Source organism: Mesorhizobium sp. P2_B5 (assembly GCF_056404775.1).
The window spans coordinates 109601-222117 of the sequence record NZ_JBFUDJ010000006.1; the positions used below are offsets into that span (position 1 = coordinate 109601).

The following is a 112517-nucleotide window of genomic DNA, read 5'->3' on the forward strand; positions in this document are numbered from 1 at the left end:
CGCCTTCGGCATAGAGCGTGCGGCGCTGTTCGGCCTCGCTGGGCAGCAGCGGCGCGAAATCGGCGTCGCTGAACTTTTCGGTGTTGCGGGTGAGAAGGGCAAAGAACTGCATTTCTGTCTCCTGTGGTTGCGATGCCCAAACTATCGCCGCCGCTGGACAGACTGTCCAAGACTGATTAGGCTAAAGTTGAGACCCTATAGGACTACAAGAGGTGGAGGAAAAAATGTTCGACCTGCGCCAGCTCCGCTATTTCGTCACTGTCGCCGAAGCCGGCACTGTCGGCCGCGCCGCCGAACTGCTGCACATCTCGCAGTCGCCATTGAGCCGCCAGATCATGCAGCTCGAAGCGCAGCTAGGCGTCACCCTGTTCGAGCGGGCAAAGCAGCGCGTCCACCTCAATGCCGAAGGCAAGGCCTTCCTTGTCGAGGCGCAGGCGCTGCTTGCCAGTGCACGGCGCCTGGAGGAACTCGGACGCAACCTCGCCAGCGGTGCGGTCGGGCGGCTCGCCATCGGTTATGTCGAGGGCGCGGTGCATGCCGGCCTCGTCAGCCGGATGTTGCGGCAGTTTCGCCGCGACCGGCCGGATTTTCACCTGCAGCTGAAGAACCAGCGCTCCGCAGTGCAACTCGAGGGGTTGCGCCAGCGTTCGCTTGACCTCGGCTTCGTCTATGGCCCGCCGTCCGCCGACGATCCCGATCTTGCCGGCATGCTGGTTCGGCGCGAACCGCTAGTGCTGGCAATGCCGGAGAATGATCCGCTCACCGATGTCGCCGACATCCGGCCCGACCATCTCGACGGCCGCGTCTGGATCACCGTGGTGCGCCAGCCCGACGACACCAACCGCTCCCAGTTCCTGGCGGCCTGCGCCAAGGCCGGCTTCCTGCCCGACATTGCCTATGAGACGGCCGATCCGCTGACGTCGCTCGGCCTGGTCAGCGCCGGACTCGGCCTGGCGACGGTACAGGCAAGCCTCCGGAGTGCAGCACCGTCAGGGATCGCGTTTCGTGACCTGCCCTGGTTCGAGCGCACCGTCTCGATCCATCTCGCCTGGCGGCGCCAGGACAAGCGAGCGGTGATTGCGGAGTTGAGGGAGGCAGTAGGGCAGTAGGGCAGTAGGGCAGTAGGGCAGTAGGGCAGTAGGGCAGTAGGGCAGTAGGGCAGTAGGGCAGTAGGGAGAGGCTCGAGGCCTTCTAAAACATACTGCCTTGCTGCCGTACTCCCCTATTCCCTACATCTTATCAATCACCGATTGCACGCCCTCCGTCGGCGCATCGACCGACGAGCCCGCCACCATGATGGCGGCGACGATGGCTTCGGGGTCTTCGATCACCAACGGTTTGACCCGCTGCGCGGTGTGAATGAAGCCTTCGCTCGACATATGGTCGAGCAGCGCCAGCATCGGATTCCAGAATCCTTTGACGTTGGCGAAGACGATCGGCTTGCGGTGATGGCCGAGCTGGCCCCAGGTCATGACTTCGACGATCTCCTCGACCGTGCCGATGCCGCCCGGCAGCGCCACAAAGGCGTCGGATTTTTCGAACATCTTGTGCTTGCGCTCGTGCATGTTGTCGGTGATCAGCAACTCGTCGAGCCGGTCAAGCGCGGTTTCGGTCGCCTCCTTGTTGATGAGGAAGCGCGGAATGATGCCCGTTACCTTGCCGCCGGCCTTGAGCGCGCCTTCGGCAACGGCGCCCATAATGCCTTTGGTGCCGCCGCCGTAGACCAGTCGCAGGCCGGATTTGGCGAGCGAGCGGCCAAGCAGGTGTCCGGCCTTGGCGTAGATCTCATCGCGGCCCGGAGACGAGCCGCAGTAGACGCAGACGGATCGAATCGTGTTCATGCGTGATTGGTGATTGGGTCTGAATGCGGGGTCAAGCCCCAGAGGCTTCCAAGCCAGGGCTTTTTCTTGTCGGTTCCGGCAAAACACGCTAGACCGGCGTTAGGTGGCTAAGGGGCAGGGGAAATATGGCTGTTAATCCTTTGAAGGCGTTTCTGTTCGCGGCGGGTGGGACCGTCGCGGTCATCGGAACCGCCTATGTATCGGGCGCACTCGACCCGTATCTCAATCCCACGTCGCCGGCGGAGATTGCGTCGCTGACGCCGCCGGCCGACTCCGGGACCGAGGGAAGGCTGCCGCCGGCGCCTGCCGCCCCAACTGATGCCAAGGCTACGCCGGCACCGGCGCCTGCCGACGCAACAGCCCCAGCCACAGAAGGAGCCGCTCCGGGAGCACCTGCCGCGCCCGCTGCCGGCCCGGTTGTGCCGAGCTTCGATGTCGTACGCGTCGAAAGCAACGGCTCGATCGTCGTTGCCGGCAATGCCGCGCCCAATTCAAAGGTCGAAATCCTCAACGGCTCGACGGTGCTCGGGTCGACCGTCGCCGGTCCGGACGGCGCCTTCGTCATCGTCCTCGACGATCCGCTCAAGCCCGGCGACTATACGATCGCGCTGCGTTCGACGACTGGCGATGTTGTAACGCCTTCGATGCAGACTGCCGTCGTTTCGGTTCCCAAGGATGCCGCCGGCCAGGTGCTGGCGATGGTCGAGGAACCGGGCAAGCCGGCCGAACTGCTGACTGTTCCCGCGCCTGAGACCAAGCCTGCGGCACCGGCTGCCGGCGATCAGGCCGCTGCTCCTGCTGCTGAGGTACCTGCCGCCCCGGCCGGAACTGCGCCGGCCGCTCCGGCTCCGGCGACACCGCCGGCTGCGGCGGTGGCCGAACCCAAGATCGTCGTCGAGGCGATCGAGATCGACGGCAACAAGATCTTTGTTGCCGGTCTGGCTGACGCCGGCCGCAAGGTGCGCGCCTACGCCAACGACATCCTGCTCGGCGACGCGCTGACCTCGCCGGACGGCCATTTCCTGGTCGAAGCGACGCGCGACATCCCGGTTGGCAGCTACACCATCCATGTCGACGGTCTCGATGCTGACGGCGTGAAGGTGGTTGCCCGCGCCGCCGTGCCGTTCGAGCGCGAACCGGGCGAAGCGGTTGCCGCCGTGGCGCCTGCAGAGACCAAGCCGGCCGAGGCAAAGCCGGCTGAACCGAAGCCGGCCGCACCGGCTGCTGCCGAAGCGCCGGCCGAGCCCGCAGGGGCTCCTGCCGCTCCGGCGACCGAGGCGCCGGCACCGGCGGTGCCGGCAGCGCCCGCTACCGAGGCTCCGGCTGGCGTAGCGGCAGCAACGCCCGACGTGCCGGAGACGGTGGCGCCGAAACTCGAACATGCCGACGGCGCCGTCATCATCCGCCGCAACGACACGCTGTGGCGGATTTCGCGGCGGGTCTATGGTCATGGCGTGCGCTACTCGACCATCTATCTCGCCAACCAGGACCAGATCAGCGATCCCGACCGCATCTGGCCAGGGCAGGTGTTCAAGGTCCCGGAAAAGTCGAAGGAAGGCGAAGCCGCCGACCTCAAGGCGATGGGCGAGCAAGCGACGACGGCGCCGGTGAAGGCGAAGGCGCAGTAGGCGGAACCGCTAATCTCCCCCCTTGTGGGGGAGATGTCGCCGAAGGCGACAGAGGGGGTCGCGTCGCGTAGAGCGCCGACCTCCTGTGTGGGCCGCAAGGGGTCGAGTCCAGTCGAACCGACCCCCTCTGGCCGCTTCGCGGCCATCTTCCCCTCAAGGGGGAGATTAGGGCGCTCCACCCATCGGGTTAGCTTGCCCCGCGCCCGTTCATCGTCTATCGCCGATGAACGATGGCCGACTCTTTCACCGAACCAGACCACGCAAACCGCGCACCGCCCGAAAGCCGCGCGGTTGCCGCTCGCTTTGCAGCACTCTCACACCCGGCGCGCATCGAGATCCTGAAACATTTGTCGGCCAGCAATTCCTGCTGCTGCCGCGAGGTGGTCGATCATCTCGACCTCGCGCAGTCCACCGTTTCCCAGCATCTGAAGATACTGGTCGAGGCCGGGCTGGTCCGCTTCCAGCCCGACCGCCAGCGCTCGCGCTATGAGGTTGACCGCGCAGCGCTGGCAGACGTTTCCGCATCGCTGACCGCGCTCGTCAATTCCTGCTGCTCCGGCCGCTGAACTCCCACCCAAAAGGCAAGACAAGTGGCAGAAAAAACCGTTTCCGATAGCTCGACCTTCAGCACCTTGCACAATCTGTGGCCGTATATGTGGCCGGCCGACCGCGCCGATCTGAGGGCGCGGGTTACCTGGGCGACGCTGCTTCTGGTCGTGGCCAAGCTGACGCTGGTTGCGGGTCCGTACTTCTTCAAATGGGCGACCGATGCACTGGCCGGCGACGCCAAGTCGTCGCCGCCGCTACCGTCCTTCCTGCTGGCGCCGGTCATGCTGGTCGTCGCCTACAATGTCGTGCGGCTGGTGCAGCTCGGCTTCAACCAGCTGCGCGACGCGCTGTTTGCCCGCGTCGGCCAGTATGCGGTGCGCCAGCTCGCTTTCCGCACCTTCGTCCACATGCACCAGCTGTCGCTGCGCTTTCACCTTGAGCGCCGCACCGGCGGCCTGTCGCGCATCATCGAGCGCGGCACCAAAGGCATCGAGACGATCGTGCGCTTCATTATGCTCAACACGGCGCCGACCATTCTCGAATTCGCGCTGACCACCGGCATCTTCGCCTACACCTATGGCTGGAAATATGTGGTCGTGGTGGCGGCCACCGTCTGGCTCTATGTCTGGTTCACGGTTCGCGCCAGCGACTGGCGCATCTCGATCCGCCGCGACATGAACGACAGCGACACCGACGCCAACACCAAGGCGATCGACTCGCTGCTCAACTACGAGACCGTCAAATACTTCAACAATGAGGGTATGGAGGCCGAGCGCTTCGACCGTTCGATGGCGCGCTATGAGATGGCCGCGACCCGGATCTGGACCTCGCTCGGCTGGCTGAATTTCGGCCAGGGCATCATCTTCGGCCTCGGAACCGTGATCGTCATGTGCATGTCGGCGCTGGAGGTGCAGGCCGGCACGCAGAGCGTCGGCGATTTCGTCTTCATCAACGCCATGCTGGTGCAACTGTCGGTGCCGCTCAATTTCATTGGCTTCATCTATCGCGAAATCCGCCAGGGCCTGACCGACATCGAGCAAATGTTCGACCTGCTCGATGTGCCGCAGGAGATCACCGACAAGCCCGATGCCAAGCCGCTCGCCGTCTCTGCCGGCAAGGTCGAGTTTCGCGACGTGCATTTTGCCTATGATCCGAACCGCAAGATCCTGAAGGGCATCTCCTTCGAGGTTCCGGCCGGCAAGACAGTGGCCATTGTCGGCCCGTCGGGCGCCGGCAAGTCGACCATCTCGCGGCTGCTGTTCCGCTTCTATGACGTCCAGGGCGGCCAGGTGCTGATCGACGGCCAGGATGTCCGTGATGTGACGCAGCAGAGCCTGCGCGGCGCGATCGGCATGGTGCCGCAGGACACCGTGCTGTTCAACGACACAATCGCCTACAACATCCGCTACGGCCGCATCGGCGCCAGCGAGGAGGATATGCAGAAGGCCGCCGAGCTTGCTCAGATCGGCCCGTTCATCGAACGGCTGCCGGAAGGCTACCGCTCGATGGTCGGCGAGCGCGGGCTAAAACTGTCGGGCGGCGAAAAGCAGCGCGTGGCGATCGCCCGCACCATTTTGAAGGCGCCGCCGATCCTGATGCTCGACGAGGCGACCTCGGCGCTGGACAGCCACACCGAACAGGAGATCCAGGCGGCGCTCGACCTGGTCAGCAAGGGCCGCACCACCATCGTCATTGCGCATAGGCTGTCGACGGTGATCACCGCCGACGAGATCATCGTACTCAAGGACGGCCAGATCGCCGAACGCGGCACCCATGCCGAGCTGATGCGCCAACACGGCCTCTACGCCTCGATGTGGGACCGCCAGCGCGAAGCGACGGAAGCCGAAGAGAGGCTGCGGATTGCGCGCGAGAGCGACGAGTTGGGTGTGATCGTGCGCAGACGGACTTCGGAGGTGAGTTAGGGCGCGGCGCCTTCCCCTTCTCCCCTTGTGGGAAGGTGTCGCCGCAGGCGACGGATGAGGGGTGTTCCAGGGAATGCCAACGCCTCACTCCGCTGGAACACCCTCAACCGTCTCGGCGCTACGCGCCGATCCACCTTCTCCCACAAGGGGAGAAGGAAAGAACGCTCTCAACTTTCCCTCTTGACCTCAACCTAAGTTGAGATCGCAAACCCGTTCCTGAGCCACCGAACCCAAGTCGTTCAAGAACGGAGACAATTGAAATGGATCAACTCAATCAACAGCTTGGCAGTGAAGCCGTGTTCAGGGTCGACAAATTCGTCGTCCCTGTCGAGGCGCGCGAAGAAATCCTCACCAAGGTCAGGATGACACATGAATTGCTGCGCCAGCAGCAGGGCTTCGTGCAGGATTTCCTGCTTGAGCAGTTCTCCGGCCCGGGCGAATTCAACCTCGTCACCATCGTCGAATGGGAAAGCCAGGCGGCGGTCGACAAAGTGGTGCCGATCGTCAAGGCTGCGCATGAACGCGTCGCTTTCAACCCGCAGGAAACTATCGCCCGGCTGGGTGTGAAGGCCGATATCGCAAACTATCAGCGGATTCCGGGACTATAAGACGGCCAGCCGACGCCAGGTGCCGGCGCTTCGGCGCTCAGCACCTGGCCGGTGCGGGCGTCGCTGACCATGTGTTCGAAGCCGCGCCATTCGGCGGCGGCGATGAACAGCGTCTTGCCATCGGGTCCGCCAAGCATGCAGGCAAAGCAGCCGCGATCGACTGCAACGGTATGGAGGACCTCACCACCCTCGCGCACCCGCACGCAGCGCTTGTTGGGAACATCCGCATACCAGGCAGCACCTTCAGCATCGAGGCAGATGCCGTCGGGAAAGCCATCAAGATCGGCCCAGACGCGGCGATTGGAAAGGCTGCCATCCCCCACAATGTCGAAAGCGGTCAGCCGGTTGGCATGCGATTCCGCGATGATCAGTGTCTTGTTGTCGGGCGTCACGGCCATGCCGTTGGCGAAGGCGATGTTGTCCGCCACCTGGCGGATTGTGCCGTCGGGCGTGATCAGCACGATGGTGCCCGGCCCGAAATGCTCTCCCGATGCCGGCGCCGGCCCGCCGCCGTTGACATAGATGTTGCCGCGCCCGTCGACGACGATCTCGTTCCACGGGCTGTTCGACAGCGATCGAAGATCGGCATGGGTGGCAAGCGTTCCATCCGCCTCCTGCCGCAGCAGCAACCCTTCACGCCCCGAAATGACCAGCAACTGTCCATTCGCCAGCCAGTCGATGGAATAGGGCAGGATGGCCGGTACCGTGAGCACGACATCGCTCTTGCCGTCTGCATCGACGGCAATGATCTCGCCGGTGCCCCAATTGCAGAGCCACAGACGTCCGTCGTGCCAGCGTGGCGATTCGCCGAAAGCGAGGCCGGCGGTAACAAGACGCGTTTGGTTCTGCATTTGGGGAAACTCCTTGTTGGAGCGCCGTTATGGCAAAGGTCGGCGCCGTCTCACCAAGGACGGGCGAGGGGGTGATTCCCCGACAGCAGGTTACGGTTTTTCGCTCAGGAAGAACGTTCCGTCGGCATGACCGTTGGCGCCGCACGATGGTGGTTCGGATCTGTCATCCTTGCCGGTGCCGTCCTGATCGACGATCAGGGCATCGCCGTCGCGGCGAAAGGTGAAGACGAAGCCGGTCGGTTTGTCGTTGTCGTCGGTGTCGACCAGCCGCAGGGTCTTGCGCTTCTCGACGGTGCCACCGATGTCGCACGCGCCGCTTCCCGAGACGGGGTTGGTGACGATCTCTGCCGAAATCTCGAGCTTGCCCGCGTCCGCTGCCATGATCTCGACCGAGCCACGGACACTGCTCCATGTGCCGATCAAACCTGCATCCGCCGGTTTGCGGATGCCGGCCAGGAAGGTCGCACGGTCGCGCAGGAATTCGCCGAGATCGAAAGTCTGCTGGTCCTTTGGTGTGTTCTCGTTGAAGTCGGCGATCTGGTCGCGATACGCGATGAAATCGCTCTGGTCGGCCCGCAGCGCCTTGCCGGCATGAGCATCGAGCGTTTTCAGCAGCGCGGCATAATTCTTCGCCACCTCGGCATCGGCCTGCGCCAGTACCGGATCGGCGCAGATGGCCTTTTCCGCCACGCTCGCGGCCTTGGCGCAGTCGAAGGATGGCTTGCCTTGCGCCGCTGCGGGGTCGCTTGCTGCCAAAAGCGTGGTCAGAACAGCACCCATGGCTGCCGATCGCATGGCAGTAAGGTGGGGTTTCCCTGATTTCGGCATCATGGATGGTCGGCCTTTTCGCCGCGCACTGAGCCAGCGATGGCTGGAATTCTGGCGGCAAAGTCGTCGGCAGGCAAGCACGTCGCCGTTGCTGCCGGCCGCGCCCGATGCAGCCTTGCCCAATGTTGCGTTGCGACGACGGAGCCTTTCCGGTATTGAGGCCGGACCTGAAACAGGGACCGCCCCCATCCTATGAGCCCCATCCGATGAGCCTCGTCGACTCGGTCAAGAATGCCTTCGTTCCGATCCATCGCGAGGGCTATCCGTTCATCGCCGCCTTCGGCGCGGGCACGCTGTTCCTCGGCTATTTCTCCTCTGTGCTGTTCTGGATCGGCCTGATCCTGACCGCCTGGTGTGTGTATTTCTTCCGCGATCCCGAGCGCGTCACGCCGGTCGACGACCGGCTGGTGGTCAGCCCTGCCGACGGCATCATCTCGGCGGTCGGGCCGGCGGTGCCGCCGCGCGAGCTCGGCCTCGGCAACACCGAGATGACCCGCATCTCGGTGTTCATGAACGTCTTTTCCTGCCATGTGAACCGCGCCCCGGTGCGTGGTCGCATCACGAAAATCGAGCACCGGCCGGGCAAATTCCTCAACGCCGAACTCGACAAGGCAAGTTCGGAAAATGAGCGCAACGGCCTGGTCATCGACAGCCCCAATGGCACCGTCGCCGCCGTGCAGATTGCTGGCCTTGTGGCGCGGCGCATCGTCTGCTGGGCCGAGACCGGCGGCTCGATCGCCATTGGCGAACGTTTTGGCCTGATCCGCTTCGGCTCGCGCGTCGACGTCTTCCTGCCTTCCACCGCCGTGCCGCGTGTCGCCGTCGGTCAGACCGCGGTCGGCGGCGAAACGGTGCTTGCCGAATTCGGCGGCATCGCCGCAACCCCGCTCGTCAGGATCTCGTAAGCGTGGGCGCACCGTTCAAAAAGTTCGAGGCACATGGCAGCGGCGGCCCGCGCATCCGCGAAATCCCGATGCGCATGGTGCTGCCCAATCTGGTCACCGTGCTTGCCATCTGCGCCGGGCTGTCCGGGATCCGCTTCGGCTTCGAAGGCCGTTTCGAGCCGGCGGTGGTGATGGTGCTGCTCGCCGCCTTCCTCGACGGCATAGACGGGCGCTTGGCGCGCATGCTGAAGGCGACGTCCAAATTCGGCGCGCAAATGGATTCGCTCGCCGACATCGTCAATTTCGGCGTGGCGCCCGCTTTGGTGCTCTATGCCTTCCTGCTCGACCGCGCAGGATCGCCGGGCTGGATCGCGGTACTGCTGTTCGCCATCGCCTGCGGTTTGCGGCTCGCGCGCTTCAACGTGCTCGACGAGGACAATGATCGCCCGATCTGGCAGAGCGAATATTTCGTCGGCGTACCGGCGCCGGCGGGCGCCGTGCTGGTCATGCTGCCGCTCTATCTGTCGTTCCTGCGCGTTGGCATTGAGCCCAGCCGCCCGGCCGCCTTCGTCGCCACCGGCTTCACCATCCTGGTCGCCTTCCTGCTGGTCAGCCGGCTGCCGGTCTACTCCGGCAAAAGCCTGAAAGTGCCGGGTGACAAGGTGCTGCCGATCATCCTCGCGGTTGTGCTCTACGTGCTGCTTTTGATGACCTATCCCTGGTACACGCTGACCGCCTCGGTCGCGGGTTATCTCATCTTCCTGCCGTTCAGCGTGCGCGCCTATACGAAACGCGCCCTGCGCGAGGGCGAAAAGGTGCCGCCTTCGGATATTGGCTGACAGGCCCCTGTCGGAACCTGCCGGGCATCTTAACCGTTGTGTCTCAATGGACGACCGCTAAGAAGCCGTCGCGCTATATCGGTAGGCATGAGCGGCGAGGTGCGGCGTCGCCGAAACGCTAATCCCGCAAGCGGCTTGCGTCAGGCAGGCCCTGGAGAAGAGCGAGGAGAAATGGCTGTCATCCTCATCGGCGCGTTGCTCACTGTCGCTGGCGTTGTGTACATGGCGGGCGCGGTCATCGGGCGCGGGCGGCTCAGCGATCCGAAGTCCTCTCCCGCGACGCCGGATCGCCCAGCGCCAAATCTCGCAACGACAGGCCCGACACTTGAGCCGCGGCGGCGCGGGCTCGGTTTCTTCGGCCTGTCGCAGAACTGGCCGGGCCTGCTGATGATGGGGGTCGGTCTTATCATGCTGTTGTCGGCGGCGGTCTTTTAGACGAGGGCCTCTCAGGCCGCAGCACTCAGCCCCAGCCGATCGATCGCCAATTTGCGGGTCGAGACATAGTCGGTCTTGCCCGAGCCCAGCACCGGGATCTCCTCGACCTTGACGATATCGTTGGGCACCATCAGCTCGGCAGCACCGGCCTGCTTGCCGAACTTGCGCAATTCGTCAGGATTGGCGTCATCGGCGGTGGTGACCAGCACGATGCGCTCGCCGCGCCTCTTGTCGGGCACCGCCACCGCGGCGTGGCGCTCTTCCGGCCATAGCGACTGCACCAGCATCTCGACCGCGCCGAGCGATACCATCTCGCCGGCTATCTTGGCGAAGCGTTTGGCCCGGCCGCGAATGGTGATGAAGCCCTCGCGGTCGACCGAGACGATGTCGCCGGTGTCAAGCCAGCCGTCCAGCGGCTGCAATTCGCCGGGGCGGTCCGCCGTCATGTAGCCCATCATCAAATTCGGCCCGTCGAGCCACAGCCTGCCGGCGTCTTCGATGCCCTCGACCGGTTCCAGCTTCATGCGCATCGCCGGCAACGGCCGCCCGACTGTGCCGTCGCGGCCATGGATGGCGGTGTTGACGGCAACCACGGGAGCTGCCTCCGTCAGCCCGAACCCCTCGATGATCGAGGCATCGAACCGCTCGCGGTAGACGCGGCGCGTCTGCGGCTTTACGGCTTCGGCGCCGGCAACGACGAAGCGCAGGCTGGAGAAATCGCCATCCTTGGCGGTGCGGGCATAATTGGCGAGGAAGGTGTCGGTGCCGAACATGATAGTCGGCTTCACCTTGCGCGCGATCTCCGGGATGATCTTGTAGTGCAGCGGTGAGGGGTAGAGGAACAGTTTTACCCCGGTCACCAGCGGCAGGATGGTGCCGCCGGTCAGGCCGAAAGAGTGAAAAACCGGCAGCACGTTGAGCAGTATGTCGGACGGCGAGATGGTAATGCGCGCCTCAGCCTGCATGGCATTGGCGTGGAGATTGCGGTGCGACAGCACCACGGCCTTGGGCGTGCCTTCCGAGCCTGAGGTGAACAGGATCACCGCCGGCTTGGCGGCGTCCTGCCGTTGCAGCGGGAACCGCCACAGTACTGCGGCGGTGAGCTTTTCCAGCGCGGTGACGCTTGCGCGCACATCCTCCAGCCAAAGCATTTTGGCGCCGCCGGCCTCGACCGCGGCGATGATGTCGGCAAGCCCGGCCTTCTCGACGAACGCGCGCGATGAGATGACGGTGCGGATGACCGCCGTGCGCACCGCGGCGGTGACGCTCGCCGGCCCGGCGGTGTAGTTGATCAACGCCGCTACCCGGCCGGCCGAAAGCAGGCCGACAAAGGACAGCACCACGCCATTGGCGTTAGGCAGCAACACCCCGACCGCTTCGCCGGGTGCTGTCACCGCCTCGAAACGGCGGCCGAGCACGCGCGCGCCGATGAACATTTTTCGGTAGCTGAGCGAGCCGCTGATCACATCCTCGATGATCGGATGCGAGGCACCGGTGCGGTCCGCTGCATCGCGCATGGCCAGGAACAGGCCGCGATCGAGGTTGCTGCCGAAAAGCCTGGCCTCGGCGATGCGGTCGAACAGCGCATTGGTGTTGGAAGCCTGGTCGGGATTGCGCGCCACCAGTTCGGCAATCGTCATCGGCTCCAGCACGCTGATCGACAGTTGTGGGAACCAGTGGCGGGGCGCCCGGTCCTTTGGCGTCAAGGACACCGGCAGGTCGCGCGCGCCGGCGACGAAGATCGGCACGATAGTGGCGTCGGCCTGCATGGCTATGCGGGTAACGGCACGGAAGAGGCGAAATGACTTCACATCGGGCTCGACGTCGTCGGGCAGATAGACGGCAAGCCGGCCTTTGCCCTTCAGCACCCTGACCAGCCGGCGGCTGACGAACAGATGCTCGGCGTTGAAGGCAATGGTGCGGCCAAGCTCGCGCCATGGCTCGAGCCAGAGCGAGCGCGCCGAGGCCTCGTCCAAGATATGCAGCGTGTCGTCAGGCAGCAGCGACAGCATCAGTGCCGGCTCGAAGCGCGACTGGTGCGAGACCACATAGATCACCGGCGTCGGCGCGTTGCGGGCAATGCGGATGCGCCGGTCCTCGATCTGGTAGGCAAGCTTGAACGGCACGTAGAGCAGCGCCTGGGTGAAGCGCAGGTCGAGGCGAAAGGTCTCGATCGCGGCAATCAGCAGCCAGGCCAGCACGAGGCCTGCAAGCAGCGCCAGTGTCAGGATCATGCCGCGTCTCTCCCAACGTTCCGGTATCGCGGCTCTTCGTCCGCTTCGCAGCAGAGGGTAACGCAATGGGGGGCAAGGTCAATGTCGAGCCTTTTTCCTTCTCCCCGTTCACGGGGAGAAGGTGCCCGAAGGGCGGATGAGGGGCGGCGCTGCGCTCGTTGGCTTCCTCACGCCGCCTTCAGTCTTCCGCTAATGAACCGGAACTCCTGGCTCTTGCCGCCATAACCGTACGCAGCCGCTGGCACCTCGTTCACGAAGGCATAGCTCTCCTCATGCACGCCACCCAGCAACTGGCCAAAGGCAGCAAAGATCGCCTTCAGATAGGCCTCCAGCTCCAGCTTGGTGTTGGTGCCGTCAACCACCTTGATGTCGAGCCAGAAGGTGTTGGCGCCGTGCTGGGCCAGCGACTTGCCGCCGGCGAACCAGTGCTGCGGGTCGACATAGCTGACGGCGACGGCCGTGATCGTCGGATCCTTGCGCAGATGGGTTGCGGTCAGGCCGGTGATTTCCTTGGCAATAGCGGCGGACAGCTTGGCGTCGGGCTTGCCGGTGACGCTGATGTTGATGATCGGCATTTTTCTCTCCTTCGTTTGAGCGGCTTGTGTTTGCCGTTGGAGAGACCGTGCCATACAAATCAGATCAAAAAAATCGAATTGTTTTGAAGGAAAAGTTCTGTATTATCGAAGTATGCAAGCGCTCGACCCTGATCTGCTCAAAACCTTCCTTGCCTTTGTCGATGGGGGTTCGTTGGCACATGCGGCATCGAGCGTGGGCCGCTCGCCCTCGACGGTGACGGCCCAGATGCAGCGGCTGGAGGAGGTCATCGGCGAACCGTTGTTGGTGGCGCAGGGCCGCGGCCGCGGGCTGACGCCGGCCGGCGAGGATCTGGTCGGCCATGCCCGTCGCATCCTTGCCGTGCACAGCGAGGCCTGGCTGGCACTGAAAGGCGCGCGTGCCGCCGGCCGCGTCGCCATCGGCACCACGCAGGATTTCGCCGACAGCGGCCTTCCGCAGCTGCTCAGGGCCTTTGCGACCAGCCATCCGCGCGTCAGGATCGAACTGCGCGTCGGCCGCTCGGCCGAGCTTGGCGAGGCGCTGCGGGCCGGGCAGCTCGATCTGGCCATCATCATGCGCAAAGTCCCGGCCAATGACGAAGTCGGGCTGTTCAGTGAGCCGATGCTGTGGCTGTGTTCGCAAAAGGGGCTTGCCGTGCGGGAAGAGGAGTTGCCGCTGGCGCTGCTCGACCCCTATTGCGGCTTTCGCGAAGCGGCTCTCGCAGCCCTCGACGCAGCCGGCCGCCGCTACCGCCTTGCCGCCGGCAGCGCCAGCCTTGCCGGCCTGCGCACCGCGGTCAACGCCGGCATAGCGCTGACCTTGCGCACCGCCCGCTTTGCCCATTCCGGCATCGTCGAAGCACCGCGCGAGCTCGGCCTGCCGCCGGTGCCGATTGCGCAATTCGCCATAAGGCTCGGCCAGGGTGCCGAACGGCCGGCGCGCGACCTTGCCGCCTTGCTCAGCGACAATCTCGCTTTGCCCGGCCTTACCGGCTGATTTCCCCCTTGCCGGCTGATATTCAAAGAAAAAGCCGACCTTTATGGTCGGCTTTAAGGAAGACGGGTCGAGGGGTTTGGGGGGACTTGGGGGGTGACCCGTCGCACCAATAATGCCTGAGCCGAATGATGGTTCCATGACTCCGAAAATAATTATGGGGTTGCCGCCCTTTTTCTCGCCACCAGCCAATCACGCCCGACATGGGCAAAAACCGCGCACAGAACGATGGCGCCGCCGGCCAGGCTGGCGGTCGGCGCGATCTCGCCCAGGAACAGGAAGGCGAACAGGATCGCGAACGGCACTTCGGCCGCACCGAGCAGGCCGGATTCAGGCGCCGGGATCAGCCGCGAGCCTTCCGTCCACAGGATCGACGCTGCTGCAAACGATCCTCCGAAGGCGACGAGCAGCACAGCATCGCGGGCCGAAACCGCCAGCGGGTCGGTGACGAACCAGCCGAACACGAACAGCAGGAAGGCCGACACCGCGCCCGCCCACACCACAGGCGTGTCGCGAAAGGTGCGCACCATGATCATGTAGAGCGCGCTGCCGGCGGTCATCAGCAGTGCGAGCCCATCGCCGAACAGATGGCCGGTGCCGAAGCCGGAGCCGACCATGATTGTCACGCCGAACAGTGACACCGCTGATGCAACTAGCGTCTGCGCCAGGAACGGCTCGCGCACCAGCACGAAGGCCAGCAGCGCGGTGATGAAGGGCGCTGTGGCATAGATGACCGCCACATTGGCGACATAGGTGAACTTGAACGCCGAGATGAAGGCGATGCTGGCCGCCGCACCTTCAACCGCCAGCAACCAGCCGCGCCAACCGAGTCGCAAGCTTTCCCGCCCGCCGGAGCGGCGGCGACGCCACAGCACATAGACGGTGATCAGGATCGAGCCGACAAAGCCGCGCCAGCAAGTGATGGTCAGCGGGTCGGCATGGATGGATTTGGTCAAGACGCCGGTGAGCGCGAAGAAAGCCGCCGACGCCGACACCAGCGTGATGCCGAGCGTGCGCTCGGCAGCGATGCTGGCCGCGCTGTTCATGAGCGTGTCGGGCTTGTCGAGGGAATCCGTCATGTCACCAGACTACGCTTGCTGTCCTGGCACCTTGCTGTCAGCAGGGGCATCATCCCATGGCACAGCCGGCGCGCCTCTGCGCCAGCTTCGGGCTTACGTTGGGGCAGGGGCCGGCGGCATTCGCTGATGCTTACAAAGGGCTTTTACGCGGACAAAAGCCACTTAACAGTGGTCGCTGACGCTATTGCGCGCGGCGGTGGACGCGCATGTTCGGCGTCTTGCAATGCTGGACGGCCCCAGCTCAATCAGGTAATTTTGAGGCTCGCGGATTGATCGGCGCGGCTCACCCCGGCAGCGGACTACGGAGAGGGCGCGCCAATGCGTGCGAAGTCCGGGAGTTTCGATGACCGAAGTGATCGATCGACTGGTGACGGCGATGAACGCGCATCATCTCGACGCTGTCACCGCTCTCATCCACGAGAACTATCGGAGCGTACAGCCGGCGCACCCGGGCAGAGCCTTCGTTGGGCGTGACCAGATGCGCGCCAACTGGGAGGCCATGTTCACGGGAATACCTGACTTCCACGCGGCGGTCACGCGCTCGGTCCAAGACGGTGACACGACCTGGATCGAATGGCATTGGTCAGGGACTCGCAGCGACGGGCAACCCTTCGAGGTGTGCGGGGTCACGCTGTTCGAGATCATCGACGGTCAGATTGTGGCCGGGCGATTGTATCTGGAGGACGTCGAGCGCCAGGTTGTCGGCATCGAAGACGCGGTTGAAGCCCTCTCCGGGCGCCGTCCGCCAACGGCCAGCAGTGGAACCGGTTGTGACCTCGCCACCTCACTGCGTTACCTGGTAGAGCTCCGCAACGGCCTCCTTCAGCGCGCGCCTTCCGTCCGGCCTGAAATACATCATGTGGCCGCCCTCGATGACGTCGAGGCGGATAGGCTTGGCGTTGGCGAGCGTCGGGACCTGGTTGACCAGATAGCGCGAGGCGAGATAGGGCGTGACCAGGTCGGTTTCGCCATTGACGATCACCACGCCGAGCGCCGGGTTCAGCGAACGTGCGCGCTGCAGATCGTCCATCACCCCGGCATAGCCTTGCCGCGAGCTGCCGTAGTCCCAATTGTGAGTGACGTCGCCATTGAGCAACCGGTAGCTCACGTCGGTGCGAAAATTCAGCTCGTCGCGTGCATAGAAGACGAAGGCCGAGGTCAATGCCGGCACGCTGCGGTCGAGCACCGGATCCGGGCCGGCGATGCGCGCGCTCTCGGGGGCGATATCGCTGGTGGCGATCGTGCCGTCATAAGGACTGAGCACCTTGCCGCCGGCGCGTTGGAATTCGCGCGCGAAAAGGCCGGTCGGGATGCGAGCAAAATTGCGCTGCACGAGCTCGAGCGGCAGGCCGGTGATCTCGGCCACGCGCTGGCTGGCCAGCCGCCCGCCCTGTTCCAGCCCGCTGGTCAGAGCGGTGAGGTAGTCACCCAACGCATAGTGCTCGATCTCGGCCAGTTTCTCGCGCAGCGCCTCGCCGCTGACGCCTTCGCCGCGCAGCCGCACCGCCGCCAGCGAAGGCAGTTCCAGCGCCCAATGCAGCGGCTGAAACTCGTCCGGCAGCACCAGCGTGAATTCCAGCGCCGGCGAGATCAGCACGATGCCGTTCGGGCTCAGGCCGACATCTTCCTGCAGGGTTCTGGCCAGCAGTGCTGCTCGGAACCCGCCATAGCTTTCGCCGGCAAGGAAGAGTGGCGATCCGGTGCGGCCGTTCTGGGCGAGATAGAGCCGGATGAAGGCGCCGATCGAACTGGCGTCCTGGCTGACGCCCCAGAAATCTTTCGTGTCCTGGCCGGGCGCTTCGCGGCTGTAGCCGGTACCGACCGGATCGACAAAGACGAGATCGGTCATGTCGAGCCAGCTGTCGGGATTGTCGATCAGCTTTTGCGGCGGCGGCAGGAATTGCCCATCGGCCCCGGTTGCGATGATGCGCGGACCGAGCGCGCCGAGATGCAGATAGGCGGACGCCGCGCCCGGACCGCCATTGAAGACGAAGGTGATGGGACGAGCCTTCTCCGCGCCCGCCGCCGGCGGCAGCGTGTAGGCGACATAGAAGATTTCCGCCGTGACATCGCCCTTGCCGGAAAGCAGCGACAGCGTGCCGGCCTTTGCCTGGTAGTCGAGTTTGCGTCCGGCAATGGTGATCGAATGGCTGGTGATCTGCGGCGCCGGCAGCAGCGACAGCACACCGCCGGCAGGGGCAGGGCGCTCGGGCGTTTCGGAGAGGCCGGGCTGCGCGAAGGCGACAAGCATCAGGAGAATTGCGGGAATAAGCTTCAGCTTGGCACGCATGACACCTCCGGGAATGGCTCCCGCATAGGTATGGTCTAGGCGGTCGAAGTCAAAGTAACTATTCGCGACGTCGTGGCCCCTCTGTCCCGCCGGCATATCAGTGCTATCAAAGCGTGAAGGACTCGAAAGGACAGACCATGGACGCCACCGCACTCAAAGCCATGCAGGCGCCGCTCAAGGAGGCTTATCGCGGCGATGCCGCGCAGGCGCTGATCACGCTTCGCGCCAGGGGTTCGATCGACGACCAGTCGACGATCGCCTGCAAGGTCGAGACGGGCAGGGCGCTGGCGGTGGCCGGGCTGCATCCGGCAACCGGCGGCTCCGGGCTCGAACTGTGTTCGGGCGATATGCTGCTCGAAGCGCTGGTCGCCTGCGCCGGTGTGACGCTGAAGGCGGTGGCGACGGCGCTGGAGTTCAGGCTCGGCGCGGCGACCGTCGAGGCCGAGGGCGATCTCGACTTTCGCGGCACGCTGGGTGTGGCCAAGGATGCCCCGGTCGGCTTCCGCGCCATCCGGCTGAATTTCAACCTCGACACGGATGAGCCGCAGGAGCGCATCGATTCGCTCATCAAGCTCACCGAACGCTATTGCGTGGTCTTCCAGACCATCAACAGCAAGCCGGAGCTGACGGTGAGTGCCAGCTAATCTCCCCCCTTGAGGGGGAGATGTCGCCGAAGGCGACAGAGGGGGTCGCCACGCGTAGAGCGCCAACTTCTTCTGTCGGCGAAGGGGCGTCGCGTCAGGACGTACCGACCCCCTCTGGCCTGCCGGCCATCTCCCCCTCATCAAGGGGGGAGATTACGCTACTGCGCCGCGGGCTCTTCCGCATCACCTTCGTCCGTGAAGGGCGAGGCGCTTGGCACGCAGTTCACCGCCCAGCCGGCCGGGGTCGGCTGCTTCTGGTATTCGGTGATGGCGTTGGTGCATTGTTCGCGGGTGTCGAAGGTGCTGGGCAGCACCACCATGCCGCCTTGCGGGCCGGCGATCACCAGGTACCAGACCAATGCTACGCTGGGAGCAGCCATGGGAATTCCTCGCTTTGCTGGATGTCGGATTCGGATCGAACCCTAGCAACTCCCGGCTGATGGCGAAAGCAGGGCGAAGGGGGAGCGGCCCGCCGGACCATCACAGACCCGTGAGCGAACCACGCCCCTTAGCTTGCGCTCAGTTCGTGGCAAAGCAGTAGAACAGACCGTCGCCGCCGGTGCCCTTCAGCGCCTCCTGGCTACAGCCGCCGCGCGAGGCGTGCGAGGAGTTCCAGGATTTCGCCGCCGCCGACTCATCAAGGCCGGTGCGGTCGTGATGGCCCATCATCGCCGCGCCCTCCGCGCCACTTAGCGTCCAGTCGCCGCAAGTCTGGTCGGCGATCTTGGTGCCGTCGGGCTTCGAGCCGGTCAAAATGTCGTGCCGGTTCGGCTTGTCGCCACGGCCGTTGACCACTTCGCCCTTCTCGTTCAGTGCCGTCTGCTTGGTGATGGCGTTGGTGTCGCTGTGCAGCGAGGCGACGTCATCAGCGATCTTTTCGCCCTTGGCGTTGACCCACGGACCTTTGCCGATGCGGTCGCGCGCATCGACGTCGGCGGTCGAGAGATAGGCGTGCCATTCCTTGCCGGTAACCCCGGCCGCTTCCGCCAGCGACGCGCAGTGGGCGTCCGCACCCTTGAGACCGCCGAGATCGGCGCCCTTGCCGGAACCGACACTGGTGACGAAGAAGCTCATCTTGGCGTCTTGGGCGAGGGCTGCACCAGCTGTGGCTGCAAGCGCTGCGGCGGCAACGAGAAGAAGTCTACGCATGTCGGTCCTCCGGTTTCGAATGTCCTACATTCGAAGAAACGTAACGGGAGGCCTGTTTAATCCCGATTCAAGCCGGTTTATTCCGGCTGCCGGTAAGCGACGAAGCGCTGGTTCCTGGCTTGGAAGATCAGCCCTGTCTCTTTCAGCTCGGGGCTCGCCAGCGGCACGATGCGCTTCGCAATTTCTGAGGGATGCGGCAGCGTCTCCGGATCCTCGCCGGGTGCCGCCTGCGCACGCATGGCGGTGCGGGTGGCGCCGGGGTCGACGGCATTGACGCGCAGCGGCATGCTTTGCGTCTCATGCGCCCAGGAGCGCGCCATGGCTTCCACTGCCGCCTTGGATGCCGCGTAAGGCGCCCAGAAGGCGCGCGCCGAATGCGCGGCTCCCGAGGACATAAGAATGGCGCGGCCGGCGTCGGAGAGCCTGAGCAGCGGGTCGACCGAGCGGATCAGCCGCCAGGTCGATGTGACGTTGATGGTCATGACCTTCTCGAAGGTTTTCGCCTCGACATGGCCGATCGGCGAGATGACGCCGAGCACGCCGGCATTGGCCACCAAAATGTCGAGCTTGCCCCAGCGCTCATGAATGGCACCGCCCAGCCGGTCGATGCCGGCCATGTCGGCAAGATCGAGCGGCACCAGCGTCGCTTCGCCCTTGCCGGTTTTGGCGCGTTCAGCCTTGATCTGGTCGTCGAGCTCTTCCAGCCCGCCGACGGTGCGGGCAACCGCGATGACATGCGCGCCGGCGGCGGCAAGTTCTTTCGCGATGAAATAGCCGATGCCGCGCGAGGCGCCGGTAACGACCGCGACGCGGCCGGAGAGGTCGAGGGTCATGCGAGCGCTTTCAAGGATGGCAGTTGGGCTTTAGGCCCCGTTGTTCGCCAGCAGCGACAGCGTGCGCACATTGTCGTGGCCTTCGAAGTCGAGCAGGCGGGTCGGGTACTGGCCGGTGAAACAGGCGTCGCAGAATTGCGGCTGCTCATTGTCGCGGCCGGCTTCGCCAACGGCGCGGTAGAGCCCGTCAATGGTGAGGAAGCCGAGCGAATCGACGCGGATGAATTCGGCCATTTCCTCGATCGACATGCGAGATGCCAAAAGCTTCGACTTCTCCGGCGTGTCGACGCCGTAGAAGCACGACGCACTGGTCGGCGGCGAGGCGATGCGCATATGCACCTCCCGGGCGCCGGCATCGCGCACCATCTGCACGATCTTCTGGCTGGTGGTGCCGCGCACGATGGAATCGTCGACCAGCACCACGCGCTTGCCCTCGATCATGCGGCGGTTGGCATTGTGCTTGAGCTTGACGCCCATATGGCGGATCGAATCGCCGGGCTGGATGAAGGTGCGGCCGACATAGTGGTTGCGGATGATGCCGAGCTCGAAGGGAATGCCGGCAGCCTGGGAAAAGCCGATCGCCGCCGGCGTGCCGGAATCCGGCACCGGCACGACGATATCGGCCTCGACTGGGCTTTCCTGCGCCAGCTCGGCGCCGATGCGCTTGCGCACCTCATAGACGTTGCGGCCTTCCACCGAGGAATCCGGACGGGCGAAATAGACATATTCGAAGATGCAGAAGCGGGTCTTCTGCGGCTCGAACGGAAACAGGCTCTCAATGCCTTTCGAGGTCACGACGACCATCTCGCCAGGCTTCAGGTCGCGCACGAAGCGGGCGCCGATAATGTCGAGCGCGCAGGTTTCGGAGGCCAGGATCCAGGCGCCGTCGAGGTCGCCGAGCACCAGCGGCCGGATGCCGAGCGGATCGCGGCAGCCGATCATCTTCTTGGAGGTCATCGCCACCAGCGAGAAGGCGCCTTCGACCTGGCGCACGGCGTCGATGAAGCGCGAATTGAGATCGCGCTCCTTGCTGGTCGCAACCAGGTGCAGCAGCGTCTCGGTGTCGGAGGTCGACGAGAAGATCGCGCCCTGCTTCTGCAGCGCGCGCTGCACGGTCATGGCGTTGGTGAGGTTGCCGTTGTGAGCGACGGCAAAGCCGCCATCGGCGAGTTCGGCAAAGAAGGGCTGGATGTTGCGCATGCCGGCGCCGCCGGTGGTGGCGTAGCGCGTGTGGCCGATGGCGCGATTGCCTTGCAGGCTGTCGATGACGTGCTGCTTGGTGAAGGTGTCGCCGATCAGCCCGACGTGGCGTTCGACATGGAACTGGCTGCCGTCATAGGAGACGATGCCGGCCGCTTCCTGGCCGCGATGCTGCAGCGCATGCAGGCCAAGTGTGACGATGGCCGCGGCGTCCTGCCGGCCGAAAATGCCGAACACGCCGCATTCGTCGTGAAAATGATCGTCTGCTTCGGCGGAAAGCACGTCGTCTGCGTCTGCCTTCGAAACTGCCATGGGGCTCAAGCTCCGCTAAAATGGCCATATAAGGCGAGAGCGCCGCGAAAGCAACGCACTCCGTGCGCCGTTCACACCATAGTCAGGCCAGAACCGCCGGGATGGCGCCTGTCCGGCAGGCGCCCCCGATACAATATCAGTTTGCCGGCGCGGCCGGGGCCGGGGGGGCGGGCTGTGCCGGCGCATTGTCGGCCGGAGCGTCGGTCTCGTCGTCGGGTGCGGGCGCATCCTCGCCGGCTGCCGGCGCATCCGCAGCCGGTGCATCGGCTGCCGGGGGCGTCTCAGGTGCTGCCGGCTGATTCGGGTTGAGCTTCTTCAGGATGGCGTTTTCCGGATCCTCGGGCAGCAGGCTTTCCAGCTTGGCGCCGATGGTTTCGAGCAGCGGCCTCGACTTGGCGTTGGCGATCCAGGCCGGAGCCTTGGCGCCGGCCAGCCAGTTGAAGAACAAGAGGGCCACCGCGACGACGAGGATGCCGCGCGCCGCGCCGTAGAGGAAGCCGAGCGTACGGTCGAGCGCGCCGATCCTGGAATCGATGATCCAGTCGGCAAGCTTCATGGTGATGACGGAAACGACGATCAGCGCGATGACGAAGACGATGCCGGCGGACGCCGCCATGGCGATCTTGTCATTTTCGACATAGGGCTGAACATAAGGCAGCACCGGCTTGTAGAAGAAGAACGCCGCCGCGGCGGCAGCGGCCCAGGAGACGACGGACAGGATTTCGCGAGACAAGCCGCGAACCATGGCGAGCATCGCCGAGACCAGGGTGAAGCCGACGAGAATTCCGTCAAGCAGCGTAATCGGCATGTTGTTCGCCCCACTCCGATTGTCTTTTCACGGCTCGAGCGAGCCGCGTCATTCTTCCTCGTCGACACGGCTGCGCCGTGAGCCGGCTATGCGCGCCACGAGATCGGCAAGTTCGGTTGGCTGGAAAGCGCCGGCCCCGATCCCCCCGACAACCTCCTCGCTGCCCAAGGGCAGAACCGCACTTCCAAAACCCAGCTTTTCGGCCTCTTTAAGGCGCTGTTGCGCATGCGCAACCGGCCTCACTGCGCCCGACAGGCTGATTTCGCCGAAATAGACGCAATCGGCGGGAAGGGCAAGACCGGTGAGCGACGAAACCAGTGCAGCCGCCACCGCCAGATCGGCGGCCGGTTCGGAAATCCGGTAGCCGCCGGCGACGTTGAGATAGACATCGTGGGTGCCGAAGCGGACGCCGCAATGCGCTTCGAGCACGGCCAAAATCATCGACAGCCGCGCACCGTCCCAGCCGACGACGGCACGGCGCGGCGTGCCCAGCGAGGACGGCGCTACCAGCGCCTGGATCTCGACCAGCACCGGGCGCGTGCCCTCCATCCCGGCGAACACCGCGGCGCCCGGCGACTTCGCATGGCGTTCGCCGAGAAACAGCTCCGACGGGTTGGCGACTTCGCGCAGGCCCTTGTCCGACATTTCGAAGACGCCGATCTCGTCGGTCGGCCCGAAACGGTTCTTCACCGTTCGCAGGATGCGGTAGTGGTGGCCGCCTTCGCCTTCGAAGTAGAGCACGGCGTCGACCATGTGCTCGACGACGCGCGGGCCCGCGATCTGGCCTTCCTTGGTGACATGGCCGACCAGAACGATGGCGGCGCCCGTGGATTTGGCATAGCGGATCATCGCCTGGGCGGCGGCGCGCACCTGGGTGACGGTGCCGGGCGCCGAATCGGCCATGTCGGTCCACAGCGTCTGGATCGAATCGAGGATGACGAGGTCCGGCCTTCTGCCGTCGGCGATTGTTGCCAGGATGTCCTCGACATTGGTCTCGGCGGCAAGTTCGACGGGTGTGTCGGCGACGCCAAGCCGTTGCGCGCGCAGCCTGATCTGGGCGACGGCCTCTTCGCCCGAGACATAGACGATGCGGTGGCCTTTTGACGCCAGTGCTGCCGCGGCCTGGGTGAGCAGCGTCGACTTGCCAATGCCCGGATCGCCGCCGACCAGCAGCGCCGAGCCGCGCACGAAACCGCCGCCAGTGGCGCGGTCGAGTTCGCCAATGCCCGAGATGATGCGCGGCGCGTCCTCGATGTCGCCGGACAGGCTGGTCAGCACCACGGCGCGGCCCTTGCGGGCATTGCGCGTGTTGGCCGGGCCAGAGCCGATGCCGCCCGAAGTGCCTTCCTCGACGAGGGTATTCCACTCGCCGCAAGCATCGCATTTGCCGGCCCAGCGCTGATGCACCGATCCGCAATTCTGGCAGATGAACTGGACGCGGGATTTAGCCATGGAGTGATGCTGCTCGCAAATGATCGAAGGAGGGTGATCCTGCACACCCCCCTCTGTCCTGCCGGACATCTCCCCCGCAAGGGGGGAGATTGGCTGCCGTCGATGCTTTCGCCAATCGCCACCGTCGCAAGGCGAGCGCCACCCGCGAAGCTCCTGATCTCCCCCCTTGCGGGGGAGATGGCCGGCAGGCCAGAGGGGGGTGTGACGGAGCGCTGCGGTAGGCCAAAAAGCTACTCAAACCTCTCCGCGATATGATGCTCTTCGGCGAGGTCGGAAAACCGGGTGAATTCGCCCTGGAAAGCGAGGCTGACCGAACCCGTCGGGCCGTGGCGCTGCTTGGCGACGATGACTTCGGCCTTGCCGCGCATCTCGTTCATCTCGTGTTCCCACTTGATGTATTCGTCGGTGCCGGGCTTGGGTTCGCGGTTCTTCAGATAATATTCCTCGCGATAGACGAAGATCACCACGTCGGCGTCCTGCTCGATCGAGCCGGATTCACGCAGGTCGGAGAGCTGCGGGCGCTTGTCTTCGCGGCTTTCGACCTGACGCGACAGCTGCGACAGCGCGATGATCGGCACGGAGAGTTCCTTGGCCAGCGCCTTGAGGCCGGTGGTGATCTCGGTGATTTCCTGCACGCGGTTCTGCGAGGCCTTGGCGCTGGAACCCTGCATCAGCTGGATATAGTCGATGACGATGAGGTCGAGGCCGCGCTGGCGTTTTAGCCGGCGCGCCCGGGCGGAAAGCTGCGCGATCGAGATACCGCCGGTCTGGTCGATGAACAGCGGGATCTTCTGCATGGTCTGCGAGCAGGCGACCAGCTTTTCGAAGTCCATCTCGGAAATCTCGCCGCGGCGGATTTTTGACGACGGAATCTCGGTCTGCTCGGAAATGATACGGGTCGCCAGCTGTTCGGATGACATTTCGAGCGAGAAGAAGCCGACGACGCCGCCATTGGCGGCCTTGAACGACCCGTCGGCCTGCTGCGCCGGCACATAGGCCTCGGCGATGTTGAAGGCCATGTTGGTGGCGAGCGATGTCTTGCCCATGCCGGGGCGGCCGGCGATGATGATCAGATCGGAGGGCTGCAACCCGCCCATGCGGCGGTCGAGATCGCGCAGGCCGGTGGCGACGCCAGACAGATGGCCGTCGCGCATATAGGCGGCATTGGCCATGTCGACGGCAGTCTTGACGGCGTCGGTGAAGCTCTCGAAGCCGCCATCGTAGCGGCCGGTTTCGGCCAGTTCGAACAGCCGCCGCTCGGCATCCTCGATCTGCTCGGACGGCGCCATGTCGACCGGCGCGTCATAGGCGATGTTGACCATGTCCTCGCCGACGGTGATCAGCGCACGGCGCGTCGCCAAATCGTAGATGGCGCGGCCATAGTCTGTGGCGTTGACGACGGTGACGGCCTCGACCGCCAGCCGGACGACATATTGCGCTACCGTCATGTCACCGACCTTCTCGTCGGCCGGCAGGAAGGTTTTCAGCGTGATCGGCGTCGCCACCTTGCCCATGCGGATGAGTTCGGCCGCGACCTCGAAGATCTTCCTGTGCAGCGGCTCATAGAAATGGCCGGCCTTGAGGAAGTCGGAGACGCGGTAGAAGGCATCGTTGTTGACGAGGATGGCGCCGAGCAGCGCCTGCTCGGCCTCGATGTTGTTTGGCGCCTCACGATAAAGCGGTTGCTCCGCCACGCCGAATTTTCGTGCTGCCTCTGCCATGATGTCCCCGATTTCGATCCCGGCTTCTCGATACCAGAACGCGAAAGATCCGATGCTGACTTATATGCATCAGTCGCGTCCAATCGGCGTTGATGCCCGCTGTCCACAGGGGACGGCAAACCGTCCACAGGACAGAATTCCCGTGCTCTGATTCTGATTGACTCGCCAAGTGGTGATTGTATTGGTCCGACAGGAACAAAGCAAGAACAATCTCGGCGGCTATCTGCTTCTCTCGTCCAACTTATCGCCCCAGTCCAACCGCCGCGCTTGCTTGAACAGCTCGCCGTCGCGCTTGGTGAAAAGCGTCTCGCCGGCGCTGCCGTCCGGCCGGCACAATTTGAGCAGCACCTTGCCGGAGCCGGCTTTCGGCGGCGCAATGACGCGCGCGGCGCGGGAGGCCGCGGGCTGCCGCGACGCCGCGACGTAGATGAACTTCTCGTCCTCCCAGGGCACTTCGGCATCCTTGGCCAGGCGATGCAGGCGCGAGCGGGCAACGCGGCGCGAAAAATGGCACCAGTCGGGCGGCTCAAGCGGGCAGGGGGCGTCGTGGGGGCAAGGGGCCAGCACATTCGCGCCAGCCTCAAGCAATTGCCGGCGCACCGCAACAATGCGCTGCCAGCCGGCCGGTGTGCCCGGCTCGACAATCAGCAGCGTGTCGGCGGTCAACTGCCAGAGCCGGGCGACGAGCTTCGGCAGCGATGCAGGCGCGATCTCGTCCAGCACATAGGCGCAGGTGACGAGATCGGCAGGCTTGAGATCGGCAAGATCGATGGTGACGTCGCCGGCGCGCCAGTCGGTGCTCGCGACAATGGTATCAAGAGCGAGCGACTGGCCGACCTTGCGCACCGCGGCGCTGGCCTCAAACAGCACCGCCTGTTCGAGGTCTGGCCAGAGGTCCGTGGTGGCCCAGAGCACCGTACCAGGGCCGGCGCCGACATCGAGCAGCGTTTTTGGCTGGAAATCGGGCCGTGCCTCGGCGAGCGCGTCGAGGCTGGCGCGCGCGGCCGCATAGGTCGCCGGCAGCCGCGTCGCCAAATAGGCTTTTACCGCCATCTCCTCGGCCATGTGCAGGCGGCCGTCGCGCAGTTCGGCACGGTAGCGGTCTGACAGCGTCTTCGCCGCCTGGCGCAACGTCGGCAGCGGTATCGTTTCGAGCAGGCGCTCGACGCCTTGTCTGAGCGGTGCTGGCAGTTCCACGCTCAGGCTCCGTGCGGTGCGAACAGGATGACAGAGGCGCCGGCAATGCAAAGCGCCGCGCCGGCAAGATCCCAAAGGTCTGGGCGCACGCCTTCCACCAGCCACAGCCAGCCGAGCGAGGCGGCAATGTAAATACCGCCATAGGCGGCGTAGGCGCGGCCGGCGGCATTGGTGTCGACCAGCGCCAGCAGGAAGCCGAACAATGCAAGCGAGACGAGGCCAGGCGCCAGCCACAGCGGTGACTTTTCAAGCCGCCACCAGGCCCAGAAGGAAAAGCAGCCGGCGATCTCGGCCAATGCGGCGGCGATGTAGAGGAGGTAGGTCATGAAAAAGGTCTCACTATAGCGAGACCTTTTTCATGTTTGGGCAGGCGATGGCAAGGCCGATGGGACCTCAGGCTACTCGCGATCCGCCACCTTGCGGCGGCGCGCGGACTTGGCAACAGCTGACCTTGTAGCAACAGCCTTGGCAACGGCAGGCTGGGCGACCGGTTGTTCGTGGCGATGCCCAATCTCGCGCATTTCCAGTGCCTTTTCACATTTGGCCATGTAGTCGCGCGTCATCGGCAGCGTGTCGTTCTTCTTGGCGATCTGGATCTGGAAGATCACCAGGTCCTGCCAGCGGAAGGCCGCTTCCGAGGCGGCGAGATAGAACTCCCACATCCGGCAGAAACGCTCGTCATAGATGGCCTTGGCCTTGTCGCGGTTGGCGGCAAAGCGCTGGCCCCAGTGCTTCAGCGTATCGGCATAGTGCAGCCGCAGCATCTCGATGTCGGTAACCACCAGCCCCGACTTTTCGATTGCCGGCATCACCTCCGACAACGAAGGGATGTAGCCGCCGGGGAAGATGTATTTGCGGACGAAGGCGCTGGTCGCCCACGGCACGCCCGAGCGGCCGATCGTGTGCAAGAGCATGACGCCGTCCGGCTTCAACAGCGTCGCCGACTTTTCGAAGAAGGTGCGGAAATGGTTGACGCCGACATGCTCGAACATGCCGACCGAGACGATGCGGTCGAAGCGTTCGTTGAGTTCGCGGTAGTCCTTCAGCTCGAAATGCACTCGGTCCTGCAGGCCTTGCGCATGCGCCCGGTCGGTCGCGACGCCGTGCTGCTCGGTCGACAGCGTCACGCCCTGCACGTCGACGTCGAAAGCCTTGGCGAGGTAGAGGCCAAGCCCGCCCCAGCCGGAGCCGATGTCGAGCACGGTCTGGCCGGCCTTCAGCCTGAGCTTGGCGGCGATGTGGCGCTTCTTGGCGACCTGCGCCTCGTCGAGTGTCATGTCCGGCTGTTCGAAATAGGCGCAGGAATACTGCATGTCCTCGTCGAGGAAGAGCCGGTAGAGGTCGCCAGACAGATCGTAGTGGCGCTGCACGTTGCGGCGCGAGCGCGAGGCGGTGTTGATCTGCTGCAGGCGGCGGAAGGCGTGGCGCAGGCCCTCGATCGCCTTCGACCAGGTGGCATCGATGCCGCCGCTGCCCATGTTCTGGAAGGCGATGCGCATCAGGCCGAGAACGCCGCCCTCAAGGATGTCGAGTTCGCCGTCCATGTAGGATTCCGGCACCGCCAGCATTGGATCGAAGGTGATGGCGCGTTCGGCATGCTTGGTCTTGATGTGCATGTGCACCGGCTCGCCGCTGCCGTCGCCGAACACATGCGTCGAACCCTTCGGCGCGGTGACTTTGAGATTGCCTGTGCGCACCAGGCGGTCGAGAACGCGCTTCAACAGAATATTCATCACCAAATGTCCCCTCACGGTCAGACTGGCGGGCTAACTCTGCAACAATATATAGGGGTTCGAAAAGTTCCATTTGGTACAAAAATGCCCGGGCGAGAGGCCCGGGCATTGGTCCACAAAGGCTGGATGACGACAATGTGATTGGGGAGCGCCGCTCCCTCGCTTGTCGTTAGGCGATCAGGCGTTGTCTTCGCCGCCTTCGAACTCGGTGTTCGGGTCGAAGAAGTTCTCCGGCCGCGCATTGTCGTTGATGTCGTCGCCATAGATGGCTTCGGCGGTGGTCAGCGTTTCGCCCTTGGCCTGACGCTCGGCTTCATCGGCCGTGCGGGCGATGTTGAGGCTGATGGTGACCTCGACTTCCGGATGCAGCGCGATCGCCACATTGGTGACGCCGATGGTCTTGATCGGCTGGTTGAGCTGGATCTGGTTGCGGTTGACCGAGAAGCCTTCCGCCGTCAGCAGATCGGCGATGTCGCGGGTCGACACCGAACCGTAGAGCTGGCCGGTCTCGCCGGCCGAACGCACGGCGATGAAGCTCTTGCCGTCGAGCTTTTCGGCAACCTGGCTGGCTTCCGACTTGCGTTCGAGGTTACGGGCTTCGAGCTGGGCGCGCTGGCCCTCGAACTTCTTCTTGTTGGCTTCGTTGGCGCGCAGCGCCTTGCCCTGCGGCAAGAGGAAGTTGCGGGCAAAGCCGTCCTTGACCTTGACGGTATCGCCCATCTGGCCGAGGCGGGAAACGCGTTCGAGAAGAATGACTTCCATGGTTTTGTTCCTTCGTCTGGGCACCGATCACAAGGTCGGCGCCGAATTGAGTGGAACAGGTCAGGAAGCTTTGAGCGCCTTGGCGCCGGTGTCGCTGTCCTGCCTGTCGCGGCAGTTAGAGGCTTTTCACCTCAACTCGGGATTTCAATGCATGTCGCCCAAAAGTGGGTCCCGGTTTTGGGACAACGACATGCATCATCAAAATACTCCCTGCGGCGCCCGTCGCCGTGGGAGAATAGAGCGGGCGGCGAACCGCCCGCTCGAAAGTCTTAGCGAACCACGTAGGGCAGCAGGCCGAGGAAGCGGGCGCGCTTGATCGCCTTGGCGAGTTCGCGCTGCTTCTTCTGGCTGACGGCGGTGATGCGCGACGGCACGATCTTGCCGCGCTCGGAAATGTAGCGCTGCAGCAGACGCACGTCCTTGTAGTCGATCTTGGGCGCGTTGGCGCCGGAGAACGGGCAGGTCTTGCGGCGACGATGGAACGGGCGCCGGGTCGGGATCTGATTGATGTCGACCATTATTCTGCACCCCCTTCAACGCCTTCGCGCGGACGGCGCGGACCACGATCGCCACCGGCGTCGCCAAATGAGCGCGGCGGACGATCGCCACGGTCGCCGCGATCACGATCGCCAAACGAGCGCGGACCACGATCGCCACGGTCGCGGTCGCCGAAGCCGCCGCGTTCCGAGCGCTCTTCGCGCTTCTGCATCATGGCCGACGGGCCTTCCTCATGCGCCTCGACCTTGACGGTCAGGAAACGCAGCACGTCTTCGGACAGACCCATCTGGCGCTCCATCTCGTTGAGCGCTGCCGGCGGGCAGGTGAGGTCCATAAGCGTGTAGTAAGCCTTCCGGTTCTTGTTGACCCGGTAGGTGAGGGACTTCAGTCCCCAGTTCTCGACCCGGCCGACGGACCCGCCATTTGCGGAGATGACGCCCTTGTACTGTTCGACAAGCGCATCGACCTGCTGCTGCGAGAGGTCCTGCCGGGCAAGGAACACATGTTCGTATAGAGCCATAGTGGTTCAATGCCTTTCTTCGTTTCTCTCCCGGACCCTCGCGGCAAAAGCCTCTGCAACTTCTCTGACCCGCTTGTCCCGAAGGGGCGGGGAAGAAAGGAGCATTTCGAGACGGTCGAGAGCGGAGACACGGGAGGCGGAAGCGCTTCTGGCTTCACACGCCGCTTTCCCCTAGGAAAACAACGGCCCTCCGTTCAGCCCCCAGCAAGGACCGGCAGATTGCGGGCGTCTATACAGCAATTTGGCGGGAAGGCAAGGGTGGGGCACCGTTCCAGACAGCATCCTTGGCGTCGCAGGATCGAAAAACGCCGGGCGTCAACTTGTATGGGCGAGCTTGTCCACCGTTTCGGGAAAGAAGTCGGGCGCGGCCTTACGCTTGCCGAACATCATGTCGTATTGCAGCAGGCGGAAATCGTTGATCGCCGGATCGATGTTCTTCTGCCGCGCCCAGTCGGGCGTCGCTTCGCCTGACGGCGTCAGCAGGAGATTGCGATCGACGACGCGGTAGCGTTCGCGCAGCGCGCCGAGGAAGCCGGTGTAGTAGGGGTGCGTGATCCCGGCGGTGGTCAGGATGTGGTAGGGCAGGAAGGCCGGGCTGACCGCGCCCATATCCTGCGCCGGGCCGGTGCGGTTCGACCAGATGATCAGCGGCGTCTGGTGGTGCTCAAGTGCTGCCTCCGGCGTCGGCTCCTTGCGCGGCGCGACATTGTCTTTGAGGAAGCCGGTCTCGACATAGACGGGACCAAGCGGCGGCAGATGGTCGCCGAAGAAGGCTATGACCGTCGGCCGCTCGCGCTTCTTCGCCCATTCGATCAGCCGTTCGAGGCCACGGTCGGCATCGGCCGAACCCTCGGCGTAGCTGAGCAGCGATTCCCGCGCCCATGTGCTGATGGGTGCCGCGACCTTGTGGGTCGGGTTGTAATAGCGGTACGGCTCGTAGGGGCCGTGGTTCTGCAGGCTGACGGCGAAGAAGAACACCGGGTCCTCGCTGGCGTCGGCCTCTGCGATGATCTCGTCGGTCATTGCCGCGTCGGAGGCCAGCGGCCCGCGCTTCTCCAGCGGCGGCAGCGTCTCTTCCGAGCGGAAATCGTTGAAGCCGAAATCGGCATAGACCGCGCCGCGATTCCAGAACCAGTTGGTGCCGGGATGGATGGCGCGCGCCCGATAGCCTTCGCTTTTCAGGAAGGTCGCCAGCGACGGCGTCGGCGTGCGCACATATTGCTGATAGGGGATTGAGCCCGCCGGCAGGAAGGCATTGGAAAAGCCGGTCAGCGCCTCGAATTCGATGTTGGCGGTCATGCCGCCGAATTCCGGCGAGAACATGTAGCCCGAGCGCAAAGCGCGCACATTGGGGATCGGGTCCGGCGTGATGGTGACGCCGGGCAGCTTGGTCGGATCCCAGAAGGATTCGCTCATCACCACGATGATGTCAGGTTTCTCATCCGGCACCGAGGCCGTCACATCCGGTCTGTCGATCGCATCGATCGCCTTGTCGGAATAGCCCACTGGCGCCGAGACATGCGCCATCGGCACGTTGAGCGCGAAAGCCAGCGCAAACCCGTTGGAGGCGTAGTTCTCCTTCTGGTCCCACATGATCGGGATGATCTGCAGCCGGTCGCGGGTCCACGAGAAGGTGGCGTAATCCATGATCGAGACGAAGAAGGCGAGCAGCGGCACTGCCAGCGTCAACCGCGCCAGGCGCCCCTTGCGGCTGAGGATCGGCACCTTGCGTCGCCACAGCCGCCAGCCATAGATCAGCATCGACAGGCCGGCGACGATGCCGACCGCCATGGCGAGCGCCGTCCAGGGCCGCTCGCGCACCAGAAGCGGCATCAGCGCCATGATCTGGCGCGAATAGAGGAAATCGGTCGGGTAGAGCGGATCGCCGAGATAGTGCGACTTCTGGTGCCCGACAAAGGCCAGCGCCAGCGTCAGCGGCGCCACGATCATCAGGCTTTGGTGGCTGCGGCCAAGCACGGCGTCCAGTCCGATCAGCACCAGCGCAAAGACGATGATGGTGGTCCAGCCCGGCTTGAAGGGTTGCAGGAAGAAGTCGACCGTGCCGAAAAAGTCGCCGCGCACGATCCATTCGATGGCGAACACCAGGACGGCGGAAGCAAGCAGCGTGACCAGACCGTAGCGGATGACAGGCCATCTGCGCCCCGGCAGGTAGCCGGTGGACGGATCGTCTTCCAAGAACTGTGGCGCGGGTACTGCCGCGCCCTTCCTGATCCTTGCCACTTCTCTTCTTCCCCCGGCCCAAGCAACGCGTTTTTCCACTCGCGTCACCGTTCTGTCATAGAACTGTCATGCAAAAGCTAGCGCCTGTGGCGGAAATAAGAAGAGCCAGCAAACGATTCGTGAGCGGTTTTCATCAGGAGTGATCGGCAAAAAGCCTTTCAGAACAGGGACTCGAGGTCAGCTGCCGGGTGGAACGAGGGCCGAAATGCTGCTCGCGGGCTTGACTTGGCGGTCCGCCTTGCGTCACAGGCAGGAAAAATCAGCCGCTGGAGAGAGCCCAAATGGCCGTTGCATTCACCTTTCCGGGACAAGGCAGCCAGGCTGTCGGCATGGGCAAGGACCTCGCCGACGCCTTCCCCGAGGCGCGCAGGGTCTTCGAGGAAGTCGATGACGCGCTGGGCGAAAAGCTGTCGACATTGATCTGGGAAGGCCCTGAAGAGACGCTGACCTTGACCGCCAATGCCCAGCCGGCGCTGATGGCAGTATCGCTGGCTGCGGTGCGGGCGCTGGAAGCGCGCGGTTTTTCGCTGAAGGACAAGGTCGCCTACGTTGCCGGCCATTCGCTCGGCGAATATTCCGCCCTTGCCGCCGCCGGTTTCGTCTCGGTCGCCGATGCCGCCCGGCTGCTGCGCATTCGCGGCAATGCCATGCAGGCGGCGGTGCCGGCCGGTGAGGGCGCGATGGCGGCGATCATCGGACTGGAACAGCCTGACGTCGAAGCCGCTTGCGCTGAAGCGGCAGCCGGCTCCGGCAAGGTCTGCCAGATCGCCAACGACAATGGCGGCGGCCAGCTGGTGATCTCCGGCGCCAAGGCGGCGGTGGAACTCGCCGCGAAATTGTGCACCGAGAAGGGCGCCAAACGGGCGCTGATGCTGCAGGTCTCCGCCCCCTTCCACTCGGCGCTGATGGCGCCGGCGGCCAATGTGATGCGCGAGGCGCTGGCCGGGGTAGCCAAGCATGCGCCGGTGGTTCCCGTCGTTTCTAACGTTACCGTGACCCCGACCAGCGATCCCGATGAGATCGCTCGGCGGCTTGTCGAGCAGATCACCGGCCGCGTGCGCTGGCGCGAAACGGTGGAGTGGTTCGGCGCCAACGGCGTCGCCACGCTCTACGAGATCGGCGCCGGCAAGGTGCTGTCGGGCCTGGCGCGGCGCATCAACCGCGACATCGCTACCGCAGCCGTCGGCACCCCGGCCGATATCGAGGCCGCGCTGGCTGCGCTTGCATAATCCACTGGCGATTTGACCCCTCCCATGGGAAGGGTGTTCTCTTAAGATCAGGAGACGAAAATGTTCGAACTGACCGGCCGCAAGGCGCTTGTCACCGGCGCATCGGGAGGCATTGGCGAGGCGATTGCCCGCGTGCTGCATGCGCAAGGCGCCATTGTCGGCCTGCACGGCACCCGCATCGAGAAACTGGAGACCCTGGCCGGCGAGCTCGGCGATCGGGTAAAGCTGTTTCCAGCCAATCTGTCGAACCGCGACGAGGTCAAGGCGCTTGGCCAGAAGGCGGAAGCCGAACTCGAAGGCGTCGACATACTGGTCAACAATGCCGGCATCACCAAGGACGGCCTGTTCGTGCGGATGTCGGATGCCGATTGGGACAGTGTGCTCGAGGTCAACCTGACCGCCGTGTTTCGGCTGACCCGTGAACTCACCCATCCGATGATGCGCCGGCGGCATGGCCGCATCATCAACATCACTTCAGTGGTCGGTGTCACCGGCAACCCAGGCCAGACCAATTATTGCGCTTCCAAGGCCGGCATGATCGGCTTTTCCAAGTCGTTGGCGCAGGAGATCGCCACACGCAACATCACCGTCAACTGCGTCGCCCCGGGCTTCATCGAATCGGCCATGACCGACAAGCTCAACGACAAGCAGAAAGACGCGATCATGGCGGCGATACCGACGCGCCGCATGGGCACGAGTGTTGAAGTGGCGTCTGCCGTTGCCTATCTCGCCTCCAACGAAGCCGCCTACGTCACCGGCCAGACCATCCATGTCAACGGCGGCATGGCGATGATTTGACGGGAGATGGCCGGGTTATAAGAAGACGTGGCCGGCTTGTGAAAAGAGACCATTTCGCCTTGGACCTTAGCCAATTTTCGTGTAATGCGGCCCGCAACCCGGCGGTTCGGGCAAAAACCGGTTCGGTGCCGTTGCGTTTCCGGCAGGACCATCTTTCAGCTTGATTAGCGGCATTCTGCCCGCTAACGAAGACAGACAAACAAAAGACGAGGATGCCCCAAATGAGTGACACCGCAGAGCGCGTCAAGAAGATCGTCATCGAACATCTTGGCGTCGATGCCGACAAGGTGACGGAGCAGGCGAGCTTCATCGATGATCTGGGCGCGGACAGCCTCGATACGGTCGAACTCGTCATGGCGTTCGAAGAAGAGTTTGGCGTCGAGATTCCGGACGATGCGGCCGAGACCATCCTGACCGTCGGCGATGCCGTGAAGTACATCGACAAGGCTTCGGCCTGACGCTATCCGCAGTCATCACCGGGGAGGACCTGCGATGAGGCGTGTCGTCGTCACGGGCCTTGGCCTGGTTTCGCCGTTCGGCATGGGCTTCGAGCACAGCTGGAAGGAATTGCTGACCGGCCGCAGCGCCGCCAAGCGCGTCACCGAGTTTGAAGTGGAAGATCTTGCCTGCAAGATCGCCCACGTCATTCCGCGCGGTGACGGCACCAACGGCACGCTCAATCCCGAAGCCGTGCTTGAGCCGAAGGAACTGCGCAAGATCGGCGACTTCATCCTTTACGGGATCGCGGCCGCTGATGAAGCGCTGAAGGATTCCGGCTGGGAGCCCGGCACCGAAGCCGAGCGTTGCGCCACCGGCGTCATGATCGGCTCCGGCATTGGTGGCCTCGAAGGCATCGCCGAAAACGCGCTGATCCTGCACGAGCGTGGACCGCGCCGCATCAGCCCGTTCTTCATTCCTGGAAACATCATCAACCTGGTGTCCGGTCAGGTGTCGATCCGGCACGGGCTGAAGGGTCCCAATCACGCCGTCGTCACTGCCTGCTCAACTGGCGCGCACGCCATTGGCGATGCCGCCCGGCTGATCATCTTCGGCGATGCCGACGTGATGCTGGCCGGCGGCGCCGAATCGCCGGTGACCAGGCTTTCGCTAGCCGGCTTCGCCGCTTGCCGGGCACTATCCACCGACCGCAACGACACGCCTGAAAAGGCCTCGCGCCCCTATGACCGCGACCGTGACGGCTTCGTCATGGGCGAGGGCGCCGGCGTCGTCGTGCTGGAAGAGCTCGAACACGCCAAGGCGCGCGGCGCCAAGATCTATGCGGAGGTCACCGGCTACGGCCTGACCGGCGACGCCTATCACATCACCGCACCTGCCGAAGACGGCGACGGTGCCTTCCGCTGTATGACGGCGGCGCTGAACCGGGCCAAGCTGACGCCCGCCGATATCGATTACATCAACGCGCATGGCACCTCGACCATGGCCGATACGATCGAGCTCGGCGCCGTCGAGCGGCTGGTCGGTAATGCCGCCTCGAAGATCTCGATGTCGTCGACCAAGTCGTCGATCGGCCACCTCCTGGGTGCCGCGGGGGCCGCCGAGGCGATCTTCTCGATCCTCGCCATCCGCGACAACATCGCTCCCGCCACCATCAATCTCGACAACCCGGAACGCGAAACCGCGATCGATCTTGTACCCAACACGCCACGGCATCGCCAGGTCGACGTGGCGCTGTCCAACTCCTTCGGCTTCGGCGGCACCAACGCGTCGCTGGTCTTCCAGCGCTATATAGGCTGATTGCGGTATCGACCGGCGCGCCAGCGGTCTGTCGTCAATTTTGCCATATTCGAGCCTACTCTGCCGCTGGGGATTCGTCGCATCGGCCTGAAACCGAAGGCGCTTTTTTTTGAAAGCACGATGCGTAGGCTTGAAATGTTAGGGCACGCTGGGCGTCCAACCGGACGCATGGGCGCTCTAAGAGATCAGATGGTAGGGCGCTTATGAACACCAATCCGGGCGGCAGCGGACAATTCGGACAAAACCAGCAGACCGGCCCGATCGTGCCGAAGACTGCGGCCGAGGCCTTGCGGCCGGAAGCCGGCACACCGCCGCCGAAGCGCTCGCGCGCCTCGCGCAGCCAGGTCGTGGTGTTCATGAACTTCGTCATCTCCGCGGTGATGTTGATGATCCTCGCCGCCGGCGTTTCGCTTTATTTCGGCAAACAGGCCTTCAACGAACCTGGTCCGTCCGCCACTGGCGACACCTTCCTGGTCAAGCCGAGCACCGGCGTCCAGGACATTGCCGACCAGCTCGAACGGCGTGGATTGATCAGCGACGCCCGCATCTTCCGCATTGGCGTGCGCGTCTATGGCAATGATTCAGCGCTGAAGGCCGGCGAATACGAGATCAAGCCGCGCGCCTCGATGCGCGATATCATGGAGCTTCTGAAGAGCGGCAAGTCGGTGATGTATTCGCTGACCATTCCCGAGGGGCTGACCGTCGAGCAGGCGCTGCAGCGCGTTGCCGAACAGGATGCGCTGACCGGGGACATGCCGGCGATCACGCCGGCCGAGGGCAGCCTTGCCACCGATACGTTGCGCTTCACCCGCGGCGCCACGCGCCAGCAGATGGTCGACAAGCTGCTCGCCGACCAGAAAAAGCTGGTCGACGAAGTCTGGCAGCGGCGCGCGCCCGACCTGCCTCTGGCCAATGTCGACGACTTCGTCACCTTGGCCTCGATCGTCGAAAAGGAAACCGGCCGGGGTGACGAGCGCTCGCGCGTTGCCGCCGTCTTCCTCAACCGTCTGGCCAAGGGCATGCGGCTGCAATCCGATCCGACCATCATCTACGGCCTGTTCGGCGGCAAGGGCAAACCCGCCGACCGGCCGATCTACCAGTCGGACATTGAGAAGCAGACACCTTACAACACCTATCTGATCAATGGCCTGCCGCCGACGCCGATCGCCAATCCGGGCCGCGCCGCACTCGAAGCCGTCGCCAACCCGTCGAAGACCGACGATCTCTACTTTGTCGCCGACGGCACGGGTGGCCATGTCTTTGCCACGACGCTTGCCGAGCACAATGAGAACGTGGCTCGCTACCGGGCGCTGCAGAAAAAGCAGGCTGAAGACGCCGCCAAAGGTGCCAAGACCCCGGGCCAGACCGATGCGCCGGCGGATGGCGACGACAGCGGTGACGCCAGTGGCGATGTCGGCGGCGATGCGGGTGCCGCCCAGTAGCAGGCCGGCGCTTTTTGGCGGAGTGACCTTGCGCCTTGCGGACATGGGCGACGCGCTGCTGCTTTGAACGCGCAGCGCGGTTCGAAGGCTTGCTCCGAGGCCTCTGCAGATTTCGGCACTGCGAGATCAAAACGACACCGGAAATCAACACCTTGCCGGTATTGCGATTCTGACATTCGCGCTCCCCGTGATATCGAACGCGAGCGGGATTTCAGAATTGGAACATCAGGAGACACGAGCCGCATCATGAATTTGCAGAGCATGACCGGATTTGCACGCGCCGTCGGCGAGCACGACGGCGCCTCGATCGCTTGGGAGGTCAAGTCGGTCAACGGCAAGAGCGTCGAGGTCAGGCTGCGGCTGCCGCAAGGTTTTGAGCGGCTGGAGCCGGCGGTCCGGCAGACGCTGCAGAAGCGGTTTTCGCGCGGCAATTTCCAGGCGACGCTGACCGTCGGCCGCGCTGCCGGCCAGCAGGTGCAGCCGGTGGTCAACGAAGTCTTCCTCCGGGATCTGGCCGGCTTGGCCAAGCGGCTGCAGGACCAGTTCGGTGTTGCCCCGGCGACCGCCGACGGCCTGCTTTCCCTGCGCGGCGTGCTGGACATCCCTGAAAGCAACGAAACCGAGGAGGTGCGGGCAGCGCTCGATGCGGCAATCCTGTCAGCGCTCGAAACCGCACTTACCGGTCTCGAACAGGCGCGCCAAAGCGAGGGTGAAGCGCTGCGCTCGCTGCTTTCCGGTCACATCGACGCCATCGAGGCGCTGACGCGCAAGGCCGAGGCCGACCCGTCGCGCGAACCGGCGGCAATCCGCGAGCGGATCGCCGAACAGGTGCGGCTGCTGATGGATGCGTCGGCCAATCTCGATGCCGTTCGGCTGCACATGGAAGCGGCGTTCCTGGCCACCAAGGCCGATATTCGCGAAGAAATCGACCGGCTGAAGACACATGTTGTGTCGGGCCGGGTGCTGCTGGCAAATGGCGGCGCCATCGGCCGCAAGCTCGATTTTCTGGCGCAGGAATTCAACCGCGAATCGAATACTCTGTGTTCGAAGTCGAACGCCGCCACTGTCACCGCCATCGGGCTGGAGCTCAAGGCGGTGGTCGACCAGTTTCGCGAACAGGTCCAGAATCTGGAGTAACCCAAAATGGGTGCCAAGGAGCCGATGGTTGCCAGGGATCTGGGGTCGCGCATTCGCCGACGCGGGCTGATGCTGGTCCTGTCGTCGCCGTCCGGCGCCGGCAAGTCGACGATCGCGCGCAACCTGCTGGAAAGCGACGGCAGCCTGGAACTGTCGGTCTCGGTCACCACCAGGCCACGCCGCGGCTCGGAGATCGAAGGCGTCCACTACCACTTCCGCACCATGCGCGAGTTCGAGCGGCTGCGCGATTCCGACGCGCTGCTGGAATGGGCCGAGGTGCACGGCAATTGCTATGCGACGCCGCGCGAGCCGGCCGAACTGGCGCTGGCGCAAGGGCGCGACATGCTGTTCGACATCGACTGGCAAGGCGCCCAGCAGCTCAAGGAAAAGATGCGCGCCGACATCGTCTCGATCTTCATCCTGCCGCCGTCGATGAAGGAATTGAAGGCGCGGCTGAAGCGCCGCGCCGAGGACCAGGAGCAGGTGATCGAGACCAGGCTGAAGAACGCCCGCAACGAGATCGAGCACTGGAAGGAATACGACTTTGTCATCGTCAACGACGATCTCGACCGCGCCTTCGCCGAAGTGCGCGGCATCGTGACGGCAGAACGGCTTCGGCGCGACCGCCGGCCGGGTTTGTTCGATTTCGTATCGGGGCTGCTGGACGAGAAGACGGAGTAAGTAGCTCCTCCACCGTTGGGTAATCTAGTCACCTCAGCTGTCTGGCAGATCGTCCGGCCAACGCTGCGCTCCGTGAAGCACGCGCAGGATTCGAATTGTGCTGTCGGTCGGCTGATAGGCTGCGACGTATGGCGTGCCGACGATGACAAGCTCTCGCGTGCCAGCGAGCCGGCCGGTCCGGCCGCTTTGGGGAAAATCTCGAAGACGGCTGATCGCGGCGACGATCCGTTCATCGACGGCGATCGCGGCCGCAGGATTGTCAGCCTCGATATGCGTGAAGATGCCGTCGCGATCTGAAAGCGCGAATGGCGACCAGACGATCTTCAAGATTTAGGTTCACCAGCCGAGCGCTGCGCCGCGGCGCGTCTCTCGGCAAAATGCGCTTCGACTTGATCGTCGGGAATGTCGGATCGGGTGTCGTCGAGCGCTTCGCGCACCTTGGCGCGAAACCACGCGTCATACGCCTCGTTGTTTGTGACGAGATCGATAGGCAGCGCACCCTCGTTGGCGGTTCGGGTGAGCAATATCCGCACCGCATCCGAGACCGTCAGCCCCATGCTTTCGAGCACCGCCGAAGCCCGATCCCGGATGTCGGCGTCGATACGCGTCTGGACCAGTGCATTTGCTGGCATGGCAATCTCCTTCGACATCAATGTAATGCGTTTGAATGACGATTGCTAGGCAGGCACCGGCGGTCAAACAGCGTTCGTCAGCCGCACGAATTCCTCGACGCTGAGCGTCTCCGCCCGCCGGGTCGGATCGATGTTGGCGCGCATAAGCAGTGCCTCACCCCCCAGGCTCTTCACGCTCTGCCGCAGCATCTTCCGGCGCTGGCCGAAGGCGGCTTCGGTGACGCGGCCGAGTTTTTTCACGTCGGCCGCCAGCGGACTGGCACGCGGCACCAGATGCACCACCGAGGAGGTCACCTTGGGCGGTGGCGTGAAAGCTTGCGGTGGCACGTCGAAGGCGATCCTCGCTTCAGTCCGCCAGCCCGCCAGAACGCCGAGCCGGCCATAGGCGTCGCTGCCGGCGTCGGCGACGATCCGCTCGGCCACCTCGCGCTGGAACATCAGCGTCATCGATTGATAGAAGGGCGGCCAGTCGGTGACGGTCAGCCAACGGATCAACAGCTCGGTGCCGATATTGTAGGGCAGGTTGGCGGCAATCCTCACCGAGCCGCCGCCTTGCGACGCGGCACTGGCAAGAGCGGCAAAATCCGTCTTCAGCGCGTCGCCGCTGATCACCTCAAGCCGGCCCGGATAGTGGTTGGAGATCTCGGCAAGCGCCGCCAGGCAGCGTTCGTCGCGTTCGATGGCGATGACGCGCCGGGCACCGGCAGAGAGCAGCGCCCTGGTCAGCCCGCCGGGGCCGGGGCCGACCTCGATCACCGTGCTGTCGCTAAGGTTGCCGGCGGCGCGCGCGATCTTGCCGGTCAGATTGAGGTCGAGCAGGAAATTCTGGCCAAGCGCTTTCTTTGCCTGCAGCCCGTGGCGCTCGATCACCTCGCGCAGTGGCGGCAGCCCATCAATGCTCATGCGGCTGCGACCTTTATGCCGGTATCGGCCAGCCGGCGGGCCAGCTTCAGCGCCGCGATCAGGCTGTCGGGACATGCGATGCCTTTGCCGGCGATGTCGAAGGCTGTGCCGTGATCGGGCGAAGTGCGAATGAACGGCAGGCCAAGCGTGACGTTGACCGCCTCGTCGAAGGCCAGCGCCTTGGCCGGGATCAACGCCTGGTCGTGATACATGCAGATCGCCACGTCATAGCCGGCTCGGGCGCGCGCATGAAACATCGTATCGGCCGGCAGCGGCCCGAAGGCGTCGATGCCTTGCGCGCGCAGGATCTCGACCGCCGGACGGATGATGCGCTCATCCTCCGTTCCCATGGCGCCGCTTTCGCCTGCATGCGGATTGAGGCCGGCAAGCGCGAGCCTCGGCCTGGCGATGCCGAAGCGGCTTGCAAGATCGGCGGCGGTGATGCGCGAGATCGCAACGATCAGCTCCGTCGTCAGCACCTTCGGCACCTCGGCCAGCGCAATGTGGATGGTGACCGGAACGGTGCGCAATTCGGGGCCGGCGAGCAGCATCACCGGGGTTACCGCGCCACCGGTGTGGAGAGAGGCCAGATGCGCCAGATATTCGGTGTGGCCGGGAAAGCCGAAGCCGGCATCGTAAAGCGGCTTCTTGGCGATCGGACAGGTGACGACCGCGGCCGCGTGGCCGGCAAGGCAGTCGGCGACGGCGCGGTCAATGGCCTCGATGGTGCCGGCGGCATTGGCCGGGTCAGGCCGGCCGGGATCGTCGGTGAAGCGGGCCGCCAGCGGCACCACGGGCAAAGCGTGTTGAAAGACATCAGCTGCTTGCGCCGGCACCGTCTCCGCGATTGCCACTTCGGCGCCGATTCGGCGCGCCCGCGCGGCGATCAGCGCCGGGTCGGCGAGAAGATAGAAGGGTGCCGCACCCGAATCGTGGGCGCTCTGCCACGCGGCGATGGCGATTTCCGGCCCGACGCCGGACGGATCGCCGACGCTCAGTGCCAGCGGAAGCTCTGTCTCACGCACGGCCAGGCCGGTTTCAGCGCGTGACGATCTTGGCTTTCGCCTTCAGCTCCTCGACATATTTGGCCGAGAGGTCGTCGGCGTTCTTGTCGCCGGTGCTTTCGCTCTGGAACACCATCTGGGCAGCCTTGTCGTCGGAGACCTCGCGCGACGAGCAGATACCGATGAATTCGATGCCGCGATCGGTCTCGCGCACGGCCGTGGCGCCGCCCAGCTTGGTGGCCTTGATCTGCTCGGCCCAGTCCGGCGGCAGTTGCGGCGCCAGCACCCTGGGGAGATCGCGAACGGTGACGTCGATCAGGCCCTTGGCGAATTCGCGCGTGGTGGCGCAGCCGTTGAAGCGGGCGCGCATGGCCTCGGCCTCACGCTTGCGCTTGGCGAGTGTGGCGCTGCGCTCGGCCTTCGGCACCACGAAGATCACCTGCTGCAGCATGTACTCGGTGGCACTCGGCTTGGCGCCGCCTTTTTCGAGCATGTGCTTGACCAGGTCCTGTTCGCTCATCTGTCCGCCGCCGCCGCTATAGCGTGCGCTCAGCGCCTGGTTCCACGCCATCTGGGCGCGGATGAATTCCTTGAAATGCTCCTTGGTCACGCCGGACTGCGTCATGACGCCGTCCAATTGCTTGAGCTGCATCTTGTTGGTCGAGGCAAAGCGCTGATAGGCGGCCTCGACCTGGGCGTCGGTGATGCGGATGCCGAGGCGCTTGGCCTCAGCCATGCGCAGCGTCTGGTCGATCATCTCCTGGCCTGCGTCGCCCTTCTTGCGCTGCAGTTTCAGGAAGGCAGCCCGGTGTGCAATGTCGCCGCTGGTGATCGGTATGTTGTTGACGACATACTTGATTTCACTGGCGAAGGCCGGCGGCGTCATCATGGTGACTGAGATCGAGGTCGCCGCTATCAGGAGCGCGAATCCTGCCGAAAACAGGTATTTCCTCATCGAAAGCATCCCAATTCTAAGCCCGGTTTTGGATGACCGAAACCCGTGCCCGCTTTATGCGGCAAAACGATGTCGTCAGCCGGCTCTACTGGATGGTGTCGATCGAGCTTTGTGACGAGCCGAAATCGCCGAGCGTGCGGAACGACAGATTGAAGCCGACATTCTGCGACACTTCCCTGGTGTTGATGTCGCGCGATTCCGAGAACGTCATCAGATAGGTGAAGCAGGAATCGTTGTAGGCAAAGCCGACGCCGTCCTTGACCAGCACGCTTTGCTGCAGGTCGTAGGTGCCTGTGCCGAAGACGCGCCAGTTTTCGGCCAGGTGCGTCGAGGCGCCGAGCGTGACTTCGTGGCGATCGGTGGTGAAACCGTAGAGCGGCTGCGCCTGGATGAAGGCGTATTTGGCGCTCAGCGAAACCGGCAGGCCGGAATAGGCGGCCTTCACCTCGGCGCGGCGAACTTCGAAGCTCTGCTCGTCGAAGCGGCCGCTGAACGAGCCTGAGAAGCCGCTCGGGCTGCTGAACCCGATAAGGCCGACATAATCGGAGGTCGAAGTCTCCAGGCCGGAATCGGCACCCGCATTGACCAGATCCGGTGAATCGAACGAATTGCGTCCGCCCAGCTGGTAGGACTGGCCAAAGATGGCGTTGGTGCCCCAGCCATTGTCATAGGCGCCCGAATAGCGGAACCCGACATTGGCGCGGCTGCCGCCTTCGACGCGGTCGTAGCCGGAGAACTTGTCGCGCTCGAACAGCGTCGTGGCGTCGAAGACGAAGCTCTGTGCATCCTCGTTGGGAACGGCCAGGCCGCCGACATACTGTTCGTTTGGGCGCATGAAGACCTGCGCCATCGGCTCGACGATATGGCTGGAGCCGATCATCGAGAACAGCACCGGCCAGCGCATTTCAAGTCCGGCGGTTGCCATGTAACGGGCAAAGGAAGACCGCATGTCGGCGGTGGTGTCTATTCGAGGATCGGCGGCCATCGCATTAATGGCAGCGAGCGAACCTGAGGATGCATTGAGATAGTCGACGTCACCCTGCAGAGCCAAGAGGGGCGTCAGTTGCAATCCGCCGTCCGTGGTGAAGGTGCGCTTCCACTCGGCCTCGGCGGTGAAGCGGCCCGACTCGCCCTCGATGCCGCGCACGCGCTGGACGCCCGAGGCCGGCACGTAGGGGGTAAAATAGGCCTGATCGAGATCGTCACGGCGGATCACCCGCGCATTGACATTGAACGACAGTTGGCCACCGGCCACCGACATGTCGGGGATATAGGCATAGTCGAGCGACGGCAGCACCCAGGGTTGCTTGTCGCTGCGCGACGAGATGTTGCTGTCCAGTGCGTTTTCCTGAACCTGGAAGCGCATGGCGCGCACATCGAAATAATTGCGACCGTTGAGGCCGGTCAGGTAGACCGACGATTGATGCACGGCGTCGTTGTAGCCGTCGATCGTATAGGTACGCGAGAAATTCTTGTCGGTCTGCAGCAGGATGTCCCAACCGAAGTCCCAGCGCGGATTGATGGCGAACTGGCCTTTGGTGCCCATCATGCCGCGGAACTTGTTGGGATCGCCGACATCGCCCGAATTGACATTGTGGCCAGCGCTAGTGGGGAAGGCGGAGGCATCGATGAATTCGTCCGGATTCTCCTGACGGATGCCGGCGATCTTCAGCGTGTACTGGCCATTGTTGAAGCGCTGGCGCCACTCGGCCTCGCCGAGGAAACCCTGCTTGGTATAGCCGCTGCCGGTGACGGTGAGGTCGTAGGTCGGCGACAGTGCGAAATAATAGGGGACTTTGACGCCGACGCCGAGTTCGTTGTTGAAGGCGATGCTGGGGATCAGGAAGCCGCTTTTGCGCTTGACCGTCGGGTCGGCGATCTCGAACGCCGGCAGATAGGCCAGCGGGAAGCCGAAGAATTCGAAATTCGCGTTCTCGAAGCGAACCGTCTTCTTTTCGCCGTTCCAGATGATCTTCCTGGCTTTGACCCGCCAGGTTGGCGCCTTGTCCGGCTTGTCCTCGCAAGGCTCGCAGGCGGTATAGACGCCGTTGTGGAACGTCGTCAGCACGCCGCCCATGCGTTCAGCGCTTTCGGCGGCGAAATAGGCCTTCTCGGGGGTTTCGACGCGCAGCGCGTTGACGAAACCGTCGGCGAAATCGTCCGTAATATCGATGTGCTGCGAGTTGATCTTGGTGCCGTCGCTGTTGACGATCTCGACATTGCCGCTGGCGACGAGCCGCTTGGTGTTGCGATCATACACGACACGCTGGGCGACGAGCTTGTTGCCGCCATAGTCGATCTGGACGCCGCCGATGGCGGTGACCGTCTGGTTGTCGTTGTTATAGACGAGCGTGTCGGCCGCCAACAGCATCTGACTGCCGGAGGGAACCTTCGTTGCCACGTCGGTGACATCCTGCGCCAGCGCAGGAGCCATCGGCACGCCGCAAGCGAGCAGACATGCCAAGGCGCTCGCCGAATAAAGGCGCGCCAAACCAGCCTGCCTATGGCTGCGCAAAGCCGCCTCCCTCACTAGCCGTCTTCCTTGTATAGCAGGAATGTCACCCCAAAGAACATAGCCACGACAACCGGAACCCATGCAGCCACGGCTGTGGGCACGAATCCCGCCACGCCGAATGCCTTGACCAATACCGAAACGACATAAAGCAGAAAGCCGGCGAGGACGCCACCCAGAATCATCGTTGCCGACTGCCCCATCCTCGCAAATCGCATTGAAACTGTTGCCGCAATCAGCGTCATGGCCACAAGCAGGAACGGTAACGCCACCAGCGAATCGAACTGCATGGCGAAGGCATTTGCCTTGAGGCCGAAGGAGCGGGCAACCTCAATCTTGCCGGGAAGCTCGTAAAACGGAATGGTTTCGGGGCGCGCCAGCCTTTCCTGCACGAACTCCGGCTTGAGGTTGGTCGGCAACTGGTCCGTCGTTTCCGAGCGGATGTTGCCGTCCTTGAATACCTTGACGTCCTGCAATTCCCAGTAGCCGTCGCGCAGGAAAGCCCGCGCCGCGTCCTTGCGCTCGACGATATTGCCTTGCGGATCGAGAACGAAGAACACCGCGTCGGCCATTTCCAGGCCTTGGTTGAGGATGGCGCGGGCGCCGATGATGGTGTCACCGGTGGCGGTTTTCTGGCGGATCCACGGCGTGGCATCGGCCGCAACCGCGTTCGAATTGCCGGACCGCAGCTGGTTTTCCATCTGCTCCGACCAGGAAAAGCCGTGCGCGGCGATCGGATTGAGCACGCCGACCGACAGCGCGCCGAATAACAACGCACCGATGCAGCAGGGCAACAGGAACTGCCAGGCCGACACGCCGGCCGACCGCGCAATCACCAGCTCATACTTGCGGTTGAGCGACACCAGCGTCGCCATCGCCGAAAACAGGCCGACAAACGGCACCGTCTGCAGCATGATCATCGGCATCCTCAGCGCCGAGATGGCGACCGCCGTGCCGTAGGTAAAGCCCGGCAGGCCGGTGATGCGGCCGGACAATTCGGTGAAGTCGATCAGGAACACCAGCGCCAGAAGGCCGATGAAGAACCAGATCGTGATCGACACGTAGCGAAAGAAGAAGTAGCGGCCCAAGGTCCAGCCCATCGTCAGGCTCCCTGGCCGGATGTGTAGCGCCGGGTGAGGCGCAGCTTCAGCGCCGTCCAGCCATCGGTGACGCGGCCGGCGAAATTCGTCAGCCAGTCGGCCCAGCTGCCGGGCAGTTCCATGCTTCGTGAGGTGACGATGAACCAGATGGCGATCGCCGAGGCGACGATCGGCACGCCATAGACCATGTAGGTATATTGCGGGATCTTGTCGGCTTTCCCGGCGGCAAAAAAGCCCAGCCAGCGCACGAACAGCGCAATGGCAATGGCTGTGATCAGCGGATGGATGCGCGCCTCGCGGTGTGAGCGCGCGTCGCCTGCCACGGCCAACGCGATCAGCGCGAAAACCAGCGAGTACGACCATTCGGAAAAGCGCTGGTCGAGCTCGGCCTTGTAGGCGCCGGGCCTGCGCTGGAAGATCTTGTCGTTGGCGTCCGGGTTGAGCAGATACTGCGTCGTTCGGTCCTTGGGCAGGAGCAGGATGTCGTTCGCCGCCGACATGAAGGCGGACAGATCGAAGGCGTAGGAGGTGAAGCGGATGACCGACAGGTCACCGGTCAGCGTCTTGCGATGAATGACGCCGTCATTCATCATCAGCACCTTCTCGTCACCCTTTTCGACGACGCTGCCGCTCTTGGCATAATAGATCAGATTGGCGCCTTCCTCGCGCGAATCGGCGACGAAGATGCCGCCAAGCCGGTTGTCCGGCAGCCGCTCGCCGATCTGCAGGAACAGCCCGTCGTCGATCTTGCGGAATGTGCCTTCCTGGATGATCAGCGACAAAAGATCGGCGCGCGAGGATGCGATCAGCTGGCGGTTCTTCTGCCTGGCATAAGGCTCGACGCCATTGTCGACGGCGAAGGAAAGGACACTGGCCGCCAGAGCGATCAGCAGGACCGGCCGCACGATCGTCCAGCGCGAGGCGCCGGCGGCGTTGATGACGGCCAGCTCCGAATCGGAATTCATGACGCTGAGCGTCTGGGCGACCGCCACCACCAGGGCAAACGGAACCACGATCGGGATGATCGTGGGGATGATGAGGGCCGCGACCTCGAAGAAGGTCAGCGCCGACTGGCCGCTGTCGGTAACGAGATCGATGCGGGCGAGCACCTGCGTCGTCCAGACAATGGCCAGCGTCCAGATCAGCGCAGCGAGAAACACCGCCAGCGCGCGACGCATGATGTAGCGTTCAACGACCTTCATGTAAGGCTTTTCTCGATTTGCCGAACGGCATCATGCCCGCAGACAAGGTAGTCGTCCGGCTGCGCCTGTACAACAGGGTCTGTTAGGCCTTTCCATCTCAGCGGATCGATCCGATTCCCGTCCCACATCGCCCGTCCCGCGGGCCGGAGTGTCGGCGGCAATGGATAAGAAAGAGAGAACATCGATGGTTAACAACAGGTTGCGGCAGGAAAGCGGGGCCGTGCCGCGACGAATCGTCGTCGATTCCACAGCGCGTATGGGCCTCGATTCCGGCAAAGTCTTGCCAAATGAAGGAAAACGACCAAATGTCGCGCATCTTCCCTGAAAACGCATTCTCCCTGAAAATCTGAGCCGTTTCCGAAAGCAGGACCTGATGACTTTGAGACCATTGATCGCCTTCGCCAAATTTGCCGCGCCTAAAAAGGGCAGCGTCTTCGTGCTGGCGGCCGACGATGGCGGTCTTGGCGAGCCGGCAAAGGCCTGCGATCCGGATGGAACGCTGGCGCGGGCGTTTCCGGTGGCGGACTTTTCCGGAAAATTTGCCGGTGTCGTCGAAGTGCTGGCGCCACAGGGGACATCGCTCGACCGGCTGGTGGCGATCGGCGCCGGCAAGGTTGCCGGTCTCGATGACTTTGCCTGGCTGAAGCTTGGCGGCACCATTGCGGCGTCCCTGCGCAAGGCGACCGAGGTGACCGTCATTCTCGATGTGCCGGGCGCAAAAATTGGCGGCAAGCAAGCTGCGAACCTGGCTGCCGGCATCGTCCTGCGCAGCTACGCCTTCGACAAATACAAGACCAGGAAGGACAAGGACGACGCCGAGCCGAAGAAACCGGTCAAGGTCACCATCCACACCGCCGATCCGGCCGCCGCGAAAAAGGCCTTCGCCGACGAAGTGGCGGTGATCGATGGCGTGCTTCTCGCGCGCGACCTCGTCAACGAACCCGCCAATGCACTCGGCCCGGTAGAATTCGCCGCCCGCGCCAAGGAACTGGAAGCACTCGGCGTAGAGGTCGAGATCCTCACCGAGAAGGAAATGAAGAAGCTCGGCATGGGCTCGCTGCTCGGTGTCGCGCAAGGCTCGCCGCGCGGCGCCCGCATGGCTGTCATGCAATGGAAGGGCGGCAAGGCCAAGGATGCACCGGTCGCCTTCGTCGGCAAGGGCGTCACCTTCGACACCGGCGGCAATTCCATGAAGCCGGCTTCCGGCATGGAAGACATGAAGGGCGATATGGGCGGTGCTGCCGCAGTCACAGGGCTCATGCAGGCGTTGGCGGCGCGCAAGGCAAAGGCCAATGTCGTCGGCATCATCGGGCTGGTGGAAAATGCCGTCGACGGCCACGCCCAGCGCCCCGGTGACATCGTCACCTCGATGTCGGGCCAGACCATCGAGGTGCTCAACACCGACGCCGAAGGCCGCCTCGTGCTGGCCGATGCGCTGTGGTACTGCAACGACCGGTTCCAGCCGAAATTCATGGTCAATCTGGCGACGCTGACCGGCGCCATCATGGTCGCGCTTGGCCAGCACTATGCCGGCCTGTTCTCCAACAATGACGAACTGTCGGACAGGTTGACGACGGCCGGCCAGGCGACGCAGGAGCGGCTGTGGCGCATGCCGCTTGGGCCCGAATACGACAAGCTGATCGATTCCAAGAGCGCCGACATGAAGAACATTGGCGGCCGCTATGGCGGCGCCATCATCGCGGCGCAGTTCCTGCAGCGCTTCGTCAAGGAAACGCCGTGGGCGCATCTCGACATCGCCGGCACCGCGATGGGCTCGCCGCCGAGCGAGATCAACCAGTCCTGGGGCTCGGGTTTCGGCGTCAGGCTGCTCGACCGCCTGGTGCGCGACAATTACGAGGGATAGGGCCGGATATGGCCGACGTCCTTTTCTACCACCTGACCGAATCGACTCTGGAGGATGCGCTGCCCGGCCTGCTCGAGCGCAGCGTCGATCGCGGCTGGCGCGCCGTGGTGCAGACCGGCACCGAGGAGCGGCGCGACGCGCTCGACCAGCATCTGTGGACATTCCGGGACGATTCCTTCCTGGCCCATGCGACCGACCGCGAAGCCTATCCGGCCGAGCAGCCGATCCTCCTGACCACGAGCGAAGCCAATCCCAATCAGGCGCAGATACGCTTTCTCGTCGATGGCGCAGCACCCGCCGATCTCGCCGGCTACGAACGCGCCGTGTTCCTGTTCGACGGCCATGACGCGGCCCAGGTCGAAGGCGCCCGCACGCATTGGAAGACGTTGAAGGAGGCCGGCCACGCGGTCACCTATTGGCAGCAGACGCCCGACCGGCGCTGGGAGCGCAAGGCGTAGGGGGGTTGCGCCGGCGCGTCTTGAAAACGACGCTGTTATCTCCGAACGATCCGATCTAAGGATTGCGAAAAGCGCAACTCACGCGGCGGGCTGAGAATGCGGGTCAAGATCATCGGAACCGGGCGAGCCGTGCCGGCTCAATGCGTGACGTCGCGCAGTCTCGACGCGCGGCTGGGGCTTGGCGATGGCCATCTCGAAGCTGCCACCGGCGTCATTGAGCGCTATGTCTGCGAGGCCGAATCGCAGGTCGATCTCGCCTGTGCGGCGGCGCGCCTCGCACTCACCGATGCCGGCATCGATGCCAGCAGCGTTGATCTTGTGATCGGCGGTTGCGGCGTGCCTTACCAGCCGCTGCCGTCGACCGCGCCGCTGGTCATGCAGCGTCTAGGCCTGGCGGATGGATCGGCCGCCGCCTTCGACGTCAACAGCACCTGCCTCGGCTTCCTCACCGCTTTCGAGACGGCGTCGCGGCTGATCGAGGCCGGGCAATGCCGCACCGCGCTGGTGTTTTCTTCCGAGATCGCCTCGCGCGCTTTGCCGTGGCAGGATCAGCCGGAAATCGCGGCCTTGTTTGGTGATGGCGCGGCGGCCGCGGTGGTGCAGCAGGCAGCGCCCGGCGAGGGCAGGGTGGCGGCCAATCTGATGCGCACCTATCCCTCAGCCTATGAAGCCTGCCGCATCGGCTCCGGCGGCACGCGTTTCGACTTTCACCGTCAGCCGGAGGAATTCGCCCACCACAGCCTCTTCCACATGGACGGCAAGGAACTGTTCCGCGTCACGTCGCGCCATTTCAACGGCTTCGTTGCCGACTTGCTCGATCGTGCCGGCTGGCGGCGGGACGATGTCGATGTCGTCGTGCCGCACCAGGCGAGCCCGTTCGCGCTCGCCCACATGGCGCGTCAGACCGGCTTTGCGCCGGAGAAGCTGATCGATATCGCGGCGCGCTACGGCAACCAGATCGCCGCTTCGATCCCCTTTGCGCTCGATGTCGCACGCCGCGAACGCCGCGTCGCGCCGGGCGYCAAATTGCTGTTCCTCGGCACCTCGGCCGGCGTGTCGTTCGGCGGCATGGCGCTGGAAGCCTGACCATGGGGCGCGTGCTCGTCACCGGCGCCAGCGGTTTCCTCGGCTCGCATGTCCTGGCGCGGCTGGCGGCAATGGGCACACCGGCGCTCGGCCTTGGTCGCGATGCCGAACGTTGTGCGGCGCTCGAAGCCGCCGGTCACGAGATCATTCGCCTCGATCTGTCCAAACCGTTCGATGCCGTTGCCGAACACGATCTCGGAGGCCTCGATGCGATCGTCCATTGCGCTGCCCTTTCGGCGCCCTTCGGCGGGCTGGCGGATTTCGAGACGGCCAATGTCGTGGCAACCCACAACCTTGTCGATTTTGCCCGCCGGCAAGGCGTACGCCGCTTCGTCCATATCTCCAGCCCGACGGTCTGTTTCGCCTATCGCGACCAGCTCGGGGTCAGCGAGGACGCTGGCCTGCCGCCGCCGGTCAACCACTATGCCCGCACCAAGCGGCAGGCCGAGGAGATCGTGCTGGCGGCGCCTGAAACCGGCCCGGTGGTGCTGCGTCCGCGCGGCATCTATGGCGCCGGCGACCGCACCTTGCTGCCGCGCTTGCTGCAGGTGGCGCGGCAGCGCCCGCTGCCGCTGTTCCGCCACGGCAAGGCGCGCATCGATCTCAGTTACATCGATGATGTCGTCGATGCTGTGCTTGCTGCCCTGTCCGTTGGCAGCACTGCCGAGGGGCAGATCTTCAACGTTTCCAGCGGCGAGGTGGTGCCGGTGCGGCGTATTGCCGAGGCGGCCTGCGCCCGCGCTGGCGTGCAGCCGCGCTGGCGCAAGATGCCGCTTTTGCCCGCAATGCTGGCGGCCGGGTTGGCGGAGGCGGTGGCTGAACTTCTGCCCGGCCGGTCCGAGCCGCCGGTGACGCGGTACGGTCTTGGTCTGTTCGCCTACGCCCAGAGCCTCGACATTGCCAAGGCCCGCCGCATCCTCGGCTGGGCGCCGAAAGTGTCCTTCGAGGCAGGGCTCGATCGGACCTTCGGCAAGGCGGCGGAAAATCGGGGGTCGGCGTGAAGATCGTCTTCGCCAACAGCGCCTCTGTCAGCGCGGCCGAGCGCCTGATCTTGCGCGGCGGCAGCTGGGCGAAGGTCAGGCTGCGTGTCCGCTACGGGCTGATCCTACATCCGCAGTCGGGTCCGGTGCTGATCGACACCGGTTATACACCGCACGTGGCTCAAGGGAGCGAGCGCAGCACCGCGCTGCGTCTCTACAGTGCGATCCTCCGGCCCGAGCTCAACGAGGCCGAGCAGCCGCTGCCGGTTCTGGCGCGCTTCGGTCTGTCGCCGCAGGATGTGCGAACCGTTATCGTCACCCACTTCCATGCCGACCACATGTCGGGCCTGTCGCTGTTTCCCCATGCCCGCTTCATCGCCAATGACGCCGCCTGGGCGCGCGCCAAGGCCAAGACAGCTCGGCAGAATCTGCGCCACGGCGTTTTCAAGGAACTGTTTCCGCCGGATTTCCAGACACGGCTCGACGGACTGTCGTCGAAGCGACGTGTCGAGCCACGTGGTGATGTGCCCGGCGGTGCCGATTTGTTCGGCGACGGCAGCGTCGTCGCCGTCGATCTTCCCGGCCATGCCGATGGCCAGTTTGGCCTTTTGTTCCCCAATCTGGAGCGGCCGCTGCTCTACGCCGTCGATGTGCAATGGCTGATCGAAGCCCTTGTCGAAAACCGGACGCCCGGTCTGCCGGCAACCCTGCTGGCCGAGGACGCCGCCGCGCTCGATCCGACCAGCGCGATGGTGCGCCGGTTTCTGGCAACTGGCGGCGAGGTCTTGCTTTGCCATGATCCGGCGTTGACGTCCCACGATCTTGCCGGAGAAGGCGCATGAACGGGCCGGCCGAAGCGGTTCGTGCGTTTGCGCTGACGCAATGGCTCTCGCGCACGAGCCGCGGGAATTTCGAACGCTGGCAGGCGCACGCCTTGCGCCGCTTTCTCGACCGCGACCTGCCGCGCGCTCCGTTCTATGGCAAGCCGCCGCGTCATCTCGGCGACCTGCCGGTGATCGACAAGGCGACGGTGATGGCCAATCTCGAGCGCTTCAATATCAATGGCGTCTCAGCCGCCGAAGCCTGGAAGGCGCAGGCCGGCGATGGCCGCATCGGTGAACTGACGGTCGGCGCCAGCACCGGCACGTCGGGTAATCGCGGTCTGTTCGTCATTTCCGAAGCGGAAAAATATCGGTGGCTGGGCACGATCCTGGCCAAGGCCGTGCCCGATCTCATCTGGCGCCGGCAGCGCGTGGCGGTGATCCTGCCGCAAAACACCGGACTCTACGAAAGCGCGCGCAAATCGCGGCGCATCGATCTCGGCTTCTTCGACCTGACGCGCGGGCCGGAGAGCTGGCGCGCAGCGCTTGAGGATTTCGCACCGACGGTGATCATCGCGCCGCCAAAGATGCTGCGGCATTTCGCGGCCGAGAACTTTCGGCTCAAGCCACAGCGGGTCTTTAGCGCTGCCGAGACGCTCGACCCGGTCGACCGCCCGATCATCGAAAAATTCTTCCGTCTACCGCTCGACCAGATCTACATGGCGACGGAAGGGCTGTTCGCCGTCACGTGCCGAAAGGGCGGGCTGCATCTGGCCGAGGATTCGGTGTACTTCGAGTTCGAGCCGGCGGGCGGCGGGCTGGTCATGCCGCTGGTCACCGCCTTTCGCCGCCAGACCCAGATCATGGCGCGCTACCGCATGAACGATCTGTTGCGGCTCTCCGAAACTCCATGCCGCTGCGGCTCGCCACTGCGCACGGTGGATGAGATCGTCGGCCGCATGGACGATGCTTTCCGGCTGGCGTCGCCGCATGGGCAGATTCTTGTGACGCCCGACATCCTGCGCAATGCCGTGCTCAAGGCTGACAGGCGCATCGACGATTTCCGCTTGGTCCAGACGGCTGCCGATGCGGTCGAGCTCAGCCTGGCGCCTGAGCTTGCCGACGAAGCCGCCGGTGCCGCGCATCAGGCCGTGCGCAATTTGCTGGCGGCGCGCCAAGTGACAGCTTTGGTCAGCCTTATGCGTAAGGACCTGCCGCTGGAGACAGACCGCAAGCTGCGCCGGGTTGAATGCCGGCTGGGAGCTGGGCCGTGAACCGGCCTGCCGCATTAGAGCCCACCCTGTTGGGACTTGGGCAACTGGACCGGGTTGAGAACAACCCGCGTGAGGTCGAGGCCTTCGTGCAGCTTTTCAACGACGTGCCGGTGCGCGCCCTCGTCCGCAATCTGACGGTGGCCGTCGAGCCCTTCGAGATCGCCGGCCGTTGCTTTCCGCTGACGCTGAACGACAGAAGCGAAGCGCCGAACTGCTACATCTGCTGCCCGTCCAGCGCCTATATCGACTATGCCATCGACGAGACCCGCAATTTCGTCTCCTCGCCTTTGCTGCAAAAAGCGATCCGGATGCTGATCGGCCTATGCGCACCGCTGGTCAGGGCGAGTGGCCTCAATCATCAGGTGCAGGTCAACAACTGGCTCTATTCGACCAATCCGGTGCCGCTGCTCGACCGCAAGGCGATCGCGGCCATGCGCGACGATCTCACGGTGCGTTTTCCCGACCGCGCTGTTCTCATCCGCTCGCTGAACGAGATCGCCGATCCCTCGACCATCGCGGGGCTGAAGGCGGAAGGGTTCCGTATGCTGGCGGCGCGGCAGATTTACATCTTCGCCAACCGCGGTTCGGCCATGACCAACGACATGAAGCGCGACCGCAAGCGGCTGCGCACGACGCCTTTCGAGGAGGTCGGCGATGCCGATTTCACCGAGGCCGACTATGCCCGCTGCGAGGCGCTCTACCGGATGCTCTATCTCGACAAATACACGCCGCTCAACCCGCATTACACCGCACGCTATATCAGCGAGATGCACCGTCGCGGCATTCTTCGGCTGGCGGGCCTGCGCCGTCCCGGCGGTGAACTGGTCGCCGTTACCGCGCTGTCGAAAAACGGCAGAACACTGACGCAGCCGATCGTCGGCTACGACACCGGCCTGCCGGTAAGTGAGGGCCTCTACCGCATGATGATGGCGCTGGCGCAGGACCATGCCACGGCGCATGGCCTGTTCTTCAACATGAGCGCCGGTGCCGCCGCCTTCAAACGCTTGCGCGGCGCCGTGGCGACGGTGGAATACAACGCCGTCTATGCCGGCCATCTGCCGCGCCGCCAACGCATGGCAGTGCGGATCATGGAATTTGTGCTCGCGAAGATCGGCATTCCCCTGCTCAGGAGATTTGAACTTTGAGCGAAGCCCGGCTGCAAAATGACAAAGACCATTGGCAGGCGGTGATGCGGTCTGCCGATATCAAAGCCAAGCCGAAGCGCATCCTGTTCGACGGCGCGCCGCTGGTGCTGTTCCGCTCGGCGCAAGGGATCACTGCCCTGTTCGACCGCTGTGCTCACCGCCTGGTCGAACTGTCGACCGGCAAGGTCATTGGCGGTGAGATCGAATGCCCCTACCATGGCTGGCGCTACAATGGCGAAGGGCGATGCACCGCCATCCCCGGCCATGTCGGTGACATGCCGCACTATCGCGTCCGCCGCTACGCCGCGATCGAACGCGACGGCGTCGTCTTCGTCTCGTCAGGCACGCCCGAAGTCGAGCCCTATCTCCACTGTATGCAGGGCAAGGATGTCGTGGTGAAGCGGGTGCGCAGTTCGGCGCAATCGACGGTGCTTGACGCGGCCGAGAACATTCTCGACGCCACCCACACCCACTTCACCCACAAGGGCGTACTGCGCGGCCTAACTGCAAAACGCCATCTCGTGCGCGTCGAGGTGACCGGCGGCGAGGGCTGGGTCGAAAGCTGTTACACCGGCGAGGACCGCCAGCAGGGGCTGGTCAGCCGTCTCCTCGAAGGCGAGCGCGCCAGGACCATCGGCCGCTATCGCTATCCGGGCATTGTCGAACTGGAATATTGGGGCAAGGGTGGTCTGGCGCTGGCGACCACCTTCCATTTGCGCCAGGCGGACGAACGGACCGTAGAAGGCGTCGGCTGGCTGATCGGCCCACGCCAGGGCCTGTTCGGCGAGCTCAAGGCGCTGGCCTTCCGGCCGTTCTTTGCCTTCGCCCTGCAGCAGGATCGCCGGGTGCTGAAATCGGCCAGTGACAATGCCCTGATACCGCCGCAGGTTCAGCCGGCGATCGGCCCACTGGATTTCCTGCGCCGCGACATAGCGGCGATCATGGACGGCAAGATGCCGCCGGCGGCGGCGGAACCGCGCGTGTACCAGATCGAGCTTTAGTGCAGGCTCGGCTTAGGTTCGCGCTGCCCCTCATTGCCCTGCCGGGCATTTCTCCCCGTATAGTGACGGGGAGAAAAACGCCATCACCGCCGCTTTCGCCAATCATCAACGTTGCAAAGGGAGCGCCGAGGTCGCGGTAGCCTCCTTTTCCCCGTCACTAAACGGGGAGAAGGTGCCGGCAGGCCGATGAGGGGCGGCGCTAAGCGTTTGGTTGGAGGTCACGGAGAGCCGGCCCATTCCACTCGATATCCCGTGTCGAGGCGGCTTGCAGGCTAATGCGCTGGCGCAGTGCGGTGCCGGCGATCTCGGCCAGCGCGCGCCATTGCGCTTTTCTGGGCGCGGGGTCGCCCGGCCAGTCGAGCAGCTCATCGGCCTCGCGCATCGTTTGGCGGAAGCGGCCAAGACCGCCCGATCGCAGCGCCGCCGGCAGTCCGTAGATCCACATCGCCAGCCGCACTGTCTGCAGCCTGGCGACATCAGGCTTCACCTCCGGACCGTCGTCCAGCACAGCGTCGGCAAAGCGCTGCGGATCGCGAAAGAAATGCAGGCCGCTTACGGCGCGCGGATTGCACTCCAGCGGCATCACCGTGCCGTCCTTCTCGCGCATCAGGTCGAAGGAGATCTGGCCTGTCCAGGCGGTGCCGGCGACGAAGATTTCGACAAAGCGCCGGGCAGCCGCATCCTCGACCGGCTCGAAGCAGATGCCGGCGCCTTTGCCGGCGCGGTAGAGCGACCGGTAGAGCGCCAGCGCCTTGAGCTTGCCCTCAGTCGCCACCGCATAGGCACTGATCTCGTCGCCGGCGATGAAGCGCTGCGCCACCCACGGGGCGGTGGGCGAGGGGCGGACGGCGTCGAGTTCGCCCGGCGATGGCCGCAGCAGCACGTCACGGGCGAAACGCGACCACACCGGCTTGAACACCAGCTCGCGCGAATGGCCGCGCACGCTTTCGAGATCGGCATCGCTTTGCAGCAGCGCTGTATCCGGCACGTCGAGGCCGAGGCTTTGCGCCAGCCGGATGAAGGCATGCTTGTTGTGGACGCGGGAAAGCATCGCCATGTCGGGCGCGAACAGGCGGACCGGCATGGCGCGGTCCTGCCACAGGCGGCCGAGATAGAAGATCTCCTCGCAGGTCGGGATGACCAGTTCCACACCTTCGGTATGGACGACAAATGCGACGGCCTCTGCATAGGCATCAGCGGCAAAGCGCGGCGGCGGCAGGCGATGGTAGGCGGCGCATGCCGTGCTCGCCGCGGCGATCGGCCGGGCCGGACTGTCGGCCAGGATCACCCGCCGCCCGGCGTCGTGCAACAGCCGCGCCAGATGCAGCGCCACCGGCGCGCGGGCGCCGGTGACCAGCACGGTGCTACCTGCCATCGAAGACCTGCATCAAGCCCGCCCGCCCATCGCCACTCTCTCAATCAGGCTTGCGCGAAATCGGCGGTGTTGACAACGTCCCGATGCTACCGCACTCAGTGCTTCGACAAGGTAACGTTCTTGCGATCGACAACGCGTGCCTGTCAGTCCCACACCAACAACAACTTGCGCCAGAAAGCGTTGGACGGCATCGGCTTCGAACCGCGTGGCAGCCGGATTGCCAGATAGATCGTCAGCCACTTGCGATCGATCTCGCGGATCGAAACTTTCAAGTCATGCAGTTCGAAAGGTCTCGAGACGCGCGTCCATCCGGAGAATGACAAGGCGCCGACAGGAGCATCGTGTTTCCACACGAGTGTTTCTTCCTGCCTGCCCAGCGCCATGGCGAACTCGAATGGGGATGCGTCATCGTGAGCGATCTCCACCGTCGCGATGACACTTCTGGCAAAGGCCGGGAAGGCCGAATTGAGGGCGGCAACAACCGGGCCATGCGTGTTCGGCCGCAGGAATATGCCGCCATTGTCACCGGCGATGAGCAGCGTCGGCAGCTCGGACGGATAGTCCGTCACAAGCGTCGCACGCTTCATCTCATCATTGGTCATTCGACGCATGCGTTGGCGCTGTTGCGGTGCGTTGAGGCGCGGGCGCCGCGCGTCGGTCGAAACGACATGGCGGATCTGGACGCTCGAAAAGCCGCCAAGTACGCGCGCGTCCGGGCGGCTGCCGCCGCATTTGACTGCAAACAGCAAATCGCGTCGGCCGGTTGTCGGCGAACTGACGGTCGCCCTTATCTCACGCGCCTCGTGCCGTCGGCTGACATCGGCCCAACCGCTCCCGCTCTCATCCTCAAGCAGCTGGGCGAGATTGCTGAAGGTCTGGTTTTCTGCGTCCACGATCGCGAGCTGAAACTGCGCAGAGCCCGTCAGCTCCTCGTCGAGGTAAACCCAACAACTCGCGCCTATGGCGCCCGGCGGGCAGACGCCTTTCAGCAAAGCCATGGTGACATTGCTGCCCTTGGCTTCGAGGAACAACTGGTCCGGCGATTGTTCGACATAGCTCAGCAGGTCCGGATCGGCATCCGGATACGAACTGACATGAGCCAGGCGCATGGGCTCGGCGGAAAGATGCTGCTCGCGGTAAAGTGAGGAATGCAACTCCGGCACGGTCTCTTCGGTCGCCGCGTTGAGTATTTCAACCACACCCAGGGCGAAGTCGGTTCGTCCTGCATGGGCGAGAAGCGAAATTGCGGTATCCGCCCTGCCTTCGCGTGCCGCGATCTCGGCCAGCAACTGCATTGCGTCCGCGGTATTGGCGGGACCTGTACTCAATCTGAGATACCGCTCGTCGTTGACGCGCAGCTCCAAATTCCAGAGGTTGAGCTCCTTCTCATGATTGTCGGTGTTCGAGCTGATGCCGAGCTGCACGAACATGTCCGTTTTCGCGAATCTATGCTTTCGAAAGACAGCGATGATCGGCTTGCGATTCCTCAGCCACTCGGCATTTCGATTCATGCCCGTCGGTGCCGACCGGTACCAATAGAGCGGCTCCGGGACGGGGACGATCTCCAGACCTGCCAGGTCCGCGCGAAGGAAAAACTCCCAATCGCTTGCGGAAAACCCCCGCTCTTCGTTCAGGTAACCTATCTTGTCGAACACCTCACGCCGGAACATCGCATTGGCATCGCCATACGGATTGTTGAGCAAGGCGATGTCCGTAGGTCCGCCGACCGGGAAGTAAAGCATGTAGCCGCTCTTGGTGTCCGGCGGCACGAAGGGCTCGTTGAGCCACTTGGCGAAGGTCGTGCAGATATCGGCGCCGGACTTTTGCATGCCGGCGACGAACGTGCTGACGGCGTTCGGGAACAGCACGTTGTCGTCGTCCAGGAACAGGATCAGTGAACCCTTGGCGGCACGGATTCCCGTGTTGCGCGCCTTGCCGAGAAAGCCGTTCTTCTGCCGGATGATCCGCCAGCCTCGCTGCTCGAACTCCGGTTCGACCTCCGCCAACAATTGGATTGCATCTGGATCGGTGCTGCCGTCATCGACGACGATCAATTCGATGTTGGGATAGTCCTGGCGTCGAACCGAGGCAATCGCCTGGGGCAACAGGCGCGCCCGGTTGTAGTGCGCAGTTATGATCGAAACGAGCGGTGGCCGGCTCCGGCTGCGACTGGAGACCTTACCGGGTTCACGGGAGAATTTTGCATGCAGCCTGCTCCAGGCTTTCTCGCGCGCGTCCCGTTTTTGCAGGGGCTTTGCCGGACCAAACGAGGGGCTTTCCAGCACAGACGCAATTTTGGCCGCGACGGCGGAAGCGGACGCCTCCATCATGACGGCGTCAGCCGACTTCGGATGGAGCACGTCACGTATGCTGCCGACATCTGTCGCGACGAACGGAATCTCTTCGCCGAGGCACGTCATCACCTCCAGCGGAAGCTGAGCCGCTGAGTGTGTCATCGCCACCAGCGCATGACTCTGCCGCAGGTATCTGTAGATATCAGGCTCATCGCGAATGGGCAGGAGCTTCAATTTGAACGGCCATTGCCGCGCACGCCGAACGATCATGCCGCCCGAATGCTCGCCCAGGACATGACCGAACGCGCCGACAACCGTCACTGTCAGATCGGTGACGCCGCTGTCGGCCAGACGATCGAGCGCATCGCAGAACAGCGTCAGTCCATCACGCGCCTCTGTGCCTGAGAAATGAACCACTTCGGCGGCGGGCCGCTCTCGCGGCCTGTAGTGATCGACAGCGAAGTTCGAACGCCACTCCTCCGGCTCGAGAGGCGCAGCAATGTGACGGCTGGTGGGCAGCTTCCATGCCGCCTTGGCCATCCAGTCGAGCAGCGACTGGCCAGCGATGACAAGATGGTCGCACATTTCGGCCGACATCTTTTCCATGTGCGCGACGGTCATCTGCTCCTTTCGTTCGACCGCCCGGGAATTGGCTTCCAGCTTCCACATAAGCGGCTCATGCGCGAGCACGACGATCGCGGGAGGGTCGGGGAAGACGCCTGTGCGCTTCGCAAGGTTAGAGAAATGCGCCAGTCCGCCTTCAAGCGCAAAATAGACGACGTCGAATGCATTCTGCTTGAGGTAGTGGTAGACAGCCAATGAGTTCTTGTCGCTGGAATCCATGCCGCGCAGCAACTCCGGCGACGGCGGCAGCAATTCGAGCCGCACCAGGAAATTGTCGAAGCACCATTTGCGTAGCCTGGCGATTTCCTGATCATCGGGCTGGCTGCCGAGCGGGCTCGGCGCCCAAAGCAGCGTCACGGTGTCACCGGTTCCCGCCAGATGCTGCGCCAGTGCGTAAGTCACCGACCCGTGATCGCCAGTCACCGTCGAGCCGAACTCAACCTCCGAAACGACACACACATTGCGAGGCTTCTGGCTTGCCTGTCGCTTGCCCTTGGGCATAGCGCCTGCCTTGGAACCAACGCTCAATGAGTCCCCCTTGTCAGCCCGCTTCGCTCGAAACAGTCTTGCCAACAGTTGGATAATACTTTGATAATCGTCTCGCGGGGCTCACCTTACCGCACCTGCCTTTCGCGTAAACAGGTTTGATGACGTTCGGATGGTTGAACTTCGATCCCCAAAACATCTCGCCCGACTGGACGACCGGCCGATTGACGTGACTGACGGTGAGATCTTGTGCTTTGTCGGACTGCGCAACGAAGCGACGCTGCTACCGCAACTTCTCGACCATTACCGCGGCCTCGGCGTCGATCGGTTCTTCTTCCTGGACAATGGTTCCACGGACGGGACGCGTGAACTGATCCTGGAGCAGCCGGACAGCCACTGCTTCCACACGGAAGGATCGCATTTCTCTGAAAACATCGATCCGCCGCGATGGATCAACACGCTCATGAATGTGTTCGGCACCGGCCATTGGTGCCTTTCGATCGACGCTGACGAGCTTCTCGTCTATCCCGATTTTGAGCGAGCGAACCTGCGGCAGCTTTGCAACTATCTCGATTCGACCGGCGCGGACGCTGTGATAGGCTCCATGATCGACATGTATGCCGACGGTCCGTTGGCCGAATACAGCTATGATGGCACGATCCCGCTTGTTGAAGCTTCACCCTACTTTGACCCGGAGCCAGGGTGGCTGCGCGCCCGCGACGGTATGTATCCACCGGAGCAGATGTTCGGTGGCGTGAGGGAACGGGTCTTCTGGCACGGCCGGTTCAAGCAAACCCTTCCCCCGTGCCTGACAAAGGTGCCGATCGTAAAATGGGGGCGGGGCACGCATTATCACGTCGCACAGCACACGATCAGCAAGGTCCGATTCAGCGAACTGCGCGTCGCATTGCTGCACTTCAAATTCGTCTGGGGATTTCGCCAGAAATCAGCGTCGTCTCTGAGTGAAAATGCGCAACTCAAGGAAAAGACGCTTGAGGAGCGCGCCGCCTACATGGAAGCCCTGGAGCGCGATCCGAAACTGGCGCTCCGTAACCATAGGTCTGTCCGCTATCGCGGAGACGCCGCGCAACTCGTGGAACTCGGCTGGATGAAAACCTCGGATCGCTATGCCGGATTCGTGTCAACCCTGGCCATACCGCATCAGCGCATCGACGAGGCCACCTGATGTACCCGAACTGTTGAAGGAAAAATCCGGCCGATGCTTATCCGCCGTAGCGGTGGCCACCATCACCAGCGTTTCCGTCCCCACCTTCCGGCCCAAACTGGGACAGACTGTTGAGAGCAAGCGCCTTGCAGGCTGACGGAGCATTCGGGTAACGGTGCAGATAGTCCTCAAGCGCCTCGATGGTGCCGGTTTTGAGGGCCTGCTCGCATGCAAGCTCGGCTTCCTGGACGCCAACATCGGTCCTGGCCTGCGCCGCGCCAGTGAAAGCGACGCTCAACCCCAGCAGACTAAGTCCACCCAAAAGTAGCGAATGAATCCTACGCATAACACACCCCACATACTTCAACCCACTGAAATATTAGCATATGTTAACGTTTTGTCAACCATTCTGGGAAGGTTCCACCAACGTGGTTAACGCGCGCGATTGATGAACGGGCCTCCCTTGCGCTCGGATCTCCCTTGCCTGGTTGGATCGACGTTTAGTCGCTGAACAGTGTCAGCTTGCGGAAGAACGCATTGGTCGGAAAACCATTGGACGTTGCGGTGAAACGAACGGCGAGAACGATTGAAAGCGGGGTCTTCCGTCGTGCGCGAAGCGCTGCCACCAAGGGATGACGCACGAATCTGTCTTCGATGCTCATCCAGCCTGAAAAGGCGATCGTTTGCGCGCCGATGTCCTGTTGCCAATCTATGGTTTGATCGGGTCGAGCAAGGGCGAGAGCAAAATCTATCGCCGGCGCGTCGGCATGAGCGATTTCAACGATTGCTTCCACCTTCCGGAAGAAGGCTGGAAATTGGTGGTCAAGCGATGCGGCGACCGGGCCGTCCGCATGCGGACGCAAGAACAACCCGCCGTCATCCGGTGCGACAAGCAGCAGCGGGAGAGCCGAGACGCGCGATGTAAGCAACCGTGCGCTCCTCAGTATGTCGTAGTCGAGGATGATCGAACTGCCACCGACATCAGGACGGTACGGGGCATTGTGGTGCGTAGCGGCGGGGCGTCCAAGCAAGATGGCAGCCGTATCGGGGCGACCGATCGACACAGCAATGCTCGCAAGCTTCTCTATGGCTGCATCGCTATTCGGTTCGATGTCGCACAGCTCCAGATATTTTCGATTGCGGGGGATATATTTCAGGTTTTCGCGGGCACTTTCAATTTCGGACCGGTGCGTGTTCTGAGCGACGGCCAAATGATGCAGCAGGCGGACGTCATCAGGTTGGCTCGACCTGAACGCCTCCAGGACGGGAAGCCGGTTGTCGTACCAGTTCGAGGTCCGAAACATTCCATCCGGTTTCGAGCGATACCAGTATAGCGGCTTTGGAATCGTCCTGATCTTGAGACCTGCGAGAGAGGCTCGCGCAAAGAACTCCCAGTCGTGCATGGCGTAGCCGGGCTTTTCGATCAGAAACCCGATCTGCGAGAACACAGATCGGCGCATCATCGCATTCGCGTCACCGTAGACGTTGTGGATCAGACCGAGCGCGTCGGGACCACCCAGTGGCAGGTACTGGATCAGCCCGTCGGCGCGATGCTCGGGCACCAAATCCTCGTAGAAGATCAGTTGGAACGCAGTGCAGATGTCAGCGCCCGATGTTGCCATCGCACGCACGAAATGATCGACGGCCTCCGCAAACAGCGCGTTGTCATCGTCGACGAACAGGATCAGCTCGCCTTGCGAAGCGCGGATGCCGGCGTTTCGCGCCGCGCCGAGATGCTCGTGCGGTCGGCGCAGGATCTTCCATCCGCGCTGACGGAAGGTGGGTTCCAGCGTATCCAGCAATCGCCTGGCTTCGTCCAGGTCGCTTCCGTCGTCGACCAGAACCAGCTCCAGGTGATCGTAGGTTTGCGCCTCGATCGCCGCGATTGCCTGTTTCAGATAGAGCGGCCGGTTGCGATGGGCCATGACAATGGAGACCAGTGGTGACGACCCGACACTTTTGTCGACGCGCCTGCGCTTGGCCGGTGTCGGCAAATTGCGCGTATCCAGCCACGATTGCCGAGATTGGCGCAGGCTGTCGACAGGCAGTGGGCGAGGCGGGTCATTGAGCGCCGCCGAAATCGCCTGCGCCAACGCGGCAGCGTCAGGATCGACCAGCCGCGGTTGCCTCGCCTTTGCATTCCAGCTCTCGGCGTTCGCGTCGGCATTGGTCGCAACAAAAGGCAGTCCCGCCTCGATACATGCGGCAACAGTGCCGCCCGTCGATGCGGCGCGGGCGGGGATGACGGCAAGCGCGCCGGTCCGCGCGACGTAGTCGAGCTTTGCGGCGGGGCTTGCGTGCGCCAACAGGTTGAGCTTGAACGGCCAACGCTCGGCTCGTCTCAGAAGCAGTCCACCGCTATGCTCGCCCATGATCTTTCCGAATGGGCCGAATGCGGTGACCGTCAGCTCTTTTGGCGCTGTTGGCGCGATGATGTCGAGCGCGTCGCAAAGCAGCGTCAGGCCATCGCGGAAGCGCCACCCAGCCAAGACAGCAAGTTCTCCGGCGCTTCCCGTCACGATCGACGGCCGCGCTCCGGCTGGACCGAGACGATCCTGCAACGGCAACATCGGCGTCACGATCGCCTTCTTCACCTTCCAGCCCTTCGACAACATCCACTGTCGCAAGGCTGCCGACACACAGATCGTCCTGTTCGCCATCTCGGCGCAGTATTTCTCCATATAGGCGACGGCAATCGCCTCGGTGCTGTCCATGAACGCCTTGTCGGCTTCACGTCCCCATTCTTCCGGAGCGTGGGCGACGACCACGATCGGCGGCGCGGCAAAGGCCGCAGTCTCGACCGCCAGCAGCGTGTAGTAAGGCAAGCCGCCCTCAAGGGGCGCGTAGACCAGATCGTGGCCGGACCGTTCGAGATAATGCAGCACGGCGGCGGACCGGCTCTCGGGCGTCGTCAGCGAAGGAAGCAACTGATCGGATTTGTCGAGAATTTCCAGTCGCACCGAGGCCGCCTCCAGGTCGCGGTGGCGCGCTGCCTCCTCCGCTGGAGCATCCCTGCCTGGAACCCACAGCAAGGTGACGTCGTCGCCATCTTCGGCGAAAAGCCTGGCCAGTTCGGCCATGGCGCCGTCTTCGCCCCCATGATCGATTGCATTTGTCACGACGCAGACGCGGCGAGGCTTGCCTTCCTTTGACGGCCTCCGCTGCTTGCCACCAACGGCCATCCGACTCCCTCTGATCCAAATCCGCCGAGTGCGCTCCGCAGCACAGTCGATCTGCAATGATGCCCGCGACGGGTTTACGTTTCAGTGATCATCCTTCTGCGTCATTGGTAAACCAAATCGTCAATCAGGTCCTAAAACGGCTGCACAATCAATCGACTGATACAACTTTAGCGACACAGAATATTCAATCTTTACGGCTCCCAGCTAGTCATTGACGGCATAGCAGGAGGCGCAGATGAAAACGATAATGAAGTTTCTCGGTGCGCTCGGTTTGATGGGCGCACTGGTCCCAACAAGCTCCGCGGGAGAATTGCTGCGACCGCGCATCAGTGTTGGCACGGCCAACGTCAAGACGATCAGTGGCGATCGCGGTGGCTATGTGATCGACTATGCCATCCGTGCGCTGAAAATGCGCCGCAGCGGCACCTTTGTGCGGTTCAACGGTTCGTGTGACTCGGCCTGCACGCTTTATCTGTCGATGCCCAAGAGCAAGGTGTGCATCACGCAGAATGCTTCGTTCGGCTTTCACCTGCCATATGGCGTTTCTGCGCGGGGCAATCAGGTGGCCGCTAATTTCATGATGAAAAACTACCCTGGCTGGGTTCGCGGCTGGATCGCCAAGCGTGGGGGGCTGAAGAGCTCCATCGCGAAGATGACATACGCGGATGCGAGCCGCTTTCTGCCGACGTGTCCTTCCCAACAGCGGGGCATGACAATCGCGAGCCTGAGCCCGACGCGTCTGCGTGGCGGCTGATTGCTGACGCAGTACTGAAACATCACGACGGCGGGTGCTCGACAGCGCCCGCCGTCGCCGATTCATACGGCGGTGCACAGTTGGTTGAACAGCTCACTTGGCCAAAACACAATGCGTTCGGTTAACCAGTTCTCAAGAGACTTGGTTAACGCAAACTTGATTTTGTTGACTCTTTTTTAGCGCAAGCCGATTCTGCGGGTGGGGGTTTGAACGCTATCGGCCGTGGTTTGCGCCGAAGCGCAAGCTGGCGGCGGGTAGTTGTATGAGCATCGGCGGCGGTACGAGGTCGGCGAGCCGACCTGAGAGCGGCCTTACGCAATCGAAGGCGGGGACGGCTTCGTCGAGGGACTTGCGCTTCCGGCGCAGGAGCCTGCGGATCATTTGCACGGGCCTGTTGTCCTGGCTGCTTTTGGGTGTCTACCGCAGCGCAATCGTTCATCCGCAAACCACGTTTCCAGGCCTTTTGGGGGCCATCCCCAAGGGATTGGCATCGAGCTACTACGACTTGATTGTCGTTACCTCCCTGACCGTGGTGACCCTGATCCTGCTATTCCTGGCAAAGGCCAGCCGTCTCGGCTCAGTAATCGTCGTCTTCCTCTTCTATGTTGCTGTCGTGATCTCTCTGAGCTGGGGATTTGCCAACATCAATCTCGTCAAGATGCTGGGCGAACCGTTCACGTTCCAGTGGCTGGTCTATGGCGACTTCTTGCAGAATGCCGATGCCAGGAACGCGATGGGCGACGCGCTCAACATAAAGGACTTCGCGACCCTTTCCGGGTCCGTCATTCTGGTGCTCATCCTTGGCTATGCCGCGGCCAGTTTGTGCCAGCGGCTGAGCGCCGCTGGCTGCGGGGCCTTTCTGGGCGTGCTCGTTGTGTGTGTCGGCGCGGCCATCGCTGGTAGCAGGTACCACGTGCGGGCGGAGGCGCTGCCGGCGGCCAAGATCAACAATCCGATCCTGTATTTTGTTGAATCGGCCGTGCTCAATCCAACGCCGGTCGTGCTGGCAATGAACGCCAACACCAATGACCCGGATGTCGCAAGCGTCGGCGAGCGTCCGCCGGAGACGTCGACCTTCAAGGCGCCGACGCCAAACCCGATCAAGAACGTGCTGATTTTCATGATGGAGTCGGTGCCGTCCAAATACATCGAGACGTATGGCGGCAAGTATCCGATCACACCAAATATCAAGAGTTACGCAAAGGACTCCATACGATTCGACAACATATATGCGCACGCGCCTTCCACGCATTACTCGGTGTTTTCTCTGCTCACCTCTATGTATAACGATATTTCATACTATGGCATGACCACCAGGTATCCATATCTGCCCCTGGACACGATCTCCAACACCCTGTCCAAGAACAATTTCCGCACAGGGTTTTTCTGGAGCGCGGATTCCCGGTTCCAACGGGTCGATGAGTTTCTGCTCAACAAGGGGCTGGATGTGATCCAGGACTACCGGGGGCAAAAATGCAGCACCCCGACTTTCAAGCTCAGCTCCGAGCAGTGGAAGAACATGGACTACAACAGCGATCTTTGCACGGCGCAATCGATCATCGACTGGATGAACAAGGACGCGGGAAAACCCTTCTTCGGCATAATGTTCACGGCGATGACCCATTATCCCTACATCACCGACAGCCCGATGTTTTCGAAGATGGCGCCTTCCTCCGACGGCGACACGCTGGTCCACTACTCGGATGATCAGAAATTCAATGCTTATCTCAACGCCCTGAAGGTCGGCGATACAGCGCTTGGCGAGATCCTTGAATCGCTCAAGCAGTCTGGCAAGCTCGATTCGACGCTCGTGGTCATATTGGGCGATCATGGCGAGGCGTTCGGGGAGCATGGCGACTATATTCATGCCAGCGCGATCTACGAGGAAAACATCCACATCCCGCTCATCATGATCAACAAGTATCTCTTTCATGACGAAGTTGCGCACCCGGTCGGCGGCATCATCGATATCGCCCCGACGATCTTCGACATACTTGGACTTCCGCTGCCGAGGCAGTGGCAGGGGCGCAGCCTGTTCAGCGAGCAACGGCCAAACAAGACCTTCTTCTTCAATCCCTGGGCCGGTTTCCTGTTCGGCTATCGCGAGAACGATCGAAAGGTCATCTTCAACGCGACCACCGGCAAGGTGGAGGAATACGACCTCAAGGCCGATTCCGGTGAACGAACCAACCTCTTCACGGCCGATACCGGCGACCGAAACGCGCTGCTGCAACCCATCGCCGGATGGGTGCAATCGCAGAGGCGGCGCGTGGCCGACCTGATGGCCGCCGCGGCGAAAGACACAGGACGTTGCTCCATCACCAGTCTGGAGATCGACGCTGCCGGCATTGATCTCCAAGGCGCGCCTCGGTTCGACGTCCTGGTCGACGGAAAGACCGTCGCCGAGATCGACGTCCCGGGCAAGGAAAGCGTTGCATCGACGCCCGAAGCCGCCGTGGCGGAGCTGATGCAGGCGTCAACCGAGGCCAAGCCGTTCCACATCGATCTCAGCAGCGTTCCGAACCCGAAGACGATCGAGCTTCGCTATGTCAACGACCTGTGGGGCGGAGAGGGCAAGCCAGGTGATCGCAACCTGTTCATCAAGAGCATCAAGGTGAACGGTCAGCTGGTGCCAAACACCAGGCTGCATGTCGACGAGCAGTCTCACGGCTACACCGACGACAACGGGACCGCCATGTACAGCAACGGCTCGCTATGGGTTAGCGGCCCCTTCGTCGAGGGATGTGTATAATGTCCCGCGTGCCTGACCGTCGCTCTCGATTTGCAGCCCGTGCGCGCTGCGACAGACACTGTCGGCCCTCCCGGTTGACATCGTCGCGCGGCAGTCAATAGCATGCGAAATACGGATGGTTGTGGCGTGGAGCCAATTATCAGCGCAGGACGGACCGGGCGCGTTCTTGCGGTATGCTCGGCTGGTCGATGCCCGCTTGGGAAGCAAACATCGAATGCGATCGCTCGGCATGACGACCCAGACCGGATTGCCATCTGAATCGGCCAGCGGGGCGAGGCGCCATCGACTTGCCAGGCGTGTCTCCCTGGCGCCCCTCCTGGCCATTTGGTGCCAGATGGCGCTTTGCGGGGCCGCGCACGCCGAAGACAGCGGACCTGCAGATGCCGTTGCCGTCCCGACGGCTTTCGAACTTCAGCTTGTTTATGCCGACCGCACGTGGATATGGGATAACGGAGCGGCCTATTTCGGACAGAAGGATCGACCGGTCCGGGCCTGGACCTCCGAGCAGGACACGGCTTCTGTCGGCGAAGGCAGATGGCATCTGAGCAACGATGGCAGGATGTGCATGGATCTCATCTGGCGGTCCAAGGCCTACGCCGCAGCGCCGATTCGCACGTGTTTCAGCCACCGCATCCGGGGTGGGACCCTCGAGCAGCGCAAGGATCCGGACGGTCTCTGGTACAGCTTCAGGCACTCTCTGGAAGACCCTTCCGACGAGCAACGGAAATTCGAGGAAGGCGATACAAAGGGCGCGCAGTTTGACAAGGTCCGTGGCCTGATCGATTCCAAGAGTTGATGCATGCGGCCCAAGTGCGCATGCGATTTTGGGACAACGGCATGCATGAAGACAAGGATAAGCGCGTTGACGCGCTCCGTCGTGAGAGCGCGCTCCACGATTTCCAGGGCCGGCTTTATCAAAGGCTCGCTGAGAAGCCCTCACCCACCTCAGCGAGCCCACGTCCCGACACACAACAAACGGGACGACTACCAGCTTTGCGAGCTGGTATTGCTTTCCGATGCATTTGACATGTCTGGCGTAGTTGACCGGCTGCGCTTCGCCGTCGGCATCGGAATTGTGGACGCGGCGGCCCCCAGTCCGAAGAATGGGGCGGCTGTCCTGACGATCGTATCGATGTCGGAAAGTTCCGGCATGAAACCCAGGTGTTCGCGTGCGCCGGCCGGGTCGGCGTAGAGCTCTGCCGGGTCTCCCGGGCGCCGGGGCCTGAAGACCGCGGGAACCGATTTTGACGTCATCCGGGTGACCGCCTGGAGAATCTCCTTGATCGAAACCCCGCGTCCGGTGCCGAGATTGACAGACAGGCTTTCGCCACCCGCCTCGAGATGCATGAGAGCCCTCAGATGCGCGCGGGCCAGATCGCTGACATGGATGTAGTCGCGCACGCAGGTGCCATCCGACGTGTCGTAGTCCGCGCCGAAAATCTCGATCTCGTCGATCGTGCCGGATGCGGCCATGAGCACTCGCGGGATCAGGTGCGTTTCCGGCGTATGCCATTCGCCCAGCTCGCCCTCCGGATCGGCGCCGCAAGCGTTGAAGTAGCGCAGGATCGCATATTTCATTCCATAGGCGGAGGCATAGTCCCTGATGATCTGCTCGCCCATCAGCTTGGTCCGCCCATAAGGGCTGATTGGATTTTGCGCCGAGGTCTCGCGAATGGGCAATGTTTCGGGCACGCCGTAGGTTGCGCAGCTGCTTGAGAAGATGATGTTTTCGATCGAGCTTGCGCGCGCCGCATCCAGCACCGCGATGGTACCCGACACATTGGTCGAATAATATTCCGCGGGCTCATGAACAGACTCGCCAACATAGGCCAGCGCTGCAAAGTGGATTATCGCCTTCGGCTGATAGGTCCTGATCGCCTGCTGCAGCACTGTCCGGTCCCGGATATTGCCGACGACAAGCGGCCCCCAGGCAACCGATCTCTCGTTGCCGCGGCTTAGATTGTCGAAAACGACGGGCAGGTAGCCGGCAGCCGACAACAGCTTGCAGGTGTGGCTGCCGATGTAACCGGCCCCACCCGTTACCAGGATTGCCGGGCGGCTCATTTACATCGCTGCTTCTTTGACGGGCCGGCTCGAGTAGAGCAGGGCGTCAAAATACGCCGTGGTATGCGCAAGCCCCTGGCTCAGGCTGATCTTTGGCTCCCAGCCAAGATTCTCCCGGGCAAAGGAGATGTCCGGCTTGCGCTGTTTGGGATCGTCGACGGGCAGCGGCCGATGCACGATCTTCGACCGCGAGTTGGTGTATTCGATCACCTGCGTCGCCAGGTCCAGAATGGTGAATTCGGCAGGGTTGCCGAGATTGACCGGGTGCTGCGGCGCGCTCGGTGCGTTCATCAGCCGGATGAAGCCTTCGATCAGGTCGTCCGCGTAGCAGAATGAACGTGTCTGCTGGCCGCTGCCGTAGACGGTCAGATCGTCACCGCGCAAAGCCTGGACGATGAAGTTCGACACGACGCGGCCATCGTCCGGCTGCATGCGGCGGCCATAGGTGTTGAAGATCCGCGCGACGCGGATATCGAGGCCGTACATTCTCGAATAATCGAAGAACAGCGTCTCGGCCGAACGCTTGCCCTCGTCATAGCAGGATCGCGGACCGTGCGGATTGACGTTGCCGAAGTAGGCTTCCGGCTGCGGATGCACCAAGGGGTCGCCATAGACCTCGGACGTCGAAGCCTGAAATATCTTGGCATTGTTCCGGCGCGCGAGTTCGAGCAGGTTCAGCGAACCAAGCACGCTTGTCTTGAACGTATGGATCGGATCAGCCTGGTAATGCGGCGGGGAGGCCGGGCAGGCGAGGTTGTAGATTTCATCGACCTGAAGATCCGAAGGCAGTGCGTCGACAATGTCGTGCTCGATGCACGTAAATCGCGGATTGCGCAGGATGGCATTGAGATTGTACCTTTTGCCGGTGTGGAAATTGTCCAGCACGACAACGTCGTATCCATCCAGCAAAAGACGCTCGCACAGATGCGAACCCAGAAATCCTGCCCCGCCGGCAACCAGGGCGCGGCCCCGATTGATGTTAGCGCGCCTTCGGCTGTTCCCGGACTCGAGTTTCAGAACGTTGACAGTTCTACCCATACTCCACCCCTTCGCCCTTACGCACTGCGCACGCTACCGCCCGGACATAGCGTTGCCCGGCCACGCCCCTGCGGACGTCGCAAACCCTCCGCCTCTGCGGAATCGTCACTCCTGATGTCTGTTGACTGCTTTCTGAGTTCGCTGGGCGACGCTATGCGGCTATTGGTTGCCGTTCAGCATTCGATTACGCCCCGAAATCGCGGTTACGCGTCTGGTGCCACCATCGCCCATTGCTCGCCCAAATTGCATATCCCAACGTATCAAAAATATACCTGTGGAAATCATAGTCAACTAAATTAGCAAATCCTTAACCGTAATCGTTGGGGAGTGGTTAATCATGAGGTCGGCAGCGTCTGCCGCTTCAACTCGAGCGACGATCGAAAAATGGCAATATACCGGTAGAAAATGATAATATTAATGGATTTGCGAAAGCAAAAAGTGACAAATATGACAAAGAAATGTCAGATATAGAACGAAAACGCCCAGTCGAAAGCTCGCACTGGCTCTATATAGCGCATCGTATATTTGAAAATATTTCGATTTATGAAATATCAAGAATATGATAACACTACGCTTCGTCCGCAAATTCTTAGAAAAAAATGCGACCGGCGCCCCCGAAACGGCTCGGGCCAGAAATGTTCGTGGCGTTCTCAATGTAGGGGTTTAGGTTCACCCCGTCGGTTGGATAAGGCACGTTCGCCCTCTTTATTTCATGGCCAGATATTCAGGTTACCAAAGTGATATTCTATGATACAGTGAGCGTCAAACAGTACTGACTCGTTAATTGCGGAAGTTTTGTGCGCGATTATAGTTACAATGAAACTCATTGATGTGACTCTATGCACGAATGTCTATATCAAAGACATTTCGGCTTGAAATATGCGCCATCTTGCTTCTTGTAGATTTTTGGGATCGAAACCCCCTCGGGCACAATATGCCTCTCAATAATCAAAATCGTGGAAGGTCCTGGCACTATCCATTTATATAGATATTAGCGATGGCTTATGAGCGCATAGGTAGAAATCCTTTAGTGTTGCGACGCGGCCATGACGCCGATGCAATTGGACGGCGGGCAACTCGCTTGGCCAAATCCGCGCAAACATTCATTTGGCTATTATCTTTGTCTTGGACGGACGAGGCTCGCTGCGCAGGCCATCGCCTTTTGATCCTTGGAGCGCTATTGGCAAGCTGGTCGAACACTCGGGTTATTCTCAATGCGCTTTCTCTTCTTCCTGATCCTGCTCGCCGGTATCGCCGTCGGCGTCGTCTATCCCTGGGCGATGACGAATTTCTCCGGCCATGAGGTCGGCAGCTACAGGGTCTATGAGCAGGGCCGCTTCAAGCCGGTGACGGTGGCGCTCTCGTCAAGCGACGCGCCGGTCAGGGTCCTGGTCGACCTGACAGCGCGGGCCGAGCGCATCGTCTCGCAGCAACGCACTATCTTGACGTTGACCGCGGCTACCGGTGGCAAGACGGTGCTCGCCTCGACGCTGCAGTTCAACCACTCAGACAATCCGCGCCAGGTCAGCCCGCAACTGCCCGACAAGATCTTTCGCGACGAGGCCGGCGTGATCGCGACCGTCAGCCCCGGCTCCTATCTCTTCACCGTCGGCCCGGGCGATGCCGATGATATCCCGATGCGGGCGGTGGACCTGGTGCTGCGCGCCGGTACCGGCGAGATCGACGGCCGCGCCCGGCCGGTCGGCTATGGGTTGATTGCCGTCGGCCTGATCGGCTTCCTGCTATCGTTGCGTTTCGGCGGCAGCCGGCCGGACAACCCCAACTCGAAGCCGCCGCCGCCGCGCTGGGGCAGGGGCTCCTCGAAATGAGCGCGGCATGAATTACCGTCACGCCTATCACGCCGGAAATTTCGCCGATGTCGTCAAGCATGTCGTGCTCAGCCTTCTGCTCGACTATCTAAAGCAGAAGGACAAGGCGTTCCGTGTCATCGACACTCATGCCGGCATTGGCCGTTATGATCTGTCGTCGACGGAAGCGCAAAAGACCGGCGAATGGCAGGGCGGCATCGGCCGCCTGATCGACGCCCCGTTGGACAAATCGGCGGCTGCGCTGCTTGCCCCCTATCTCGAAGCCGTGCGTTCGCTCAATCCCGATGGTGGCGTGAGGAAATATCCGGGCTCACCACTCATCGCCCGCCATCTCATGCGCAAGCAGGATCGGCTGTCGGCAATCGAACTGCATGGCGATGATGCCGCCAGGCTGAAGACCTTGTTTGCCGGCGATTTCCAGACGAGGGTCATCGAACTCGACGGCTGGCTGGCCCTCGGCGCGCATCTGCCGCCGAAGGAAAAGCGTGGGCTGGTCCTTATCGATCCGCCCTTCGAGGAAGCCGGCGAATTCGACCGCCTCGTCGACGGGATGCAAAGAGCGCACAAGCGCTGGCCGGGTGGCATCTATGCGCTGTGGTATCCGATCAAGGACCGCAAGGCGATTATCGCCTTCCGCAAGGCTCTCAAGCAATCCGGCGTCGCGAAGCTGCTCGACATCGAGTTCGAGATCCGGCCTGCGTCGCGGGAGCCGAGCCTCGACGGCAGCGGCATGGTGGTGGTCAACCCACCCTTCACGCTGGAGCGCGACCTGCGCATCGTGCTGCCGGCTCTGCACAGACTGCTGGCGGTCGAAAAGCCGGCGCACTGGTCGCTGGAATGGCTGGCCGGGGAATAGCAACGCTTCTCTGCGGGCGCCGCATGCGCCCGCAACCTCCAGCGAAGTCATGCTTGCCGTGTCCTGCGACAGCCGCGCGGCGGTCGATGCGATGAACGAGGCGGCGGCGAAACATGGCGGCACGGCCGACATCAATGCCCAGCAGGATTATGGCTTCATGTACAATCGTAGCCTGGCCGACCCTGACGGTCACATCTGGGAGGCGATGTGGATGGACCCGGCCGCGGTGCCGCAGGGCGACGCGAAGCAGGGCTGAAGCGGGACAGAGCGCCGACCATGGCAGCCCGCTTTCCCAGATATAGGGAAGGCGGGTTCTTCAAAGGCTCATGACGGTGGTTTGACGGCTTCGCACCGGCAAAACCAGCCGCGAAGCCGCAAACCATCGTCCGCACGACCGCTTGACCGCGCGCCGCCGAATCCGCACAGTGCGCGCAATCGACCTTTGAGAGGCTGCCATGACTCGCTTTGCCAAATCCGCTCTTGCTGCCCTGATTTCGCTTTGCACGCCGCTGGCCGCACCCCTTGGCATCACCAAGGCAGCGCAGGCCGCCGATCTTTCCGTCTATTCCGACGAGGACAGCGGCGTCTGTGGGCAGGCCTGGGTGCTGAACAAGATCTCCAGCCGCTTCTCTTATCAGGTGCATCACGTGCCGCATCTGCCTGATGTCTCGATCACCGATTTCCAGCGCATTCACCAGCATCGCTATCTGCCGGCAAGCGAAGAATGGCCGATCGGCCGCCGCTATTGCGGCGCCACCGTCAGCCTCTCCGATGGCCGTGCCCGCACCATCTGGTACCTGATCGAGGAAGGCCAGGGTTTTGCCTCGATCGGCGACAATGTCGAATTCTGCGTCTCGGGCTTCGACCGCTGGATGGTCTACAACGGCCGCTGCCGCGTCCTGCGCTGAGAGCAGTACCTTTCTCCACCTTAACGCCTGCGGCGAGATCCGCAGGCGTTTTCGTTTGGCGTCTTGACAGCCGGCCTGATCGGTCTCATAAAAACGAGACAGACCTGTCTCACTACTGGTGGAAGACCATGACGCCATCGCCTGCGATCGACAAACGCCAGCACGTCGTCGAAACAGCCTACACCCTGTTCAAGCGCGCCGGCTTCCATGCCACCGGCATCGACCGCATCATTGCCGAGGCCGATGTGGCGAAGATGACGATGTATCGCCACTTTCCGAGCAAGGACGAACTGATCGTCGAGGTGCTCGACTATCGCGCCCGGCGTTTCGAGCGTCAGCTCGACCAGCTTGCGCAAGAGGTCGCCACGCCGGAGCGCAAGATCGCCAAAATCTTGGACTGGCATGAGCGCTGGTTCAGCAGTCCTGATTTCCACGGCTGCCTGTTCGCGCATGCACTGGCCGAGTTCGGCGATCCCGCCCATCCGGTGTTCCAGGCCGTTGCCAGGCAGAAGAACGGCCTCAAGCGGCGCATGCAGGCGATCCTCGAGGCGGTGATGCCGTCAAAGCGGGCCGAGGGCGCTGCGGCGGCGCTGCTGATGCTGATCGAGGGCGCGACGCTGATGGCGCAGATGGGCGAGGCCGAAGCCGCCATCGATAGCGCCCGCAAGGCGGCCGATGCCGTCATAGCCAGCGCGCGTACAGCGCAATGAGCGCGACGGTCATTGCGCTCGCGCTGTTCGCGGCCATTCTGCACGCCGGCTGGAACGCCTTCCTGCGGACCGGAGCCGACAGGCTATGGACGGTCACCGTCATGAGCTTTTCGAGCACGCTCATCGCCATTCCAATGGCGCTTTACCATGAGCTTCCCACGACCGGCGCCTGGCCCTATGTCGCGCTCTCGGCCGGCCTCCAGGTCGGCTACAGCGTGTTCCTGGTCGCCGCCTACCGCTATGGCGAACTGGGGCAGGTTTATCCGATCGTGCGCGGCAGCGTGCCGCTGCTGGTTACACTCGGCGGTTTCGTGCTGGCCGGCCAGCATCTCACAAGGCCCGAGATCGTCGGCGTCACGCTGGTCGCCTGCGGCATCATGGGCCTGTCGCTCGGCAGGGGCAGGGCATCGACGACCTCGATCCTTTGCGCACTGGCGACCGGCGCGATCATCGCGGCCTACGCGACGGTCGACGCCATCGGCGTTCGCGTGGCGGGCGACAGCGGCGCCTACACCGCCTGGGTGCTGCTGATCTACGGCGCCTTGCTGCCGGCGACCTTCATCGTCCTGCGCGGCAGGCTTGTCGTCAACTTCAGCGCGCCCGAAACACGTAAGGCTCTCGCCGGTGGCTTGTTCGCGCTGCTTGCTTATGCCGTCGTGGTCGCCGCTTTCGCTCTCGGCCCGGCCGGCCCCATCACCGCCATCCGCGAAACCAGCGTTGTCTTTGCCGCCTTCATCGGTCGGCTCTTCCTCGGCGAGCAACTGACGCCGCGGCGCATCAGTGCCTGCGCCGTCGTCGCGCTTGGCGCCATCTGCCTGGGCTATCAGCCGTGAGCGGCAAGCGATCTCGATCGCGCTATCCTGTTCATGCGCTGCGGCCCGCACCGGAGATGTAAGCGCAGATCAGCTCGACAAGTTGTTTCTGCAACTCCGGGGCATCGAGCATGTCTCGCCGCGCTGCATTGTGGATGACGCCTTCGACCGCCGAGGACAGCACCCGCGCCACGGTCTCATTGTCCTTCCTACGCCGGCGATACTGTGCCACCGCCGCCGTATAGTGGTCGAGATAGCGCGACTGGAACGAGGCATGAGCGGCGCGCGAGCCGCGATCGCCCGGCGCCTCGTCGAGCAGCACCTGATGCAGGGTCGGATGGGCGCTGTGCGCCTCGATCATGCCGCGCACCAACTCCTGCGCGAATCGCTTGAGCGGCTTGTCGCCTTCTGCTGATTCGGCGATCACCGACAACACTTGGTCAAAATGTCGCCGACGAATTGCCTCGACCAGCGACAGCTTGTCGGGAAAATATTGATAGAGCGAGCCGATGCTGACACCGGCGGCTTCGGCCACCTTGTTGGTGGTGAAGCCGGCCCAGCCGAGCGCGCTCAGAACATGAGCACCGGCTTCGATGATCGCTTCGACAGTTGCGCGCGAACGCGCCTGGCGCGGCTGCTTGCGCATGCGCGAGCGCGACTTTGCAATGCGAGTAGACATGTCCGCTCCATCAGCCAAGAATATGGACAACATACTCACATTTTTTGGAAAGGATACGATCCATGAGCGCGCTGGATCTGCTTCGCAGTCTCTTCGTCTATCAAGCCTGGGCCAATGGCGAGTTGCTTGAGAAGCTCGCGAGCCTGGATCAGCAGAAGCATGCGAAGGAACGTCATGCTGCGATCCGTCTGCTCAACCACAATCTCGTCGTGTCGAGAATATTTTCGGCGCATCTTTCCGGCACGCGTCATGGCTACGCGTCCGACAACACCGAGACCACGCCGTCGCTCGATGAACTCGGCGCCGATATCGCTGCGATGGACCGCTGGTATCTCGACTATCTGGACGCTGTGCCGACAGAACTTCTGTCGCAGCCTGTGCCCTTTGTCTTCACCGACGGCGACAGGGCGATGATGTCGCGCGAGGAAATGCTGACCCATGTCGTCACCCATGGCGGCTACCATCGCGGTGAGATCGGGCGGATCCTGGTGCAGATTGGCGTCACACCGCCATGGGATACGTTTGCCGTCCACCTCCACCAGACAGAGCCCTCGCGGCGATTGCAGGTGATACGTGAGCCCGTTGGGGTGTAGGGCCTGAAAGCCTTACAATCCAAGGGAAGTGCGGCTACGCCGGACAGACGTAGTGATCCGCCACACCCCCCTCTGGCCTGCCGGCCATCTCCCTCGCAAGGTGGGAGATCAGCAACCTCGGCGCCTCGCTCATTCTTGCGACGCAGGTTGATTGGCGAAGGCCGACGCGACATCCAATCTCCTCCTTGCGGGGGAGATGCCCGCCAGGGCAGAGGGGGGTGCTGTCCCGCCGGCTTCAGGTTTCCGCTTCGTCACGGATCCGAATCGTTCGCCGGTTCAGGTGTCCACATCTCGCTCAAAATAAATGCGAGCAAGAAGCTCACATATAGTTTCGTGCTGTTTTTGTTGTCGCCTTGATCAAGCAAGATCAGTCGAGGGAATTCGACGGTTTTCGCAACCCGACAAGCTACCGATGACCACGCGCGATCGACGCCGCCGCAAGAGACTGTGAGCTTGACGAGAAGATCGCATGAGTCGCAACGCTCAGAAATTCTTCTGCAAAAGTTTGCTGTGACGCGCGAAGAATCTTTGCCGCTTTCGCCGTCGACCATCGCGGACATGCTCTCGGCGTAACCGAAATTTAATCTGCGTAATGCTTCGCTGGCTAGACACGCGCGAGTCAGATATGCATAGGCTCGCCGGGTCACTAACGGCCAACGGCACAAACGCAAGGGGCATCGCATGGCTAAGACGTCATCCAAAGCGCCGGCATCCAAGGCACCGGCAAAGAAAGCACCAGTAAAGGCAGTGGCGGCGAAAGCGGCAACTGCAGTGAAGAAGGCAGCACCTGCTGCCAAGCCGAAGGCGGCAGCGCCCAAGGCAAAGGCGGCACCGGCTAAGAAGCCGGCTGCGAAGGCTGCGGCGAAACCCGCAGTGAAGAAGGCAGCACCGGCCAAGGCCAAGGCTGCACCGGCAAAGAAGGCGGTACCTGCCAAGAAGCCGGCTGCCAAGGCTGCGGCGAAACCCGCCGCGAAGAAGGCACCTGCCAAGGCTCCGGCCAAGGCCGCCGCTGCGAAGTCTACCGCAGCCGTGAAGAAGGCAGCGCCTGCCAAGAAGGCAGCGCCTGCGAAGGCCGCGAAAAAGTAATCGCGTTTCTTCGCGCGCCGGGGACGATGCCGGGACATATGAGGGCGGGCGCCTTGGATACGCCGCGCCCTCCGTCCTGGTGTTAAGGGCACGAACAGAGGGGCGAACGTACTCTATCTTTCGCAGCTCCCAGGACTTCGCCTCACGGCGAAGTCCGGTGGGGCTTTTTTGTTGCCCTGAGCAGACCACACTGTCGATAACTGTTCCTCTGGAGGCCAGTTTTTCTTCCGCTGGCATTTGCCTGTAGACGTCGATCGGTAGAAACTCACTGTCTGCAAAAACAGGGAACCGATCATGCCGAAGCTGCTCTACGCGTCCTCATCCCCCTACAGCTCCAAGGTGCGCATGGCGGCACTCTATGCCGGCATCGCTGTTGATCTGGTGCCAATCAAGACCGAGGACAAGCCGGCCGAATTGATATCGGCCAATCCGCTCGGCAAGATTCCGGTGCTGGTGCTCGACGACGGCCGCTCGATCCACGACAGCCGCGCCATCACCCAGCACCTCAACCGCGCATCGAAGAATCTGTTGTTGCCGCGCAATGCCGACAAGCGGCTCGATGCCGAAGTGCTGGAGGCGCTGGCCGACGGCATCTGCGATTGCGCGCTGTCGATGGTTTATGAGCGGCGCACGCGGCCCGACGAGATGGTCTATCAGCCCTGGCTCGATCGCCAGTGGACGAAGATCACCGCCGCACTCGACCTCCTCAACGCCAATCCGCCGAAACTGCCGAAGAAGATCACGCTCGGCCAGCTGGCGCTGCGCGCCTGCCTCGGCTACCTCTCGCTGCGTTTCGCCGGCAAATGGGAAAAGGGCCGCGGCCGGCTGACCCGCTGGGCGGCGCGCTTCGACGAGAAGTTTCCGGAGCTGAAGGGGTCCGTGCCGGCGTGAGGGGACCCCTTTCCCCCTGCCGGGGGAAGGTGGCCTCGCGAAGCGAGGTCGGATGAGGGGAGAATGCAAGAACTACAAAAAAAGCCGGGCGCGAGGCCCGGCTTTCTTGTGTCGTGGCTTGAACGACAGTTAGAACTTCATACCGACGCCGAAGGTGACGCGGTTGTCGCTTTCCTTGACCTTGGTGCCGACACTGTCGAAGCTCTTGGAACCGAAGTCGGTGTAGCGGTACTCGACACGGCCGAACACATTGTCGGTGATCTTGATGTCGGTGCCGACGCCGGCCGTCCAGCCGAGCATGGTGTTGTCGTCGCTGCCCAGGGGGCTCGAGACCTTCTGGTTCTTCAGGGCGCCGCCGCCGGTGCCGTAGAGCAGGATTTCGGGGGTCACAGCATAGCCGAGACGGGCGCGCAGCGAGCCTTCGAAGCCGCCCTTGGAATTGACGCCGCCGCTGTCACCCTTGACGCCGTTGTAGCCGAGATCGGCTTCAGCACCGTACACGAAGTTCTCCTGCTGCCACTGGTAGCCGCCGAAAACGCCGCCGACAAAGCCCTTGGTCTTGATGTCGGGGCCGCCGTCGTGGACCTTGGCATGACCGCTGAAACCGTAGCCGGCGCTGATACCGGCGTAGGGGCCGGCCCAGGAAGCGACGGGAAGTTCGGCGATCGGGGCAGGTGCCGGGGGCTCTTCCGAGACGACGTCAGCGGCAAAAGCAGTGCCGCTGAGGGCGAAGAGCCCGAGCGCGACCGCGATTGGCGCGAATTTGAGATTGGCTTGCATTGTTGTTTACTCCTTAAGCCACAAGACACGTAGGCTTGTTTGTCTTGAACGCCATCAACCCGTCCGGGGGATGAAACGGATCTGGCACTCAACGGTTCCGAATGTCGTGTCAAAATGCGGCGGCAGCGAACCTGAAAATGGGTCATTCCCCGGCGCGAATGAGGCTGAAGCTTGACGTTGCATCTTCGCAACAGCGAAATGTCAGCAAGCTTGCGATGCTGCACTGCACTCGGCTTGGTGCAAGGAGTCCAGCGTCCTATATTGCGGTCCTGCCGGCCCGAATCCGGACGGGTCCAGGCGCTGAAAAAGCCGTTTCGCCACATTCCTGCCCCAGGTGGAAACGGCATTTAACCCCTGGACGCGTCACAATGTGCCGGCTAGCGGAATTGGGGCGCAGATTGAGGATTGACAGATGATCGAAGCCACAGGTGTGGCGCTGGTGACGGGCGGGGCAAAGCGGATCGGCAAGGCGATCGTTGAGGATCTGGCCGCGCATGGCTTTGCCGTCGCCATCCATGCCAACCGATCGGGCGCCGAGGCTGACGCGCTGGCCGCGCGCATCAGGGGCGAGGGCGGCCGCGCCGCCGTGGTTGCCGCCGACCTGACCGACATGGCCGCCGTCGGCGATCTCGTCGGCCGCGCCGAGGCCGCGCTCGGTCCGGTCACGCTTCTGGTCAACAATGCCTCGCTCTTCGTTGACGACAGCGTCGAAGATTTCGATTGGGTGGCATGGGACCGCCACTTCGCCATCCATGTGAAGACGCCGGCGCTGCTGGCACAGAACTTCGCCCGTGCCTTGCCGCATGGGCAGGAGGGGCTGATCGTCAACATCATCGACCAGCGCGTCTGGCGGCCGACGCCGCGCTATTTCTCCTACGCGCTGTCGAAGTCGGCTCTGTGGACGCAGACTGAGATGCTGGCGCAGGCGCTCGGTCCGCGCATCCGCGTCAACGCCATCGGCCCCGGTCCGACGCTGAAGAATGCGCGCCAGGAAGATCACGATTTCGACAAGCAGGTCGACGGCCTGATCCTGAAGCGCGGCCCGAAACTGGCCGAATTCGGCGCCACCATCCGCTATCTCTGGGAGGCGCGCTCGGTGACCGGCCAGATGATCGCGCTCGACGGCGGCCAGCATCTTGCATGGCAGACGCCGGATGTGACAGGCATGGTGGAATGAGTCCCGCAGACCAGAAACACAAGACGCGCGCCGGCGCCGCTGACGATATGCCGCCCGACATCGACCTCGAGGACGAGGCGGCCGAGGAGATCGTCGAGCCCGAGGCCGCCGGGCCCGATGTCGCCTTCACCGCGATAGACTGGGCGCCGCATGCCGGCGACGCCGACGGCATGGTCGGCGCCGAGGTCATCCAGACGCTGGTCAAGCGACTGCCCAATGCGCCCGGCGTCTACCGCATGATGAACGCCGCCGGCGACGTGCTTTATGTCGGCAAGGCGCGCAGCCTGAAGAAGCGGGTGACCAACTACGCGCAAGGCCGGTTCCATACCGCCCGCATCGGCCGCATGGTGCGCGAAACGGCGACGATGGAGTTCGTCGTCACCCGCACCGAGATCGAAGCGCTGCTGCTCGAAGCCAATCTTATCAAGCGCTTGCGGCCGCGATTCAATGTGTTGATGCGGGACGACAAATCGTTCCCTTACATCCTGTTGACCGGCGATCATGTCTCGCCCGGTATCTACAAGCATCGCGGTGCGCGCTCGCGCAAGGGCGACTATTTCGGCCCGTTTGCCTCGGCCGGCGCCGTCGGGCGCACCATCAATTCGCTGCAGCGCGCCTTCCTGCTCAGAAGCTGCACCAACTCGTTCTACGAGAACCGCACGCGGCCGTGCCTGCTCTACCAGATCAAGCGCTGCGCCGGTCCTTGCACCGGCGAGATCTCGCATAGTGACTATGCCGAGCTGGTCGCCGAGGCGAAGGATTTTCTGTCCGGCCGCAGCCAGAAGGTGAAGACCGAGATCTCTGAAGCCATGCAACAGGCGTCGCAGGAGCTCGATTTCGAGCGCGCCGCCATCTATCGCGACCGGCTAGCGGCGCTGTCGCATGTGCAGAGCCATCAGGGAATCAACCCGGCAACGGTCGATGAGGCCGATGTCTTCGCCATCCACCAGGAGGGCGGCCAGGTCTGCATCCAGGTGTTCTTCTTCCGCACCGGCCAGAACTGGGGCAATCGCGCCTATTTCCCCAAGGCCGATCCGGCGCTGGAGGGGGCGGAAGTGCTGGGCTCGTTCCTGGCGCAGTTCTATGACGACAAGCCGACGCCGCGGAACATTCTTCTGTCCCGAGCCGTCCAGGACCAGGAACTGCTGGCCGAGGCGCTTTCCACCCGCGCCGGCCGCAAAGTGTCGATCTCGGTGCCGCAGCGCGGCGAGAAGAAGGATTTGACCGACAACGCGCTGCAAAATGCCCGCGAGGCGCTCGGCCGCCGGCTGGCCGAAACCTCGACGCAAGGCAGGCTGCTCGCCGGCTTTGCCGAGACCTTCGGCTTGCCGAAGCCGCCCGTGCGCATCGAGGTCTACGACAATTCGCACATTATGGGCACCAACGCCGTCGGCGCCATGGTCGTCGCCGGGCCGGAAGGTTTCGTGAAGAACCAGTACCGGAAATTCAACATCCGCTCGACCGAGATCACCCCCGGCGACGACTTCGGCATGATGCGCGAGGTGATGGAGCGGCGTTTTTCAAGGCTGCTGAAGGAGCATGGCGATGTCGCTGTGGCCGACGATGCGGCCGCAGGCGAGGCGGCCGACGATATCGAGGACGACATTTCCGGCAGTTTCCCGGCCTGGCCCGACGTCATCCTGATCGATGGCGGCCAGGGCCAGATGAGTGCGGTGCGCAAGATCCTCGCCGATCTCGGCATCGAGGACCGGGTCGTCGCGATCGGCATCGCCAAGGGCCAGGACCGCGATGCCGGCCGCGAACGCTTCTTCGTCAAGGGCAGGGACTCGTTTTCGCTCCCGGTGCGTGACCCCGTGCTCTATTTCGTCCAGCGGCTGCGCGACGAGGTCCACCGCTTTGCCATCGGTTCGCATCGCGCGCGGCGCAAGAAGGAATTGGTCAAGAGCCCGCTGGACGAGATCGCCGGCATCGGTCCCGGCCGCAAGCGCGCCTTGCTGCTCGCCTTCGGCACCGCCAAGGCGGTCAGCCGTGCGGCGGTCGAGGATCTGGTCAAGGTCGACGGCATTTCCGAGCAGGTGGCGAAACTGGTCTACAACCATTTCCACGAAAGCTGACCGCCGAGGTGCTATTTTCGTCTGGCCAATCGAATCTCGGCTGTTGACCCCCTACATCCGGTTCTGATTTGAGTACGCAGGCAGAAAGAGTCCCCCCGATATGGCCAAGCGCGCGTTCAACCTGCCCAACATGCTCACCTACGCCCGCATCGTCGCGGTGCCGCTGGTGGTGCTGTGCTTTTTTCTCGAAGGGCACCTGAAATCGAGCGACTTCGCCCGCTGGTCGGCGCTGATCATCTTCCTGCTGGCCTCCATCACCGATTATCTCGACGGCTATCTGGCGCGCGCCTGGCAGCAGACCTCCAACATCGGCAAGATGCTCGATCCGATAGCCGACAAATTGCTGGTCGCCACCTGCCTGCTGCTCTTGGCCGCCGACACCGACCGCCACGCCGGCATCGCCGGCTGGTCGCTGTGGGCGGCGATCATCATCCTGTGCCGCGAGATCCTGGTCTCGGGCCTGCGCGAATATCTGGCGGCGCTGAAAGTCTCGGTGCCGGTGACCCAGCTCGCCAAATGGAAGACCGCCATCCAGATGGTCGCCATCGCCTTCCTGCTTGCCGGCCCTGCCGGCGACAAGATCTTCCCGCTGACCACGCAGACCGGGCTGGTGCTGTTGTGGATCGCCGCATTGGTCACGCTCTACACCGGCTACGACTATTTCCGCGCCGGCCTCAAGCACATCATGGACGAGTGAGATGACCACGCGGCTCATCTATTTTGCCTGGGTGCGCGAACGGATCGGCAAGCCTGAGGAAGACGTCGAATTGCCCGCCGGCATCGAGACGGTGGCCGACCTCTTGCGCTGGCTGAAATCCCGTGGCGAGGAGTATGAGCACGCGCTGCAATATCCCGACGTGATCCGCGTCGCCATCAACCAGGAACATGTCGAGCATCGGGAAAAGGTCGCCGGCGCGCGCGAGATCGCGCTGTTTCCGCCGATGACCGGGGGCTGACACCATGTCCGGTGTGCCGATGGTGCGCATCCAGCGCGAGGATTTCGACGTTGCCACCGAGATCACCAGGCTGACGCAGGGCCGCGCCGACATCGGCGCCGTGGTGTCTTTCCAAGGCCTCTGCCGTGACGAGCAAGGCCAGCTGTCGGCACTCGAGCTCGAACACTATCCCGGCATGGCCGAAGCCGAGATCGGCCGCATCGCCGCCGACGCCATAGCACGCTGGCCATTGCAAGGGCTCACCGTCATCCATCGCCACGGCAAGATCGCACCCGGCGAAAACATCGTGCTGGTGGTGGCGGCCTCCGCGCACCGGCAGGCGGCGTTTGAAGCGGCGAATTTCCTGATGGATTTCCTGAAATCGCGCGCGCCGTTCTGGAAGAAGGAACATCGCCTAGACGGCACCGACGGCGGCTGGGTCGAGGCCAAGGACGCCGACGACCAGGCTGCGGCGCGCTGGACACAGTCGCCGCCGGACTGATCCGCAGCCGGAATAATTTCATGCAGCCGCCTTCCATTGACCGCATTCGCCTAGCCAAATCGCATCTGGCAAAAGGGAGCAAGGGCATGCTGGACAGGATCGCTGAATTCTTCGTCTTCGGTTTTGTGCCGCTTGTCGTCGGCATGCTGGCCGTTCCCGAAATGTCTGTTGCCGCCGAGAAAACCCTGAAGGGCGAGGTGATGTATCGCGAGCGCATCGCGCTGCCGCCCAACGCCGTACTTTCGGTACAGCTGGCCGATGTGTCTTTGGCCGATGCGCCGGCCGCCATTGTCGGCGAACGCAAGGTGGCGCCGGCCGGCCAGGTGCCGATCAAGTTCGAGATCAGCTTCGATCCAACGGTGATCCGGCCCAACACGACCTACGCGCTGCAGGCGCGCATCACCGCCGACGACAAGCTGCTGTTCATCACCGACACACGCTATCAGGTCGATCCGCTGAGCGATGCGCGGCAGACCATCGTGCTGAAAATGGTGGCGCCCAGCGACACGCCGACCTCCGCCTCGCTGTTCGATCAGAGCTGGCTGGTCGAATATATCGACGGCATCGGTGTGATCGCGCAACCGAAGGCGACGTTCAGGGTCAGCGAAGCCGGCAAAGCCGGCGGCAGCGGCCCTTGCAACGCCTATTTCGCCACCGCCAAGGTCGAGGGCTCGACGATCGCCGTCAGCGACATCGGCTCGACCTACAAGGCCTGCGCGCCGGAGGTGATGGCCGAGGAAAAGGCGCTGTTCGAGGCGTTGGTCAAGGCGGCGTCGTACCATATCGATGCTGGCAAGCTCACCATCGCCGACAAGGACGGCCGCGAGATTCTGCGGTTCAACGCGGCAAGCTGACGTCGACGGACCGGGCGTGGCGGCGGCGTGGGAATCGTCTTCGCGACTTTTCCGACCCGGATTACGCGACAGCCGGGAATAGTCCGGCCGCGCGAAGCGTTAACTTCCCATATGGCGGGTAGGCAAAAGGGACATGTCCCTTCACCGAAGCCGCCAGACCGAATGCGGCTCGATCTGGCCACTCAAAAAGGAGTCCAGACATGAAAAAGCACGCGCTTATCCTTGCCGCCACAGGCGTGATGCTCTCCAAAGTGGTCAACTGGCGGCGCGGCGTTTCACGGAACTGAAAACGCTGCTCGGCGACCTCTGGGACACGCCGCTCATTCGTTGAGCTCAGACCGGCTTCGCCTTCTCGAACCGCGCCCCATAGTGATAGGGCGGCACCTCGACCAGTTTAACAAGCTTCAGGCCGCCGGCTTCGACATCCGCGCTGGTCTGTCGCGGCGACAGCCTGAGTTCGGTTCGCGGGCCGCGCGGCTCGCCCATCACCGTGGTCGTCTCGCGCGGGTGCTGGTGCCAGTTGACGATGGCAAAATGTCCGCCGGGGGCGAGCGCTTCGCGCACGGCACGTGCCAGCCGCGGCCGGTCGGGCACGCCGTGGAAGGCGTTGGCCATGAAGACGAAGTCGACTGGCCGGGACACCAGGCTCGCGAGTTCGTAGGCGTCGCCGGCGACAAATTCGCAATTGGTTACGCCGGCGCCGATCAGCCGTCGTTGCGCGGCCTCCAGCAGGTCGGCATCGATATCGATGGCGATGACACGGCGGGCGACGGCGGCGATCGGCAGCGTGAACCAGCCGTCGCCGCAGCAGAGGTCGACCACCTCCATGCCCGGCTTCAGCCCGGTTGCCGCAAGCACGCCGGCGGGATCCGGCCACAGCGCCTCCCACCAGCCGCTCGACGGCATCTCGGTGCCTTGGAAGAAACCTGGGATGGCACTGGTCATGGTCGGGTCGGATCCGCTGGTGCGTGATCCGACCTTAGCGCAGGCCGATCTTCGGGGGGAGTGCAGCGAGGTCCGACGCCAATGAAAAAGGCCGGCGAAACGCCGGCCTTTGCATGCATTCCGTTCCGTCGGCTCAGCCGACGATCTCGGTGTCGGAGAACCAGTACTTGATCTCCTGTGCGGCGGTTTCCGGCGCATCGGAGCCGTGCACCGAGTTCTCGCCGATCGACAGCGCGTGGACCTTGCGGATGGTGCCCTCGGCGGCGTTGGCCGGGTTGGTGGCGCCCATCACTTCGCGGTTCCTGGCAATGGCGTTTTCGCCTTCCAGCACCTGCACAATGGTCGGCGCCGACGACATGAATTCCACCAGCTCGCCAAAGAACGGGCGATCCTTGTGGACGGCGTAGAAGCCTTCTGCCTCACGGCGGCTCATCCACACACGGCGCGAGGCGATGACGCGCAGGCCGGCCTCTTCCAGCATCCTGGTGATGGCGCCGGTGAGGTTGCGCCGGGTCGCGTCCGGCTTGATCATGGAAAAGGTGCGTTCGATCGCCATTGGTCGTCCTTGTGATGAAGAGTGGAATTGGGAGTGGCGGGCTCTATACAAGCCGCCCGGCCCATTGCCAAGGGGAGGCGCTCGACCCGCGCTATTGCGCCGCGACCGCCTACGGATCGTATTCCGGTTGGTGCCACGGCAAGGGGGGGAATTGTTGCACGTAAGCCCGATCCGAAGGAATATCGGCTAAACAGAGAGCGCGGCAGCGGAGTATCTTCGACGAGATGAACCGGCACAACCTTAGACCCGGGGATGTCAAGGGCATCCTGTTGATGGTTGGGATATTTGCCGCCGTCGCGCTGGTCATGTTGTTCTTTCCCGGGCTTGGGAAGAACACGAATTTCGGCTTCGGCCCGGAATGGCAATGTACGCCGATGCCGAAGGGCGACCCGATCTGCGTCAGGCTCATCGCCAAGGATGAGGCGAAGTGACTTATCGCCAAAGAAAATGATCGGCCTACCGCCTGATCAGCACGGGCGGTCGCCGGCGCTCCCAGCCTTCGCGCTCCAGCGTCGGCACATCGTGCTCCTCGCTGGGATAGCCAAGGCAGAAATACCCGATCAGTGTCCATTCGGGCGGTGTGTCGAGGATCTTGGCCATCTCGGTCGCGTCGAGGATCGACACCCAGCCCATGCCGATGCCTTCTGCGCGCGCCGCCAGCCACAGAGTATGCACCGCCATGACGGCCGAATAGTCGATGGTCGCCGGCATTGTCATGCGGCCGAGCCTGTGGCCCTGTTGCGTTGTGCGATCGGCGAAAACCGCGAACTGGCAGGGTGCTTCGTTGAGACCGGCAAGCTTCAGCCGGGCGTAGAGCGCTGCGCGCTCGCCCGAAAAGCATGTGAGCGCCTCGGCATTGCAGCGCTCGAAAGAGCCTCTCACGGCCGCGCGCCGTTCGGCGCTGTCGACCACCACGAAGCGCCATGGCTGGCTGAGCCCGACGGACGGCGCGATGCTGGCAAGCTCCAGCAGCCGTTCCAGCGTCCCCTCGGGCAAAGCCGTCCGTTCGAAGCGCCGCACATCCCTGCGCCAGCGCAGCAGCGTAACGAGCCCGGCGCGAAAATCGGCGGTGAAATCGGGGGATGGTGGCATCGGGATCTCGTCAGGGGATAGGCAGTAGGGCTTAGGCAATAGGCAGCAGGGGTGTACAGCGTGTACGAACTATTTCCTACTGCCTAAGCCCTACTGCCTACTCCCTCATGCTGCTGCCGCGACCGTCCGGCCGAGGCCGTCATGAAGGTCGAGGCAGCGTTCGAACCATTGCGCAACGAGGTCGCTTTCGTCGAGCAAGCGATAGGGCGAGGTAATGCGCGCCCATTGCAGCGCGCCGAAGACGATATAATCGGCAAAGAGCGGCAAGGCGCCGCCTATGAACGGCTGATAGCTGAGCATCGAACGCAGCGGCTCCAGCGCGGCACGGAAGCCGGCGAGCCCGGCATCGCGGGCCGCCGTCACCGCTTCCAGCGGCTTGCCGAAGCGCTGCTCACGGCTGGAGCGGAAATAGGCGGCGTTCTCGTCGTCCTGCATGGCGTGGATGTCGAGCAGCGCGGCCGTTGTGACATAGGGATGGATGGTGAGCTGCGACCAGCGCTCGATGAAACGCGCCATTGCCTTGCCGCCGTCGCCGGCAAACAGCGTCGGCCGCTCGGGATAGGTCTCGTCGAGATAAAGCGCGATGGCGAAGGAATCGGCCAACACACGCTCGCCGTCGCGGATCACCGGCACGGTCTTCGAGATGCCGCCCTCGACCCTGGGTACGTCGAGGAAGCGCGTCGGCAGGCTGGATCTGCCCAGACCTTTATGTGCAAGCGCCATGGCAATCTTCCAGCAATGCGGGCTGAACGGACGGGCAGCGTCGCGTCCGACGAGTTCATAGAACAGAATGGTCATTGGCGGCTGCGTCCTCGCGGTCTAATTAGGCGCCTGCGGCTGAAGCGGAACTCGTCGGCGGGAAGAAAAGATGAAACAGCATTTCATGATGTTTGCGGCCTACAATCAATGGGCCAATGGCCGCATCTACGGTGCCGTCGCCGAACTTGACGAGGAAGAGTTCAACCGCGATGTGGGCGCGTTTTTCGGCTCGATGATGGGCACCCTCAACCATCTGCTTGCCACCGACCGCATCTGGATGAAGCGCTTCACCGGCGAGGGCGATGCACCTGCAAAGCTCGACGCTATCCTGCACCGCGCTTTGCCAGGCTTAAAGCTGGCGCGCGAGGCCGAGGACAGGCGGATCGTCGACTGGGTCGGCGGTCTGACTGAAAAGGCCTTGTCCGGCCGCTTCTCCTACATGACCGTTTCCGACATGCGCACCGTCTCGCAGCGGCTGGCGCCGGCGCTGGGCCACGTCTTCAACCACCAGACCCATCACCGCGGCCAGGCGCATGCCATCCTGACCATTCTCGGCCGGCCCTCGGTATCGCTTGATCTGGCACTTTTCCAGCGCACGGACGAAGGCCGCGCCTACGCCTGATCTGCTGGCCGCGTTTCGGGTTTGAAGACACTGGAGCGACACTGGAGTGGTTCACCGTTTCACGGAAACGCCGAACCGCTCCGCTCTTCGTTAGACTGACAACCGTCACATTCGTGGATTCGCTGGGCTGCCTTGCGGTCGGTGCATTTGCGCCGGCCGTCGATGCCCCGACGAATAACGTCAGGCTCTGAATCCCTCGGTTTTGAAGGCACAACGCCGTCCGGTGACAGGCTCCGCCCTTCCGTGGCGCTTCTGCGCTCAGGGTGCAGATACTACCCGAGCCAACTTACAGTGGAGTTTTTGTTGATAGAACTCAACAAAGTTTAAATATTGAGACAAAAACATATTTTTTTTTAGAAAGAAGATGCACGCATTGAGAACTACGATCTTTCTTCAAAGAAAAATAAAGAAACTGAAAGGACGCCTCGTACGTGGCTCTAAATGCATAAGCATCTGCCTGCTTCGATTTGCTGGCATGTTGCATTGCACAAAGTGGAATGGCAACGAAGGAGAGTGTCATGGCTAATATCACTCAAAAAATAGCTAGAACGATAGCGACGAGTGCAATTATCGTTATTTTTGTCGCTCCCGCGAATGCAGAAGGCGGAGTTGGCGTCGGTGTTGGCGCATCTATCGGCGGTGCTGGCGGTGTCAATGCCGGTCTCGGCGCCTCGGTTGGCGGTAGCGGCGGTGTCAAGGCCGGTGCCGGCGCCCAAATTGGCGGCAGCAGCGGCGTTACTGCGGGCCTCGGCGCCTCGGTCGGCGCTAGCAGCGGCATCAACGCTGGTGCTGGCGCCAAGGTTGGTGACGGCATCAAGGCCGGTGCTGGCGCCACGGTCGGCGGCAGCGGGGGTATCAATGCCGGTGTTGGCGTCAATGTCGGCAACGGCATCAACGTCGGTGTCGGCGTCGGCATCGGCAACCCGAGCAACCCGAGCAACCCGAACAACCCCAACAATCCGAACAACCCGCCGTCGGTCGTCGCCAGCATGTCGAGCAGCCAGCTGACACGCATGAAGAAGCGCTGCATCGATGTGCTCAGCAGCGAGGGCACCTACGACCGCGACCTGCGGCAGCTCTGCCTGATGATTTCCCGTCGCTGAGACGGGTTTCGCCGGGAGTGTCGAACCAGCCGTGAGGCTTTACGGCACTCTCCTACCGCATGCCCGGACTTCCCGAGGGACATGCGCTGACGAGAAGCCTCCGGCCAGTCGGAAAGCCCGCCACGCGAGTGGCGGGCTTTTTGTGACCGCCGGCATCTGCACGGCGATGGCCGTGCTTTCGACGGCTGTTAACCACATTACAATTGAAGGCGAGGTTTTAGGGTTTCATTTGTGTTCCTACTGCTAAATGGTGGACACGGTGGGAGAATGGCATGCGGATCGATCTGTCGCCCACGAGTTGGGGCAGGGTCATAGCGGTCACAGTTGTCGGCACGGCGATCTGTATCGCGGCTGCCTTCTTTGTCGATTCCTACAATTTTCCGTCGCTGTCGCCTGATGCGTTGCGCTGGGCGCAACTCACCGACCTGTTGCTGCCGCTTGTGTTGGGTGGATCGTTCTTCTCTTTCCTGATGTACAAGATGCGTCAGCTGGCCATCGCCCAGAAAGAGCTGAGCATCGTCGCGGCGACCGACAGCCTGACAGCGGTGTTCAACCGCGGCGCGTTTTCAATGCTGGTCGAAGCCTATCTCGACCAGGCGCGCAGCCAGGCCGTCGTCACTGCCGGCGCCTTGCTGATCGTCGACGCCGATCATTTCAAGACCATCAACGATCGGCTGGGTCACGATTGCGGCGATCAGGCGCTGAAGCTGATCGCCGAGACGATCAAGGCCCAGCTGCGCGGCGCCGACATTGTGGGACGCATCGGCGGCGAGGAGTTCGCGGTTTTCCTGCCCGGCGCCGACCCGTCGCAGTCCTGGCTGGTTGCCGAGGGGATCCGGCGGCGCATCCGCGAGGTCGAATTTGCCCCGGGCGGACGACCTTGTCCGCTCTCGGTGAGCATCGGCGGCGTCGCCTTCAGCGGGCCGACAACCTATGCCGACATGTTCCTGACGGCTGACCGGCACCTCTACAAGGCCAAGTCGAACGGGCGCGACCAGGTCAGTTTTGAGACAACCGGGTCGCGCGGCCTGCTGACCGGCGATCCGGCAACGTTCCATTGAGACTGAGCGATAGCGTCGGAGCAGGCCTGATCAGGCGGATCGCTGCAACGCCGACCTGACAAAGCGCAGTGGAGCTGTTACCGTCCACGATGTCGACTGCAGCAGGGCCTCATTCCTTGTCGTGAGTGTCTGAATCTGCCGGTTCACGGCGCGGCCCGTCAACAATCCGTTCATCCCTTGGCTGTTAATCTCTGGCGAGCCGATCTCCGGCTGCAGCGAGGGCAGGGGTGTCCGATCTCGTAGACCTCAAGGCGGTGCTGGTCATCGCGCTTATCTTCATTCCGCTGGAGCGGCTGTTGCCGCTGCATGCGGAGCAATCATCGACGCGCCGGCATTGGCTGAACGACGTCGTCTACCTCCTGTTCAACGGCATCATCACCAAGATCGGCCTGCTCGTCGTGATCGGCACAGCCATGCTGGTGCTCCACCAGTTTGTTCCGGCCGGGCTTACGCAGGCGGTGCAGTCGCAACCGGTCTGGCTGCAGGCGGTGGAGGTTCTGGTGCTGGCCGATACCGGCTTCTACCTGGCGCATCGCGCCTTTCACGCCGTCCCATTCCTGTGGCGCTTCCATTCGATCCACCACAGCATCGAGGAGATGGATTGGCTGGCCGCGCACCGCGTCCATCCTGTCGACCAGATCCTGACAAAATCGGCCTCGTTGGTGCCGGTTTTCGCGCTCGATTTTTCGAGCACCGCCATACTGATCTTCACACTGATCTATCAGTGGCAGTCGCTGTTCATCCATTCCAACACGCGTATCAAGGTCGGACCGTTGAAATGGCTTCTGGCGTCACCGCAGTTTCATCATTGGCATCATGCCAATGAGCGTGAAGCCTGGGACAAGAATTTCGCTGGGCAGCTGCCTTTGCTCGACATGCTGGGAGGCACGTTGTTCATGCCCGACAGGATGCCGCAGAAATACGGCACCGATGATCCGGTCCCGCCGCTCTATCATCAGCAGCTTGCCTATCCGTTTGTCGGCAGCACCGAACAGCTCGCGCAAGCTGCAAGGCTGGCCGAAGCCTCACCGACGTCGGCCGGCAAGTCCGATTGATCTTTTCGGCAGTCAGGTTTGATCCGCCGTCTCAGGCGGCGTAGCCGCCATAGCCACGCGCCACTGGCTTGACCGAGATGATCGGCTGGACAGGTGGCCAGAGGATGCCGGCCGTCACCGCAAAGGTGATCAGCGCATCGCGCGCGGCCTCAGTCGAGATTTCGCCGGCGCGTGCCGCCTCGCAGGCCTTCACCGCGGCGCCATAGCTCACGCGTCGGCGCGACGGCGGAAATTCGGTCAGGAAATCATGCATTTCGAACAGCGAAGCGAGCATGCGTTTGTGGCCGGCGCCAACGGTGACGGCAACCGGGGTGAAGAATATCGCGTCGTGCATTCTGGCCTCTCTGGATGGGCGGAAGGGCGACGGTAGCCGCTCTCCGATCAAGGGTTGGACGCCGAAAAACGCGGCGCGGGGCCTGAGGTTCCATGAGAGATGCCATGACAGGGAGATTTGCTTTTTGAGGTCGCTTCCCGGTCGGCATCCGCGGCTGCGGCCGGCGGCTATTTCCACATGCCGCGCATGCGGGCGCCAAGGTCGACCCTGACTTCAGGTCTGTGGCGCGGATCGTCCTTTGCGTGGACGCTCGCCCACGAGGTCTGCTCGAAGGCGCCAAGGATCGAGGCCGGGATGAAGCGGCTGCGTGAGGCATAAAGGTTGCGGTCGCCGCGCGCCGGCTGGTTGTGCGGATAAAAGCGCTGCGGCGTCACCAGGTGCAGGCCGTCCTTGGCCCGCGTCATTGCGACGTAAAGCAGCCGGCGCTCCTCCTCGATGTCTTCCTTTGTGCCGACGCCGAGATCGGCCGGGATGCAGCCATCGACGGTGTTGAGCACGAAGACGTTCTTCCATTCCTGGCCCTTGGCCGAATGGATGGTCGACAAGATCAGATAGTCCTCGTCGCGATGCGGCGGCCCGGCCTGGTCGCTGGTCGCATCCGGTGGATCAAGCGTCAGTTCGGTCAGGAAGCGCTCGCGCGAGGCGTAGCCGGAGGCGATTTGCTCGAGCTGCATGAGGTCGGCTCGCCGCGTCGTTGCATCCTCATGCATGCGCTCAAGATGCGGCTCGTACCACAGCCTGACCTGTTCGAGATCGGCCGGCCATTTGCCTGACCTGGCGCGCAGGCCGGAAAACAGGGAAACGAAAGCTGGCCAGTCCTCCGCAGCGCGTTGCGGCGGCCGGTAGCGGGCCAGCCCCATCGCTTCATCGAGCGATGTCGCCATGGTCTCGACGACGGCGCTGGCCGCCGAAGGGCCGATGCCAGGCAGAAGCTGCAGCACGCGAAAGCCGGCGACACGGTCGCGCGGGTTCTCGGCAAAGCGCAGCACCGCCAGCACGTCCTTGACGTGGGCAGCGTCGAGGAATTTCAGCCCGCCGAACTTGACGAACGGGATGTTGCGGCGCGTCAGCTCGATCTCCAGCGGCCCGCTGTGATGCGAGGCGCGAAACAGCACCGCTTGCGATTTGAGCACCGTGCCGGCCTCGCGCTCGGCAAGGATCGCCTGGCAGACATAATTTGCCTGTTCGGCCTCGTCGCGCACGCTGACCAGTTTCGGCTTTTGTGAGGATTTGCGCTCCGACCACAGATTCTTGGTGAAGCGCTCCGACGCCTCGGAAATCACCGCATTGGCCGCCGCCAAAATGGTCTCGGTCGAGCGGTAGTTGCGCTCCAGCATGATGACGTCTGCGGCTCGGGCGAATTGCTGGGGGAAATCCAGGATGTTGCGCACCTCGGCGGCGCGGAACGAATAGATCGACTGCGCGTCGTCGCCGACCACCGTCAGTCCGGCGCCGTCCGGCTTCAGCGCTGAAAGGATCGAGGCCTGCAGCCGGTTGGTGTCCTGGTATTCGTCGACCAGCACATGATCAAAACGGGAAGAAAGATGCGTGGCGATTTCAGGCTCGACCGCCATCTGCGCCCAGTAGAGCAGGAGGTCGTCGTAATCGAGCACGTTCTGCGCCTGCTTGGCCTCGACATATCCGGCGAACAGCTCTTTTAGCTGTTCGGCCCACCCCGAGCACCAGGGGAACGCCGCGCCCAGCACCTCGCCGAGCGGCGCCCGCGCGTTGACAGTGCGCGAATAGATCGCCAGGCACGTGCCCTTGGTCGGAAAACGGCTTTCGGTCTTCGAAAAGCCGAGCTCATGCCGGGCAAGATTCATCAGGTCGGCGGAATCCTCCCGGTCGTGGATGGTAAAGGCCGGATCGAGGCCGATCGTCGGCGCATAGTCGCGCAGCAACCGGGCACCGATGCCGTGAAACGTGCCCGCCCAGGCCAGCGCGTCGGCGATGACGGACGCGTCGCGGCCCAGCACCTCGCCGGCAATGCGTTCGACCCGCCTGGCCATTTCGGTGGCGGCGCGGCGCGAGAACGTCATCAGCAGGATGCGCCTCGGGTCGGCGCCCTTGACGATCAGGTGCGCAACCCGGTGGGCCAGCGTGTTGGTCTTGCCGGAGCCGGCGCCCGCGATCACCAGCAACGGTCCCGCGATCTGGCCGTCGCCATGTTCGACGGCCAGCCGCTGCTCGGCGTTGAGCTTGGCGAGATAGGCGGGTTGCAAGGTCGAATCATTGATGGCGATGGTCATCGCCCATCAAGCATCGTTTCTGCTTTGTTCGCAACGGGCTAGCGCAGCCCGGCCTACCGGGCCTTTATCCCTGTGGGGATGGCTGGCCTACCTTCGCGGAGCGACTCCCATTGCCGCCGACTGGCGTCGCAAGGCGCGTTCATCGCCGGGCATCGGCAGCGGATCGAAATCGTCAGGCACCTCGTCGATGACTTTTCTGGCGGCACGATAGGCCGCATAGGCGACAAGGCCGGTTATGAGCAGACGGATCATGGCGCGATCTCCTTCGGGCAACCAACCCGGGGGGGCGGCATTTGGTTCCAGCCGGCGGGAGGCGTCGCCTGCGGGCGTGCAACCAAAGCCGAACCACCTCGTTGCCTTTACGAAGGAGAGGGCAGACCTAGGAGGTTGCCATGAAGAGGCTTCTGATTCTGTTTGCCGCAGGCCTGGCGCTCGCGGCCTGCGACAGCGACATCCAGCCAACCAAAGCCCCGGTGCTCGATCAAACCCCGCAGACGGATTCGGCGCCAAAGCCGGCAACTGGTGGCGAACAACCGCCACCGGCGCAATAGATCGGGGTCATCGCGGCCAGGATGAATCTTTACCGCCCCAGCAGATTTCGGGCGGCGTGAAGCAGGGTGGACCAGCGCGATACGGCCTTGTCCAGTTCGAACACGAGATAACGCGCGGGTTCGGCGCCCATGGACTTCAGCCCATGCATTGCACCAGCAGGGTGGTAGAGCAACGCAGGAGCTGAAATCCTCTTGCCCAGCGTCTCAATCGCACCGGAAAACAGGACAATGCCCACGTCATAACGGTCGGCATGGGGCGCGTAGCCGACGCCAGGCATCGCGATCGAGACATGACAGTGCAGTCGATCGAGCCATCTGGTTCTCGCATTGAGGATCGTTCCCCGGTTGCGCTTGCCGAGATCCGCCGCGGCAAACAGCGTGTCTGAGCCCCGCACGAAGGCCAGCTTCGACGCCTCGCCCGGCGCATGGCCTCGCTCGTTGCGCCATTTCAGCATCGTGTAGAGCACTGGTTTGTCGCTGGCATTGACCAGCGTGTGCGGCTGGAAGGCGGGGTAATAGGCGAAATCGCCTGCGTTCATCGTCTCGCGTCGAACGCTTTCAGACCCGACATCGTCGGCGGTTATCAACGCTGCTTGTCCCGAAATGACGATGAGGATCTCTTCTTCCACATGAGCGTGCAGCGGATGCGGCGTGGCGCCGGGCGCCAGTACCGATGAGTGCGCGTCCATGAATTCGATCTTAGCCGTGCGGCCGCGAAAGTGTGGCATCGAGGCGAAATGTGCCACCGGCTTGGCCGGCAGTTCGGGCAGATCGAACGCGGCGTTCGGTATTGCGGCAAGCCTGCGCGCGCCGGGCGGTCTGGCGATCTGGTTGACACCGATCGGCGAGCGGCCGGAAACGACCAGTACCGGCGGCCGTGGCTCCGTCTTGAAACGAAACGGCCATTCGAAGGCTTCAGGAATGAAGACCGGGCGGTCGGCGCGGGCATATTGCAGCAGCAAGGCGACGCGAGTGGTCGTCGACGGATTGTGCGAGCCATGCCAGGCTCTGCCGTCAAATACCAGCGCGGCACCGTCGCAAACGTCGGGCTGAACGATTGTTGCGTCTTGAGCAAAAGTCCGCGCTGCATCCAGCACAGCCGCATCGGAATTTTCCGTCGCATTCATTCCAAGCCTGGCTTTGATCTCCTGAACCGTTGCGCCATAGCGGTGCGAGCCCCTGACGAATTTGAGGCCCGACGCGGAATTTGTGTTCTCCAGCCCGAGCCACACGGTCAGGAAGCCGCCATCGGCCGATGACGATTCGACATCGCAGTGAAACGGATGCTCCGTGTCCGGACGCCTGATGACGAGATGCGCGGCCCACAGAATGATGTCTTCGCCGAGGACCGGGCGTACCAGCTCAAGGATGCGCGGGTCGCTGGCGATCTTGTAGTAGTGATGATTGGAGACAGCGGACGCCTTGCTCCAAACCTTTTTTTTCTGGCGTTCCTTGATCAGCTTGGGCAGAAGGCGGCCACGTTCCTTTCGGCTTAGAACCGGAAACGGGCCAGCGAAACCGTCGCGCTCAATGTCGTCGATCATCAATCAGCTCGCTTCAGGTGAACCCAATCGGAACCGATTGCCTGAGCCGAGAGTACGACAGGCGCGCATCGCAAAACAAGAGCGGTGAAGAAGGCCGGCGCTGCTCGGGAGGAAGCTGAAAGCGCCGGCCAAGCGGGAAAACAGGCCCGCCGCACGTCCGAAGATAGCTGAGTCTTTCCTCCGCGTCATGAGGCGAGCGCACAAGTCTCCTGGGTGGCGCCAACAGTAGAACCTGAAATCTTTTGCCGGAAATCATCGATCCGGTCGGACAGCTTTGCGAAGCCGGTGGTAGGAAACTATGGTGAAGTGCGAGAAATAGTAGTGCGCTGAGCAATAACTCTCAGTAGGAACGACCTCAGGCCATCGCATGCCGCAGCACCGGGCCGCTGGCGATCTCGGCGTCCAGCTGGCACTGCGTCAGCGCCGCCTCGGCCATGATCCACTGCTTGAACAGTTCCACTTTGCGCGCATAGGGCGCGGTGACCGGGCTGACGAAATACCAGCCGGCGGTGTTGGGGTGGTGTACGGCAAACGGCGCCACCAGCCGCTCGGCGCGGATGTCACTGGCCATATAGGCGCGGTTGGCGACTGCAAAGCCCATGCCGGCATTGGCCGCCTCATAGGACATCATGCAGGAATCGAAATAGATGCTCTTGGCCTCGCCGAGCACGGAACTCGCGCCGGCAAAACCCAACCACGACTGCCAGTTCTGCGTGCAGGTGTCGGAATGCAGCAGGGTGAAATACCTAAGGTCGTCCGGCGTCACCTTTGACAGCGGCCTGTCGCCGAGAATCTCGTGGAACAGCCTCCTGCTGCATACCGGCGTCAAATCCTCCTTGAACAAGAGGTTCGCCGCCAGGTCCGGAAAGTTGCCATCGCCATAGCGGATCTCCAGGTCGAACTCGGAAGTGGCGAACTCATTGGTGGCGTAGGAGGTCGAGACGCGCATCTCTATTTCGGGATATTGCCGCTGGAACAGCGGCAGCCGCGGAAACAGCCAACGCGCGGCGAAAGTCGGCAGCACCGAAATCTTCAGCACATGCGCCTGCGACTGTCCGGTCGCTTCCATGCTGGCCGCCACGATCCGCTCAAGCGCCTCGCGAACGCGCGACACATAGGTCTCGCCCTCGGGCGTCAGCGAAACCGCATTGCCGCCACGCTGGAAGATCTTGAAGCGCAGCTGGTCCTCGAGGCTTTTGACGCGCTGGCTGACCGCGGAAGCAGTAATAAACTGCTCTTCGCCGGCGCGCGTAAAGTTACGGTGCCGGGCGGCACTTTCGACAATCTTCAGCGAATTGAGGTTGACCTGACTGAGCAGACGCACGGGTTTCGACCTTAAGCTGGGCTTACACTAGCACCAGCATTCCTAATTTTACAGGGGTGGGCGAATTAATCGACTGTTTACCAAGTGATGCCCCCACCCTGGAGAAGTAGAATGAACGCCCATACCATTCCCGATTTGCGCTATGCGATGAGCCGTGAAGCCATTATCGGTCACGAAACAGCCTGGAAAGTGTCGAGTTTTGGCGTTGCGCAGTATCTGCACGGCTACGACCCGGCGTTGCTGGCGGCGATCGAGGAGGCGGCGTTGAAGCTCAAGTCCAGCCACGCCGTGCACAAGCATCTCGATCTGACCTTCATCACCGGCGCCGATCGCTTCATCCCGGAGATCAAAGAGCTGCTGCATGACAAGCTGCGCCTGGAACGGCTGTCCGACATGATGGGCACCAAGCTCGAGCCTTACCCGCTGTCGATCGTCGGCTCGACCGTCACCTTCATGAATCCCAAGGATGGCGCCGTCGATTGGCATTGCGACGGTGTTCCGGTCACCGAACTCATTCCGCTGTCGATCAGCATTCCGCTGGTTGGCGGCCATCTCGAAATCTACTGCGACGATTCCGAGACCGGCCGCGCCGTCCTCGAATCCGGCCGCGAGATCCCGCGCAACCGCATCATGCGCATCGACCATAAGATGAATTACGCGACGCTCGGCCAGTTTCTCGGCGTTCTGCACCGGACGGCACCGATCCAGTTCGGTGAGCGCGTCACGCTGGTGCTCAACCAGCGCTCGGTGGCCAAGCCCTATGTCGATGACAACCGCATGTTCTATCTCGCCGCCGACAATGATCATGATCGCGAATGGGTCAACGAGCTGGCCGAAGATGTCTGGACAAACCAGCTGCCGGCCTATCGCCGCTTCGAGGAAGAACGTCCGGTTGCGGTGGCGGCCGATGCGCCGTTCCCGGGCGGCTCAAGGGAATCATGGTAGCCAGAGCATAGAAGTGGACACCGGTTTGACCGTCGGTTCGGAAGAAATCATGGTCGGCGATAGGGGCAGGGCACCATCCCGGCGGTTCCGGGATGGATCGGGCTCGCCATCGGCCCTGGTCTTCGCTGCCGGCGCGGTCGCGCTGTGGTCGACAAACGCACTGGTCGGCAAATCCCTGCTGGCCAGCCACCCGGTGTCGCTGGTGCAGTTGCTGCAGTTTTGCGGAGCGGCGCTGGTGTTCGCCGTCATCCATTTGGCAAGCCGCAAGGAGGCAGTGCCGGAAAACGCAGCCACGGGTGCGCGGGCGGTCGCGGTCGGCATCATCGGTCTGGTCGGCACCATGGTGCTGCAATACATCGCCTTTGCCTCCATGCCCGTGATCGAGGCCAATCTCGTCGCCTACACCTGGCCGCTGATGGTTGCGGCGGCGGTCATCGTGCTGGGCAAGCCGCAGCGCCCCGTGCTCCTCGGCCTGACTGCCGTGCTCGGCTTTGTCGGCGTGGTGCTGGTGATCTCGGGTGGTCGCGGCCAGCCTTTTCTCCAGGGCAGCATCGTCGGCTATCTCGCCGCCTTCGGCTCAGCGCTGTGCATGGCGTTCTATTCGATCGCGGTCGCTCGCCTGGCCACACCGTCGGAACGTTTGCTCTTGCCTTCGGCACTGGTCGGCGTCGGCCTGACCTTGCTGTGGTGTGTTCACGACGGCGCGGCTTGGCCATCTGGCGCGGACCTTCTGCTTGGCCTCTATCTCGGCGCCGGTCCGATGGGGCTTGGCTATTATTTCTGGTCGCGCGCCTTGAAGCTCGAAGGCGGCGGCAAGGTTGCGGTTGTCGCCTATTTGACGCCGATCGCCTCGACGCTGCTGCTGACGCTGTCCGGTGAGAGCCTGACGCTGACCGCGATTGCCGGTGCGGCCATCGTCATCGGCAGTTGCATTGCGGTGGGCATAGAACGCTCGGAGGCTGAAAACCATGCTTGACGACGATGAACGCCTCGCCAGACAGGAAGCATACTGGCTGATCAAGGAGTTCGGCGCCGAGGCGCCGCTCTATGCCGCGATGAAAGCCGAAAAGGCGATCGAGCAAAAGGATTTCGGGCGGTGCGCCCGCTGGAAACGTATTCTAGAGATATTGGCCGACTCCACACCCGTCAGCTCCGCAACGGTGAAATCGGCTGCGTCGAAGTATTAGATTTTCTAATTTGCAACGTTGCAACCGGATGTGGAAACATCCTCCTGCACCGATTCTTGATGATTTACTCACGCTTAACGACCCGCTGGGGGGGTGCTGTTAAGTGGATACATCGAGAACACTCTTCAAAAAAAAGCCGGCAACTGCATCACCGGCGGGAGAAAAACAAATTGCAAACTCTCGACAACAAGACTGCTATTGAACTGACCGCCGACATTGTATCGGCCTATGTCGGCAACAATCCATTGCCAGCTTCTAGTCTACCGGACTTGATCGCAAGCGTCAGCGCTTCGGTTCGTAAGTTGGGCAGTGCCGCCGCCGTGGAGAGCCCTGTGCTTAACCCGGCCGTCAATCCGAAGCGTTCGGTGTTTCCCGACCACATCGTCTGCCTCGAGGACGGCAAGAAATTCAAGTCGCTGAAGCGCCACTTGATGACCGATCATGGCCTCAGCCCGGACGAGTATCGCACCAAATGGAGCTTGCCGCCGGACTATCCGATGGTGGCGCCGAACTATTCCGCGACCCGTTCGGCATTGGCCAAATCCTCGGGCCTCGGCCGCAAGCCGGCCGTTCCGGCCGCCACGGCCAAGGTGACGAAGCGCAAGACGAAGGCCTGACCTAGGTCGTCTCTAAAAGTTAGCAGTTTGCAGTCATGGACGGCGCGCCTCAGGCGCGCCGTTTTCATGCCTTATGCCCCCGCCGGCCCTCCAAGCCCTTGCGAAGCGCCGCCCTCCCGTGCAAAAGCCCCGGCATGCTTATCATCAACGACCTTTCGCTCCGCATGGCCGGACGCCTGCTTCTCGACCATGCCTCGCTGACCTTGCCGGCCGGCACCAAGGCCGGCCTCGTCGGCCGCAACGGCACCGGCAAGACGACCTTGTTCAAGGCGATCACCGGCGATTTCCCCTCCGAGACCGGCTCGGTCAGCCTGCCGAAGAACACCCGCATCGGCCAGGTGGCGCAGGAAGCGCCGGGCACCGAGGAGCCGCTGATCGAGATCGTGCTCAAGGCCGACCTCGAGCGCAGCGCATTGCTCGAGGAAGAAAAGACCGCCACCGACGCGCACCGCATCGCCGACATCCACATGCGGCTGGCCGATATCGACGCGCATTCGGCCGAGTCGCGCGCGGCCACCATCCTTGCTGGCCTCGGCTTCGATGATGCGGCGCAGCGCCGCCCGGCCTCGTCCTTCTCCGGCGGCTGGCGTATGCGCGTGGCGCTCGCCGCGGTGCTGTTTGCCGAGCCCGACCTTCTGCTGCTCGACGAGCCGACCAACTATCTCGATCTTGAAGGCACGTTGTGGCTGGAAAACTATGTGTCGAAGTATCCGCACACGGTGCTTCTGATCTCGCATGATCGCGACCTGCTTAACCGCGCCGTCAATTCCATCGTCCATCTCGACCAGAAGAAGCTGACCTTCTGGCGCGGCGGCTACGACCAGTTCGAGCGCCAGTACACCGAGCAGAAGGAGTTGCAGGAGAAGGGCCGCGTCAAGCAGGAAGCCGCGCGCAAGCATATGGAATCCTTCGTCGAGCGCTTCCGCGCCAAGGCTTCCAAGGCGAGGCAGGCGCAGTCGCGCATCAAGGCGCTGGAGAAGATGAAGCCGATCGCGGCGATCGTGAATGACACGGTGCGGCCGTTCTCTTTCCCCGAGCCGGTGAAGACGGTGGCGTCGCCGATCGTGGCGCTGAACAACGTCAATGTCGGCTACACCGAAGGCCAGCCGATCCTGAAGAAGATGACGCTGCGCATCGATGCCGACGACCGCATCGCGCTGCTTGGCGCCAATGGCAACGGCAAGTCGACCTTCGCCAAGCTTTTGTCGGGCCGGCTGAAGCAGGAAACCGGGACCATGACGGTTGCGCCCGGGCTGAAAGTGGCGATCTTCGCCCAGCATCAGCTCGATGATCTCAGGCCGGAGGAAAACGCCTACGAGCATGTCCGCCGGCTGATGCCGGAAGCACCGGAATCCAAGGTGCGCGGCCGCGTCGCCCAGTTCGGTCTCACCACCGAAAAGATGAATACGGCGGCCAAGGACCTGTCCGGCGGCGAGAAGGCGCGGCTCCTGATGGGCCTGTCAGCTTTCGAGGGGCCGAACCTGTTCATCCTCGACGAGCCGACCAACCATCTCGACATCGACAGCCGCGAATCCTTGATCCATGCGCTGAACGAGTTTCCCGGCGCCGTCATCCTGATCTCGCACGACCGCCATCTGCTGGAGGCGACCGCCGACCGGCTGTGGCTGGTCAAGGACGGCGCGGTCAATCCCTATGATGGTGACCTGGAGGACTATAAGACTTTGGTTACCGGCGTGTCCGGCGACCGTCGCGGCAAGCGCGAGGCCGAGAAGGCATCAAAGGCCGATCGCCGCCGCGATGCAGCGGCGCGCCGCGCCGCCTTCGAGCCGCTGGCCAAGGAAATCCGCGCCACCGAGGCGCTGATGGACCGCATCCGCAAGCGCATCGACCTGATCGAGGACGAACTCGCCAATCCGGCCGTTTATGAGAAGGATCCGTCGACGGCGACGAGGCTGGCCAAGGAGCGCTCGCAACTGTCACAGCAGCTTGCCGGCCACGAGGAAAAGTGGCTGACCATGTCGGCCGAGTATGAGGAAGGCACGGCGGAGTAATTACCCTCCCCCTTGTGGGGTCCGAAGGACGGGCGAGACCCGTGGCTCGCCCGGCAGTCCATCCGCGAAGCGGAGCTACGCGCCGACCCTCCCCATCAAGGGGAGGGAAAGATCTGGCCCTACACGCCGCGTCCGGAACCGGCTAAGCGGGCGCCATGAACCAGCACGCCAAGCTCCGCATCGGCCATTCAGCCTGTCCGCATGATTGCCCGTCGACCTGCGCACTCGAGGTCGAACTGCTCGACGGCAACCGCATCGGCCGCGTCCATGGCGCCAAGGCCAATACCTACACATCCGGCGTCGTCTGCGCCAAGGTCGCGCGCTATGCCGACCGCGTCCACCATCCGGACCGGCTGCTGAAGCCGCTGGTGCGGGCCGGTGCCAAGGGCGACGGCCTCTGGAAGGAATCCAGCTGGGAGGCGGCGCTCGACCTCGTCGCCGAAAAATTCATCGCAGCCGAGGAAAAATACGGCTCGGAGACTGTCTGGCCCTACTACTATGCCGGCACGATGGGACTGGTGCAACGCGACGGCATTGACCGGTTGCGCCATGCGAAAAAGTATTCCGGCTTCTTCGGCTCGATCTGCACCAATCTGGCCTGGACCGGCTGGATGATGGGGGCGGGCGCCTTGCGCGGTCCCGATCCGCGCGAAATGGCCAAATCCGACTGCGTGGTGATCTGGGGCACCAATGCCGTGGTCACGCAGGTCAATGTCATGACCCACGCCATCAAGGCGCGCAAGGAACGTTCAGCCAAGATCGTCGTCATCGACGTCTACGAGAACGCGACGATGAAGCAGGCCGATATGGGCCTTGTGCTGAAGCCGGGCACCGACGGCGCGCTGGCCTGTGCGGTCATGCATGTGCTGTTCAGGGAAGGCATGGCCGACCGCGCCTATCTCGAGAAATACACCGACGATCCCAAGGGCCTGGAAGCGCATCTGGAGACGCGCACGCCGGAATGGGCCTCCGCCATCACCGGCCTTGCCGTCGCCGAGATCGAGGCCTTCGCCCGCCTCGTCGGCACGACGAAGAAAACCTATTTCCGCCTCGGCTATGGCTTTGCCCGCCAGCGCAACGGCTCGGTCAACATGCACGCGGCGTCCTGCATCGCCGCCGTCACCGGCGCCTGGCAATATGAGGGCGGCGGCGCCTTCCATTCCAACTCCGGCATCTTCAAGCTCAACCAGGATGTGCTGGAAGGCACCGCGATGCGCGATTCCAACATCCGCTATCTCGACCAGTCGCGCACAGGCCCGGTGCTGACCGGTGCGGCGGACGCACTCTATGGCGGCCCGCCGGTGACGGCGATGCTGATCCAGAACACCAATCCGGTGAATGTCGCGCCCGAGCAGCGACTGGTGAAGCAGGGTTTCCTGCGCGACGATTTGTTCACCTGCGTGCACGAGCAGTTCATGACCGACACCGCAAAACTTGCCGACGTCGTGCTGCCGGCAACGATGTTCCTCGAGCATGACGATGTCTACAAGGGTGGCGGCAACCAGCACATCACGCTCGGCCCCAAGCTGATCGAGCCGCCGGAAGGGCCGCGCACCAACCATTTCGTCATCGAGCAACTGGCCGAGCGCCTCGGCGTTGCCGACCGCCCGGGCTTCGGCCTGACCGAGCAGCAGCATATCGACATCATCCTGGGCAAGCGCGGGCTGGGCAGTTTCGCCGGCCTGAAGGAAGACAAGTGGGTCGACCTGCAGCCTGATTTCGAAGCCGCGCATTTCATCGAGGGCTTCGGTCACGCCGACAAGAAATTCCACTTCCGCGCCAACTGGAGCGGGCAGGCGGCGCCCAACCGGCCCCCGAAAAGCATGGGCCTGTTCGGGCCGGTGTCAGAACTGCCGGAATTCCCCGACCATGTCGACCTGATCGAGGTCGCGGACGCCGAGCATCCGTTCCGGCTGACGACATCGCCGGCGCGCAACTTCCTCAACTCGACCTTCTCGGAAACGCCGGTGTCGAGGGCCAAGGAGGGTCGGCCAGAGCTCCTGCTGCACCCGGACGATGCCGCTTCCCTCGGACTGGCTGACGGCGATCGTATCGAGGTCGGCAACCGGCGTGGCGAGGTGGTGCTGCACGCCAAACTGTTCGAAGGCATCAAGCGCGGCGTGGTGATCGCCGAGGGCATCTGGCCGAACAGCGCCCATGAGCGCGGCGAAGGGATCAATGTCTTGACCGGCGCCGATGCGCCTGCACCCTATGGCGGTGCGGCCTTCCACGACAACAAGGTCTGGCTGCGACCGGTCGGCTGATATCGGTTATCCCGGCAAAGGCACGGTGAGCCCGACCTTGACGCGGTCCATCGCAACGAAGGTGCGGAATTTTCGCACATTCTTGCTGTCGAAGAACAGTTTGCGTGTCAGCGCCTCATAGGCGCCCATGTCGGCCACGGTGATGACCAGGATGAAGTCGGCCTCGCCGGTGACGTAGTAGCATTGCTGCACTTCGGGCGCCGCCGAGAATTGCCGCTTGGCCGCGTCGATCAGGTCAGAGCGTTCGCTCTCCAGTTCGACCTCGACGAAGATGGTGATGGGCTGTCCGACCGCCGCCGGCTCGATGACGGCGACATTGCCGGCAATCACCCCCGTTTGCTCCATGCGCTTGATGCGCCGCTGCACCGCCGGCGCCGACAGATTGACGGCTTCGCCGATCAGCCGCTGCGGCGTCGTGTTATCTAGCTGCAGGATGGCAAGGATAGCGAGGTCGAAACTGTCGAGTGAAGGCGATGCAGGCAATGGAGGTATCCGGCGAAACAAACTTGCATTTGGAAGGTCCAATTAGAGCGCTCATTGCGCCTCTGCTGCAATATGATTTCGTCTGACCCTCAAGGAGGCCATCCGTGTTCCTGCTCAACAGCAATACCTTGCACCGCGAACCGCTCGAACCGGTCGATGCCGAAACGCTGGGGGTTGCCGGCGCCGACACGGTCGAGCGCTTTCTGGCCCATCGCAACAATCACCAGGTAACGCCGCTGCATGCCTTGCCGGCGTTGGCCGGCGAACTCGGTCTCAGCACCATCCACATCAAGAATGAAGGCCTTCGCCTCGGCCTCGGCAGCTTCAAGGCGCTGGGCGGCGCCTATGCCGTCTTCCGCCTTGTGCTGGAGGAGGCAAGCCGGTCGCTCGGCCGGCCCGTCGACCTAGCCGATCTCAACCGGCCCGACGTCCGGGCGATCGCTGCCGGCATGACGGTGGCCTGTGCCACCGACGGCAATCACGGCCGCTCGGTTGCGCAAGGGGCGCAACTCGTCGGCGCCAAGGCTGCAATCTTCGTTCATGCCGGCGTCAGCGAGGAGCGGATTGCGGCCATCGCCCGCTATGGCGCCGAGATGATCCGCGTCGACGGCAATTATGACGACTCGGTGAGGCAGGCCGCCGAGGTGTCCGCCGACAAGGGCTGGACGGTGGTGTCCGACACCTCCTGGCCCGGCTACGAACGCATTCCCGGTCTGGTTATGCAGGGCTATACGGCGATTGTGCGCGAAGCGTTGCACCAGTTGCCGCAGCCGCCAACCCATGTCTTCGTGCAGGCCGGTGTCGGCGGCATTGCCGCAGCGGTGGCCGGTCATCTCGCCATCGTGCTCGGCGATGCGAGGCCGATCTTCATCGTGGTCGAGCCAGCGCGCGCGGCCTGCGTTGTCGCGGCCGCCCAGGCGGGTCGCGTGGTCAAGGTCGCGCACGACCAGCCAACCGTGATGGCGATGCTGGAATGCTACGAGGCCTCGGCAGTCGCCTGGCGTGTGCTGGCACGGGTTGCCGACGCCTTCATGACGGTGGACGAGGATGAGGCCGTCGCGGTGATGCGGCTTCTCGCCCAGCCAAGTGCAGGCGATCCGGCGATCGTTTCAGGTGAAAGCGGCGGTGTCGGTCTTGCTGGGCTAATCCGGGCGGTGGCTGACCACAAGGTCGCTCTCGGGCTCGATAGCCAATCCCGCGTGCTGCTGATCAACACCGAAGGCGCTACCGACCCGCATCGCTATGCCGAACTGGTCGGCATGACACCGGCCGATGTGCTGGCCGGCAAGATGGCAGCCGAGGCAGCATCATGATCGCCATCGATGCGAAGCGCCTGCTAGGCCGCATCCGTGAACTCGGCGCCGTCGGTCGTGACAATGACGGCAGGCTGATCCGGCTCGCCGCGTCCGATACCGACAGGCAAGGCCGCGACCTCTTCGTCGGCTGGCTCAACCAGGCCGGGCTCGATGTCGCGATCGACCGGGTCGGCAATATCTTTGGCATCTGGCAAGGCCCCGATAGTGCCGGGCAGGCGCCCCTGCTGATCGGTTCGCACATCGACACCGTCATCGATGCCGGCATCTATGATGGCTGCTATGGCGTGCTTGCCGGGCTGGAGGTGATCGAGACGCTGAAGGCCTCGGGCTTTTCGCCCTCACGTCCGGTCGCGGTCGCCGCTTTCACCAATGAGGAGGGTGTGCGCTACACGCCCGACATGATGGGCTCGCTGGTCCATGCCGGTGGCGCCGGCGCGGACGCGATGTTGGCCGCCATCGGCACGGATGGCAGCGTGCTCGGCCAGGAACTCGCCCGCATCGGCTATGCCGGCGACCGCGAACCCGGCTTCCTCAAGCCGCACGCCTATCTCGAACTGCATATCGAGCAGGGGCCGGTGCTGGAGCGCGAAGGCGTGCCGATCGGCGCCGTGGAAAATCTGCAAGGCATCTCATGGCAGCGCATCACCATCGACGGCGCCGCCAATCATGCCGGCACCACGCCGATGTCGATGCGCAGCGATGCCGGCCACGCCGCCGCCCGCGTCATCACCTTCCTGCACGATCGAGCCAAGGTTTCGAACACGCCGACGGTCGTCACCGTCGGCGCGATGCGCTTCGAGCCGAATGCCATCAATGTCATTCCCGGGCGCGCCGTCTTCACTATCGACCTGCGCGATCCCGATGAACAGCGCCTGCAGGCACATGAGGCGGCGCTTGCCGCATACCTCGAAGAGCTTGCTGTGGTCGAGAACGTGTCGATTTCTGCCGAGCAACTGGCCCGCTTCGAGCCGGTCCTGTTCGATATCGGCATCGTCGAACGGATCGAGGCCGCCGCGAAAGATCGCGGTCTCGGCGTCAGGCGCATGACATCGGGCGCCGGCCATGATGCCCAGATGATGGCCCGCATCGCACCGGCGGCGATGATCTTCGTGCCGAGTGCCGGCGGCATCAGCCACAGTCCGCGCGAACATACCGACGATGCCGAGCTTGTCGCCGGCGCCAACATCCTGCTTGATGTCGCCACCCAGCTTGCAAAATAAGTCGGGGAGAAAAATGGCTGAACTCGATCGTGGTGCGCTGAGACGGGAGATGACGGGCTGGCGGCGCAATCTGCACGCACATCCTGAATTCGGCTTTGAGGAAAAGCGCACCGCTGCCTTCGTCGCCGCCAAGCTGCGTGAATTCGGGTTGGACGATGTCACCGAGGGTGTCGGCGGCACCGGTGTGGTCGGCACGCTGAAGCGCGGCAACGGCAACCGGGCGATTGCGCTGAGGGCCGACATGGACGCGCTGCGCATCACCGAGCAGTCGACGGCCGCCTATCGCTCGCAAAACCCCGGCTTCATGCATGCTTGCGGCCATGACGGCCACACCACCATGCTGCTCGGCGCAGCAAAACTGCTGGCTACCGAGGGCGGGTTCGATGGCACTGTGCGCTTCATCTTCCAGCCGGCCGAGGAGTGGGGCAAGGGCGCGCTGGCGATGCTCGATGACGGGCTGATGCAGCGCTTTCCCTTCGACGAGATTTTTGGCCTGCACAACATGCCCGGCCTGCCCATCGGGCATTTCGAAACCCGCGTCGGCCCGATCATGTCGGCCGAGGATAATTTCGAGATCGTGCTTAAGGGCATCGGCGGCCATGCCGCGCGGCCGCATTCCGGCAATGAAACCCTGGTTGCCGCCTGCGCGCTGGTCACCAATCTGCAGACCATCGTCTCGCGCCGGCTGAGCCCGGCCGACATATCGGTGGTTTCGGTGACCGAACTGATCACCGATGGCACGCGCAATGCATTGCCCGGCCTTGCCCGCATCCTGGGTGACGCCCGCAGTTTTCGGCCGGAGGTCAGCGCCGAGATCGAGCGGCAGATGCGCATCATCGCCGAGGGAACGGCCGCCGCCTACAATGTCTCCGCCGAGGTCACCTACACCAGGGAGTTCGTGCCGCTGCAAAATGATGCCGAACTCGTGGACGAAGCCTTTGCCGCCGCAAGGCGCGTGCTGGCCGAGAACGCAGTCGGCGTCGCGGCGGAGCCGATGACCGGTTCGGAGGATTTCGCCCGCTTCCTCGATCACGTGCCGGGCTGCTTCGTCTTCCTCGGCAATGGCGAGGCGTCAGTGCCGCTCCACAATTCCAGCTACGACTTCAATGATGACGGGCTGTTGCACGGCACCAATTTCCATGTCGCGATCGTCCGACAAAGGCTGGGCGGCGAAGCCGGGCAATAACGGCTGCCAGATCGCGAGGCCGCCTTCGCTGCTGGCCCAAGCGGCACCGCTATCGCCAGCCAGCTCCCGGGTTTAGTGAGATTGCCTGTTGCCGGAGATCGCACGCCAATGGCCAGGGTTTCGCTTCTGGGAATACCGCATGACGACAACTCGTCCTATCTCAAGGGTGCGGCCGCAGCACCCGCTTTGATCAGGCGTGAACTCGCCAGCGACGCGCACAGCTCGTGGAGCGAAACCGGGTTCGATGTGGCGGACAGTTTTCTCGACCATGGCGACATCGACTTCTCAGGCGGCGGTGATCCGTGGGAACGGATCGAAAGTGAGGTCGGCCGCGCGCTGGACGACGGCCATCCGCTGATCAGCCTCGGCGGCGACCACGCGATCGCATGGCCGCTGCTGCGCGCCGTGCGGCGCCGCCACCCCGGCCTGACGATCGTCCAGATCGATGCCCATCCCGACATCTACGAGGCCTATCAGGGCAACAAACGCTCGCACACCTCGTCTTTCGCTCGCATCCTGGAGGAAGGGCTGGCCGACCGGTTGATCCAGATCGGCCTACGCACACTCAACGACGAGCTTCGTGACCAGCACACACACTTCGGCGTCGAAGTGATCGAGGCGCGCCATTTCAGCGAGGATCTGCGGCTCGACCTCAAGACGCCGGTCTATCTCTCGGTCGATCTCGACGGCCTTGATCCGGCCTGTGCGCCCGGCGTCTCGCACCGCGAACCCGGTGGTCTTACAACCCGGCAAGTGATCGGCCTGATCCAGCGGATCGACCAACCGATCATTGGTGCCGATGTTGTCGAATACAATGCGAACCAGGATGTCTCCAACCTGACAGCGCTTGTCGCCGCCAAGCTGGTCAAGGAGATCGCCGGCATGATGCTGAAGACGCATGACGCCGCCTGAATCAATCTGGCAAGGCGGCATGGTAGACGATTGTTCGGACTCGCATTTCCAACGAAAGCCGCCATGCCGCATCCATTGAAGATAGCCATAGCCGGCGCGCTCGGCCGCATGGGCAGGCAGATGGCACTGGCCGTCGACGCCGATCCCAGGCTGGCGCTCGTGGCGCGATTCCAC

The 112517-nt window shown here is 63.1% G+C and carries 108 protein-coding genes and 1 pseudogene (2 of these 109 running past the window's edge); 61 read left to right on the top strand and 48 right to left on the bottom strand.

All coding sequences use genetic code 11. The features are described 5' to 3' along the window. Positions 1–112, bottom strand: partial view of a muconolactone Delta-isomerase family protein gene (locus tag AC1D1N_RS20525; RefSeq protein WP_203278078.1) — the beginning only. It extends 179 nt beyond the left edge of the window; 112 of the gene's 291 nt are visible here — the first part of the coding sequence; it begins with the start codon at positions 110–112; its stop codon lies beyond the left edge, outside the window. 112 nt (positions 113–224) lie between these two features. On the opposite strand from AC1D1N_RS20525, the gene AC1D1N_RS20530 reads away from it, so the two are divergent. Next, positions 225–1109, top strand: a complete 885-nt coding sequence (locus AC1D1N_RS20530; RefSeq protein WP_477350653.1) for a LysR family transcriptional regulator — start codon at positions 225–227, stop codon at positions 1107–1109. A 120-nt stretch (positions 1110–1229) separates the two neighbouring features. Here AC1D1N_RS20530 and AC1D1N_RS20535 read toward each other — a convergent pair whose 3' ends face one another. Next, complete coding sequence (locus tag AC1D1N_RS20535; RefSeq protein WP_192256764.1) at positions 1230–1841, bottom strand: LOG family protein; 612 nt, start codon at positions 1839–1841, stop codon at positions 1230–1232. A gap of 125 nt (positions 1842–1966) precedes the next feature. On the opposite strand from AC1D1N_RS20535, the gene AC1D1N_RS20540 reads away from it, so the two are divergent. From AC1D1N_RS20540 to AC1D1N_RS20555, 4 genes are all read left to right on the top strand, one after another. Beyond that, positions 1967–3469: a LysM peptidoglycan-binding domain-containing protein gene (locus AC1D1N_RS20540; protein ID WP_477350655.1), complete on the top strand. Its 1503-nt coding sequence runs from the start codon at positions 1967–1969 to the stop codon at positions 3467–3469. Between the two features lie 230 nt (positions 3470–3699). Continuing rightward, positions 3700–4035 (top strand): ArsR/SmtB family transcription factor, encoded by a 336-nt coding sequence (locus AC1D1N_RS20545; protein WP_477344569.1) that lies wholly within the window; start codon positions 3700–3702, stop codon positions 4033–4035. Between the two features lie 24 nt (positions 4036–4059). Then, complete coding sequence (locus tag AC1D1N_RS20550; protein WP_477350657.1) at positions 4060–5940, top strand: ABCB family ABC transporter ATP-binding protein/permease; 1881 nt, start codon at positions 4060–4062, stop codon at positions 5938–5940. A 260-nt stretch (positions 5941–6200) separates the two neighbouring features. After that, positions 6201–6548, top strand: coding sequence for an antibiotic biosynthesis monooxygenase family protein (locus tag AC1D1N_RS20555; RefSeq protein ID WP_436259084.1), 348 nt, complete (start codon positions 6201–6203; stop codon positions 6546–6548). Here the strand turns inward: AC1D1N_RS20555 and AC1D1N_RS20560 are convergent. Further along, positions 6527–7399 carry an SMP-30/gluconolactonase/LRE family protein gene (locus AC1D1N_RS20560; protein ID WP_477350659.1) on the bottom strand — a complete coding sequence of 291 codons (873 nt, stop codon included), beginning with the start codon at positions 7397–7399 and terminating at the stop codon, positions 6527–6529. The two genes, AC1D1N_RS20555 and AC1D1N_RS20560, sit on opposite strands and share 22 nt — an antisense overlap. A 90-nt stretch (positions 7400–7489) precedes the next feature. After that, complete coding sequence (locus tag AC1D1N_RS20565) at positions 7490–8179, bottom strand: lysozyme inhibitor LprI family protein (RefSeq protein ID WP_477350661.1); 690 nt, start codon at positions 8177–8179, stop codon at positions 7490–7492. Positions 8180–8433: 254 nt separating this feature from the next. On the opposite strand from AC1D1N_RS20565, the gene AC1D1N_RS20570 reads away from it, so the two are divergent. From AC1D1N_RS20570 to AC1D1N_RS20580, 3 genes are all read left to right on the top strand, one after another. After that, a complete protein-coding gene (locus tag AC1D1N_RS20570; RefSeq protein WP_112560773.1) occupies positions 8434–9132 on the top strand; it encodes a phosphatidylserine decarboxylase in 699 nt (232 codons plus the stop codon). A 2-nt stretch (positions 9133–9134) separates the two neighbouring features. After that, the gene (locus AC1D1N_RS20575; protein ID WP_352585029.1) at positions 9135–9950 is read left to right on the top strand and encodes a CDP-alcohol phosphatidyltransferase family protein; all 816 of its coding nucleotides are present in this window, start codon (positions 9135–9137) and stop codon (positions 9948–9950) included. 171 nt (positions 9951–10121) lie between these two features. Beyond that, complete coding sequence (locus AC1D1N_RS20580) at positions 10122–10385, top strand: hypothetical protein (RefSeq protein WP_112560775.1); 264 nt, start codon at positions 10122–10124, stop codon at positions 10383–10385. An 11-nt stretch (positions 10386–10396) separates the two neighbouring features. Here AC1D1N_RS20580 and AC1D1N_RS20585 read toward each other — a convergent pair whose 3' ends face one another. Both AC1D1N_RS20585 and AC1D1N_RS20590 read right to left on the bottom strand, forming a co-directional pair. Next, positions 10397–12619: an AMP-binding protein gene (locus AC1D1N_RS20585; protein WP_477350663.1), complete on the bottom strand. Its 2223-nt coding sequence runs from the start codon at positions 12617–12619 to the stop codon at positions 10397–10399. Between the two features lie 167 nt (positions 12620–12786). Then, positions 12787–13194, bottom strand: a complete 408-nt coding sequence (locus AC1D1N_RS20590) for a tautomerase family protein (protein ID WP_477350665.1) — start codon at positions 13192–13194, stop codon at positions 12787–12789. Positions 13195–13306: 112 nt separating this feature from the next. Between AC1D1N_RS20590 and AC1D1N_RS20595 the strand changes: the two genes are divergently transcribed. Then, positions 13307–14170 carry a LysR substrate-binding domain-containing protein gene (locus AC1D1N_RS20595; protein ID WP_477350667.1) on the top strand — a complete coding sequence of 288 codons (864 nt, stop codon included), beginning with the start codon at positions 13307–13309 and terminating at the stop codon, positions 14168–14170. 152 nt (positions 14171–14322) lie between these two features. On the opposite strand, the gene AC1D1N_RS20600 is transcribed toward AC1D1N_RS20595, so the two are convergent. Continuing rightward, entirely contained in the window at positions 14323–15246 is a 924-nt protein-coding gene (locus tag AC1D1N_RS20600; protein ID WP_477350669.1) for a DMT family transporter, read from the bottom strand. A gap of 343 nt (positions 15247–15589) precedes the next feature. On the opposite strand from AC1D1N_RS20600, the pseudogene AC1D1N_RS20605 reads away from it, so the two are divergent. Further along, positions 15590–15910: pseudogene (locus AC1D1N_RS20605) on the top strand (nuclear transport factor 2 family protein); the annotation flags it as partial. A gap of 120 nt (positions 15911–16030) precedes the next feature. On the opposite strand, the gene AC1D1N_RS20610 reads toward AC1D1N_RS20605, so the two are convergent. Beyond that, on the bottom strand, positions 16031–17536 hold the full coding sequence (locus AC1D1N_RS20610) for a S10 family peptidase (protein ID WP_477350671.1): 1506 nt from the start codon (positions 17534–17536) through the stop codon (positions 16031–16033). A 137-nt stretch (positions 17537–17673) separates the two neighbouring features. Here AC1D1N_RS20610 and AC1D1N_RS20615 point away from each other — a divergent pair, with 137 nt between their 5' ends. Continuing rightward, complete coding sequence (locus AC1D1N_RS20615) at positions 17674–18180, top strand: OsmC family protein (RefSeq protein WP_477350673.1); 507 nt, start codon at positions 17674–17676, stop codon at positions 18178–18180. Between the two features lie 158 nt (positions 18181–18338). Here the strand turns inward: AC1D1N_RS20615 and AC1D1N_RS20620 are convergent, their stop codons facing one another. The 14 genes from AC1D1N_RS20620 to AC1D1N_RS20685 all read right to left on the bottom strand — a co-directional run bounded on the left by AC1D1N_RS20620 (position 18339) and on the right by AC1D1N_RS20685 (position 32606). After that, positions 18339–18560 carry a hypothetical protein gene (locus AC1D1N_RS20620; protein ID WP_023689120.1) on the bottom strand — a complete coding sequence of 74 codons (222 nt, stop codon included), beginning with the start codon at positions 18558–18560 and terminating at the stop codon, positions 18339–18341. 139 nt (positions 18561–18699) lie between these two features. After that, positions 18700–19329 (bottom strand): hypothetical protein, encoded by a 630-nt coding sequence (locus tag AC1D1N_RS20625; protein ID WP_477350675.1) that lies wholly within the window; start codon positions 19327–19329, stop codon positions 18700–18702. A gap of 77 nt (positions 19330–19406) precedes the next feature. Then, positions 19407–20162, bottom strand: a complete 756-nt coding sequence (locus tag AC1D1N_RS20630; RefSeq protein WP_477350677.1) for an SDR family NAD(P)-dependent oxidoreductase — start codon at positions 20160–20162, stop codon at positions 19407–19409. A gap of 30 nt (positions 20163–20192) precedes the next feature. Continuing rightward, the gene (gene purF, locus AC1D1N_RS20635; protein WP_436259096.1) at positions 20193–21674 is read right to left on the bottom strand and encodes an amidophosphoribosyltransferase; all 1482 of its coding nucleotides are present in this window, start codon (positions 21672–21674) and stop codon (positions 20193–20195) included. A gap of 136 nt (positions 21675–21810) precedes the next feature. Beyond that, positions 21811–22482 carry a CvpA family protein gene (locus AC1D1N_RS20640; protein WP_436259097.1) on the bottom strand — a complete coding sequence of 224 codons (672 nt, stop codon included), beginning with the start codon at positions 22480–22482 and terminating at the stop codon, positions 21811–21813. 48 nt (positions 22483–22530) lie between these two features. Further along, positions 22531–23934, bottom strand: coding sequence for a DNA repair protein RadA (gene radA / locus AC1D1N_RS20645; RefSeq protein WP_352557966.1), 1404 nt, complete (start codon positions 23932–23934; stop codon positions 22531–22533). A 230-nt stretch (positions 23935–24164) separates the two neighbouring features. After that, a complete protein-coding gene (locus tag AC1D1N_RS20650; RefSeq protein ID WP_112560787.1) occupies positions 24165–25655 on the bottom strand; it encodes a replicative DNA helicase in 1491 nt (496 codons plus the stop codon). Between the two features lie 219 nt (positions 25656–25874). Beyond that, positions 25875–26852, bottom strand: coding sequence for a small ribosomal subunit Rsm22 family protein (locus AC1D1N_RS20655; protein ID WP_477350679.1), 978 nt, complete (start codon positions 26850–26852; stop codon positions 25875–25877). Positions 26853–26854: 2 nt separating this feature from the next. Beyond that, entirely contained in the window at positions 26855–27178 is a 324-nt protein-coding gene (locus AC1D1N_RS20660; protein ID WP_112560789.1) for a YnfA family protein, read from the bottom strand. Positions 27179–27250: 72 nt separating this feature from the next. Next, positions 27251–28585, bottom strand: coding sequence for a class I SAM-dependent methyltransferase (locus AC1D1N_RS20665; protein ID WP_112560790.1), 1335 nt, complete (start codon positions 28583–28585; stop codon positions 27251–27253). A 177-nt stretch (positions 28586–28762) separates the two neighbouring features. Next, positions 28763–29347 carry a 50S ribosomal protein L9 gene (gene rplI, locus AC1D1N_RS20670; RefSeq protein WP_142867758.1) on the bottom strand — a complete coding sequence of 195 codons (585 nt, stop codon included), beginning with the start codon at positions 29345–29347 and terminating at the stop codon, positions 28763–28765. A 269-nt stretch (positions 29348–29616) separates the two neighbouring features. Continuing rightward, complete coding sequence (gene rpsR, locus AC1D1N_RS20675; RefSeq protein WP_006203718.1) at positions 29617–29865, bottom strand: 30S ribosomal protein S18; 249 nt, start codon at positions 29863–29865, stop codon at positions 29617–29619. Then, positions 29865–30365 carry a 30S ribosomal protein S6 gene (gene rpsF, locus AC1D1N_RS20680; RefSeq protein ID WP_112560792.1) on the bottom strand — a complete coding sequence of 167 codons (501 nt, stop codon included), beginning with the start codon at positions 30363–30365 and terminating at the stop codon, positions 29865–29867. The genes rpsR and rpsF overlap by 1 nt, the downstream gene beginning before the upstream one ends. Positions 30366–30680: 315 nt before the next feature. Continuing rightward, positions 30681–32606 (bottom strand): LTA synthase family protein, encoded by a 1926-nt coding sequence (locus AC1D1N_RS20685; RefSeq protein WP_477350682.1) that lies wholly within the window; start codon positions 32604–32606, stop codon positions 30681–30683. 281 nt (positions 32607–32887) lie between these two features. On the opposite strand from AC1D1N_RS20685, the gene fabD reads away from it, so the two are divergent. From fabD to gmk, 7 genes are all read left to right on the top strand, one after another. Next, positions 32888–33835 carry an ACP S-malonyltransferase gene (gene fabD / locus AC1D1N_RS20690; RefSeq protein WP_477350684.1) on the top strand — a complete coding sequence of 316 codons (948 nt, stop codon included), beginning with the start codon at positions 32888–32890 and terminating at the stop codon, positions 33833–33835. 60 nt (positions 33836–33895) lie between these two features. After that, the gene (gene fabG / locus AC1D1N_RS20695) at positions 33896–34633 is read left to right on the top strand and encodes a 3-oxoacyl-[acyl-carrier-protein] reductase (RefSeq protein WP_027045360.1); all 738 of its coding nucleotides are present in this window, start codon (positions 33896–33898) and stop codon (positions 34631–34633) included. A 221-nt stretch (positions 34634–34854) separates the two neighbouring features. Further along, positions 34855–35091 carry an acyl carrier protein gene (locus AC1D1N_RS20700; protein WP_006203723.1) on the top strand — a complete coding sequence of 79 codons (237 nt, stop codon included), beginning with the start codon at positions 34855–34857 and terminating at the stop codon, positions 35089–35091. Positions 35092–35125: 34 nt separating this feature from the next. Further along, on the top strand, positions 35126–36388 hold the full coding sequence (gene fabF / locus AC1D1N_RS20705; RefSeq protein ID WP_112560796.1) for a beta-ketoacyl-ACP synthase II: 1263 nt from the start codon (positions 35126–35128) through the stop codon (positions 36386–36388). A gap of 203 nt (positions 36389–36591) precedes the next feature. Beyond that, entirely contained in the window at positions 36592–37830 is a 1239-nt protein-coding gene (gene mltG / locus AC1D1N_RS20710; protein WP_112560797.1) for an endolytic transglycosylase MltG, read from the top strand. A gap of 246 nt (positions 37831–38076) precedes the next feature. Then, complete coding sequence (locus AC1D1N_RS20715; RefSeq protein WP_436259104.1) at positions 38077–38967, top strand: YicC/YloC family endoribonuclease; 891 nt, start codon at positions 38077–38079, stop codon at positions 38965–38967. A gap of 6 nt (positions 38968–38973) precedes the next feature. Continuing rightward, positions 38974–39648 carry a guanylate kinase gene (gene gmk, locus AC1D1N_RS20720; protein ID WP_162712060.1) on the top strand — a complete coding sequence of 225 codons (675 nt, stop codon included), beginning with the start codon at positions 38974–38976 and terminating at the stop codon, positions 39646–39648. A gap of 33 nt (positions 39649–39681) precedes the next feature. On the opposite strand, the gene AC1D1N_RS20725 is transcribed toward gmk, so the two are convergent. The 8 genes from AC1D1N_RS20725 to lptF all read right to left on the bottom strand — a co-directional run bounded on the left by AC1D1N_RS20725 (position 39682) and on the right by lptF (position 47956). Next, positions 39682–39975: a type II toxin-antitoxin system RelE/ParE family toxin gene (locus AC1D1N_RS20725; RefSeq protein WP_112560799.1), complete on the bottom strand. Its 294-nt coding sequence runs from the start codon at positions 39973–39975 to the stop codon at positions 39682–39684. Continuing rightward, on the bottom strand, positions 39972–40280 hold the full coding sequence (locus tag AC1D1N_RS20730; RefSeq protein ID WP_477350912.1) for a type II toxin-antitoxin system RelB/DinJ family antitoxin: 309 nt from the start codon (positions 40278–40280) through the stop codon (positions 39972–39974). The genes AC1D1N_RS20725 and AC1D1N_RS20730 overlap by 4 nt, the downstream gene beginning before the upstream one ends. Positions 40281–40343: 63 nt before the next feature. Continuing rightward, entirely contained in the window at positions 40344–41183 is an 840-nt protein-coding gene (gene rsmA, locus AC1D1N_RS20735) for a 16S rRNA (adenine(1518)-N(6)/adenine(1519)-N(6))-dimethyltransferase RsmA (RefSeq protein WP_477350688.1), read from the bottom strand. Next, positions 41180–42208 carry a 4-hydroxythreonine-4-phosphate dehydrogenase PdxA gene (pdxA, locus tag AC1D1N_RS20740; RefSeq protein WP_477350690.1) on the bottom strand — a complete coding sequence of 343 codons (1029 nt, stop codon included), beginning with the start codon at positions 42206–42208 and terminating at the stop codon, positions 41180–41182. The genes rsmA and pdxA overlap by 4 nt, the downstream gene beginning before the upstream one ends. Positions 42209–42221: 13 nt before the next feature. After that, the gene (locus tag AC1D1N_RS20745) at positions 42222–43151 is read right to left on the bottom strand and encodes a peptidylprolyl isomerase (protein WP_436259108.1); all 930 of its coding nucleotides are present in this window, start codon (positions 43149–43151) and stop codon (positions 42222–42224) included. 76 nt (positions 43152–43227) lie between these two features. Further along, positions 43228–45672: an LPS-assembly protein LptD gene (locus AC1D1N_RS20750; protein ID WP_477350692.1), complete on the bottom strand. Its 2445-nt coding sequence runs from the start codon at positions 45670–45672 to the stop codon at positions 43228–43230. After that, a complete protein-coding gene (gene lptG / locus AC1D1N_RS20755; RefSeq protein WP_436259110.1) occupies positions 45672–46754 on the bottom strand; it encodes an LPS export ABC transporter permease LptG in 1083 nt (360 codons plus the stop codon). Before lptG ends, AC1D1N_RS20750 begins: the two co-directional genes overlap by 1 nt. A gap of 2 nt (positions 46755–46756) precedes the next feature. Beyond that, on the bottom strand, positions 46757–47956 hold the full coding sequence (lptF, locus tag AC1D1N_RS20760; RefSeq protein ID WP_352585073.1) for an LPS export ABC transporter permease LptF: 1200 nt from the start codon (positions 47954–47956) through the stop codon (positions 46757–46759). A 373-nt stretch (positions 47957–48329) separates the two neighbouring features. Here lptF and AC1D1N_RS20765 point away from each other — a divergent pair, with 373 nt between their 5' ends. The 8 genes from AC1D1N_RS20765 to AC1D1N_RS20800 all read left to right on the top strand — a co-directional run bounded on the left by AC1D1N_RS20765 (position 48330) and on the right by AC1D1N_RS20800 (position 56585). After that, positions 48330–49820, top strand: a complete 1491-nt coding sequence (locus AC1D1N_RS20765) for a leucyl aminopeptidase (protein ID WP_477350694.1) — start codon at positions 48330–48332, stop codon at positions 49818–49820. An 8-nt stretch (positions 49821–49828) separates the two neighbouring features. Continuing rightward, a complete protein-coding gene (locus AC1D1N_RS20770; protein ID WP_112397329.1) occupies positions 49829–50278 on the top strand; it encodes a DNA polymerase III subunit chi in 450 nt (149 codons plus the stop codon). A gap of 96 nt (positions 50279–50374) precedes the next feature. Continuing rightward, positions 50375–51364, top strand: a complete 990-nt coding sequence (locus AC1D1N_RS20775; RefSeq protein WP_477350696.1) for a 3-oxoacyl-ACP synthase III family protein — start codon at positions 50375–50377, stop codon at positions 51362–51364. A gap of 2 nt (positions 51365–51366) precedes the next feature. Beyond that, positions 51367–52365: an NAD-dependent epimerase/dehydratase family protein gene (locus AC1D1N_RS20780; RefSeq protein ID WP_477350698.1), complete on the top strand. Its 999-nt coding sequence runs from the start codon at positions 51367–51369 to the stop codon at positions 52363–52365. Next, the gene (locus tag AC1D1N_RS20785) at positions 52362–53186 is read left to right on the top strand and encodes an MBL fold metallo-hydrolase (RefSeq protein WP_477350700.1); all 825 of its coding nucleotides are present in this window, start codon (positions 52362–52364) and stop codon (positions 53184–53186) included. The genes AC1D1N_RS20780 and AC1D1N_RS20785 overlap by 4 nt, the downstream gene beginning before the upstream one ends. Beyond that, on the top strand, positions 53183–54439 hold the full coding sequence (locus AC1D1N_RS20790; protein WP_477350702.1) for a F390 synthetase-related protein: 1257 nt from the start codon (positions 53183–53185) through the stop codon (positions 54437–54439). Before AC1D1N_RS20785 ends, AC1D1N_RS20790 begins: the two co-directional genes overlap by 4 nt. Further along, positions 54436–55584 (top strand): GNAT family N-acetyltransferase, encoded by a 1149-nt coding sequence (locus AC1D1N_RS20795; RefSeq protein WP_477350704.1) that lies wholly within the window; start codon positions 54436–54438, stop codon positions 55582–55584. The genes AC1D1N_RS20790 and AC1D1N_RS20795 overlap by 4 nt, the downstream gene beginning before the upstream one ends. Beyond that, positions 55581–56585, top strand: a complete 1005-nt coding sequence (locus tag AC1D1N_RS20800) for a Rieske 2Fe-2S domain-containing protein (RefSeq protein ID WP_477350706.1) — start codon at positions 55581–55583, stop codon at positions 56583–56585. The genes AC1D1N_RS20795 and AC1D1N_RS20800 overlap by 4 nt, the downstream gene beginning before the upstream one ends. Before the next feature lie 199 nt (positions 56586–56784). On the opposite strand, the gene AC1D1N_RS20805 is transcribed toward AC1D1N_RS20800, so the two are convergent. Both AC1D1N_RS20805 and AC1D1N_RS20810 read right to left on the bottom strand, forming a co-directional pair. After that, positions 56785–57960: an ATP-grasp domain-containing protein gene (locus AC1D1N_RS20805; protein WP_477350708.1), complete on the bottom strand. Its 1176-nt coding sequence runs from the start codon at positions 57958–57960 to the stop codon at positions 56785–56787. 143 nt (positions 57961–58103) lie between these two features. Continuing rightward, a complete protein-coding gene (locus AC1D1N_RS20810) occupies positions 58104–61142 on the bottom strand; it encodes a DUF6212 domain-containing protein (RefSeq protein WP_477350710.1) in 3039 nt (1012 codons plus the stop codon). Positions 61143–61536: 394 nt separating this feature from the next. Between AC1D1N_RS20810 and AC1D1N_RS20815 the strand changes: the two genes are divergently transcribed. Beyond that, positions 61537–62550, top strand: a complete 1014-nt coding sequence (locus tag AC1D1N_RS20815) for a glycosyltransferase family 2 protein (RefSeq protein WP_477350712.1) — start codon at positions 61537–61539, stop codon at positions 62548–62550. Between the two features lie 479 nt (positions 62551–63029). On the opposite strand, the gene AC1D1N_RS20820 is transcribed toward AC1D1N_RS20815, so the two are convergent. Continuing rightward, on the bottom strand, positions 63030–65711 hold the full coding sequence (locus tag AC1D1N_RS20820) for a DUF6212 domain-containing protein (RefSeq protein ID WP_477350714.1): 2682 nt from the start codon (positions 65709–65711) through the stop codon (positions 63030–63032). A 235-nt stretch (positions 65712–65946) separates the two neighbouring features. Here AC1D1N_RS20820 and AC1D1N_RS20825 point away from each other — a divergent pair, with 235 nt between their 5' ends. The 3 genes from AC1D1N_RS20825 to AC1D1N_RS20835 all read left to right on the top strand — a co-directional run bounded on the left by AC1D1N_RS20825 (position 65947) and on the right by AC1D1N_RS20835 (position 70013). Continuing rightward, entirely contained in the window at positions 65947–66465 is a 519-nt protein-coding gene (locus AC1D1N_RS20825) for a hypothetical protein (protein WP_477350716.1), read from the top strand. 262 nt (positions 66466–66727) lie between these two features. After that, the gene (locus AC1D1N_RS20830) at positions 66728–69217 is read left to right on the top strand and encodes a sulfatase-like hydrolase/transferase (protein WP_477350718.1); all 2490 of its coding nucleotides are present in this window, start codon (positions 66728–66730) and stop codon (positions 69215–69217) included. A 229-nt stretch (positions 69218–69446) separates the two neighbouring features. Continuing rightward, on the top strand, positions 69447–70013 hold the full coding sequence (locus AC1D1N_RS20835) for a DUF995 domain-containing protein (protein ID WP_436259127.1): 567 nt from the start codon (positions 69447–69449) through the stop codon (positions 70011–70013). A gap of 188 nt (positions 70014–70201) precedes the next feature. Here AC1D1N_RS20835 and galE read toward each other — a convergent pair whose 3' ends face one another. Then, entirely contained in the window at positions 70202–71281 is a 1080-nt protein-coding gene (gene galE / locus AC1D1N_RS20840; RefSeq protein WP_436259128.1) for a UDP-glucose 4-epimerase GalE, read from the bottom strand. Next, a complete protein-coding gene (locus AC1D1N_RS20845) occupies positions 71282–72319 on the bottom strand; it encodes a UDP-glucuronic acid decarboxylase family protein (RefSeq protein WP_477350722.1) in 1038 nt (345 codons plus the stop codon). 1214 nt (positions 72320–73533) lie between these two features. Between AC1D1N_RS20845 and AC1D1N_RS20850 the strand changes: the two genes are divergently transcribed. The 6 genes from AC1D1N_RS20850 (at position 73534) to AC1D1N_RS20875 (ending at position 77455) form a co-directional block, all read left to right on the top strand. Then, positions 73534–74148, top strand: a complete 615-nt coding sequence (locus tag AC1D1N_RS20850; protein ID WP_436259130.1) for a hypothetical protein — start codon at positions 73534–73536, stop codon at positions 74146–74148. A gap of 7 nt (positions 74149–74155) precedes the next feature. Then, positions 74156–75004, top strand: a complete 849-nt coding sequence (locus tag AC1D1N_RS20855; protein ID WP_352585112.1) for a 23S rRNA (adenine(2030)-N(6))-methyltransferase RlmJ — start codon at positions 74156–74158, stop codon at positions 75002–75004. A gap of 49 nt (positions 75005–75053) precedes the next feature. Beyond that, complete coding sequence (locus tag AC1D1N_RS20860; RefSeq protein WP_436259131.1) at positions 75054–75260, top strand: VOC family protein; 207 nt, start codon at positions 75054–75056, stop codon at positions 75258–75260. A gap of 199 nt (positions 75261–75459) precedes the next feature. After that, positions 75460–75912 (top strand): hypothetical protein, encoded by a 453-nt coding sequence (locus AC1D1N_RS20865; protein WP_112560824.1) that lies wholly within the window; start codon positions 75460–75462, stop codon positions 75910–75912. Positions 75913–76040: 128 nt separating this feature from the next. After that, the gene (locus AC1D1N_RS20870; protein WP_436259132.1) at positions 76041–76622 is read left to right on the top strand and encodes a TetR/AcrR family transcriptional regulator; all 582 of its coding nucleotides are present in this window, start codon (positions 76041–76043) and stop codon (positions 76620–76622) included. After that, the gene (locus AC1D1N_RS20875; protein WP_436259133.1) at positions 76619–77455 is read left to right on the top strand and encodes an EamA family transporter; all 837 of its coding nucleotides are present in this window, start codon (positions 76619–76621) and stop codon (positions 77453–77455) included. Before AC1D1N_RS20870 ends, AC1D1N_RS20875 begins: the two co-directional genes overlap by 4 nt. 31 nt (positions 77456–77486) lie before the next feature. Here AC1D1N_RS20875 and AC1D1N_RS20880 read toward each other — a convergent pair whose 3' ends face one another. After that, complete coding sequence (locus AC1D1N_RS20880) at positions 77487–78113, bottom strand: TetR/AcrR family transcriptional regulator (RefSeq protein ID WP_477350726.1); 627 nt, start codon at positions 78111–78113, stop codon at positions 77487–77489. Between the two features lie 62 nt (positions 78114–78175). Here AC1D1N_RS20880 and AC1D1N_RS20885 point away from each other — a divergent pair, with 62 nt between their 5' ends. Beyond that, positions 78176–78706 carry a DinB family protein gene (locus AC1D1N_RS20885; RefSeq protein ID WP_352585119.1) on the top strand — a complete coding sequence of 177 codons (531 nt, stop codon included), beginning with the start codon at positions 78176–78178 and terminating at the stop codon, positions 78704–78706. Between the two features lie 251 nt (positions 78707–78957). On the opposite strand, the gene AC1D1N_RS20890 is transcribed toward AC1D1N_RS20885, so the two are convergent. Then, complete coding sequence (locus AC1D1N_RS20890; RefSeq protein ID WP_436259135.1) at positions 78958–79830, bottom strand: hypothetical protein; 873 nt, start codon at positions 79828–79830, stop codon at positions 78958–78960. Between the two features lie 256 nt (positions 79831–80086). On the opposite strand from AC1D1N_RS20890, the gene AC1D1N_RS20895 reads away from it, so the two are divergent. Further along, positions 80087–80683: a glutathione S-transferase family protein gene (locus AC1D1N_RS20895; protein WP_477350728.1), complete on the top strand. Its 597-nt coding sequence runs from the start codon at positions 80087–80089 to the stop codon at positions 80681–80683. Positions 80684–80812: 129 nt separating this feature from the next. Here AC1D1N_RS20895 and AC1D1N_RS20900 read toward each other — a convergent pair whose 3' ends face one another. Then, positions 80813–81463 carry an outer membrane protein gene (locus AC1D1N_RS20900; RefSeq protein WP_112560830.1) on the bottom strand — a complete coding sequence of 217 codons (651 nt, stop codon included), beginning with the start codon at positions 81461–81463 and terminating at the stop codon, positions 80813–80815. Positions 81464–81875: 412 nt separating this feature from the next. Between AC1D1N_RS20900 and AC1D1N_RS20905 the strand changes: the two genes are divergently transcribed. The 6 genes from AC1D1N_RS20905 (at position 81876) to AC1D1N_RS20930 (ending at position 87006) form a co-directional block, all read left to right on the top strand. Beyond that, positions 81876–82640 carry an SDR family oxidoreductase gene (locus tag AC1D1N_RS20905; protein WP_477350731.1) on the top strand — a complete coding sequence of 255 codons (765 nt, stop codon included), beginning with the start codon at positions 81876–81878 and terminating at the stop codon, positions 82638–82640. Then, positions 82637–84715, top strand: coding sequence for an excinuclease ABC subunit UvrC (uvrC, locus tag AC1D1N_RS20910; protein ID WP_477350733.1), 2079 nt, complete (start codon positions 82637–82639; stop codon positions 84713–84715). The genes AC1D1N_RS20905 and uvrC overlap by 4 nt, the downstream gene beginning before the upstream one ends. Positions 84716–84815: 100 nt before the next feature. Further along, a complete protein-coding gene (pgsA, locus tag AC1D1N_RS20915; protein WP_023673449.1) occupies positions 84816–85412 on the top strand; it encodes a CDP-diacylglycerol--glycerol-3-phosphate 3-phosphatidyltransferase in 597 nt (198 codons plus the stop codon). 1 nt (position 85413) lies between these two features. Then, complete coding sequence (gene moaD, locus AC1D1N_RS20920) at positions 85414–85671, top strand: molybdopterin converting factor subunit 1 (protein ID WP_112560833.1); 258 nt, start codon at positions 85414–85416, stop codon at positions 85669–85671. Between the two features lie 4 nt (positions 85672–85675). Further along, a complete protein-coding gene (locus tag AC1D1N_RS20925) occupies positions 85676–86152 on the top strand; it encodes a molybdenum cofactor biosynthesis protein MoaE (RefSeq protein ID WP_477350735.1) in 477 nt (158 codons plus the stop codon). Positions 86153–86238: 86 nt separating this feature from the next. Beyond that, a complete protein-coding gene (locus AC1D1N_RS20930) occupies positions 86239–87006 on the top strand; it encodes a YbaY family lipoprotein (protein ID WP_436259139.1) in 768 nt (255 codons plus the stop codon). 333 nt (positions 87007–87339) lie between these two features. On the opposite strand, the gene AC1D1N_RS20935 is transcribed toward AC1D1N_RS20930, so the two are convergent. Together AC1D1N_RS20935 and ndk are read right to left on the bottom strand one after the other, a co-directional pair. After that, complete coding sequence (locus AC1D1N_RS20935; RefSeq protein WP_436259140.1) at positions 87340–87951, bottom strand: class I SAM-dependent methyltransferase; 612 nt, start codon at positions 87949–87951, stop codon at positions 87340–87342. Between the two features lie 133 nt (positions 87952–88084). Beyond that, positions 88085–88507 (bottom strand): nucleoside-diphosphate kinase, encoded by a 423-nt coding sequence (gene ndk / locus AC1D1N_RS20940; RefSeq protein ID WP_192259008.1) that lies wholly within the window; start codon positions 88505–88507, stop codon positions 88085–88087. Between the two features lie 224 nt (positions 88508–88731). On the opposite strand from ndk, the gene AC1D1N_RS20945 reads away from it, so the two are divergent. Continuing rightward, positions 88732–88938 (top strand): hypothetical protein, encoded by a 207-nt coding sequence (locus AC1D1N_RS20945; protein ID WP_477350737.1) that lies wholly within the window; start codon positions 88732–88734, stop codon positions 88936–88938. Positions 88939–88963: 25 nt separating this feature from the next. Here the strand turns inward: AC1D1N_RS20945 and bluB are convergent, their stop codons facing one another. Together bluB and AC1D1N_RS20955 are read right to left on the bottom strand one after the other, a co-directional pair. Beyond that, positions 88964–89599 (bottom strand): 5,6-dimethylbenzimidazole synthase, encoded by a 636-nt coding sequence (gene bluB, locus AC1D1N_RS20950; RefSeq protein ID WP_436259141.1) that lies wholly within the window; start codon positions 89597–89599, stop codon positions 88964–88966. Positions 89600–89704: 105 nt separating this feature from the next. Beyond that, positions 89705–90397, bottom strand: coding sequence for a glutathione S-transferase family protein (locus tag AC1D1N_RS20955; protein WP_436259142.1), 693 nt, complete (start codon positions 90395–90397; stop codon positions 89705–89707). 70 nt (positions 90398–90467) lie between these two features. Between AC1D1N_RS20955 and AC1D1N_RS20960 the strand changes: the two genes are divergently transcribed. From AC1D1N_RS20960 to AC1D1N_RS20975, 4 genes are all read left to right on the top strand, one after another. Beyond that, positions 90468–90980, top strand: coding sequence for a DinB family protein (locus AC1D1N_RS20960; RefSeq protein WP_477350740.1), 513 nt, complete (start codon positions 90468–90470; stop codon positions 90978–90980). Positions 90981–91498: 518 nt separating this feature from the next. Further along, complete coding sequence (locus AC1D1N_RS20965; RefSeq protein WP_477350742.1) at positions 91499–92083, top strand: hypothetical protein; 585 nt, start codon at positions 91499–91501, stop codon at positions 92081–92083. A 272-nt stretch (positions 92084–92355) separates the two neighbouring features. Continuing rightward, positions 92356–93144 (top strand): GGDEF domain-containing protein, encoded by a 789-nt coding sequence (locus AC1D1N_RS20970; RefSeq protein ID WP_477350744.1) that lies wholly within the window; start codon positions 92356–92358, stop codon positions 93142–93144. Between the two features lie 227 nt (positions 93145–93371). Further along, positions 93372–94199 (top strand): sterol desaturase family protein, encoded by an 828-nt coding sequence (locus AC1D1N_RS20975; RefSeq protein WP_477350746.1) that lies wholly within the window; start codon positions 93372–93374, stop codon positions 94197–94199. A 31-nt stretch (positions 94200–94230) separates the two neighbouring features. On the opposite strand, the gene AC1D1N_RS20980 is transcribed toward AC1D1N_RS20975, so the two are convergent. The 3 genes from AC1D1N_RS20980 to AC1D1N_RS20990 all read right to left on the bottom strand — a co-directional run bounded on the left by AC1D1N_RS20980 (position 94231) and on the right by AC1D1N_RS20990 (position 97034). Then, positions 94231–94533, bottom strand: a complete 303-nt coding sequence (locus tag AC1D1N_RS20980; RefSeq protein WP_192259014.1) for a DUF982 domain-containing protein — start codon at positions 94531–94533, stop codon at positions 94231–94233. 167 nt (positions 94534–94700) lie between these two features. After that, positions 94701–96782, bottom strand: a complete 2082-nt coding sequence (locus AC1D1N_RS20985; RefSeq protein ID WP_477350748.1) for an ATP-dependent helicase — start codon at positions 96780–96782, stop codon at positions 94701–94703. Between the two features lie 87 nt (positions 96783–96869). Next, positions 96870–97034 (bottom strand): hypothetical protein, encoded by a 165-nt coding sequence (locus tag AC1D1N_RS20990; RefSeq protein WP_477350750.1) that lies wholly within the window; start codon positions 97032–97034, stop codon positions 96870–96872. Positions 97035–97174: 140 nt separating this feature from the next. Here AC1D1N_RS20990 and AC1D1N_RS20995 point away from each other — a divergent pair, with 140 nt between their 5' ends. Further along, positions 97175–97333, top strand: a complete 159-nt coding sequence (locus AC1D1N_RS20995) for a hypothetical protein (RefSeq protein ID WP_192259017.1) — start codon at positions 97175–97177, stop codon at positions 97331–97333. A gap of 29 nt (positions 97334–97362) precedes the next feature. On the opposite strand, the gene AC1D1N_RS21000 is transcribed toward AC1D1N_RS20995, so the two are convergent. Then, a complete protein-coding gene (locus AC1D1N_RS21000; RefSeq protein WP_477350752.1) occupies positions 97363–98877 on the bottom strand; it encodes a cupin domain-containing protein in 1515 nt (504 codons plus the stop codon). Positions 98878–99232: 355 nt separating this feature from the next. Next, positions 99233–100201, bottom strand: a complete 969-nt coding sequence (locus AC1D1N_RS21005; protein WP_436259152.1) for a LysR substrate-binding domain-containing protein — start codon at positions 100199–100201, stop codon at positions 99233–99235. Between the two features lie 111 nt (positions 100202–100312). Here AC1D1N_RS21005 and AC1D1N_RS21010 point away from each other — a divergent pair, with 111 nt between their 5' ends. The 6 genes from AC1D1N_RS21010 to AC1D1N_RS21035 all read left to right on the top strand — a co-directional run bounded on the left by AC1D1N_RS21010 (position 100313) and on the right by AC1D1N_RS21035 (position 107226). Next, complete coding sequence (locus AC1D1N_RS21010) at positions 100313–101146, top strand: hypothetical protein (protein ID WP_477350754.1); 834 nt, start codon at positions 100313–100315, stop codon at positions 101144–101146. 49 nt (positions 101147–101195) lie between these two features. Next, entirely contained in the window at positions 101196–102122 is a 927-nt protein-coding gene (locus AC1D1N_RS21015) for a DMT family transporter (protein ID WP_436261943.1), read from the top strand. Further along, a complete protein-coding gene (locus AC1D1N_RS21020) occupies positions 102115–102333 on the top strand; it encodes a hypothetical protein (protein ID WP_477350756.1) in 219 nt (72 codons plus the stop codon). The genes AC1D1N_RS21015 and AC1D1N_RS21020 overlap by 8 nt, the downstream gene beginning before the upstream one ends. A gap of 170 nt (positions 102334–102503) precedes the next feature. After that, the gene (locus AC1D1N_RS21025) at positions 102504–102950 is read left to right on the top strand and encodes a Ros/MucR family transcriptional regulator (RefSeq protein ID WP_352558033.1); all 447 of its coding nucleotides are present in this window, start codon (positions 102504–102506) and stop codon (positions 102948–102950) included. Between the two features lie 134 nt (positions 102951–103084). Further along, on the top strand, positions 103085–104962 hold the full coding sequence (locus tag AC1D1N_RS21030; RefSeq protein ID WP_477350758.1) for an ABC-F family ATP-binding cassette domain-containing protein: 1878 nt from the start codon (positions 103085–103087) through the stop codon (positions 104960–104962). A gap of 155 nt (positions 104963–105117) precedes the next feature. Next, complete coding sequence (locus AC1D1N_RS21035) at positions 105118–107226, top strand: molybdopterin-containing oxidoreductase family protein (RefSeq protein WP_436259156.1); 2109 nt, start codon at positions 105118–105120, stop codon at positions 107224–107226. Positions 107227–107232: 6 nt separating this feature from the next. Here AC1D1N_RS21035 and AC1D1N_RS21040 read toward each other — a convergent pair whose 3' ends face one another. Next, positions 107233–107709, bottom strand: coding sequence for an Lrp/AsnC family transcriptional regulator (locus tag AC1D1N_RS21040; RefSeq protein ID WP_436259157.1), 477 nt, complete (start codon positions 107707–107709; stop codon positions 107233–107235). Positions 107710–107813: 104 nt separating this feature from the next. On the opposite strand from AC1D1N_RS21040, the gene AC1D1N_RS21045 reads away from it, so the two are divergent. From AC1D1N_RS21045 to dapB, 5 genes are all read left to right on the top strand, one after another. Then, a complete protein-coding gene (locus tag AC1D1N_RS21045; RefSeq protein WP_477350761.1) occupies positions 107814–109022 on the top strand; it encodes a diaminopropionate ammonia-lyase in 1209 nt (402 codons plus the stop codon). Beyond that, positions 109019–110245, top strand: coding sequence for an allantoate amidohydrolase (locus AC1D1N_RS21050; RefSeq protein WP_477350763.1), 1227 nt, complete (start codon positions 109019–109021; stop codon positions 110243–110245). The genes AC1D1N_RS21045 and AC1D1N_RS21050 overlap by 4 nt, the downstream gene beginning before the upstream one ends. Positions 110246–110258: 13 nt before the next feature. Continuing rightward, positions 110259–111431 (top strand): M20 aminoacylase family protein, encoded by a 1173-nt coding sequence (locus tag AC1D1N_RS21055; protein ID WP_477350765.1) that lies wholly within the window; start codon positions 110259–110261, stop codon positions 111429–111431. Positions 111432–111539: 108 nt separating this feature from the next. Next, complete coding sequence (locus AC1D1N_RS21060) at positions 111540–112343, top strand: agmatinase family protein (RefSeq protein ID WP_477350767.1); 804 nt, start codon at positions 111540–111542, stop codon at positions 112341–112343. Between the two features lie 63 nt (positions 112344–112406). Continuing rightward, positions 112407–112517, top strand: partial view of a 4-hydroxy-tetrahydrodipicolinate reductase gene (dapB, locus tag AC1D1N_RS21065; protein WP_477350769.1) — the start only. It continues 663 nt past the right edge of the window; 111 of the gene's 774 nt are visible here — the first part of the coding sequence; it begins with the start codon at positions 112407–112409; its stop codon lies beyond the right edge, outside the window.

Coding starts and splice junctions, on each gene's coding strand:
- AC1D1N_RS20790 (WP_477350702.1), top strand. CDS start 53,183: ATGAACGGGCCGGCCGAAGCGGTTCGTGCGTTTGCGCTGACGCAATGG.
- lptG (WP_436259110.1), bottom strand. CDS start 46,754: ATGGGCTGGACCTTGGGCCGCTACTTCTTCTTTCGCTACGTGTCGATC.
- AC1D1N_RS20930 (WP_436259139.1), top strand. CDS start 86,239: ATGCTGGACAGGATCGCTGAATTCTTCGTCTTCGGTTTTGTGCCGCTT.
- AC1D1N_RS20615 (WP_477350673.1), top strand. CDS start 17,674: ATGGACGCCACCGCACTCAAAGCCATGCAGGCGCCGCTCAAGGAGGCT.
- AC1D1N_RS20545 (WP_477344569.1), top strand. CDS start 3,700: ATGGCCGACTCTTTCACCGAACCAGACCACGCAAACCGCGCACCGCCC.
- AC1D1N_RS20860 (WP_436259131.1), top strand. CDS start 75,054: ATGCTTGCCGTGTCCTGCGACAGCCGCGCGGCGGTCGATGCGATGAAC.
- AC1D1N_RS21010 (WP_477350754.1), top strand. CDS start 100,313: ATGAACGCCCATACCATTCCCGATTTGCGCTATGCGATGAGCCGTGAA.
- AC1D1N_RS20595 (WP_477350667.1), top strand. CDS start 13,307: ATGCAAGCGCTCGACCCTGATCTGCTCAAAACCTTCCTTGCCTTTGTC.
- AC1D1N_RS20990 (WP_477350750.1), bottom strand. CDS start 97,034: ATGATCCGTCTGCTCATAACCGGCCTTGTCGCCTATGCGGCCTATCGT.
- AC1D1N_RS20980 (WP_192259014.1), bottom strand. CDS start 94,533: ATGCACGACGCGATATTCTTCACCCCGGTTGCCGTCACCGTTGGCGCC.
- AC1D1N_RS20700 (WP_006203723.1), top strand. CDS start 34,855: ATGAGTGACACCGCAGAGCGCGTCAAGAAGATCGTCATCGAACATCTT.
- AC1D1N_RS20640 (WP_436259097.1), bottom strand. CDS start 22,482: ATGCCGATTACGCTGCTTGACGGAATTCTCGTCGGCTTCACCCTGGTC.
- AC1D1N_RS20570 (WP_112560773.1), top strand. CDS start 8,434: ATGAGCCTCGTCGACTCGGTCAAGAATGCCTTCGTTCCGATCCATCGC.
- AC1D1N_RS20620 (WP_023689120.1), bottom strand. CDS start 18,560: ATGGCTGCTCCCAGCGTAGCATTGGTCTGGTACCTGGTGATCGCCGGC.
- AC1D1N_RS20805 (WP_477350708.1), bottom strand. CDS start 57,960: ATGGCAGGTAGCACCGTGCTGGTCACCGGCGCCCGCGCGCCGGTGGCG.
- AC1D1N_RS20630 (WP_477350677.1), bottom strand. CDS start 20,162: ATGACCCTCGACCTCTCCGGCCGCGTCGCGGTCGTTACCGGCGCCTCG.
- AC1D1N_RS20890 (WP_436259135.1), bottom strand. CDS start 79,830: ATGTCCCGGCATCGTCCCCGGCGCGCGAAGAAACGCGATTACTTTTTC.
- AC1D1N_RS20665 (WP_112560790.1), bottom strand. CDS start 28,585: ATGAATATTCTGTTGAAGCGCGTTCTCGACCGCCTGGTGCGCACAGGC.
- gmk (WP_162712060.1), top strand. CDS start 38,974: ATGGGTGCCAAGGAGCCGATGGTTGCCAGGGATCTGGGGTCGCGCATT.
- AC1D1N_RS20905 (WP_477350731.1), top strand. CDS start 81,876: ATGATCGAAGCCACAGGTGTGGCGCTGGTGACGGGCGGGGCAAAGCGG.
- rpsF (WP_112560792.1), bottom strand. CDS start 30,365: ATGGCTCTATACGAACATGTGTTCCTTGCCCGGCAGGACCTCTCGCAG.
- AC1D1N_RS20770 (WP_112397329.1), top strand. CDS start 49,829: ATGGCCGACGTCCTTTTCTACCACCTGACCGAATCGACTCTGGAGGAT.
- AC1D1N_RS21020 (WP_477350756.1), top strand. CDS start 102,115: ATGCTTGACGACGATGAACGCCTCGCCAGACAGGAAGCATACTGGCTG.
- AC1D1N_RS20625 (WP_477350675.1), bottom strand. CDS start 19,329: ATGCGTAGACTTCTTCTCGTTGCCGCCGCAGCGCTTGCAGCCACAGCT.
- AC1D1N_RS21030 (WP_477350758.1), top strand. CDS start 103,085: ATGCTTATCATCAACGACCTTTCGCTCCGCATGGCCGGACGCCTGCTT.
- AC1D1N_RS20965 (WP_477350742.1), top strand. CDS start 91,499: ATGGCTAATATCACTCAAAAAATAGCTAGAACGATAGCGACGAGTGCA.
- AC1D1N_RS21060 (WP_477350767.1), top strand. CDS start 111,540: ATGGCCAGGGTTTCGCTTCTGGGAATACCGCATGACGACAACTCGTCC.
- fabG (WP_027045360.1), top strand. CDS start 33,896: ATGTTCGAACTGACCGGCCGCAAGGCGCTTGTCACCGGCGCATCGGGA.
- AC1D1N_RS20815 (WP_477350712.1), top strand. CDS start 61,537: ATGGTTGAACTTCGATCCCCAAAACATCTCGCCCGACTGGACGACCGG.
- AC1D1N_RS20855 (WP_352585112.1), top strand. CDS start 74,156: ATGAATTACCGTCACGCCTATCACGCCGGAAATTTCGCCGATGTCGTC.
- AC1D1N_RS20555 (WP_436259084.1), top strand. CDS start 6,201: ATGGATCAACTCAATCAACAGCTTGGCAGTGAAGCCGTGTTCAGGGTC.
- AC1D1N_RS20660 (WP_112560789.1), bottom strand. CDS start 27,178: ATGACCTACCTCCTCTACATCGCCGCCGCATTGGCCGAGATCGCCGGC.
- fabF (WP_112560796.1), top strand. CDS start 35,126: ATGAGGCGTGTCGTCGTCACGGGCCTTGGCCTGGTTTCGCCGTTCGGC.
- AC1D1N_RS20875 (WP_436259133.1), top strand. CDS start 76,619: ATGAGCGCGACGGTCATTGCGCTCGCGCTGTTCGCGGCCATTCTGCAC.
- AC1D1N_RS21050 (WP_477350763.1), top strand. CDS start 109,019: ATGATCGCCATCGATGCGAAGCGCCTGCTAGGCCGCATCCGTGAACTC.
- AC1D1N_RS20900 (WP_112560830.1), bottom strand. CDS start 81,463: ATGCAAGCCAATCTCAAATTCGCGCCAATCGCGGTCGCGCTCGGGCTC.
- AC1D1N_RS20985 (WP_477350748.1), bottom strand. CDS start 96,782: ATGACCATCGCCATCAATGATTCGACCTTGCAACCCGCCTATCTCGCC.
- AC1D1N_RS20530 (WP_477350653.1), top strand. CDS start 225: ATGTTCGACCTGCGCCAGCTCCGCTATTTCGTCACTGTCGCCGAAGCC.
- AC1D1N_RS20565 (WP_477350661.1), bottom strand. CDS start 8,179: ATGGGTGCTGTTCTGACCACGCTTTTGGCAGCAAGCGACCCCGCAGCG.
- AC1D1N_RS20925 (WP_477350735.1), top strand. CDS start 85,676: ATGTCCGGTGTGCCGATGGTGCGCATCCAGCGCGAGGATTTCGACGTT.
- AC1D1N_RS20870 (WP_436259132.1), top strand. CDS start 76,041: ATGACGCCATCGCCTGCGATCGACAAACGCCAGCACGTCGTCGAAACA.
- purF (WP_436259096.1), bottom strand. CDS start 21,674: ATGGCAGTTTCGAAGGCAGACGCAGACGACGTGCTTTCCGCCGAAGCA.
- AC1D1N_RS20745 (WP_436259108.1), bottom strand. CDS start 43,151: ATGCTTTCGATGAGGAAATACCTGTTTTCGGCAGGATTCGCGCTCCTG.
- bluB (WP_436259141.1), bottom strand. CDS start 89,599: ATGCCACCATCCCCCGATTTCACCGCCGATTTTCGCGCCGGGCTCGTT.
- ndk (WP_192259008.1), bottom strand. CDS start 88,507: ATGGCGATCGAACGCACCTTTTCCATGATCAAGCCGGACGCGACCCGG.
- AC1D1N_RS20835 (WP_436259127.1), top strand. CDS start 69,447: ATGACGACCCAGACCGGATTGCCATCTGAATCGGCCAGCGGGGCGAGG.
- AC1D1N_RS20895 (WP_477350728.1), top strand. CDS start 80,087: ATGCCGAAGCTGCTCTACGCGTCCTCATCCCCCTACAGCTCCAAGGTG.
- AC1D1N_RS20850 (WP_436259130.1), top strand. CDS start 73,534: ATGCGCTTTCTCTTCTTCCTGATCCTGCTCGCCGGTATCGCCGTCGGC.
- AC1D1N_RS20960 (WP_477350740.1), top strand. CDS start 90,468: ATGAAACAGCATTTCATGATGTTTGCGGCCTACAATCAATGGGCCAAT.
- AC1D1N_RS21015 (WP_436261943.1), top strand. CDS start 101,196: ATGGTCGGCGATAGGGGCAGGGCACCATCCCGGCGGTTCCGGGATGGA.
- AC1D1N_RS20600 (WP_477350669.1), bottom strand. CDS start 15,246: ATGACGGATTCCCTCGACAAGCCCGACACGCTCATGAACAGCGCGGCC.
- AC1D1N_RS20780 (WP_477350698.1), top strand. CDS start 51,367: ATGGGGCGCGTGCTCGTCACCGGCGCCAGCGGTTTCCTCGGCTCGCAT.
- AC1D1N_RS20935 (WP_436259140.1), bottom strand. CDS start 87,951: ATGACCAGTGCCATCCCAGGTTTCTTCCAAGGCACCGAGATGCCGTCG.
- pgsA (WP_023673449.1), top strand. CDS start 84,816: ATGGCCAAGCGCGCGTTCAACCTGCCCAACATGCTCACCTACGCCCGC.
- AC1D1N_RS20715 (WP_436259104.1), top strand. CDS start 38,077: ATGAATTTGCAGAGCATGACCGGATTTGCACGCGCCGTCGGCGAGCAC.
- mltG (WP_112560797.1), top strand. CDS start 36,592: ATGAACACCAATCCGGGCGGCAGCGGACAATTCGGACAAAACCAGCAG.
- AC1D1N_RS20885 (WP_352585119.1), top strand. CDS start 78,176: ATGAGCGCGCTGGATCTGCTTCGCAGTCTCTTCGTCTATCAAGCCTGG.
- AC1D1N_RS21055 (WP_477350765.1), top strand. CDS start 110,259: ATGGCTGAACTCGATCGTGGTGCGCTGAGACGGGAGATGACGGGCTGG.
- AC1D1N_RS20540 (WP_477350655.1), top strand. CDS start 1,967: ATGGCTGTTAATCCTTTGAAGGCGTTTCTGTTCGCGGCGGGTGGGACC.
- uvrC (WP_477350733.1), top strand. CDS start 82,637: ATGAGTCCCGCAGACCAGAAACACAAGACGCGCGCCGGCGCCGCTGAC.
- AC1D1N_RS20865 (WP_112560824.1), top strand. CDS start 75,460: ATGACTCGCTTTGCCAAATCCGCTCTTGCTGCCCTGATTTCGCTTTGC.
- AC1D1N_RS20825 (WP_477350716.1), top strand. CDS start 65,947: ATGAAAACGATAATGAAGTTTCTCGGTGCGCTCGGTTTGATGGGCGCA.
- AC1D1N_RS20535 (WP_192256764.1), bottom strand. CDS start 1,841: ATGAACACGATTCGATCCGTCTGCGTCTACTGCGGCTCGTCTCCGGGC.
- lptF (WP_352585073.1), bottom strand. CDS start 47,956: ATGAAGGTCGTTGAACGCTACATCATGCGTCGCGCGCTGGCGGTGTTT.
- AC1D1N_RS20880 (WP_477350726.1), bottom strand. CDS start 78,113: ATGTCTACTCGCATTGCAAAGTCGCGCTCGCGCATGCGCAAGCAGCCG.
- fabD (WP_477350684.1), top strand. CDS start 32,888: ATGGCCGTTGCATTCACCTTTCCGGGACAAGGCAGCCAGGCTGTCGGC.
- AC1D1N_RS20830 (WP_477350718.1), top strand. CDS start 66,728: ATGAGCATCGGCGGCGGTACGAGGTCGGCGAGCCGACCTGAGAGCGGC.
- AC1D1N_RS20995 (WP_192259017.1), top strand. CDS start 97,175: ATGAAGAGGCTTCTGATTCTGTTTGCCGCAGGCCTGGCGCTCGCGGCC.
- rpsR (WP_006203718.1), bottom strand. CDS start 29,865: ATGGTCGACATCAATCAGATCCCGACCCGGCGCCCGTTCCATCGTCGC.
- AC1D1N_RS21000 (WP_477350752.1), bottom strand. CDS start 98,877: ATGATCGACGACATTGAGCGCGACGGTTTCGCTGGCCCGTTTCCGGTT.
- AC1D1N_RS20955 (WP_436259142.1), bottom strand. CDS start 90,397: ATGACCATTCTGTTCTATGAACTCGTCGGACGCGACGCTGCCCGTCCG.
- AC1D1N_RS20610 (WP_477350671.1), bottom strand. CDS start 17,536: ATGCGTGCCAAGCTGAAGCTTATTCCCGCAATTCTCCTGATGCTTGTC.
- rplI (WP_142867758.1), bottom strand. CDS start 29,347: ATGGAAGTCATTCTTCTCGAACGCGTTTCCCGCCTCGGCCAGATGGGC.
- rsmA (WP_477350688.1), bottom strand. CDS start 41,183: ATGAGCATTGATGGGCTGCCGCCACTGCGCGAGGTGATCGAGCGCCAC.
- AC1D1N_RS20845 (WP_477350722.1), bottom strand. CDS start 72,319: ATGGGTAGAACTGTCAACGTTCTGAAACTCGAGTCCGGGAACAGCCGA.
- AC1D1N_RS20765 (WP_477350694.1), top strand. CDS start 48,330: ATGACTTTGAGACCATTGATCGCCTTCGCCAAATTTGCCGCGCCTAAA.
- AC1D1N_RS20945 (WP_477350737.1), top strand. CDS start 88,732: ATGAACCGGCACAACCTTAGACCCGGGGATGTCAAGGGCATCCTGTTG.
- galE (WP_436259128.1), bottom strand. CDS start 71,281: ATGAGCCGCCCGGCAATCCTGGTAACGGGTGGGGCCGGTTACATCGGC.
- AC1D1N_RS20730 (WP_477350912.1), bottom strand. CDS start 40,280: ATGCCAGCAAATGCACTGGTCCAGACGCGTATCGACGCCGACATCCGG.
- AC1D1N_RS20970 (WP_477350744.1), top strand. CDS start 92,356: ATGCGGATCGATCTGTCGCCCACGAGTTGGGGCAGGGTCATAGCGGTC.
- moaD (WP_112560833.1), top strand. CDS start 85,414: ATGACCACGCGGCTCATCTATTTTGCCTGGGTGCGCGAACGGATCGGC.
- AC1D1N_RS20580 (WP_112560775.1), top strand. CDS start 10,122: ATGGCTGTCATCCTCATCGGCGCGTTGCTCACTGTCGCTGGCGTTGTG.
- radA (WP_352557966.1), bottom strand. CDS start 23,934: ATGGCTAAATCCCGCGTCCAGTTCATCTGCCAGAATTGCGGATCGGTG.
- AC1D1N_RS20820 (WP_477350714.1), bottom strand. CDS start 65,711: ATGGCCGTTGGTGGCAAGCAGCGGAGGCCGTCAAAGGAAGGCAAGCCT.
- AC1D1N_RS20590 (WP_477350665.1), bottom strand. CDS start 13,194: ATGCCGATCATCAACATCAGCGTCACCGGCAAGCCCGACGCCAAGCTG.
- AC1D1N_RS20560 (WP_477350659.1), bottom strand. CDS start 7,399: ATGCAGAACCAAACGCGTCTTGTTACCGCCGGCCTCGCTTTCGGCGAA.
- AC1D1N_RS21035 (WP_436259156.1), top strand. CDS start 105,118: ATGAACCAGCACGCCAAGCTCCGCATCGGCCATTCAGCCTGTCCGCAT.
- AC1D1N_RS20650 (WP_112560787.1), bottom strand. CDS start 25,655: ATGGCAGAGGCAGCACGAAAATTCGGCGTGGCGGAGCAACCGCTTTAT.
- AC1D1N_RS20585 (WP_477350663.1), bottom strand. CDS start 12,619: ATGATCCTGACACTGGCGCTGCTTGCAGGCCTCGTGCTGGCCTGGCTG.